This window comes from Niastella sp. OAS944 (assembly GCA_024809215.1).
In the GTDB taxonomy this organism is placed as follows: domain Bacteria; phylum Bacteroidota; class Bacteroidia; order Chitinophagales; family Chitinophagaceae; genus Niastella.
The window spans coordinates 1-115,343 of record JANUBW010000003.1 but is presented as its reverse complement, the minus strand read 5'-3'; the positions used below and the strand labels follow the sequence as shown (position 1 = coordinate 115,343).

Genomic DNA, 115,343 nt, shown 5'->3' with positions numbered 1-115,343 from the left:
TGCAACGGGTGCTGCGAAAATCTTATCGTATAATTTTGAGGGTAAGTGCGTTATTTATTTTTCAACAGTAAGTGTTAATATGTATTAACACTCATTTTCAGCATTATAACAATTGTAGAACTAATATGTAATTGTAGAACACCCTCCACAAATGCGTACACATATTTCACTTACCCACAATCCCATTATGTTCATATAAGCCGCATCGTTATACCGGCAAGGCCGGTACTTTCTACAGGCTATTGGCCGCCTCCTGCATTTCGGTACGCCAATTATGCATTTCGATCAACAGGGGGAGCAATACCCTGCATTTTGTTGTAGCATTGGGTTGGCAAAAACTACACACATGAGAAACTTACTGGCTAAACCCTTATTGATAATTCTATTACTTGGCAGCCGGTTAACGGTTAGCGCCCAGCAGGAAATAGCCCGGGCCGAACAGGCATTTGCAAATCTGTCGGCCGATAGCGGGGCCCGAACTGCATTTCTGCACTTCCTCGATAGCAACAGCCTTTTATTTCATGAAGGAAAGGGCTATGATGGCTTACGTTTTTGGCGCGGACTGCCGGGCGGTGGCGGCGGGCAATTGTTATGGAAACCGGTTTATACAGGCATGTCAGGTTCTGGTGATCTGGGCTTTTCAACCGGTCCGTTTGAGCAATTGGATGCGCCTGCAGGCAATGTACAGGCAAGCGGCAGTTATACCAGTATATGGGTAAAGAATAAACAGGGCGAATGGAAAGTGATCATTGATATGGGCGCCCGATATACGCATTCGTTATACAAACAGCAACGGCACCAGCTTGTATATAGTAAGTTGGTACCTGTTGCCGAAAACATAAACTGGCAACAAATAGAGCAGGAGCTTATAACCCAGCTGCATCAAAAAGGCTATCAGTCATTTTTGGCTTACATTACCAGCGATTCGTGGTTCAATTTGCTGGGGTATCAACCTTTTCATACTGTAAAAGACATTGAGACCGGGTTAAAACAAATACCGGCCGGTTTGCAGTTTGAACATCTGGGGGGCGCTATTTCGGCAGCAGGCGATCTGTTTTATGCATATGGAGCCGTAAAGCTGCAGGGTAAAAAAGAGAACTACCTGCGGGTATGGGGCCATGAAAAAGATGGCTGGAAGCTTTTGTTACAGGTATTGAAATGGCCCGAATAAACCTGTTAACATGGCCTACATTTGCATAGTTGCCGGCCCCAAGTTTTTAAACCAATAGAAAGTAGCGGTATGAATGAAAAAAAGATCAGGCTGTACTCGCCCATTTTTCTTTTCTTATTTACAGTGTTGTTCTTTATGGGCATGTATATACGCGATATACGTACTGCCGTGCTGGTGGTAATAATGAGTGCTTTTTATTGTATACTCGCTACCGAAAGCGCCCGGTTGATCTTTAACCTGGGGCGTAAAAAATATCCCGGACTTATAAATACAAAAAGCCGGGTGATGTATGCGCTGAGGATCGGCATTCCTTTTTTAATACTGGTGCCGGTGCTCGAAGAGGCATTTACCGTTGCCATTGGCTTCTTTCCCCTGTATAAAATTAAATGGGGCGATCTTTTTTGGGATTACCTGTTTATGGTTGGGTTGAACGTACTGGGCACTGCCGTAGTGGTGGGTTTGTTTGAAGGGCTTTATTATATTCAGAACTGGAAGGTGCTGTATGCAGAATCGGAAAGGTTGAAGCAGATAAACATGAACAGTCAGTACCAATTTCTGAAAGACCAGGTAAAACCGCACTTTCTTTTCAACAGTCTCAATACGCTGGCCTCGCTTATTGGCAGCGATGCCGAGCGGGCTGAAAAGTTTGTGATGGAAATGTCGGCCGTGTATCGTTACCTGCTTAGTAAAAAAGAGACCGAACTGGCACTGTTGCGCGACGAATTGAAATTCCTGAATTCCTATGTGCTTATGTTAAAGACGCGCTTTGCCGATTCGCTGCAAATGCAAATTGATATTGACGAACAGGAGTATGAATACCTGCTGCCGCCTTTTGTGTTGCAGTTGCTGGTAGAAAATGCCGTAAAGCACAATGTGGTGTCGCGCGAAATGCCGTTGTGTGTTACTATAACGAACGACGATAAGCATAACCTCATAATTGCTAATAATATTCAACGAAAACGAAAGCCCGAGCCTTCAGAAAGAACAGGATTAACCAACCTCATAACCAGGTATCAGTTGCTTAAAAAAGAAGAGCAGCTTTGTATAACAGATGATGGCGAAGTGTTCAGGATAGTTTTACCGCTAATTGAAACAAGTGTATATGAGGCCGTGGTATTATCATAAAACTAACATGCTTATCTTTGGCCATTAAGAACAAATAGTATGACTGTTGTTATTATCGAAGATGAGGCATTGGCAGCAGAAAGGCTTTCGCGGTTTGTAAAAGAATACGATGCCAGTATTGAAATTAAAGCGCACCTCGATACGGTGAAAAGCGCGGTAGCGTATTTTGAAGCAAACGGTTCGCCCGACCTGGTGTTGCTCGATATTGAGCTGGGCGATGGAAAAAGCTTCGATATTTTCAAGGAAGTAGAGGTAACCAGCCATATTATTTTTGTAACGGCCTTTAATGAATATGCCATACAGGCCTTTAAGTACAACAGCGTTGACTATTTACTGAAGCCGCTGGTGAAAGAAGAATTGTTCTTTGCGCTGAATAAATACAAAGCGCAAACAAATGCCATAAAGCCGGTTGATCTTACCGCCCTTATAGATCAGCTGCAACCCAAGGCGGAGAAGGAATTTAAAACCCGTTTCCTGGTTAAGAAAGGCAGCCGGTATTTTTCAATAGAAGCCAAAAACGTGGCCCATGTGTACACCAGGGAAAGAGTGCACTATCTTAAAACCTTCGATGGGGCCGACTATATTATAGAAAACAACCTCGATGTGCTGGAGCAGCAATTATCTCCCGACGATTTCTTTCGCGTGAACCGCCAGTTCATTGTTAATTACACTGCAGTAAAAGAAGTGATTGCCTGGTTCGATGGAAAATTAAAACTTGTTATTCATCCTGCTTCCTACGAAGAGATCATTATTAGCCGGTTGAAGGCGGGTGATTTTAAGGAGTGGCTGAATAAGTAGTTGACGAGTTGACAGGTTAACGAGTTAACAAGTTGACGAGGCGGTCCTGCTGTGGTTTCGTTTGCTGTAGGCGACATTAATCGAGTGAAAATAGGGCGTAGCGAAGCGAAGCCGAAAATCAACTTGGCGCCAGCCAGTAAAGATGCCAAAGGCAAGCGTAGCGAAGCCTAAGACTCACTGCTTTTCCTTTATCACCTGTATCAACTCTATCACCTTTTCAACTACCTTGTCAACCTGTTAACGTGTCAACTCCTGGTCAACTCGTCAACCAGTTAACTCGTCAACTATTTCTTCTCAGGCCAAACGAACCCTCTCAAACTAACCTCCCCATACCACTTAGGGTTCACCGGCAACGCAGCCCCTTCATTATTAAAAACGTTTGTGAGGGTATAAGCAGCCGCTTCTTTATCAGTAAGCTGGTGTGCCCATTTTACCCGGTTGCTGATATCGGCGCCGGCGCCGCTATTCTTATGTTCTCCATAGAGCGTAGTTTGCTCATTGGCGGGGTTGCCCCAGTTGTTCCAACCTTCGGGGGTAATGTGTTTGCCCATGGTACAACGCAGGAATACGGTTTTGGCATTGCTGCGCCAGGGGCGTCCCAGGTATACTTTATTTACGCCGCTATCGGCAGTGATCTTGCAATCGAGGAACACGTAGCCAAACTTCTTACCCTGCGTAGTGCTGGCGGCGGTAATGTAAGAGTTGGTCTTACTATGTATTTCGCAGTTTTGGAAAACGGCTGTAGCCGGACCAAAAATAAAATCGGTTGTTCCTTCTATATAGCAGTTCACAAAAAGCTGGCGCGCTGTTTCGCCACCTGTAAATATGGTATCCTGGTTGCCAAGAAAACGGCAGTTTACAAAGCAGGCATTGTCTGCATCAACATGCAGGGCTACCGCCTGGCCAACAGGGCCGGCCGAATTGGAGAACGTGATGTTCTCGGCCCTGAAACGGTTACCTGAGATCTTCGCTGTATAGGACGTGAAAGTGGTAAGCTTGCCGCGGCCTGAGTAGTCATTAAATACGATGACGGTTTTGTCGGCACTTTCGCCAATAAAAGTTACATCGGTATTCGATTCTGGTAGTGAGATCTTTTCGTTGTATACGCCATTCTTTATATACAGGGTAATGGGCGCCAATGGGTACACCCGCATGGCATCAATGGCATCCTGAATGTATTTAAATTCACCTGTGCCGTCTTTGGCAACTGTAAATACATATTTGTATTGCTGCGGATTGGCGGTTTGTGCCTGTAAAACGGTGGTGCCGGCAAAGGCAAACAGTAGGAAAATAGAAAGCTGTTTCATATTTATTTGAATACTCTTTTTAAGAATTCGTCTATATAGTTTACGGTTGGCTGAAACCAGGGATCAAAAAGGCAAAAGGAATGCGGCGCATTCTCAAAGCTTTTTACTTCGGAGTAGATCTTATGCTGGTTCAGTATTGTAATAAAATCATCGCGGCCGGCATGCATGCGGGCAACGCTGCTGTTGATGAACAGGAAGGGCGCAGTATGAGGGCCTGCATGGTTGAGTGGCGAAGCTTCGTCCCATAAAGCAATACTGTCTTTTTTCGAGTATCCAAACCAATAGGTGCCGGCAGAGATCTTTTTACTGTCATCACCTTCACCGGTTTCTTTATGGGTAAAAGAAAGAGTGCCGTCAATATCTACAACGGCATGCACCGGGGCTGCAGTTAATTGGGCATTACAGGCGTTCCCTTCAAATTGCGGATTGCCAACCGTGGTGCCAAGGAAGGCGGCCAGCTGCCCGCCGGCTGAAAATCCCAATACAGAAATTTTAGCAGTATCAACGCGGTACTCTTCTGCGTGTTGAACGATCCAGCGCAGCGCGGCTTTCAGGTCGTGTATGGCTGCGGGATATTGCGCTTCGGTAGATAAGCGGTACTCGGGGGTAAAACAAACATAGCCCCGTTCTGCCAGGTGTTGCGCCAACGGGTAATGCTGGGTGCGGTTGCCCGAACGCCAGCCACCGCCATGGATGATAATGATGGCCGTTCTTTTTTTCTTCTGTTTGGTAACGGGCACAAACGCATCGAGCCGAAGGGCGCGGTTGTTGATGGTACAATAGGGGATATTCTTTCTGGCGGCTATTTTCTTTGATTCCAGCTCCGGAACGATCTTAATATCGGGGTGCGATTTACGCGTGCTGTTAAAAGCGCTCCAGGTAGTGTAAGAAGTATCGGGCTGGTTGGTGATGCCATTCACCCATTTTGCCTGGCTGTAAGCGCCCAATGAAAAAAGCGACAGTATAGCTGCCAGCATAAAGGGATATTTCCCGGCAAAGCAATTCCTGACCATGCGTTACAATTTAGCTGTGTTCAAGTGTATACAAATGTATTGATTTGGTGTGCCCGGCAGGTTTAAAAAATGATCGCGATGGTAAAAAAACTGGTATTGCTTACTTTTAGGTTTTATTAATGAGAACCAGGTTTTAACATTTGAGCGTTGGTTCCCCGCTGATGCGGGCCAGGCTTTGAAATTTGCGTTTTTTTATTTGGTTCTTGAGATTTGAGATTTGGAATTTCTTATTATGTATTCTGTACTGTTAACAATCCATTCCCTGGTGCGCTGGCTGGTTTTGATAAGTTTACTTGTTGCCATTTACAGGGCGTATAAAGGCTGGCTTGGGCATGCGCCATTCTCAACATTTGATAATGCCGTAAGAATTGCCACCGTTACCATATCGCATGTACAACTGGTATTGGGCATCAGTTTGTATTGTATCAGTCCGGTAGTGCGGTATTTTTTGAACTATTTTAAAACGGCGGTGCACGAGCGGGAGATCAGGTTCTTTGGTATGGAGCATATTACCATGATGGTGCTTGCCATTGTGCTGATCACCATTGGTTCGGCCAAAGCCAAACGGCAGATAGCAGATGGGCAACGATTTAAAACCATGGCCATTTGGTTTACGGTTGCTTTAGTAGTCATATTTTCATCTATACCCTGGCAATTTTCGCCATTGACCAGCAGGCCTTATTTTAGGTGGTGCTGATAGATAGATGTCTAATATGTCAAAGAACTTTTCGTACGAAGCACAAATGTAGGGTTTAAGGTAACCCGATTTTGAAAAATGGGACGGGCATGTGTCAAACCTGGGACGAGCATGTGTCAGGTGAGGGACGAGTTGCATAATTGCTGCGTAAGCTGTATATAAAATTGGGACGAGCACACATAAAACCAGGGACGAATGGCATAATCCATGTGTCAACCATGTGTCAAACATGTGTGTTCCCTTAGTAAAGTATGCTATTTGACACATGGATCACACAAGGATGAGACAAGGTTGGTATAAGGATAGCTAATGTGATAATGTAAAGGCAAACCGCAAACGGCGTGAAACGTGAAACGGCAAACGGCCGCCCAATTTCGAGGCTCGCGTTTGGTTGTTAGCTGCAATAAATAGCAGGTGGCGCAAGTCGTAAGTAAATCTGGGAAATTAGCGAATCCTTTCACGTTTCACGTTTGCCGTTTCACGACTTGTATTCAGTTTTACCACTAATCTTGTAGCTTACATTTAAAATAGTTAAACGCCCTATAAATGGACCAACAACAATATTTTCAATTTTACGAAGGCAGCAAGATGGGCATTAAAACCGCCGACGGGCAAATTATAATTCCCGCCGTATACGATTTTGTGGCCATTCCCGCCGACGATCTGTTTACGGTTACAGAAGGCGGCTATACAGCTTACTTTAATACCGATGGCGACGTAGTGCTGTCGTTCAGCAACCTGTACGAGTCGTATGGCAATTTTACCGAAGGGTTGGCGCGGGTAATGCGTAATGGAAAATGGGGGTTCATAAACAGGGAAGGGGAAGAAGTAATTACGCCCCGCTTTTATTTTGCCGATGAGTTTGCCGAAGGAAGGTCCATTGTGCGAAACGAAAATGATTTGCATGGGGCAATAGATACACAAGGCAACCTGGTCATCGATTATCAGTATCCTGTATTGACGGGTTTCGTAAAAGGCTACGCCAAATTCGGCGATCTGAAAACCTGGGGGTTGATTGATGCCACAGGAAATATTGTGGTGCCGCAAATCTATATGTCAATAGGCCAGGTATACCGCAACAAAGTGACCGTGCAGGTGCTCGAAGGCGAAGAGTACAAAGAAGGCGAGCTTACCATTGGCGGTGGGGTTGGATGGAACAACAACCTCGATCATGTAAATGCATTCAACCGCCAGAAAACGCAATTTGCCGATGCTGCTGAGCAGTTGATAGATACCATGTACCGCAATGGCTGCCCTTGTGAATATGAGCGGTTCAGGGACTATATTCAATGGAATAGCCCGGTAGGTTTTGTTGACCAGGAAATATTGTTTTCGGCATTTGTAAAAAAACTGCACAATGAGGGGGATAATAATTTCAGATGTACGCATTGCGGAACGGTGTATGAACAAAACTGGGAACAGTACAGCGCCTTTATGTGGGTGTTGAATGTGACTATAAAAACTACAGGTAAGTTTAAAAATAAAGGGGCGCCGGTGGCTGAATATCGCCCGGTAGCGCTGGGTTTTTATGGACATGTGATTGAAAAGTACACTAATAAATATTTGCAGCACGATATTGAAACTGTAATTAATTATCTGAAACAGCCATGAAGGGAGTATATTTTTTAAGAAAAGAACAGTTGTTGCCGGTTGACCTGCTCACAGCCTGGAAGTTCTTTTCATCGCCCAATAACCTGGCAAAGATCACCCCGCCTGAAATGGATTTTAAAACACTGACCACATTTAACGAGAACGCAGAGATCCATACCGGTATGCTCATCGATTATAAAGTGAAACCTTTGTTTGGAATCTCTCTGTTCTGGCGAACAGAGATCACAGAAGTACAGAAGCCCTATTATTTTATTGATACCCAGCTTAAAGGGCCGTATAGGTTATGGGAGCACACGCATACGTTTACTGAAAAAGAGAACGGGGTGCTGATGCAGGATGTAGTGAAATATCAATTGCCGTTGGGCCCTTTGGGCGTTCTTGCAAATGCTTTGGTAGTGCGCCGGAAACTGGAGTCCCTGTTTACCTTTCGTAAAGCCGCTATAGAACGAATTTTCGCATAAAAAAAGACCCCGCCCCAAATATTGGAGCGGGGTCTTTTCGTCGGTTCTGGCCCATTTAACGCTTCATCAACATGCTTGCAAGCTGGCCATCCCTTTTATAAATATCGTCTCTAAAATTCAGGTCACCCTGCCTGTCGACCCAGGCCGTAAAATACGTTATGTAAACCGGCATGGGGTTTTTAACTGCAACGTATTGTTCCTTTCCGCTTGCCATGGCATTGGCGATGCGGTCCTGCGTCCAGGTGCTGTCTTCGCGTAACATATATGTGGCCAGGAATTTGGGGTCGGCCACGCGAATGCAGCCATGGCTGAAGGCCCGCTTATCTTCCTGGAACAGGCTTTTTGAAGGTGTGTCGTGCAGGTAAATGCTATGGCTGTTTGGGAACAGGAACTTAACGGCGCCCAGGGAATTCCAGGGGCCGGGCTTTTGACGAACGCCATCGAAAAACTTCTCCATATGATGCGATGCCAGGTAATTGGGGTTCTTTGCAATGCCGGACAGAATTTCTTTTTTCAAAATGCTGGCAGGCACGTTCCAGTACGGACTGAACACTACCTCACTAATGCTACCGGCGAAGATCACCGTTTTGTTTACATCTTTACCCACTACCACGTTCATGTTCCATAAAAGCGAATCGTCGTTATAGGCGTGCAGCACAAACTCGGGAATGTTAACCGCCAGGTAGCGGCCCCTTACATCGGTAGGCAGCCAGCGGTTCCGCTCCATGTTAACAATTATTTTTTCAATGCGTTGTTTTACCGGAATGTTCAGCTCACGCACCATACCGCTGCCGGCAACGCCATCTTCCTTCATGCCATGTCTTCTTTGAAAACGTTTAACGGCGGAGAGCAGGTTAGCATCGTAAATGGGCGAAGCGGTGTCGCCTGCATTGGTAAGATCGCCCAGGAGAAGTAACTTTTTACGCAGTTTGGTTACTGCGGCTGAGGTATCGCCTGGCTTAATAGGTTTATTGTTGGGCAGGTTTACTGTAATATTATCGGCAGGAAGCGCTTTGTATTTCTTAAGGTATTCCTTTAACAGGTGGTATTGGCGATATACCGGTTCCTGCGTGCCGGAAGTATTGCCCTGCTTCATCATAGAATCGAGCAGGGCGGTATAAGAAAGTTTTTTACGCGGCATTAGCCAATCGATCTTTTGCGAAGCGCTTTCTTCAAGACCGCCATATACCTTTTGGGCAAAGAAGAAATACATAGCGGTGAGCATCAGTTCTGTTTCACTTTTTTGCTCGGTGCTTTGAGGCAGGGTAATATTGAACAGGCTATCGAGCTGGCGTTTATAAGGCAAAACAATATTCAGTCCCTCTTCGGGCAGGTTCTCGAGCCGTGCATACAGGTTACTGGCTTGTTCGGTGAGCCCGTTGTCGTTATACCAGGCAAAGGCATAATTGCGGGTAGTGTAGAACGTGTTCAGGTCGTTTTGAAAATTGCGGAGTGAATCGTATTTGGTAAAGAATGCATCTACACGGGAAGAAGAAAAACGCATAGAGCTTTGGTCGCTAAAGTTACCGGCAAGGTCATGGGCGGCGTCCTGCATTTCTTTATTAATGGAATCCTTTGTTCGGTTTGGGGTCGACCGGTTGTTTGACTCCTTACATCCCCAAATACACAACGCAACGAGGAAAAAGGTAAATTTTTGCATAATTAAGTGTTACACTTCTATAGGGGTATTGCACAAAAAAAGGGGTTCATGAATATGACCGGCGTATTTTCTCTTGTAGTTTATTAACTGCCAGTTATACCCGTAAACCCCGCAATATTACGATATTAACGTATATGGTAGGTGTTTTCACACGTTGCAATAGCCCTGGCTGTTATTTCAATAACTTATGGGAATAGCAATCGTATGAACAAGTGATCAGATTCTTAATGATTTCCTTTGAAGATGTGTAAAGGCCCAGTTCCACATACATGGGCCGTTAACGGCTAAAGGAATGAAGGAGAAATGATCTAAAAAAAAGTACTTACTAACCCGGTCTTTTACAGGTGTTGAAACCATCCGTTCCCTGCAAAAGATTAATTCCTTCAATTCGCATAACACGTATTACTTCACGTGTTTGGAAACGATTTTCGCCAGATCGAACATTGAGATCTGATCTTTACCGAACAGAGGTTTCAGTTTAGTATCGGCGTTGATCATTCTTTTGTTCTTTTGATCCTGAAGTTTGTTCTTTCTGATATATTCCCAAATCTTCTTAACGATCTCTGTTCTTGGTAAAGGTTTGCTACCAATAACCTCAGCTAATACAGGGCTGGCAGTAAGCGGAGCCATGAATGCTGCATTTGGTTTTCTTGCAGATTTCTTCTTAGCTGCTTTTTTTACTGCTTTCTTAGCAACTTTCTTAGCTGCTTTTTTTGCTGCTTTCTTAGGAGCTGCTGCTTTTTTAACTGCTTTTTTTACTGCTTTCTTAGCAGCTTTCTTAGCTGTTTTTGCCATAGTGTTTTAAAATTTAAAAGTGAATAATGAAGCTATGTTTGAGTTTTTATTATGAGAGTATCACTGTGAATATATCAAATATATCAATAACAATACGAATTACACAACATTCAGCTGTTAAAATCTTTCTGAAACTCGCCTGTACAGGGCCGTTTCCCTAATGAAATCACATAAACTACTGCAAACATAAGACCCTTTTTTTATGATTTCCCCTATGGGAACCGGGTATTTATTCCCCATTTATAAACGCAACCCAAAGGTTGCATTATATTTGCAACCTAAAGGTTTCATTTTAAAACTATGCGTAGAGATGTATTTCAGGCGATAGCCGACCCCACAAGGCGGGAGATCTTAAACATGATAGCTCACCAGCCATTGAACATAAATGCCGTGGCCGAGAACTTCGAAGTAAGCCGAACGGCCATATATAAACACATAAAAATGCTTACCGAATGCGGGCTGGTAGTTATTACACAGTTTGGTCGTGAGCGGTACTGTGAAGCCCGTCTGGAGCTGCTTACAGAGGTTGCCGACTGGGTAGAGCAGTACAGGAAGGTATGGACGGAGCGGTTGAATAGTCTGGAGAATTTCTTCGATGAGAAGCGGGTGAGGGGGAGGAAGAAGGGTTGATAGAGGTGATGGAGGTGATAGAGTTGATAGAGGGGGAGCCGGCTTCTCAGGGAGGGCTTATTGGTGGGTTAACAAGTTGACGAGTTAACAAGTTAACAAGGGAATACAGGTTGATAGAGTTGATGGAGGTGATGGAGTTGATAGAGGTAGAGCCAGTTCCTCAGGGAGGGTTATTGGTAGGGTTGACGAATTAACAAGTTAACAAGGGAATACATAAAGGTTCTTAAGGGGAAAGGGGGGGCTTGTGTTGATTGAACGCATTTTGGTAGAGCCGGTTAGTAAGTTGTTCAGTTATTCAGTTCGTATGTGATTTTTCAGTAGGGGCGAACGCTGCCTGGGAAAGCGTGTGGCCGCAGGAGACGCATGGCCGGTTAGTAAGTTATTCAGTTGTTCAGTTCGTAAGTTATTCAGTAGGGGCGAACGCTACCAAGGGAAAGTTGTGGCCGCAGGAGATGCATGGCCGGGCCAGTTGTTTAGTTTGTGAATTGTTTCGTAGTGAGAACAGCCCGAGTCGGCGGGAATTTTGCAATTAATGAGCATTTAGCGGAGCGGGCACTTCTTACGTCCTACTTCCTAGCTCCCACTTCACACCCCCATTTGAAACTTTCATTCCTTTAAACCTTTACCAACTTTATCACCTCCATCAACTTTTCAACTCCCTTGTCAACTTGTTAACATGTCAACTTGTTAACTTCCCTTCTTACCTCTTACTTCACTATCCTATATAGACCCCTTATTCCTTTAAGCCTTTATCAACTTTATCAACACTATCACCTTATCAACCCCCTCGTCAACTTGTTAACGTGTTAACTCGTCAACTATACTCAATCCATCAACTCCCCGCCCCTTTAGAACCCGCACCCCCTAATCAATCACCACCAATTCTTTATTATACTTATTCCTATACTCAATAGGCGACAGCCCCGTGATCTTTCTAAAGATAGACCGGAAGGCCTTTACATCACTATACCCCACATCATACATAACCTCCAGCACGTTCTTGCGGCCCGTTTCAAGGTCCTTTTTGGCGGCCTCTATTTTAACCCGTTGAATGTATTCCGTAACGGTATTACAGGTAGCTTTTTTAAACCGGCGCTCGAGGCTGCGGCGGCCAACAGCAAACGTATCAGCCAGTTGATCAACCGTTATCTTTTCTTCAAAGTTCTTCTCAATGTATTCCTGCGCCTGTTTTACGGTATCATCTTCATGCGTTTTTTGTCCCTGGAAAATAATAAATGGCGATTGTACCGTACGATCGAAATCAATCCCAAATGCCTTGGAAATAAGAATGGCAACATCTCTGCCCGCGTATTTTTCTATCATATACACCAGCAGATTCAGGTAGGAGTAAGCCCCGCCACTTGTATAAATGCCATTATCATCTGTAATGATCTTATCATCCATCAGGTTCACATCGGGATACAGAGCCCTGAACTCATTGGCGAAACGCCAATGAGTGGCGCACTGTTTGCCTTTTAAAAGACCGGTTGCTGCAAGGAAAAACGAGCCAATACAAAGACTGGCCACCTCGGCGCCGTTATTAAATTGCTTCACTATCCAGGGAATGAATTCCTTATTGTCAATAGCAGCCTTAGGGAACTGCCCATGTATAGCGGGGATGATTATAAGATCGGTCTTTGTTACATCAGTTATCAGGCAATCGGGTTGAATGGTAAATAGCCCATTACGCTGGGTGGTATGCTTCGACAGGCCAACCAGCTGAATATCAAACAAAGGGGCCTTGCCCATTCCGGTACGCAGGATATTCACCTCTGAAAGGATCTGATGCGTTCCTTCTATATTCACCAGGCTGGTATGTCCTTGCGGAATTAGTATGGAAACGTGTTTCATTTTTGCAAAGTATTTAATGTTTTTGACCGGTTAACCGTCCGTTCCGACAAACGCGGATAATACCCCGACCAAGGGAGAAAAGTTCAGGATATCATTAATGACAATTGTGCTAGCTTACCCCCTCAATAAAGATAAAAATATTGTCGCAAAGAACCCCTTAATTGGTCGCGTTTGCACCCTTTTGAAGATAGCGAACACATGTACTTTTGGGTTATAAACGTACAAACATAAAGAAAGCATTATGGTTGAGGTTTTCAAAACGAATGTACAGGAGTTTGCAGAGGCGCAAAAGCTGGTAGCCGCATTGCGGCGGCATTTTCCCGATAGCAAAATAAACATCGATCTTGATGATTGCGATAAAGTGCTGCGGGTTGAAGGTAATAACCTGCGCATAGAAAAGGTAATGACCCTTGTTACAAAAAAAGGGTTTGTGTGTACCGTACTGGATTGAGAGAACCAACATTTTCAAACATTAAAATATAAGACCATGCCTGCAATGAATCCTTACTTGAATTTTAGCGGTAATACCGAAGAAGCATTCAACTTTTACAAATCAGTATTTGGCGGTGAGTTCACCATGATAGGCCGCTACAAGGACATGCCCGAAGAATACCGTGGGCCCGAGTCGGGGTGGAATAAGATCATGCATATTTCGCTGCCAATTAAAGGTGGTAATGTGTTAATGGGTAGTGATGCGCCCGAACATATGGGTAAGGTCATAGTGGGTAATAATGTTCATATAAGCCTTACCCCCGATTCGAAGGAAGAAGCCGATAAATTATTCAGTGGCTTATCAGCCGGTGGCAATATCATAATGCCAATGGCCGATGCTTTTTGGGGCGCTTATTTTGGTATGTTTATAGACAAATTCGGCATTAGCTGGATGATCAATGTAGAAAACAATCCAAATAAATAATGAAAACAGCCAATGAATTATTGCTGGAATTTGAGGCGGCCACCAATGCGTTTATCGAAAAGGTGGCTGCTTTAAGCCAGTCTGAAATCAATACGGTGCCGTTCACCGGCAGCTGGACAGCTGCCCAGGTCATAGAGCATTTATGTAAATCAGACGACCATATGATCAAAGTGCTCAATGGTCCGGTGCAACCAACCAACCGCCCGCCCGATGCTGGTGTGCCTAACCTCGAGGCCATCTTTTTAGACTTCAGCACCAAACTGCCCTCGCCTGAATTTATCATTCCTTCCAATGAAACCTTTGATAAGGAAAGCATCATCAGCAGGTTCAAAACCGGTCGCCAGCAAATAGGCAAAGCCATTCAAACCCTTGATCTTACCCCTACCTGCCACATGCCCATATTTGGCGAGCCCACCCGGTTTGAGATCATAACTTTTGTAATAGTTCATACCCAACGCCATACCAACCAGGTAAAGAACATTACCGAAAAACTGGTAGCTGCATAAGAAAGCGATGGGGCACTGCATTCCTTGTATTATTTTAGCATAAGAACAAACTGCCTGTTTATGCTGTACAAAAGAATGCCCATTGAAAAGGAATCGCCCGAGGAAAAAGGGTACGATACCATTTTGCATAACCTGGCCGAAAGTTCGGTGAGCGACCTTAGCTTTGGTGAGTTGGGTTTGCAGCTCAATGAACTGAAACTGGAGTACATCCCTCACCGTGGGCATAATGGGTTACGGCAACTGATAGGTGAAGAAGCGGGGTTGCAAAAAAACGCAGTGCTGCTTACCAACGGGGCGGCGGGAGCGCTATTTATTATAAATACGGCATTACTTACCGCGCAGGACCATTTAATTGTGGTACGCCCCAATTATGCCACCAATATTGAAGTTCCGGTAACTATAGGCTGCTCCATCAGCTATATCGATCTGCAATTGGAAACGGGCTGGCGCATAAACCTCGCCGCTATTGAAGCAGCCATTACACCAGCCACCCGGTTAATAAGTATTACTACCCCGCATAACCCCACCGGCATAACAATGACCGAAGCTGAGTTACAGGCGCTGATAGCTATTGCCGAAAAACAAAATATATACCTGCTGGTTGATGAAACCTACCGCGATACCTGTTTTAAAACCAGCTACCCCGTAGTGGCTTCTCTAAGTAAAAAGGTTATCAGTGTATCGTCTCTGTCAAAAGCGTTTGGCCTGCCCGGTTTACGTATGGGCTGGTTAATAACGCAGGATGAGGTGTTGATGGAACAATTTCTGGCTGCCAAGGAAATGATATATATAAGTAATCCGGCGCTCGATGAAGAAGTGGCGTACCAGTTTTATTGCCGCAAAGAAGCGTTCGCTACTGTAATCAATGAACGGGCCTTGGAGAATTACCGGTTACTGGTTACCTGGTTGCAACAGGAAGCCAGTTTGGAGTATGTACTGCCCCAGGGTGGAGTGGTATGTTTCCCCCGGTTTAAACAGCCGCACACTATTGATATTCCCTGCTTTTATGAAACCCTTGTACAACAATACAAGACCATGGTAGGCCCCGGCCATTGGTTCAGCATGCCCGATTCTTATATGCGTATTGGTTTTGGCTGGCCCAACAAGCAGGCATTTGAACAAGGGTTAATGAATATAAGTGAAGCAATTAAGGCCAGCAGAGTGGTATTTTGATAATATTTAATATCAGGTAGCGCCCTTACCAGTACCACCCCACGCAAAATCGTGTTTATTTATTTATCTTTAGCCAGTTGACCCTTAAATAACAGTTAGACCCTAAACAACCAAAACGCTCTATGGGGCTCGATTCCGTAGAAATACTGGTGAATGTAGAAAATGCATTCGGCATCACCATTTCTAATTACGAAGCAGAAAAAGTTTGCACTGTCGGCGATATTCATAATCTTGTTTGGCGCAACATACAAGGCCGGCAGAGCATGCGATGCAGATCGCAACAATTGTTTTACAAACTGCGCTATACCCTTATTAACAGGTATCAGGTGCCGCGGGAGGCCATTGAGCTGGATGCTTCTCTTAATAAGATCTTTCCCAAAAAGAACAGGCGGTTGAAATACCATAAACTGCAAAAGGAACTTCAGTTGAAGGTGCCCCCACTGGTGCTGCCGGCCGTTTGGGCCAGGGCTTTATTTATTACAGGCATTATTCTTATTCCGGGCGTTTTAGCAGTAAGCCTGGTGTTAATTTATGGTTATGATAAAACCCGCTGGTTGTACCTGCTGCCCGCGCTGGGATGGCTGGCAACCATTTTCATCTCCAATATCCTCGATGCGGTACGAACAGAATTCAAACCCGAAACAGTAAAAGACTATACAAAAGAGTTGTTGTCGCTTAATTATGGTACCCTTATGCAGGATAAGAACATAGATAGAAAGGAGATGGAAATGCTTATTAATAATATCATTGCCGAAACCGTTGGCGTTGACCTGCACGAAATTTTACCTGAGAAAAGCCTCACCAACGACCTGGGAATTGATTGACCTCGTAAACAAAAGGGCCGCCCGGTTGGTTATTTGGTTGTACTAAAACATACAACTATGAGTGATGTAACAACCGAAACACCGGTAAAAGAACTGTTTATTAAAATGACAGTAGACGCCTGGAACACCCAGGTTGCCCGGCTTACCAAATTATTCGACGCTCTTTCCGATGAACAATTAGCTACCGAAACGGCGCCCGATAGAAATACCGGTACATATTTGCTTGGCCATTTGGTTGCCGTTACCGATGGCATGTTGCCCCTGCTTGGCTTTGGCGAGAAATTATACCCGCAGTTAGAAAAGCCTTTTATCACCAGCCCCGACCGGAGTGGACTGGAAATACCAACCGTTGCGGAATTGAAAAAACACTGGACGGCAATAAATACAAAACTATCTGAACACATAGCGGCAACCTCGACGGATGAATGGTTTACAAAACACAACTCGGTATCGGCAGAGGATTTTGCCAAAGAGCCGCACCGCAACAAACTGAATATTCTAATTAACCGCACCAACCATAATAGTTATCACCTGGGTCAGCTTATTTATCTGAAGCCTAAGAAATAGGTACTAATTGTTGTATAGATCATCTTTTATGTTGCTGATCTCTATTTAATAAACAGCTGCTCCTGTTTTATTTCCTAACTTAACACCCAGAATGTAACACCGCGCATGAAAAAGAAGATCGATCATATTCTGCAAGCCCGCGAGAAGAAGATCACTGATGAGGACGTGGTACGGCAACCTTTGCCGCATATGGATTTCCGGTTCGCCAACCCGTTTATAGTTATTCATCATGTTGGGCCCGTAAAGTATGAGCCCGGGCAGCAGTCGAGGCTACGCCCGCACCCGCACCGTGGCTTTAGCCCGTATACCTTTATGCTGCAGGGCGAAGGCTTTCATCGCGACAATGCCGGTAACGATGAAATAATAAAGGCTGGCGGTGTGCAGTGGATGTTTGCCGGCCGGGGCATTTTACATAGTGAAGGGCCAACAGAAGAATTGCTGAAACAGGGTGGTGTGCAGGAGCTCATACAGCTTTGGATAAATGCGCCCCGCGCCAATAAGTTAGATAAGCCTTTTTACCAATCGGCTAAAGCTGAAGAATTACCGCGGGTTATTGAGCAGGAGGGTGTACAGTTCAGGCTGGCCAGTGGTGAGTATAATGGCTTTACCGGCCCCATACAAAACTTTACGCCGGTGATCTCAATGATCGGTGAAATGGAGGCTGGCAGAGAAATTGAATTAAATGCCGCACCCGACTACTGGACCCTGGTATATGTGGCCAATGGAAAAGTGATTGTAAACGATGAACCGGTGAATGAGCACCACCTGGTGGTGTTCAGTAAAGATGCGGGTGAAATAATTGTTTCGGCTACTGAAAATGCACAACTGTTGTTTTTAAGTGCAGAGCCTATTGATGAACCGGTAGCTGCCAAAGACAATTACGTAATGAATACCAATGAGGAAATTGAGCAGGCGATGAGTGATTATAAAAATGGATTGTTCGGAACCTTAAGTTATTAAAACAGTACTATATGCAACCTAACATTGGGATCAAACCAGAAAATTTAACCGCAGTATCGCATATTCTGAATGGAATTCTGGCAGATGAATTTTTGCTGTATACCAAAACGCGTAATGCACACTGGAATGTTGAAGGCCCCGATTTTCATGACAAACACAAATTCTTTGAAGCCCAGTACGAGGCGCTGGATGAGATCATGGATTCAGTAGCTGAACGCATTCGCACCTTAGGCCATTATGCGCCAGGTACGTTGAAGGCCTTTTTGCAACTCACTCACCTTACTGAGCAATCGCGCGAAAAAAACGATAGCCAGGGTTTTATTCGCGAGTTACTCGCCGACCATGAAACCCTTATCATTGCTATGCGTGAGAATATCGACCGCTTTGCCAATGAGTACAAAGACGCAGGTACCAGCGATTTTATTACCGGCTTAATGGAAGATCACGAAAAAATGGCCTGGATGTTAAGGTCGCATTTGAGATAATAATTATTAGCAATAATAACAAGGGGGCTTCGCTTTAATGGCGAGGCCCTTTTGCTTTTAAAAATCTACCGGTGATCATGATATGTTTTTCCACAAATGGCAGGTTCCAGATATTATGAAATAATTGCATGCAATTATCTGCAGTTGGTAACGTGATTATCTTAAAAACTCCTATGTAACGGCAGAAAGAATATGTATTTTGGCGTTTGTGGAATTAAAACAATTCATACAGGACATTATTCAGCAGGGAAAAGTTACCGTCGACGCCAATGTTACCCCGTTTTCCGGGGATGATATTCAGGCGGCTATACAACAACTGCGTGAACATTATGAACACCAAAAGCAGGAGCTCACGGCAACCGTGCCGGCATTTGATGCTGCAGCAGCAATATGGGCTGCCGGCTTTTTATACCGGGCCGTACAACTGGTAATATTGCGACACCTGGGTGAAGAGACAGTGAATAAATTGCTCACGCCTTATGAGGGCGTTATTTCACCGGAAGCTGTTTTGTCGGTTGACCTCAGTTTTCGCTATTTGTCAAACCTCATGAGCCTGGCCAAAGGGCTGGCGCCGGAAGATATACTCGTGAAACGGTTGCGGGAAGCCGCCATACAATGGCCGTTCTCCTCAGTAGGCATGAAGGTGGAAGGCGAGCTGAAGATTGAAACGATCATGAACAATGCCTGTGTGCGCAGATCATACATCGACCGCATCATAACAGCGCGCGATATAAAAAGATGTAATAACCCACAGGTAAGAGAATATATACAGGAGGCATTGGGCGATTACGGCCATGTGCTATGGCCTGGATTTAAACCAGAGTAAAAGATAAAGTAAGCATGGAAAACAAAACAGCTATCGACTTTCAGTTGGTCGATAAAGTGAATGCGGTGCTACAGCATATTAAAAGCACGTTTGTTGGTAAAGATGATATTATTGATTTGATGGGTATTTGTTTGGCCGGACGCGAAAACCTGTTTCTGCTTGGTCCGCCCGGTACGGCAAAAAGCGCCCTGGTGCGCGAACTGGCGCAACTGTTACAAGGAAAAACATTTGAATACCTGCTAACCCGGTTCACCGAACCCAATGAGCTGTTCGGGCCTTTTGATATTCGGCGTTTACGCGATGGCGACCTGGTAACCAATACTGAAGGCATGTTGCCCGAGGCGCATTTGATCTTTCTTGATGAATTATTGAATGCCAATAGCGCCATCCTTAATAGTTTGTTGATGGTGCTCAACGAGCGCATTTTTCGCCGTGGCCGCGAAACAAAGGACCTGCCCGCCCTGATGATCGTTGGCGCCAGTAACCACCTGCCACAGGAAGAAGCCCTGCAGGCATTGTTCGACCGGTTTTTGATCCGCGTGCGTTGCGATTATGTTGACCCGCATCATTTGAATGATGTATTGGATGCCGGTTGGTTATTAGAGCAAAAGAAGACCGCCGACCTGCCCGGTATTGAAACACAAGAAATACGCCAGCTGCAAAGTTTGATACCGTTGGTTGATATGCAGGATATACGGGCCAGCTATATTGATCTGATTGAAAAATTACGAAATGCCGGAGTACAGGTAAGCGATCGCCGTGCCGTGAAACTGCAACGGCTTATTGCTGCAAGTGCTATACTATGTAAGCGTACAAAAGCATACCGCAGCGATATGTGGGTATTGCGTTACATATGGGATACCGATGAACAACGCGAAGTGATTGCCGGTATAGTGAATGCCGCATTGCAGGAAGAAAAAGAAAAGGAGCAGCTTCATCCCCGGGCCTCCATTAACAGCACGCCCAATGCCGACGATATTTATAAAGAAGTAATGCAAATGACCCATCAGTGGAAGGATCCTGAAACTTCGGGCGCCGAGCGGTCGGTAATTAAAGACAGGTTGCGTTACCTTAACGGCCGTTGCGAATGGATAAAAAATGTTGATCAGCGGAATTATGTTTTAAAGCCAATTAACGAATTGTGGCAACAGATAATGCATGTAGAATGAAAGAGTTGATCATAGTACTTTCTATCGCCGATAAAGCGGCGCTGGGTTCTGTACGCTGCCTGCCCGGTTTACAGGCTGCCGAAGAAGATGGCTTTATTTGGGTACGTGGTATAAATGCTTTGGGTGATCTTGATCTGCGTATAAGACAATTACCCGGCTTACATACCTATACGCTGGATGTCGATAATAATTTATTTCCACCCGGCGGTTTAACCCCGGTGAGTAAATTAAAGCCACTGAAATGGGTACCTGTAGCTGAATATATAACAGTAAAGCTGCCGGTATCGGCCCTGCCCGGAAAAATTAATTTACAACATACCATCATGCTGAAACCTTCGGGCCGTTCGCAGGAAGGCAATGCCTTGCTTACCAGCCTGGCTACCTGGCAGCGCTATGCAGAAACGGCGCCCCTGGTGCGCTTACAACAAACCCGGTTTGCGGTTTCAGAAAAAAATAAAGTGTTGATCATAGGAACGCCTTTGCCGGCATTACCCGGAAAGGAATACGTGTTACAGGATACCTTGTTGTTGCCCTGTGGTTTTGAATTTGATCCACCCGCCATCAGCGAGTTGGTAATTGCCCGCCTCGACCCATCGAAAGGATCATTATTGCTTTTTGATACCGATGGCAGTTGGGAAATGATACCAAAGAATGCTTTTATGCCTTCAACAAGAAGCGCCATACGATTAACAAAAGGAGGGGGCTATGAGTGATCAAAGAAACAAAGTGGTTGGGTACTTTAAGCCTACGGCAAATTATTTCTGGCATTGGACAGAAGCCGGTTATGTTATTGAGTGGCTTAAAGGCGATACCATTTGTTACCGCGAAGACCTGGTAAATATTTTAAAAAAGCTGGCACCGGAGGGATGGCCTGCCCTGGGCTCTATATTACTTATATTGAGTGCGTGCCGGGAAAAGAGTGGTACTGCGGCTGCAGATCAGGGTGTGTTGTATAGCACGCTCCGGTTGCTCGATTTTTTTGAAAAGAACCGCGTAGCGTTACACGATTCAAAAAGTAATATGCTTGAAGGCATTCGCTTTTTGCAAAACGTGGCCGCATTACCGGTTGAGTTGCGTTCCGGTGCCGGCCGTACCTGGTTGCTCTATGTGATCTTCAAAGAGGCAAGGCCGAAGATCAGTTCAGAAGATACCGCCTATTTTATTAATGAATTTAACAGCGGTAAGCTGGATAGCACATTGTTCGATGAGCGTAATGCTTATCATATAACTACTTTTTTAAAATCACTTCATGTTGAGCATCTCTTTAGAGACGATATGGCCTGGTTGCAATGGGCGGCAGAAGTATTTCCAACCATGGCCGATCTGGAAACTGCCGTACGCACCGGTATGCCCAATGTGCCCGATGCCGCAGAAATAGAAGTACCCATACAGGAAACGGGCGACCTGCTTGAGCAACTGGCGCAAGACCCTGACACGGCTGGTTTGGCGCAATTGACGCACCACCTTATTGCAGCTTTAAATATTCCCATGCATGCGCATGGCAGCAGCGATCAGTTGTTTGGCGGGGTATCGGATATTACCAACCGCGGCAATTTCGACCGGCTGTTGTTGAGCGAACTGGCGCATGATGATCTGTCGCTTATGGCGCGTTTGGCCAATAACGAAGCATTGTACCTGCGCAGGGAAGAACTGCCTTCGAACCCCGAAAAGCAACGGATACTATTAATAGATACTACTATAAAAATGTGGGGACTGCCACGGGTGTTTGCCGTATCGGCAGCACTGGCATGTGCCCGTAACAATAAAGCAAAGGCACAAGTAGCATCCTATACTTTATTCGGGAACGATTTTAGGGGAATTGATCTTACTACAAAAGAAGGCGTAATTAACTCATTGGAGCAGCTGGATGCAGCCCTGCATTGCGGCCGGGGGCTTACCTCGTTTATGGATAAGGCAAAGCTTACGCAGGATGATGAAGTGTTTTTGATAACGGAGGAGGAAGCTGCGCATAATGTATTGTTCCAGTCAATAATGACTTCTTTAAAAAAGCCGGTGAATTTTTTAGTTACTGTAAACCGAAATGGACAATTACAATTCTATGAATATGTAAAGGGCCGCAGAAAATTATTGAGCGAAGCAAAGTTCGATCTGCAGGAGTTGTTGTTCAAGACAAAGACAAAAACAAAGACAGAGAAAGAGGTCCTACCGGTAAAGCCAAGCTTGCCAGGCCATTTACCAAGGTTCCTGCAGGAATATCCTTCGCCATTGTTCTTTCCGGCGGCAAAGATCAGGTTCTTTGCAGATTGTTTTTATGAGCTTGCACGCGACCATGTGGTTTGTATAACCCTGGACCAGCGGGTGTTGTATTGGGATAATAGGAAAAGGGGCGCGCGGGTGCTTATTGAATGTCTTGAACCCGGCCGTTTTTGCTTTGGTTCTACTGGTGTTTCAATGATCTATATACTGGTATATTCGGGAAGTGCAAAGGGTTGCCAGTTGTATAAGGCGAACCCCGGAAACGGTAACGTAGAAATCATTAAATTACCTGAAACAATTACCCTTGTTCCGGAAATGGCTTTTAGTGGGGGCCGGTTTTATATAAAAGCCAATGAGAAATTATATATAGTTGACACTGTTGCCGGTAATGTACTTCCTTATAATGACCTGTCTGCAAATTATAAAGCTATTGTAGAGGAGTATAAGAACAGGCCGGTGAACTTAAGTCATTTTAAAAAGGTGGTCAATGATGGTTACACTACCATCACTTCTGTGAAGGATGTGTATATAAATCACGACGGCGACCTGGCGTTCGATGACAGGCATATTGCATTGATGGAGCAAAGTGGATTGATCGTTATTAATCATAACAACAACAATAAAGACAAGAAAATGAAGGCCTGGAGCGCAAGAGAGGAAGAGGCGCCATCGTTGAAATTATCCAATACATACATTAAGTTCACGAAGTTTGTTTGGGACGATGGCAGTGAGGTGGTGGCAGATTCAAGAGGTTTTTTGCATTTGCGCAGCTCAGATAAAATGATACCTGAAATAACAATTGTTATGGTTATGGGTAAGCCAACAGCCTGCTGGGCGGCAGATGGCCGGGTTTGCGGCCCTGCTTATTTTACCGGGGTAGATAATGCCGAGAGCCGTGACGTAGAAGGATTTTATTACAATTATATTCAACGGTTTATTGATACCGTTATAAACTATGGAGCTAACACTAAAATATAATGAGCATGCAACCCATTCGTTGTATGCCGCTTTTATAAGGGGTAACAATCCTGCTATATGGCTGCAGGAAATGAATGCCTGGCAAATACCTTTAACGCAGCTGGTATGTTATATTATTTCGAATAACAATAATCCGGTTGATGCAGCAGGACTGTTTGTTATATTCAACAAAAAACAAACACCTGGTATTTTACAGGTAAAACAGCCATATACCGTAATGGGCGGTAAACTTTATATTCCCGTTGACGCTGAGTTAGCTCCTGCCATCAGCGAAAAAGAATTGCAGTCATTGTTGATGTGGGATTGCCAGGTATTTCACCCAACGCTTGGGTTTATTGGTTTTGAAAGAAAAGACCAGATTGCTTTGCCTGAGTTATTACAATACACGGAGCCAACAAATATCAATTGGGAATATGCGCATAAAGGTAATTCGCCCTTTATACCCCTGCATCAGATAAATGTGCAACAGCTTACGGCAGATGAGATCTTTGGATCTGAAAAAGGATCGGTCGGCAACAAACCGCTTACCGATATTCCAAAAGGGAATGATGTTCCCTCATTCCTCAATAATAAAATAGCTGAAGGGCTGTTAATAGGCGCTTTTTGGTTGTTACGCGGGTTGGGTAGTATTTTTTCAACATCAGGTGGTGTAGCAGGCAGCATAATGCTGCCATCGGGCGGTGGCGGAGGTATGGAGGGGGCTTCAGGGAGCAACGGCCCAGGGTTCTTTGGCAGGGCAATGAACTGGATGCAACAAAAGATAGAAGACCTGGAAAAGCAACGCGATAGTGAATTGAAGCGCCTGAGCGACATGTTTGCAAAGAATATGGATGAATTTTTACAATACGCTATTCCGTTAAGCAGTCCTTATATGAACAGGGGCACGGCTATGCCCGGTGGGCAATTGACAAAGAATTCTTCCCGGTTCAATTTGAGCAGTTTGGGCGGCGGGCAAGCAGTAGATGGCTGGAACATGGATAAATATTACAATGACCTACGCAGTAAATATTTGAACGCAGCGCGGCAGGCAATTGCCAATAAGGATTATAAGAAAGCCGCTTACGTATACGCGCATTTGCTGGGCGATTATGCCCTGGCCGCTAATGCCCTAAAGCAGGGAAAGCATTACAGGGAGGCCGCGTTATTATATAAAGAACACCTGAATAACCCCCAGCAGGCGGCAGAATGTTACAAAGAGGGCGGGCTGTATGTTGAAGCCATTGAAATATATACCGATTTGCAGGAATATGAAAAAGCCGGTGACCTTTACCTGGAGCTCGAACAACATAACAACGCAATGGCGTGTTTTGAAAAAGGTGTAAATAAGGCAAAAGAGAACAATGACTACCTCGAGCAATCACGGATAATAACAGATAAGATCGGTGACAGGCCGCGGGCTAAAAAAGTTTTGTTAGAAGGCTGGCACGATCCAAAACAACCCCAATCCTGCTTAAGGAAGTATTTTGACCTGGTGGCGGATGACAACAAAGGGCAGTTACACGAAGAGCTACAGCGCTTTTACACAAGCGATGATGTGAAAAGCAAAAAGCTGGCGTTTCTCCATGTTATCGATGATGTAAATAAGAAGTATAAAACAAATGAGCTGGAAAACACCTGCAGGCAAATTGCTTACGAGGTAGTGAGCGAAGAAGCAAGCGCAGGCCGTTTAAATAGTTTACATCATCTGAATTACTTTATATCAAACGATGAGTTGCTTTCGCCCGATTGTTACCGGTTCATACATACAACAAAAGATATTCCTGAGCAAAAGAACGGCAGCACCGACCTCAAGTTAATAAAAGATGTAACCTGGTTGAAAACACTTTCCTGGAAAAATCAGTTACTTGTATTTGGAAAAAAGACAACAGGCCTGGTGTTGGCAAGAGTTAGTGCCGATAAACATGTGGAAACCTTTAGCTGGAATGTTAATGTAGAGGAGAACTTTCAAATGGTGGCTTTAGCCGACCCTAATTGGAACAAACATATTGTGTTGTTTGCCGATGTGCCACTGGAAGAAAAAAAGTTGCCGGGTAATAAACACTTCCAGGATGAGTTAAGGGTTTATCAGCCGCAGTTCCTGCATGCGAATACCGTAGGTATAGGTATGGATAATGATTTCATAATTACGTTACATCATGAACATGAAGAGGCGTTTCTTAATACTTATACCCTTGCCGGTGAATTGATGGTGTCTGTACGTTGTTCATTTAAAGAACAGGAATACCGCGTTCCGCCTACCTATACCAATGAGTTGGTTCGGTGCAAGGACTTCTATTACCTGGCCTGCGATAATATGGTACTGCGTATTTCTGAATCGGGTGAAATTGATGTGCTGTTTTATTTGCAGGGGCTTATTAAGAAACTGGATGTGCATCATTATAATGGTGACTTTACAAGACTTGTTTTCTACTCCGGTTACCAGGTATTCGTTATAACTGCCGATGAGCAGGATTACAAGGCAGAACCTTGGGAAATTGGTGATGGTAATAGTTTGGTAAAAGATATTTTAATTCTTACCGTGAGCCAGTTTGTGGTAGCTTACGAGACGAAAGTGGTGGTGTATATTGAGGAAGAGAACGGGCCGCCCGAAATATTATGGCACCTTGATGTTGATAATGGCGTTGCTGCGATTTTCCGGGGTACAGAGCGAAACCAGTTGGGAATTGTGGAAAACAATGGCAGAATAACATTTCACGTGATAAACTAAGCGGGCGATTTCGGTGCCGGCACCATCTTCTTATTTACTTTCATTCTAAAATTATTACGCTTGCAATTATCCGAAGAACAAGTACTTGCCCTGGCGCCCGATGAGTCGTCGAAAAAATCGGGGAAAGAACTCTCTAATCCGGGCAAATGGGTAAGCAAAGGAGTGAATGAGCTCGCGCTTTGGGGCGAATGCCAGGGTAGCGGCAGTAAGCCATATCAAACCCAGGTTGATGTGGTGAATATGGCATTTAAGTGTAGCTGTCCCAGCCGTAAGTTTCCATGCAAACACGGTATTGGATTGCTGTTATTATATGCCCGTAATAAAAGTGATTTTACTGTAAATGAAATGCCGGCCTGGGTTTCGGAATGGATCACCAAACGAAACGAACGGCAGGAAAAACAGGCGGTACAAAAAGAAAAGCCGGTTGATGAAGCGGCACAGGCAAAACGCCGCCAGGCCCGCGAACAAAAAGTAGGCGATGGTATTGAAGAAGTATTGCAATGGATAAAAGATATTATTCGCAATGGTATCATCAGCATGCCCGAAAAAGGTAGTGGCTGGTTCGAGAACATGGCCCGCCGCATGGTTGATGCACAGGCGCCGGGCCTTGCCGGAATGATACGCAACCTGGGCGAAATAAACTTTTATCGCGATGGCTGGCAGACTGAGTTTATGGACCAGTTGTTGCGCCTGTACCTGGTTACTACAGGATTTAAAAATAATGACAACCTGCCGGCTTTATTACAACAGGACCTTCGCACCTGGATCGGCTTCACACAAAACCAGGAAGAGTTAAAAGAACAACCGGGTATAACCGATACCTGGCTGGTATTGGGCAAACAGGTTACCGAAGATGATAACCTTACTGTTGAGCGCAATTGGCTGTATGGAATTAAAAGCGATCAGTATGCGCTGGTGCTTCAATTCTTAGTACGTGGCCAGGGTGCGCAATTGGCGCTTACGCCCGGTTTGTTTGTTGAAGCAGAGCTGGTGTTCTATCCATCCGTTGCGCCTTTACGCGCCATTATAAAAAAACAGATCAATACAGAACAGGTACAACAATATAAAGGCTTTGCCAGCTGGCAACAGGTGGTAGAAGCCGAAGCTGCGTTTAGCAGTGTATTGCCTTTCCGCAGCGAACGGCCCTTTATTATTGAACAGGTAAAACCTGTTTTTTATGATCACCAATGGTGGCTGCAGGATAGCAACAATGCCATGATGAGCATCAGGACCGGATTTAAGCACATTTGGAAATTACTATCACTAAGCGGTGGTGATGCGCTTAACATGGCGGTAGTAGGGAAAGAAAAAGTGTTTGAGCCCTTTGGGGTTTGGTATCAGCAGGAGTACAAAATTTTATAACAGGAAGAGAGATCCTATTCAAATTGGGGGTTATGCAAACCTGGGAGCACATCATTCATACAGCCTTATTGGGCACCGATAAACGGCCGCCCGGCACTAACGAGTTGCCCGAAGCCTTGTCAGAAGCGGCAGCGTTGATACAGCAAAGTACAACCGATAAAGAAGAACAGTTTTTACAAATGGCTGCACTGCTGTTTAATTATCGTCAGTGCGGCACCATGCCCGTAAAAAAAGAAAATGTTACTATTGAAAAAGCCGGCGCAGAAGAAAAACAATATTGTTCACGCCTGGCCATGCAAACACTGAAAGATATACTCGATTCAGAAAGCAATTCACTGTTACAATTCTGGTTACAGCATTGCAGCGATAAAGAGCGCATTGTAGCGCCGGAATTTGTGCCCTTATTAATGAACATAGGTATACAACATAAAAAACTGCAAAACCTGGTAGTGGCCTGTTGTGGTAAACGGGGGGAATGGTTAAGCCGGTTCAACCCCGAATGGAATTTTTCAACAGCAACAACCGATGAAGAGTTATGGCTAACAGGTTCGCCCGAACAACGTAAAATGGTGCTGGAGCAAATACGAAAAACTGCGCCAGACACTGCCCGGGAATGGTTGATAAAGACCTGGCCGCAGGAAGATGCCGGTACCAAAATTGAGTTAATGCTATTACTGGGTATCAATATCGGCGCTGCAGATATTGAATTCCTCGAAAGCCTGGGGAAAGAGAAAAGCAAAAAGGTAAAGGAAATTGCGCTTTGGTTGTTAAAGCAAATACCCACATCATCGGTTGTAATGCAATATCAGCAGCTATTGCAACAATCAGTTACAGTTGGCCATAAGGGCGTGGAAATTCAAATGCCTGCCTTGGATGAAAGTATTTTAAAGACCGGCATCGATAAACTGAGCAACAGTAAAGATTATACCGATGATGAGTTTGTTGCTATGCAGCTTATGCAGGCCGTGCCACCCGGTTTTTGGGAAACACATTTGCAAAGCACACCCGATGTTATTATTAAAACCTGGCAAAAAGACGAAGCCGGTAAAAAGCTATTGCCTGCTATTGTTCAGGCGGTAGTGGCATTTAAAGACCAGCGCTGGGCAACGGCGTTTATGCAAAACAGCCATGTATTTTACATAGATATCATTCCGCTGTTGCCGGTAAAAGAGCAGGAGACTCACAGCATAAAGTTTATAAGCCAGTTTGCCGAGAATATAATTGAACATGCTATAAAGCGCGAAGATACCTGGAGCATCGATCTTACCCGCGCCATCTTTATTCATACGGCCCGAAGTGTTTATCAGTATAACCGCTCGTTTTACAGTCGCTATATTCATTGTATTCCCGTTGGTATTATTTCTGAACTTCCAAAATGTGCACCGGGTGAAGATCACCTGCGGGCAACCTGGAACAATACCAGCGAATACATAACTACCTTACTGAACTTAAAGAAACAAACCATACAATCCTTTAACGATTAAAATAGTACAACCATTATGTCTTCCTTATTACGTCAACACGCCGAACAGTTATATGCCCAGGAGTTGGAAGAGTTGCAAAAGCAGGATACGGGCAAGCGTCCCACAAATTGGAAGTTAACGCCACAATCGGTAGTTACCTACCTCATTGGTGGTAAATTGAAAAATGGCTTTGAAGTATCGCCCAAATACATTGGTAACAAACGGTTGATGGAAATAGCCGTTGCTACTTTAACAACCGACCGCGCATTGTTATTATATGGTTTGCCCGGTACTGCCAAAAGCTGGGTGAGCGAGCACTTGTCGGCAGCTGTTAGTGGCGATTCAACCATGATCGTTCAGGGAACTGCCGGCACCAGTGAAGAAGCCATTCGTTATGGCTGGAACTATGCCCGGCTGTTGGCGGAAGGCCCTTCACAGGGAGCACTGGTTGAAACGCCTGTTATGCGTGCTATGAAAGATGGTAAGATTGCTCGTATTGAAGAGCTTACCCGTATTGGCGCCGATGTACAGGATACGTTGATCACTATTTTGTCGGAAAAGACGCTGCCTGTACCTGAGTTGAATACCGAAGTACAGGCCGTAAAAGGATTTAATGTAATTGCCACTGCTAATAATCGCGATAAAGGTGTGAACGAATTATCGAGCGCCTTAAAGCGCCGGTTCAATACAGTTATTCTACCCGTGCCCGATTCAATGAACGAAGAAATTGATATCGTAAAACGCCGGGTAGAAAGTTTTGAAAAGGTAATGGAATTGCCCGCCGAGCCACCTGCGTTGGAAGAGATCCGTCGTATTGTGACCATCTTCCGCGAACTGCGCAGCGGTGTTACCCTCGATGGAAAAACAAAGATAAAAGTGCCCAGCGGTACATTAAGTACAGCTGAAGCTATTTCAGTAGTAAACAACGGACTGGCCATGGCCGCCTATTTTGGCGATGGTCAGTTAAAAGCTGCTGATCTTGCTGCAGGTATTATTGGTTCTGTGATAAAAGATCCTGTGCAGGATAAACTCGTTTGGCAGGAGTACCTCGAAACAGTGGTAAAGCCAAGAGATGAATGGAAAGATATCTATAGAGCATGCCGGGATTTGATGTAGGAGAAGCTGATATTTATTTGAGTGCTCGAATGTAGCGAGTCACACTCACCACTCACCACTCACCATTCACTATTGACCATGATTCACATACTAGGCATACGGCACCACGGTCCCGGTTCGGCAAAGAATGTAATGGAGTTTCTGGAAAAGGTAAAGCCCGACATAGTATTGGTAGAAGGGCCGCCCGAAGCAGATCCTTTGCTGCAATGGGTAAACCATGCGGAACTGAAACCGCCGGTAGCCATATTGGTGTATCAGCCCGAAGATCCGCAGCAGTCATCGTTCTACCCCTTTGCTGAATTCTCACCCGAATGGCAGGCCATAGCATATGCCCGCAAGAACAACATACATGTGCGGTTTATGGACCTTCCCATAGGCCATCATATAGCGCTGGAGAAAGAAGCGATTGAAAGAGTGAAGAAAGAGGAAGAGGAAAGAAAAGCCCGGGAAGGCGAACAACCGGGCGCAGCCGCTCCATCAGTTAATAATTATTCAATAAAGAATAACGAAGTAGTAGAAGTGCTGCCCATAAGGAAAGATCCTATTTCATGGCTGGCAGAAGCCGCCGGTTACGACGATGGCGAAAAATGGTGGGAGCATATGTTCGAGCATCGCCATGGTAATGAGCAGGTGTTTGACGCAGTGACCGAAGCCATGCAGGTGCTACGGGAGGAGTTTGCACAAAAAGAAACGCACACCGAAAGGTTGCGCGAAGCCTGGATGCGAAAGACCATCAGACAGGCGGAGAAAGAAATGTTCCAGACCATTGCGGTGATCTGTGGCGCCTGGCACGCACCTGCATTGGTGAATATGCCAAAAGCAAAAGACGATAGCGATCTGTTGAAAGGCTTACCAAAGGTAAAAGTAGAATGCACATGGATACCCTGGACGTTTAGCCGGCTTAGTTATTACAGTGGCTATGGCGCCGGTATAGAGTCGCCCGGTTGGTACGATCATATTTGGCGTTACCCAAAAGATGATGGCTCCCGCTGGATGGCAAAAGTGGCCCAGCTGTTCAGGAAAAAAGAAATGGATACTTCGGTGGCCCATGTAATTGAAGCCGTTCGCCTGGCCGAAGCGTTGGCCAGTATGCGCAATTTATACAAAGCAGGATTAGAAGAATTGAATGAAGCTACCAAGACCGTGCTGTGTAATGGCGAAGATATTTTAATGAAGCTGATACACGATGAGCTCATAGTAAGCAATCGCATTGGGGAGGTGCCTGCCGAAATACCAAAACCACCTTTACAGCTCGATATAGAAAGAATACAAAAGCGCTTACGATTACCCGCCACGGCCGATTGGAAAGATTACACGCTCGACCTGCGTAAGGAGAACGACCTGGAGCGAAGTATTTTCTTACACCGCTTACAATTGCTCGAAATAAAATGGGGCAACAGGCAGGATGTAAGTGGCAAAGGCACCTTTAAAGAAATGTGGCGGCTGCAGTGGGACCCCGAACTGTCGATAAACATTATTGAAAAAGGTAGCTGGGGCAATACGGTAGCTGAAGCCGCTGAAAAATTTGTAATACAAAAAGCCAAAGAAGCAGATGCATTAAGCAAAGTAAGCACCCTGCTCCAGGAAACCATACCCGCCGAATTACATAAGGCGGTAGAGGTATGTATACAATGCATCAATAACCTGGCTGCCGCCAGTGGTGATGTAATACAGTTGATGGAAGTTGTGCCCGGTTTGGTACAGGCCAGCCGCTACGGCAGTGTGCGAAAAACTGATGCCGACCTGGTACTGGGTATTGTGAACAGCATGCTTACCCGTATTTGTGTAAGCCTGCCAACAGCCTGCACCTCGGTAAGTGATGATGCCGCGCAAAAACTGCTCGATCTTTTCTTTAAACTCAACGATGCGGTAAATGTATTGCAACAGGCCGACATCACAAGTCTATGGCAGCAAACACTGCAATCGATCGCTGCGGCCGGCAATGCCTCGCCTATGATCGCAGGTTATGCAACCCGCCTGTTGGCCGACTATAAATTACTGGAAGGTGATGAGCTGGTGCGCGTATTTCATTATTCCATGAGTGCCGGTACGCCGCCCGATAAAGCAGCTTCCTGGCTCGAAGGGTTTTTGAAAGGCAGCGGCACCATTCTTTTAATTGATAACGATCTGTGGAACCTGGTGAATAACTGGGTTGATACATTAGGTGAAGAAACCTTCACAAGAGTACTGCCTTTGTTGCGCAGAACGTTTGCCAGTTTTTCAAGCCCCGAAAGAAAAAAGCTGGGCGAGAAAGTGAAGAACGGCGGTGGTAGTTCAGGTATTAAATCTTCAGTAGAGATTACCATCGATGAGGAAAGGGCAAAACAGGGTATACCGGTTATTCTACAATTGTTAGGTATTAAAAATTAAACAATGATCAACGACGAACAACATAAACGCAAATGGCGATTGATACTGGGCGGTCAGCAAAATGAAGGCACCGGTGTTACATTGAATGAGCGTGATATGCAAATGGATAAAACACTGGAAGCGCTATACGATAGCGATCGTCAGGGTGGCCTCGGACCTTCATCGCCCAATGTGGCGCGCTGGCTGGGCGATATACGCACCTTCTTTCCATCGTCTATAGTACAGGTAATGCAGCAGGATGCATTGAAACGGCTGAACCTTACCCAAATGTTGTTTGAAAAAGAAATGCTCGAGAATGTAGAGCCCGATGTACACCTGGTGGCCACGTTAATGACGCTGAGCAAAGTAATACCCGATAAAACAAAAGACACGGCCCGCCTGGTAGTACGCAAGGTGGTAGATGAATTAATACGCAAGCTGTCGCAGCCAACGCAACAGGCTATTGTTGGCAGTTTGAACCGCAGCGCACGTAATCGCCGGCCAAGGCATAATGAAATAAACTGGCATGCTACCATCTTAAAGAACCTGAAGCATTATCAACCCGAATACAAAACGATTGTACCTGAAACAAGGATAGGCTATGGCCGTAAACGTAATTCATTAAAAGATGTAGTGCTGTGTATAGATCAAAGCGGATCGATGGGCACTTCTGTTGTTTACTCAGGCATTTTCGGTTCGGTGATGGCATCTATACCGGCCATAAAAACCAAAATGGTGGTGTTTGATACGGCTGTAACCGACCTTACCGAAGAGCTCACCGACCCCGTTGAATTACTGTTTGGTGTGCAATTAGGAGGCGGAACAGATATCAATCTTGCCCTTACTTATTGCAAACAAATTATCACCAAACCAAACGATACAGTGCTGGTACTCATCACCGACCTATATGAAGGCGGCAGTGTGGAAGGTATGCGCAAACGCGCTGTAGAGCTGGTGGCAGCCGGTGTGCAGGTGGTGGTGCTGCTTGCACTGAATGATGAAGGCGCGCCGTTCTATGACCATAGCAATGCACAATTTTTATCAAACCTTGGCATACCCGTATTTGCCTGTACACCCGATAAATTCCCCGATCTTATGGCTGCTGCATTAAGCAAACAGGATATTGGCCTGTGGGCTGCTAAGGAAGATATGGTGTTGAAGAAGTGATGTAATTATAAGTTATAAAATCCAAATTCTACATAATCCCTATGCCCTTTACCCGTGAGCAACTGGACCCTCTATACGATACGTTTTATTATAAGGAATTTCTGGAACCCAATTTTTCGCTGTCCTATCAATATCTCTCTGGTAAATTAAAGCAGCTACCGGTGTTTGTTGAATTAACGTATAACTATGAGTTTCATAAGTTGTACGATCTGGCGTTGTTGCCAGGTATATCACCGGAAGACGAAGCGCTGGTTTTTTCATTGTTGAGCAGTGCGCATATTTTACACCATATAAGATATTCAATATTCGAACAGGAATTTAAGCCATTGATAAAAAGCAATGATCAGGCTGCGCTGGACCGGGCCCTGGGCGTAATGAACAAACTTAGTGTTGCCGATGAGGAGATACTTCAATGGCATTTTAAAAAATGGAATTATAGTAAAGAAGATATTCTTACCGGATCGTGGCCCGTGGTGAATTTTCTGCATGCCTGCATTTTGAAAATGCCCGATGACAAATTAGATGAGTTAATGTACCTGCCGCATTGGGGAAGTTTTGATTCGCAGGTGTTCTATTTTTTATACCGTAACCGGAGAGAAAAAGCGAATGAGTATATTGATAACAGGATAAGTAATGAAGAAAGGATCAATTGGAGTATAATGGCTACCCTGTTGGACCTGGATAATGACCAGTATGTGCCAAAATGTTTGGAGCTCATTGATAATTGCCGGGACAGAAAAGATATGTTGTGGGCGTTTTTTTCCTATTTGCAGTTTAATGATTTTGTAAAGGAAAAAAATATAAAAGAACTGCTGATCAGGTCTGAAGAATACTTTGAGCACTGTATAAATGATATAAGCCAGCACTGTTTGCACTTTTCTTCACGTGTTTATGATATGGGTTTACATAACGGGGTTTTTATGCCGTTACATGCCTGGGCCGTGTATTTTACATTAATGAACGATGAAGCCAAAGGGAAAGAGATGCTTGAGCGATTGCTGGCAAAGCGTGTGGCTTTAAAAGAAGATGTGTTGGTAATGCTGCAGCATGTGCTGGGCTTAGACGCGATTCCCTATGTATTGGCCGCCGTTTTTCAAAAAGATGATGATAAAAACGATGAGCGTACAAGGGTAGAATATATTTTTAACGAGCTGGCCGATTATAAGGGCCGGTATGAGATGAATGTTTTATGGCAGTTTGATAAGTATGAGAATAAAGAAACGCTGGAAAATGTAATTAAATTTCTGGTTAAAGAGGATAGTTTGGTAATAGAAAGAGCAGTAAAAGCCATTAGCCATAAAAATAAAGTAATACGTCTCACGGCCGTTCGTATTCTAATGGCCCTGGATGCACCGGAAGCAATAACCGTTCTAAAAAGTGCTCTTGAAAAAGAAAAGGACGATGCAGTCCGTGATCTTATGTGGCAGATATGTGCATGGGAAACGGTAGCGCCTGTTACTGAAGCAATGGTGAGCACAATGGTAGAATCGGCTAACAAACGTGGCAAGTTGAAAAAGGCTGTAATACCCGGGCTCGATGAAACTACGTTGCCTGCATTGTATTTTCAAGGTGGTCGAAAGCTGACCGGGGAAGAAGTGCGGTTTATTTTATACCGCATGACGCGCGCCAATGGCATGAATATAGATGCAGAAATAAAACCTGTACTGCAGCTAATAGATCGGGTGAGAGCAGCCGATTTTGCAAAAGCCGTGTTTAAGGTTTTTGAAGATAAACGGTTCAAGGAAAAAGACAGGTTCCTTTTACTACTGGCTGCTTTTTTCGGTAACGATGATATGGTTAGTAAGTTCTGCGTTGCTATTAATAAATGGATAACACGCAACCGAAGGGCCATGTGTGTGTACGGTATTGAAGCGCTTGCCATACAGGGAAGCAATAAGGCATTGCGTTGGATTGAATGGTATGCAAGAAAATACCGTACTAAAAAAGAATATCTTAGCGAAGCTGCTAATAAAGCGCTTGCCGATGCATCCCAAACGCTGGGTTTAACCACGCATGAAATGGGTGACCGCATTGTGCCCGACTTCGGATTTGAACGATTGTTTAAACACTTTACGGTAAATGGCGAAGCGTACCGCGCCTTTATTGACAGCAAATTCAAACTGGCTTATTTTGATGATGACAACAGGAGTCTGAAATCAATGCCTGCCGGCACTGATAAAAAGCTGGCTGCCGAATTTAAAACCATTGCCAAAGAAGTACGGGATGTAGTAAAAGCGCAATCTTCGAGGCTGGAGCATTACTTGGTAGTGGAACGCAAATGGACTTTTGAAGAGTGGAAGCCCTTCTTTTTAAATAACCCTATTATGTTTATTTACGCTACCAAATTGTTGTGGGGCGTTTATGACAAGGGTGGCCAACTGGTAAGTTGTTTCATTTGCCAGGAAGACACAACGTTGATTAATAAAGAAGGCAATGAAATAGAAGTTCCGGAACAATATAATATCGGTATTGTTCATCCCGTGTTGTTGTCGGCAGAAGACCTGCACGCCTGGAGGCGGCAGTTTTTTGACCTGTCAATAGAACCTGTATTTCCTCAATTAGAACGGCCAGCCTATAAAGTTGCCGAAAAAGACCGCGCAAAACGGGTCGTACAAAACTTTGGCGATGTACCCACCCTGACGGGATATATAAAGAATACCCTGGCAGAATATGGCTGGCAGATAGGCGAGCCGGGACATGACAATGAATTATGCGAATTTCTTAAATTAGATCATACAAACTCATTTGAAGTAACACTTGAGGTGGATGGCGGCTATGTTAATAGCTATGATAAGGAAACAAAACTGGAGAAACTGTATTTTGTCGATAAAACGGTTGAACCCTATGGCCGAGACAATCCATTGACCGACCAGGATGAATACCTTGTGCAACTGGGCAAGGTGCCGATTGTATTTTATTCTGAAGTAGTGGCGTCCATTAAGGCCATTAAAATGGTTGGCTCAAAAGATGATTCGCAAAAGAAATAGCTGAAGAAGTAATACTTTTAATTATAAAACTTATCTGAAATAATATCATGGCCTTTACCCCAGAACAGTTACATCCTGTATTTGCGAAATTGGCAGATTGGCAAAGTATTATGGAACCTAATTATTCCATGGCATATGATTACCTCTCAGGCAAAATAAACCAGCTACCCGTTTTTGTAGCCAACCATAGTAATTGGTCGTTTAAAGACCTGTATACATTAGCCCAACAGCCAGGCCTCACGCCTGAGAATGATGCATTGCTCTTTTCATTTTTTACCTGTCAGCCTATTTATAATGACGTGCGGTATGGTATCGCTAAAATGATATTTACTCCGGTATTAAAGACAAAAGATCAGCATGTTTTTGACAAAGCACAGGCCGAAGCCGCCAGGTATTCATTTAGCAATGATGAGTTGTTCTTTTTGCTGATCAATCTTTGGGTTGGTTCAGAAGAAGAATTAATGACCGGATCATCTCCTGTGTTGGACTTTATGCACAAGCAATTGTCTAAAATGGATGAGGCGACTATTAATGATGCTATTAAGATAACGGCGTATTCGCCTTTCAATACCCGCTTATTTTATTTTTTATACCGTGATAGAAAAGATAAAGCATATGCGTATGCCGAGAACCACATTAAATATGATCTTAGGACCTCGCATGCCAACCAGGATATATTGAAAATGTTGCTGCAAACGGACTTTGAGCAGTTTGGCCCTAAGATACTTGCAGTTGTCGAATGGTATCGTGATAAAGAATTGTTCCATGCCGGTTTTCGTACCTATTTTATTTATAGCGAGTGTGCCCCGGTAAAAGATACAAGGGAACTTATAAACTGGTCGGAGCAATACATTACCGATTATTTAAAAAAGCCTGAAGAACATCATGGTGGCTTTTCATCTGTCGTTTATAATATGGGATATGAGCATCCGGCGCATGGGTTTTATATGCCGGCATACGGATGGGCCTTATATTTTATATTAACAGATAACGAATTGCTGGGGAAGGGATTGCTTGGAGAATTAGCGCAGCAAGGTAAGGCCATTCATTATAACGTATTAAGAATGTTGAGGCATGTGTTGGAAGCAGACGCCATTCCCTATATGTTGAAAGCTGTTTATGAAAGGGATGATAACAGGTTTAATGAAGAAGACAGGTTGAAATTCATATTCGATCAGCTGGCTGCTTTCAAAGATCAGTATGATATAAATGTTTTATGGAAGTTTGGCAAATACGCAAATAAACAGGCCGAGAGCGGTGTGATACAGTTTCTGGTAGAACACGATAGTGAGGTGGTGGCGAAAGCCATTAATACAATGGATGATAAAAAGAAAGAAAAGCGCCTCATGGCTGCCCGTATTTTATTAGCGCTCGATGCGCCGGAAGCTATGGAAGCACTTCAGCGCGCACTTGAAAAAGAAACGGATGATGAAACCCGCGATCTTATTTGGCAAATATGTGGGCAGCAAATAACCACGCCGGTTACCGAAGAAACCGTAGCTGCCATGGTTGAAAGCGCCAGGAAACGGGGCAAATTGAAAAAGCCGGTATTTACCTGGCTCGATGAAGCCACTTTGCCTGCATTGTATTTTAGATCTGGCCGCCCCTTAACTGCCGATGAATTGCGGTTTGTATTATACCGTATGTCAAAGGCAAAAGGTATGCGTACCGATGCAGAAATAAAACCCGTACTGCAAGTGATAGATAAAGAAAGATCGGGTGATTTTGCAAAGGCGGTATACAAAGAATTTGATGAAAAAGGGTTTGATGCGAAATTCAAGTTCCTGTTGTTATTGGCTGCTGTTTTTGGTAACGACGAAATGGTAAACAAGTTTTGCACTGGCATTAATAAATGGATTGAAACCAATCGTAAAGTGATGTGCGAATACGGCGTTGAAGCGCTGGCGTTACAGGGGAGCAATAAGGCATTGCGTTGGATTGAATGGTATTCGCGTAAATTCAGAAGTAAAAAAGCATACATCAGCGAAGCTGCCGAAAAGGCGCTTACTGCCGCGGCAGAAGAACTGGAAATATCTATTCATGAACTGGGCGATAGAATTGTTCCCGATTTTGGTTTTGAGGGATTGTTCAAACACTTTACAATAAATGGTGAAGAATACCGCGCATTTATTGACAGTAATTTCAAACTGGCTTATTTTAATGAAGACAATAAGAAACTAAAATCAATTCCTTCGGCAGCAGATAAAGATCTGGTGGCTGAGTTTAAAACTATTGCCAAAGAAGTGCGCGATGTGGTAAAAGCACAATCGTCACGGCTTGAACATTACCTGGTAGTGCAACGCAAATGGGCTTTTGAAGAATGGCAGCAGTTCTTTTTAAACAATCCCATCATGTTCATTTATGCTACCAAATTGTTGTGGGGAATTTATGATAATGAAAGTAAGCTGGTAAGCTGTTTTATTTGCCAGGAAGATACCACACTGGTTGATAAAGAAGGTAATGAAATAGAAACGCCGGAAGGTTCTTTCATCGGTATTGTACATCCTATTTCGTTAACGGCTGAAGACTTACAAGTCTGGAAGCGACAGTTTTTTGATCTTTCTATAGAGCCCGTTTTCCCTCAACTTGAACGGCCGGTATATTTTGTAGCCGAAGAAGACAAAGCAAAACGGGTGGTGCAAACATTTGTGGATGTGCCCTCTGATTCGGGTTCAATAAAAAATACGCTTGATAAATATGGATGGCGCAAGGTTGTTGGTGATGGTGGCTTTATTGATGCTTTCCACTATTTAGATCGGGCCAGTAAAATAGAGGCTGAACTTGAAGTGGAAGATGTTTTGGTATATGGCTTTGATGATGAGGCCACCCTGGGTAAGCTGTTTTTTGTTGATACTACTGTAAAAAGCGCCTATAAGGCTGGAGTTACCAATACAGAGCTGGATGATCGGCTTATTCAGCTTGGAAAGTTATCGCCGGTATTTTATAGTGAAGTAGTGGCGGCGGTAAAAGCCATTAAGGTAAAGGAAAAGAACGAAGCATAAAAAGAGAACCCCTCCGCAGTTGGCGAAGGGGTTTCCTTATATTACCGCTGCGAATACGTTCTAAAATAACCACACTCTCTTATCGCCTCCTGATAGAATTTCGTGGTCTTATATTGCTTTAACGACCTGAATCCATCCCAGGCTTTAAAGTCGGGCATACTGGGTTGATCGCCATATTCGTAAGTTCTATTGATGTAGAGGCTGTCGTTATAATATTTGTTGCGCTCGCATTTGGCCAGCATGAAATAACATTTGGCTTTCTGCTCGTCGGTTTTGGCGGCGTTCAGGCCCTGTGTATAATACTTGTTCGCCAGGGTCATATCTGTTAACATATTCCTGAATTCATTACCGATGGAAAAAGGTGAATAATGATATTCGCCTGTTATTCTGCCTTCATAAAATGCGCGGGCATTTCCATAATGGGTAATGTTGTAAAACGCATTGGCCAATAACATGGCATTGGTATACACGTCCTGACCGGCTTTTACTTTATCTTTCATGTCTTTCATTTTCTTAAGCAATGAAAGTTTGGTGTACTTTATTTTCTGCGGAGCTTCGTGATCGCAATCGTGGCAATCCTGTAAGCGGCCGTTAAAAGGGTTGCCCGGAAGCGTAGCGCCGCCATTGGGTATACTTTCCATTTTAACAATTGCTTCGTCGAGTTTATCGTGCAACGCCAGGTCAATGGCCTGAAACTCTAACAGGTCGTTTGTTGTAAGCGCATAAAATTTAGCATACAATGCTTCATAGGGCGTTTTGTTGGGCTTGGCTAAAAAGCTTTTCATTGCCTCTATGTTGCTGTTGTTGATATAGAACCCGGTATAATTGCTATAACAAACAGCTTTTATGAATTCCTTTTGCGCTTTATACCGCTCGCTCAGGGTTTGTTTTATCCAGTTTAATGCCGATGAATGCCTGAACTCGCCATCTTCCATTTTAAGGTTCGCTAACCATTCAAGTTCTGGCAGAATGGCTTTTTCCAGTTTGCTATCGGCTTTGGGTGTGCTGGCAATAATGTTTATTAATTTAAGCAACCGCAACTGTAATTGGGCCAGTTCTGCTTTTGGTAATTTCTTTTCGGCCTGCGCATAAGAAGCGGCGGCTTTTGCAGTATTGCCTTTCAACATATATAAATAACCGGTAGCGGTATGCCACATCCAGGGAGCGCTGGTATTGCCGGCCTGCGTAATACGTGATACGAAGGCAAGCAGGTTATTGCCGGTGGTGTCTTTCTTTACATTGATAATATTATCTCTTATGCCATCGTTCCAGAGAGAAAATTCCTGCTCCTGCCTGTTGATGGCCCTTGCAAGCAGGATGTTCAGTTTTTCACTTTTGGGATTCATGGTGTATATTTCCTGCATGGCGCGCACATCATCGCCATAATAAATACCCAGCATTTGCCACAGCGTAGCCTTCTCTTCATTGTTGGCGCATAGGGCGAGTGTAGCATTCCAGTCGGCCTGTTCCTGTGGGTGAAAGCTATAATGGGCAACGGTGCGTAATGCAGCACAACCTTCAAACACCCGGCTGTAATAGTAGTTGGCTTTGGTATAGTTCTTTAAAGTATAGTATATACCGGCGGCATAGGCCATGGTGCGGTAATACATGTCGTTTTTAGGGAACGCTTTCTCATTGCTTTCAAAGAACTCAATGGCTTTTTGCGTTGGAGCATTAAAGTAGTAAGAACGTTCTAACTGAAACCAGTACCGCTGTTTTAAAAAGGGGTCTTTGGCAATGGTGAATTCACTCAGCAGTTTTGCGTTTAAGGCCGCGGCATTGGCATAAGGCCCCCTTTTCTTTTTTTCTTCATATTCCCACGAATACTGAACGTTGCTTATTGCAAACTCCTCACTCTTTTTAGCCAGCACTAAATAGTTTAAAAAAGAAGTGGTTTTGCTGTTAAGCTTTTTAAATAACTGGAACGATTGCATGCTGGCCGGCAGCGTTTTTGTTTTGCCGCTGGCATAATTGGCGGCGCTGTCTATTGAACCCAGCGTTGTGGTGTTCAAAAGATGTTGCAGCTCGGCTACAGGTGCGCCGTTGCCAAGGTAGGTGCTCCAGTCATTTACATTCGATTCATTAAAACGGCTATCATGTTTGGTGTCGTACCCAATGTCGTAATACATGGAATAACCCGAATAAAAGAACGGCCGGTAACCACTGTCTACAAATGCTTCGGGCGTAAAGCTAGATGTGCCGTATTCAGGTCCCCAATCGCCGGCACAGGCTAATATAATTCCGGTGCCTACTGCGAAAGTGCTAATTAAGGTTGCTAAGTACTTTTTCGAAAACATCTCTTTCATATTGAACCAGGTTTGTGCTATCTAAATCGTAGAAGATGAGTTTACCAATCTTATGATTGGTGTTTTTATTTATTTGATTGGTTATGTCGAGCAGGTCGCTGGCCGGTACATGTTCCTGTTTTATTTGATCGTTCTCCTTAAAATAGTAACCACCTTTAAAACATGCATGTTTTGCCTGGTACCGGTCGCTGGCAGCTTTTATGAAATTAGAATCATTTTCAAACTGCGAGAAATTAATTTTATTTAAAAGCTCCACCACTTTACCATTGCGAATGGTAAGCCCCCACGAAAAAACCGGCAGGGCAACATCCATTGCCAGCGGATACGATTTTATATAAGTATTGTATTTATCGGCAATCGACTTTTCGTAAATGCTATTATTGTTGTCGCCATTAATAGCTCCCATGTTGTAATACATCAGCACACCATAGTCAACAGGAGGTACACCGGTTATTTCTTTATACTTTACCTGGTGCAGGCGAATGGTAGCGGAAATAGTTTGATTGGTTAATGCGCGGTACTGTTTTATAAACTCAAAGAATTTATCGCGGGTACGTTCCGTCCAGTCGCAATCGAATTGAATTTGTTGCGGACGAATTCCCTGCGACTGGTTTATAAGATTAACAAGAAAAGCTACGTTCTTTACCAGCATTGGAATGGTTGTAGCCTCCAGGCGCTCAAAAGTACGGTTCCTTATAAATATAACCGGCGTAACGCGGTAGGCCCTTATTGAGCTATCGGGTTTTATGGGCGACACAGGTTCCGGTTCCTTACCATCTGGTTTAAAGTCAACATCGAAATAGCGAACGTACAAACTGGTTACAGCATGTTCGTTTAATACGCTTTTTTCGTAATCGTTCAGCGTAAACTGGGTTTTCCAATAGTAAAACGACAATGGTTTATTTTGATGCCGGCATGCGGCTGTCAATACCATTATAAGAAGCAGGGGCCACCAATACTTTTTCATCACTTGTAATTGCAGGCCCGAAGATACTTGTGTTTATGCTTTTACGCCAATCAAAAACATGGTGGTTACTGGGTAATCTACTACTTCAGGCATGCCGTTCTTTACAGTAAACAATTCAGCTTTGCCTTTCCAGCGGTTTTGTACGATCCAGTCGTTGGTAAATGCTTTTGATGAAGGATGAATGGTAAACCCAACTTTTTGCAGGTTGGCCTTCCATTCTGCAAAATCCCAAAAGCAAAAGGTTTCATGCATTTCACTTTGCCAGTTGTCGGTATAGTCTTTACGGCTAAGGAATTCCATGGCATCGTGCAGCGTGGTAATAATGTAATTCTTATTGTTGATGGTGGCTGTTGTATACTTTAGTACATAGCCTTCTTTGTGTCGGAAGTCGCGGGCAAACCGCAGAAACCGGGCATAGGTTGATAAACCGGTGAGGTAATGAGCGAATTCTTCCTTATTCTCGTATTGTTTAAAGGGATCGGTATTATCGCCATCGGTATCGTTCAACCAAAGGTGAATAAGCTGGTCTTTATTTTCTGGTCCCACTACATCGCGATTGATCCAAACGCCGCCGGGCGCCAGTTCATCGTACCGGTTCTGTATAAATTGCAACAGATCGTTACGGCTGCCGTACGATTCAATTTCATGGGTAAGTGAACTTGTGTGAATGGTGTTCATTGAGTTGGGTTCAAACACAAGACCCGTTACTGCATTCTTTTGTGAGAAGAATACAAAGGGATTGGCAAATTCACCGTTCTCTTTTCGCTGTTGGCATAAAACATATAAGTAGCGCGATACTTCAATACCATAAAAATCAGATTCGCGCAGGCGTTCGTCTTTACAGGCAAGTTTTATCCAGCTGCCTACAGCACAACCGATATCACCAATACGGCCGGCCTGTATGTATTGCGCCGTATCGTGGTATTTCATTTCGGCAATTTCATCCATTTGCCGAACGTACACATTGTAATCGCGGGTTTCGGTAAGATCGCCATCGCTGCTGATCATAGCATCTCTGAACAGCATTTGCATTTTTTCGCCCCGTTTATATTTACGCCAAACGTTATAGGCCGATGGGTGCATGTGCGTTTGTACAAAAGGGTCTGTTTGCCAGTTATCGCTTTTGGCAATTTGCTCCACCACATCCCAGGGCATGGGCGTATAATGTTGCCAGGTACTCATGTCTTTTAATTCGGCGGGTAAAATGGTAAAGCCGAGATCGTGATACATTTGCAGCACCGGGGTACTACAAATAACTACGGTATTTTGGGGCGTGCAATGGAACTGACCTTCGCTATCGTGCTGAATACGTTTAAGGGTGTACCCGGCAAAATTGGGTACACTACCAACATCGTCAATGCCGTATATATAAGTTGGCGTAGAAAGTTCGTTGCCAAACGCTTCAATGGCAATTGCGCGCAGGTAAAAGGGTAAGGGATTGCGACGGGTATTGGAATGGTTGGCCGAGGTTACGGCAAATAATACCGCCTCAATTTTTTGGGTGTTGCCAATAGGTTTACCAAATACATCGGCTTCGGTTTGCAGGCCGTTTTGTATAAGGCGTTGAATATACTGGAACTGAAATTGCGTAAGTAGTTGGTGGCGGCCGGGAATCAACAGGTACATAGGTCTCATTTGCGTTAAAGATACAGTTTGACCCTACAGGTTGGTACTACCACCGAAAGTTTTATATTGCAGCCTCATGTCAGCTTCAGAAATAAAGATAGCAGTAGATGCCATCGTTTTCGGGTACTCCAAGAATGAAGGTGTTTCTATATTGCTTATTCAACGGAAATATCCGCCGTTCCAAAATGCGTGGGCCATACCCGGTGGGTTTGTGTTGGCCGATGAATCGTTGGAAGAAGCGGTGCGCCGCGAGCTTAGGGAAGAAACCGGTATTGAGGTAAATTACCTGGAGCAGTTATATACATTTGGTGATCCCAATCGCGACCCGCGTAAACGGGTAATTTCAGTAGCCTATTTTGCATTGGTAAAAAGCGCCAAATTTCAGCAGTTAAAGGCAAGTACCGATGCCGAGAATGCGCAATGGTTCAATTTTAAAGAATTGCCCGAACTGGCGTTTGATCATAAGGAGATACTGAAAATGGCCATTGAGCGGGTACGCACCAAGATCCGCTACCAACCCATCGGCTTCGAACTGCTCGATCGTAAATTTCCATTTGCCGACCTGGAGAAACTTTACATTACATTACTCGACCGCGATATAGACCGCCGCAATTTCTACAAAAAAATGATGGCCCTGAATATTCTCGACGAAACCGACGAATACGCCAAAAGCGAAGGCAAGGGCCGCCCCAGCAAAATGTACAAGTTCAACCAAAAACGGTACGAACAGCTGGAGAAAGAGGGGTTCCATTTTGAGATCTAGAATTTTCTGACACGAAATAGGGCGGCAACCGCTATTTCAGTTAAAAGTTTCTTTGAAGGCTATTTTTCTTACTAAAATGGCTATAAAAGAAACTTTGAAGGCTATTTCACTCACTGTAATAGGAGCAACATTTACTAAAATAGCCATAACACTTACTGAAATAGAGGCTATCTGATTGATTTTCAACAAAACCGTTTGATATAGCACCGCCCCGAGCTTTTGGGTAAAATGATCCTACGCCTTGATAATTAAAAAGATGTAATGTATTTTACCTGCCTATCCAAATCCATCGTATGAAAACCCCGGTATGGCTGCTGATCATTGCTTTGATTATTCCCTTTAATAAATCTTCTGCCCAAACCCGTGACGGGTTCCCTATTGTATTTTCCGATTCTAATTACCGTTTGGCATTAAATAAAAATAACCAGCTGGCTGTTGCTTCTGAGGGTGGTAAGGTTGCAGCTGCCAAATCAATATACGGGGTTTGTCGCAAAGAACTTGATAAAGTAGTTTATAGTCCTAACGTTAAAATAAAAAACACCAATTATTTCAATGGCGATACGGTATTGGTTACGGAAACATTATATAGGCACAATAAAACCACCGTGGATTTAATTTACCGTACAATAGATGGCGGTAAAAACTGGGAGCCGGTAACATTAGGCTTTGAAGGAACAGTTGATGATGCTGTTTTTCTTAATAATGGCGTAGCGTGGATATGTGTTGCGGGGGAAGGTATTGCCTATACAAAGGATTATGGCGCCAGCTGGACAAACTTTGCTATTCCGCTTATTAATACCAATAAACGGAACCACTATTCAACAATCTATTTCAATAATAAAAGAACTGGCATACTATCGTCGCAGGCCGGGCTTGAAAATCAACTGGCATATACCCGCGATAATTGTAAACACTGGACAATCATTGCAACCCCATACAGCCAGCTAAAATACAAAAGAGCAAATGATGATAGTCTGAAGGAAATTAATCGCGTTGCCATTTACAGGAATTATATTCTGGTAAGCCAGGAAAACCAGGTCTTTTATTCAAGGGCAGATAAAATACAATGGGTACCACTGAGTAACTATAAAGATTTTTATACCGACGCTGAAAACAACGTATTGTTTTTGGAACGTAAAAAAGGAGGTTTTGTAAAATGTGACAGCAGGTTTAATCCTGTAATGGCATTTAACAACATTACAAACTACTCATGCGCCGTTAGTGAAAACGGCAGTTTATATGTGCTGGGAAAAAATACCTTATGGCAAATAAACCGCCATAACCGGCTCGCTCAATTTCCTTTATATACCAATATTAATGCTAAAGCTGACATACCGGTAAAATTTGGCCATATAGGATTGAGCAAACCAATAGCCCATATTGGTAATAATATCTATCAGCGTAATGATTCAGGTTGGGAATATTTATTGACCTTACCTTTTGCAACAGGCGATGGGAATTTAAGTTTAAAAGAGTGGGAGACTATTGTGTGCACCCGCGGCGACTCGGTTTTTTATTACAATATGTCAACAGGTAAAGTAACGAAAGTCAACGGGCGGGAAACGATTAACAACTTTGCAACAGCCGGAATAAAGCATATTATTTTTACTCATACACACTTTAATTGTGCGCGCAGTACTGAAAACAAACAGGTATACACGCGCCACGGTAACGAGTTTATAACAACGCAAAAAAGTAGGGTGATTGATACCGTTAATGACTTACCCCAATTTCCACATGCCATCGGTGCGCGGTCTGTGGAAGAGTTTTTAAAGAAAATGCCCGCTATTTATGCAAAGCAAGCGAGCATTAATGATATGGCATTTAACCAGGCTGACTATGACAGTTGTAAGATCTTTATATTGAAGTACCAGGAAAAATACAATCTGTTCGCCTCAATGTCAGATAATCCGGATCTCAAAAAAATTATAACCCTGGTTGATAGCGTTAAAACCATTAACCGGGAATTATTGAACTGGTATTTTCTTCTAAAATCCTGGAGCACTGCCGGCAATTCAACTAAAATTACCTTCGTTAACAACAATAATGAAGAGTTGGAAATAAAAAACGAGCAATATTTCAATTCATTTTATTTTCCCTGGTATATAAAACTGAATGGTTTGTATATAGTTAGTACAGCCATTGAAATAAACCAGTTTCTACAGGCTGTACATCCAAACTTTCTTGATGAAATGAATAAATTGATGAGCGAGAGGCGGCAAGTTGATGTGCGCGTATTTGAAATTCAACGACTTGTAAGGTTTTTGTATATGGAAAGTAAATAGCCTGCCAAATTATTTTGCGTGAATTTGACGCAAAAACTTGTATAATTCAAATCCGCGTATTAGATTTGCGTATAAATAACGCAAAATGAAAGCAACTGGTGTTATTATCGCAAGATTTCAGACCCCGTACCTGCACGATGGACATAAGTATTTACTCGATGAAATTCGTTCAAAACACAATAAAGTAGTAGTGGTGCTGGGCATTTCGCCGGTAAAAGGCAGCAAACGCAACCCGTTCGATTTTTATACAAGGGAAAGAATGTTGAAGCAATATGCGCCCGACCTGATGGTATTACCATTAAGCGATCACCCTTCAGATGAGGCCTGGAGCAAGAACATAGATACGCTGTTACAAAATACCTTTCCCTCAGAGCCGTTTATCTTATATGGCAGCCGCGATTGTTTTATTCCTTATTACAGTGGTAATATACAGGTAGTAGCATTACCCGAATATGGTGAACATTCTGCAACCGCCATTCGTAACGATAACAGTGATAAAGTTCTTGAATCAGTAGATTTCAGAATGGGTATTAATTATGCTTATCAGAACATGTATTCAAAAGTGTACCCTACGGTTGACATTGCGGTGTTAAAGGATAACGATACGATGGTATTACTCGGCAAAAAAAGCAACGCACCACAATGGCGTTTCCCCGGTGGGTTTGTTGATCCTACTGATGATACGTATGAAGCAGCAGCACGACGCGAGTTGCAGGAAGAATGTGGCGATATGGAAGTGAATGCCATGCAATATGTAGGCAGTGCTAAAATTGATGACTGGCGTTATCGTTCTGAAGCCGATAAGATCGTTACCTTGTTATTCAAAACACAATGGGTTTTTGGAAATGCACAGGCAAACGACGATCTGAAAGAACTGGCCTGGTTTCCGGTAAAAGAACTGAATGCTATGATGCAGCAGGGAAATATTGTTAAAGAACACCACGTACTGGTAAACCTGTTATTAAAGAGTATAAACGGATAATTGAAACGTACCTAATAAGCTTACTTCACAAATAAAAACATTATTATATGAAAACGCAGGAGAACTTTGTATTATTAGCCGACGCATATAAATACTCACACCATAAATTATACTATCCCGGTACTACAAAAATTTACTCTTATCTCGAGAGCCGGGGTGGTCAGTTTGACGAAACAGTATTTTTTGGATTGCAGTATTTTCTTAAACACTATTTAGAAGGCGTTGTGATAACCAAAGAAAAGATCGATGAAGCCGAAAGTTTTTTAACACAGGTGTTTGGCCGTACCGATGTGTTTGATCGCAGTAAGTTCGATTACATTGTTGAAAAACACAAGGGTCGTTTACCGGTGCGCATAAAAGCAATACCAGAAGGCGCTGTTGTACCGGTGAACAATGTGTTAATGACCATTGAGAATACCGATCCCCAATGTTTCTGGTTATCTAACTTCCTCGAAACGCTGTTGATGCAGGTATGGTATCCCTGTACCGTAGCAACGGTTTCACGCGAGGTGCGGAAGATTGTAGAAGAGTATTTTGAAGAAACCGCCGCCGATGCTTCAAAACCCGCCATTGATTTTGTGTTGAACGACTTTGGTTTCCGGGGCGTTAGCTCAGTAGAAAGCGCTGGTATTGGTGGTGCTGCGCACCTGATCAACTTTTTGGGAAGCGATACCTTAATGGGTAGTGTGTTGGCACAGCGGTATTACGAAACACAAAAAGTATGGGGTTTATCAGTTCCTGCAACAGAACACTCAGTATGTACCCTGTTAGGTGAAGAAGGCGAGTTGGATGTGTTCAAGCATATTTTAAAAACATTCCCTACAGGTGTTGTGGCTTGCGTATCTGATTCGTTCGACATCTTTAGAGCATGTAGCGATTACTGGGGAACAGAATTAAAAGACCTGGTGTTGAGCCGTGATGGTGTACTCGTAATTCGTCCCGATAGCGGCGACCCTGTATTTACCTTATTGAAAGTGTTCGATATCTTATTGAGCAAATTCGGTTATACCATCAATGAAAAAGGATATAAGGTATTGCCACCACAGGTAAGGGTAATTCAAGGCGACGGCATAAATGTTCAAAGCATCCGCAGCATTTATGGCGCATTAAAAGTAAATGGTATCAGTGCCGAAAACTTAGTGTTGGGAATGGGCGGCGCTTTATTACAAAAAGTTGACCGCGATACACAGAAGTTTGCTTTCAAATGCTCTTATGCCGAAATAAATGGCAAACCGGTAGATGTTCAAAAGCACCCTGTAGAGGTTGACTCACATGGTAAACTGGTACAATCGTTTAAAAAATCAAAAGCAGGACAATTAAAATTAATACGCACCGACGCCGGTTATCAAACAGTGAGAAAAGAAACCTCACCCGGTTACGAAGACCAAATGATAACTGTATTTGAAAACGGAGAATTAATAAACACGGTAAGCTTTGAAGAAATAAGAGAGCGGGCCGTTGTGGTGAAAGAAGTGGCGGTGGAGTAAACCACGTTCAATTTAAAATGTATGAAACAGAGTAGAAGAATAGAAATAGCAAAAGACACACTGGAGATTCTGGAGAAAGGACATTACACAAACAACAAAGGAGAAAAAGTAGAGATAACCGGTATTCAAAAAAAAGCGGAAGACAACACACGATTGTACAAACCGCAGGAGTTGGATGAAATGAGGGCTGGAAACAAATATGAAAACAGTTTTCAAACCCGGTATGAAGTAAACAACGAAACCACGCTCGATGCAGCACGCCGCCTGGCAGGTGAAGGCGAGGAAAATGTGATGGTCCTGAATTTTGCTTCGGCAAAAAATCCCGGTGGCGGTTTTCTTGGTGGTGCACTGGCGCAGGAAGAGTGTATAGCAAGGGCTACAGGAATGTATCCCTGTTTGTTGAAGGCAGATGAGTACTACAAGTACAACCGGAAATTAGACACTTGTTTGTATTCAGATCATATGATCTATTCACCACTGGTACCTATATTGAAAACGGAAGATGGTGAGTTGTTGGATGAAATAGTATGTACAACCATAATCACATCTCCGGCTGTAAACGCAGGTGCGGTGCGCAAGAATGAAGAAAAGAATGCAGATAAGATAGTACCTGTAATGTGCAAGCGGATTGAAAAGCTGTTAACGCTATGTTTGCATCATAAGCATACTACATTGGTGCTTGGCGCCTGGGGATGCGGAGTGTTTAGAAACGATCCTGCAATAATTGCAGAACTGTTCAGAGAAGCACTCACCGGCAACTTCGCCAACCAGTTCAAAAGGGTAGTGTTCGCGGTTAAAACCAGCGACGAGAAAATCATTGATCCTTTCAGAGAGAGATTTTAAATAAAATATTTGGAGTTTAAGCTATGGTATGATCCTGCCTCGCTAATGGCGGGGCGATGGATCTATTTTAAAAATAAAGCAAAATGAAATACTCAATAGACTGGTTAAAACAACAATATCAGCAAGGCGAGGAAGTAAAGTATTATTTCTTCTGGGGGCATACGCCTAAAGTACCAGGAGTGGTTGATAAATCTTGTTTGAGCCAATGGTTTCCCAACCCCTTTACGGTGGAAGGAACATTGTATCATACCGCAGAACATTGGATGATGGCGGAGAAAGCAAGGTTATTTAATGATGCGGATGCGTTACAACAAATTCTGAAAACACCAAAGCCGGGTACTGCCAAGTCGTGGGGCAGAAAGGTAAAGAATTCTGACGCTAATGTATGGAAAGAAAAGTGTTTTGATCTTGTAGTAACGGGTAACATACATAAGTTTTCGCAACACAAACAATTAAAAGAATTTCTACTTAAAACCGGTAACCAGGTAATAGTAGAAGCCAGTCCGCGCGATTTTATTTGGGGTATAGGTTTAGGACAGGATATAAAGGAAGCGCAGCACCCCGACACCTGGCGCGGCACCAACCTGTTGGGCTTTGCTTTAATGGAAGTGCGCGATAAATTATTAAGTTAAACCACATGAAAGCAAAACCAGTTCACGGAGCTTTGTTTGGCCTTGCCATTGGCGATGCATTGGGCGTGCCGGTTGAATTTAAAAAGCGGGATGAGTTAAAGGGAAAATGGGTGAGAGATTTTGAAGGTTACCAAACCCATAATCAACCACCCGGTACATTCTCTGACGATAGCTCACTAACTTTTTGTTTAGCTGAATCACTATGCCATGGTTACGACCTGAACGATATGGGCCAGCGTTTTGTGAAATGGTTCTTTGAAGGGTATTGGACGGCCGGTGGCGAAGTGTTTGGTGTTGGGAAATCAACCGAGGATTCTATAACCAGGTTACGTGATGGCGTTTCGCCCTTACAATCGGGCAATTATGCAGTTGATTGTTATGGTAACGGATCATTGATGCGTGTACTGCCTTTATTGTTTTATATAAAGGACTTTGATATAGAAGAACGGTATAGAATAATAAGAGAAGTGGCGGTTATTACGCATGGTTCTATACGTACCATCCTGGCCTGTTTTTATTACCTGGAGTTTGCGCGTGAACTATTGAATGGGAGTGAAAAAATGATGGCTCTTCTCAAAACCCAGCATACAGTTTACAATTGTATTAGAGGAAAGAACATTCCGCCAGAAGAAATGGAAATAGCAGAAGTTTTGATAAGGGGAAGAATGTTTATGAAGAATGTTGACTCAATCATTACCATTCACCATGCCCACCTTACCATAGAGGCCGCTGTGTTTTGCCTGTTGAGAACAGGCAGTTATGAAGAAGCTGTACTAAGGCCGTAAACCTCGGGGATGATACTGATACAACCGCTTCGGTAACCGGTGCATTGGCTGGTATTTATTATGGGTTTGATTCTATACCTGTAAAGTGGCGCAACGAAATAAAAAGAAGCAATGATATAAACGACCTGTGCAACCGGTTGGCGACATCATTGAATATAAACGAGAACTATTAAAAGGAAATGTATGAAAGTAAATGTTGTTCACGGAGCTTTATTTGGCGTGGCTATAGGTGATGCGTTGGGCGTACCTGCAGAGTTTAGAAGTCGCGAAACCTTAAAGCTCGATCCTATAAAGGATTTTGTAGGTTATAAAAGCCATAACCAACCGCCGGGTACATTTTCCGACGATAGTTCTTTAATGTTTTGCCTTGCAGAATCATTGTGTAACGGATATGATCTGAATGACCTCGGTTATCGATTTATTCAATGGCTGGAAAACGGTTATTGGACTGCGGGTGGTGAAGTATTTGATATGGGCATGACTACCAGCCGGGCCATTGACCGATTAAAAAGAGGAACAAAACCTGTACTGGCCGGTGATTTTGATGAAGGTAATAATGGCAACGGTTCACTCATGCGTATTCTGCCCTTGTTGTTTTACATCCGCAATTTCAATATAGAAGAAAGATATGCCATCACAAAAGATGTATCGTCTGTAACCCATGGCCACATTCGTTCTGTGATCGCCTGTTTTTATTACCTGGAGTTTGCGCTTGAATTATTAAATGGAAGTGATAAACAAACAGCTTATAACAATACGGCCAAAACGGTGCACGACCTTATCGTAAGTAAACAAATTATTCAAAAAGAAATAGACCTGTTTGCACCACTATTGAAGAATGATATAACAAAAGAGAACATCGATAACATTCCATCATTTGGTTATGTGATGAACACGTTGAAGGCCGCCATGTATTGTTTTCTCACAACAGATAACTATACTGATGCTGTACTGATGGCTGTTAATTTAGGCAATGATGCCGATACAACAGCAGCAGTAACCGGTGGACTGGCGGGCCTGTATTATGGTTTCGAATCCATTCCCGAAAAATGGCGGAACGAAGTAAAAAGAAGTAATGATATTAAAGACCTGTGCGACCGCCTTACGGCCGCAACAGGTATGTAAAATGATTTTATGGAAAAACAACTTAAACATATAAGTAAATTTTTGAGCCTTGTACTAAGGCATCAGCCCGAAGAAATAGGGCTAACACTCGATCACGAAGGCTGGGCCGATGTAACAGAGCTTATAACCAAAATGAATAAGAAAGGCGCCAAACTTGATTTTGCCCTGCTGCAGCACATTGTTGATACCAATGATAAAAAGCGCTACTCATTTAATGAAGATAAAACACGTATTCGCGCCAACCAGGGCCATTCTGTTGAAGTAGACCTGAACCTGGTTGCGCAGGAACCGCCGGCAACTTTGTACCACGGTACTACCGACAAATACATTGACGTTATTCGTAAACACGGCATTCAAAAAATGAACCGGCATCATGTGCACCTGACCACAACAAAAGCCACAGCATTGAACGTAGGTTCGCGACATGGCAAACCGGTACTTCTGGAAATTAATGCGTTGAAAATGTATGAGCAGTCGTATGAATTTTATTTGTCGGCCAATGGTGTTTGGCTTACCGATGAGGTGCCGCCTGCTTTTATTGAATTTCCCGGCTAGTTTAAACCTTTTGCTGCCTGCCCTGTTAGTATAGGCATGTCTCTACAATTAAGTATCCTTGATCAAACCCCCATTCGCCGGGGAAGCAATGCCGCAGAAGCGTTACAGGAATCTGTTGAGTTGGTGCGCCTGGCCGATGAATTGGGATATACCCGCTACTGGCTTAGCGAACATCATAATACTACTACCCTGGCAATGGCCGCGCCCGAAATAATGATTGCCCGGCTGGCGGCCGAAAGCAAACACATTCGCCTCGGCTCCGGTGGTATTATGTTGCCCAATCACAGTACGTTAAAAGTGGCAGAGAATTTCAAAATGCTCGAAGCATTGTATCCCAATCGCATCGATTTGGGTGTTGGCCGCGCGCCAGGGGGCGATAGAATAACAGCCCAGCTTTTGAATCCTTCCAATTCTTTTGATCCGCAGGAGTATATTCAACAGATCAGCGACTTGCAGGATTTTCTTACAGACAATCCCAACTATAATAATATCCAGGGAAAGGTGCGGGCCATTCCGCAAATTGATACTGTGCCCGAGGTTTGGATGCTTACTAGCAGTGGCGAAAGCGCATACCTGGCGGCTCATAGCGGTATGGCTTTAAGCTTTGCACAATTCATTAATCCCATTGGTGGTAAAGAAGCGATCAATATTTACAGGCAACGCTTCAAGCCTTCTGCCCAGTTAAAGGAGCCAAAGGCCAGCGTGGGAGTATTTGCATTTACCTCAGAAGACGCACATAAAGCAGAACAGGTACAGGCTGTAATGGATTACCGCTTGTTAAGTTTTGAAAAGGGTAGATATGATGAAATTCCAACGTATGATGTAGCCAGTAAATATAATTATACCGCCGCCGAGTGGCAGCGTGTACTATATAACAGGCAACGCACCATAGTGGGTACGCCCGATGTGGTGAAAGAAAAAGTAACGGCGCTGGCTGCTGAGCTCGATGTGCCCGAAGTTATAATTGCCACCTTTGCTGAAACAAAAGAAGACCGTTTTGACAGCTATCGCTTATTTGCGAAAATTTTTAACCTCACTCCTGTAAATTAAAGTTGCTTGTTATTTAACAAAGCTATTTGATGTAGCATTTTTATAGACAAACCCTTACGCAGATATATTCATGATCATGTGAAAATAAAAATTAGAGTCCCGCTATTGGCGGGACTCTTTTACTATTGTCTATTATGCAAGCAGGTATTATTTTTAGCCGTTCTATATGATAAACAAACCGGGCTGGCCGGCTGTTTTATCATCATAATTATACCGTATTAATAATATATGAAAATTAAAGTAATCATTACAGGCGCTTCAGGTATGGTAGGAGAAGGCGTATTGCACGAGTGCCTGTTACACCCCGATGTAGAAGAAGTGTTGGTGGTGGGCAGAAGAACGGCAGGTGTAGTTCATACCAAATTAAAAGAGATAATACATAAAGACTTTTTCGATCTGTCGCCTATAAAAGATCAGTTAAAGGGCTACAACGCCTGTTACTTTTGCCTCGGTGTATCTTCAGTAGGTATGAAGGAAAAGGAGTATCATCATCTCACTTACGATCTTACCATGCATATGGCCACTATACTGGCCGATCAAAATCCCGGTATGACCTTCTGTTATGTATCCGGCTCTGGTACCGATAGTTCTGAACATGGAAAGCTTATGTGGGCACGCGTAAAAGGACAAACCGAGAACGACCTGATGCGATTGCCTTTCAAAGCAGCTTATATGTTCAGGCCGGGTTTTATGCGACCAACAAAAGGCCTTAAACATACATTGAAAGGTTATAAATTCTTCACCTGGTTATATCCTGTGCTGCGACCCATGTTCCCCAATTTCGTTTCTACGTTAAGCGAGTTAGGGCTGGCCATGGTAAACGTTACACTTAAAGGGTATGAAAAGCCGGTGCTGGAGGTAAAGGATATTGTTAAGGTGGCGCAGCCTGCATAAAGAAAAAAATCCCGCCTGGGCGGGATTCAAAAAGCATTGCTGCTTATTTGATTCTCTTGGTTGTTGATGCTAGGGACCAGGGTTCAGGGATCTCATGCGTACTACTTAATTAGGCCGCAAACTTTTTAATGTACGATCAATATTTTTCTGGAATGTTTTATACCCTTGATGTAAACATTTAGGAAATATATGCCATTTGACAATATCGGCAGCTTCAACGAAATTATATTCCCATTAAACTCAGGCTTCACCGGTATCTTTACACCCATATTGCTTAATAGTTCTACACGAGTGTTTTGTGGTAAAGCATTTTCCTTAAAGAGGATATTGATACTTTCACGGGCAGGGTTGGGGCTGGCAATGAAAGTATTGGTAATAACTTCTTCCATCTTAACACTTACAATTTGAGAGTAGGTAGTTGTGTTATTGGCGGCCACCTGTTGTAAGCGATATTGTAAATACAACATCATACCCGTTTGCATTTTGAAGACGGCCAGTAGGGCTTTGCCTTAATGAGTTATCAGTTAAACTGATCAAAACCGGAAAGTTGGTTAGTGTTCCCGTAATTTGTGAACCTTGTATAGTGATCATTTTACCATACGAATAACCAGTTAGCTGGGCGTTGAGGTGTTTACAGTAAAACATCGCAGGTACAAATAGACAGAAGAATCCCTTCCTCAAAGTGCTACTCTTTACTTTGAATTGTTGCATGGGCCTTAACCAATTTAGTACTTCAGCTTTACGGAATCTCACGTGCTTCGGGAATAAGCGAAGTATTAGTTATAACCGCATGTATACTGAAAAAATTGTTTGAACCACCCGAAAATGTAATGGTAACCCCTTATTATTTGATATATGTCAAGGCTTAGATAAGAATGGTGGAATTGTTTAGCAGACATTAAATATTATCAATATTTATAAGCTGTTTAATTGTTAAGTTAACAAGTTGACGAGTTGACTAGGAGTTGAGAAGTTGATAGCGGAAAAAGTTAATAGGTAATGGTATTAAAGAAGATCAAGCTATATAAGTGTCCCCCTCCCCCCACCGGGGGAGGGGTTAGGGGAGGGGGCCTCACGCTTGTAAAGGCAAATTCCTTATTCTCTTCCCACAAGCCTTATAAACCGCATTCGCTATAGCAGCTGAAGCTGGCCCCTGGGCGGCTTCGCCGGCTCCCATGGCTTTTTCATTGGGATGATCCAATACCATTACTTCTACCTCCGGCACCTGGTTAAAACGCATAATAGGATAACTTACCCAATCCCTGCTGGTCACATGTTGTACATCAAACTTCACCTGCTCCATCAACGTCCAGCTGGCAGATTGTATCATCCCGCCTTCGGTTTGATTGATAAGTCCGTCGAGGTTAATGACCTCTCCTGAATCAATAACGGCCCACATCTTCTGTATTTGTATGGCGTCGTTGCTCTGAACATTTACCTGTGCTGCAACAGCGCAATACGAAGCGGAATTTTTATACCTGCTGAAAGCTATTCCAATACCCGTATTGGCTGGTGGTTTTATAGTGGAAATCATATCCTGTAGTTTAAGAATAACCGCTTTTGCGCGTTCATCCTGTAAATGCATTAAGCGAAAGGTAAATGGGTCTTTCCCTGCTTTTTCTGCCAGTTCATCCATAAATGATTCAATGGCAAATATATTGGCATAAGCGCCCAGGCTGCGTAAGGCAGATGTGCGCAAGGGGCCTTTAAAGAAATGTGCATCTACACGTTGATTCGGTATGGTATAATAAGGATCGGCATTTCTATAGCCACCACCGCTAAACCCCGCTTTTTCTTTAAGCGGCGTAGCGTAATGTTGGGCCGCTAACAGATTGTTGGCGTCACCACCGGGGCGAATGCTATGTGTGTCGGACCACATATCATATTGCCAGCTGGTGATGTTGCCTGCGCTATCGAGTAATGCCGATGGTTCCATAATCATGGCGCTGCCGTAAGGCTCCCAGCCATGTTCGTCGCTGCGCGTCCATTGTAGTTTTATATGTTTACCAGGATAAGCCATGGCCAGTAATGCTACATCTGCCGCCACATCATCGGCGCCATTATGACCATAACAACCAGAGCCGGGCACACCGGTAACCTGTATTTGTTCTTCTGAAAGCTTTAATAATTTGGCTAATGATTCGCGCAAAGGAAATATACCCTGCGAATGTGACCATACATGAAGCTGGTTGTTTTCATAAAGGGCCAATGCACAGGATGGGCCTATGGAACCATGCATGTGATAGGGCTTGTAATATTGTGCTTTGATCCATGCGGTATCGTCTTTAGCAATACTTCCTTTTTCGGCTACCTTTTCATTTTGTGTGGGCAACGATTTTAAATAAGAGATCATATTGGCGCCCACGGGTAATTTGGCGCCTGCCGTCCATTTGCTGTGTTGTTGTAACCAGCGTTGTGCTTTTATAGCCCGGTATTCATCCTGTGCTATTACACCAACAAAACTTCCGTTCACAACTGTTTTTAAGATACCCGGAATGCTTTTTTGCAAAGCATTTTCATCGAGTTGTTGTAGCCGGGCTTCATATGCCGGCGGACGAACGATGCTTGCATACACCATGCCTGGAAAGCGAAGGTCCTGTATATAATGCTGCTCACCACGTGCCATACGGTTTATGTCGCTGCGGTGAATGGCCTTGCCAACAAGTTTATAATCTTCCCTGGCTTTTAATGCAACCGGCGCCTGCACCTTATCGGTGATCTGTTTGCCTTTTAAAAGCTGGTTAAAAGTAATGGAGCTATTGCCGTTGCGGGTGCTGATGGTGCCATTATTCATGGTCAATTGTTCAACAGGAACGCCGAGTTGTTGTGCTGCTAGTTCCAGAAGTTTTTGTCTGGCCGCAGCGGCGGCAAACCTTACTGCCATAGCGCTTTGTTCAATAGAGCCACTGCCAACGGTGTAACCTTCATCGGGCGTGCGTGCCGTATCGGCCAATACTATTTCAACTAGGTCCATACTGAGATCGAGCTCTTCGGCTGCTACCTGTGAAATGGCAGTGCCAATGCCCTGCCCCAGTTCAAGTTTGCCTGTAAAAATGCGAACGTGCCCGTTTGCCAGCACCTGTAGCCAGGCATCGATATTAGGATGTCGTTTAATGCTTGCAGGCAGTTCCTGTAGCATAGGCGAGGGCACATCTATGAATGAGGTGTTTAGGCTGAACCCAATGGCCAGGCAGCCGGTATTCTTTAGAAAATTTCTTCTGTTCATTACTTAGCGTTTTTGGTGGCGGCCCGTTTAACAGCTTTTATAATGCGGCTTTGTGTGCCGCAACGGCAAAGGGCACGTTGTAAGCCATTACGTATGGCGGTATCATCGGGGTGAGGGTTCTCATTCAATAATGAAACGGCAGATATCACCATGCCGTTCATGCAATAACCGCATTGTGCGGCCTGCTCCTGTACAAAGGCTTCCTGCACGGGATGCAGGGTATTATCTTTTTGTATCAGGCCTTCGAGGGTAACAATGGTTTTGTCTTTTGCGGCCGCAACCGGCAACATACAGCTTGGTTCTGCTTTTCCATTGATCAATACCATGCAGGCGCCGCATTGCTGTAAACCGCAACCATACTTGGGCCCGTTCAGCGCTAATTGGTTTCGCAATACATATAACAGCGGTGTAGAGGGGTCAACTTCCACACTGTGTTTTTTCCCGTTAACCTGTATGTGAATGGTAGTATTCATATTAATTAAATTTATGCTGAACGCCGAACGCAAAACACAATACAGCGAGCAGTCAGGAAATGCGACTGCCGGCCGGTTTATTAAGCCTGAAAATACTCATGAATAATGAGTATAGGAATTTCACGTTTGCCTTTTCACGATTGCCGATTGCCGAAAAGGCATATAAGTTAAGAAAAATATACTTAACGGAAGTGAGTCGAAACTATCAGGGAAATATTACAAAAAGGAGGGAAAATTATTACCGGCTTTAGCACCTGTAGCTGCAACACGTACAGGGCTAAAGCATATGCCGGTAATGAATGATGATGAACAAACTGATTAGATGGTAAAGGTTATAGTGCTCACTTCTTCACAGCGCTTTTTGAGGGCTTGCATCGTTAGTCACTTTTTTATCTTCAAGCAATCCGTTTTGTTTTACCCACAAAGTGAGTGAGATAAGGGAAGTGAGAATAAGCAGGCTCGATAAATTATACTCGCCTTTCAAATACATAAGGGCGCTTACAACACAGGTAATGACAATACATGCCAGTTCCAAAAGCAGATAGAAAATTTTCATTTGGTACGGTGAATTTTATATATGAATGAATGATAAATTCGGATCTACCTATCGGGGCATACTAATAACATACCAGTACTGAAATAATGGTTACTTCTGAGAAATCGGAATTGAACAGTAAGTCAAATGTGCGTAAGGAAATTGGAAACAGATTCGGGCAGTTAAATGTGCAAGGTATACTTGATGTCGGTGCTGCACAAAAGTGGCAAGCAAATTTTAATGGTGCAAGTGTTTGCCGCCGCTTTCCTTAAATATTTATTTTCTTTATGGAAAACCCGTTTATTACTTTCGGTTTACAGCATTTACGAAGTTGCTGCAAAATTGTTCAATGGAAGGTATTCGGCCCATTGCAGCTCACCTGGCAGCAACTGGTTGCTGAATTCAAGGTGTATCACTCTTCTTTTATTATTGTTCGTGGTCCTGTTTGAGGCGTGAAGCAGCAGAGGCTGCATGATCATAATACCGCCGCTTTGCACTTTGCAAACCACTTCCTGTTCTTTGTTCCAGTCAATGGTTTCGGGCCGGTAAATGCCTTTACGGTGCGAACCAGGCACTATTTTCAGGGCGCCATTGTTTTCGTCGGTATCATCGAGGTGAATTCTGATGGTGAAGATGTTCTCCAGCAACGCCACCGGCGGCTGCACCGCAAACTGATCGTTCTTAACCGTCCACTGTTCAAAGCCTGCCACCTGTTTTTTCTCGTTTACTGAAATAGTAAGGTCCTGGTGATATGCCACAAACCAGTTCGATTGTTCGGGTTTATCGAAGTATATTGATTTTACCAGGAAATAGTCGGGGCCAAACAGCTGATCTATTACAGACCGTAACCGGCTGTTAAATACGAGCGAACTTATTGCAGGCACTTCTTTTAAAAACCGCCTGATGGCAAACAGATCACTGGTTTTGCGAAAGGCGGGGCCGCTGGTATCTATTCTATTGATGGTGTCAATAATAGCGGCCACCTCTTCTGAAGTAAATACATTGTCAATGATCGTAAATCCCGTTTTATGCAGGTTCATAGGTGCGGTTATAACTGAATGATATTGTAAATAGGTACCGGTGGGTCGAATGACTGGTTATTTTCCGACTGGTTATAGATCTTGAATACGATATCCATGCCTTTTACCACTTTGCCAAAAGCGGCATAGCCTTGTTTGTCGGCATTGTTCTCACCGCCAAAATCAAAGCCTGGCTGGTCGGCAATACAAATAAAGAACTCACTGGTAGCGGTGCCCGGAGCTAAGCGCGCCAATGAAATGGTGCCTTTTTTATGTTGCAAATGGGTTTGCTCGGTGGTTTCGTGTGGTATGCCGGTAAGCGTGTCGTGCACTTTGGGGTTCGATTTATAAATACCACCTTGTATCAGTTCGGCCTTAGAGGCATTGGAAGGCTGGTTGTCGTCGTTGAGCACGCGATAGAAAGAACTTTTATTGTAATAACCGGCTTTTACATAAGAAAGAAAAGCATGTACGGTTTTAGGCGCCTGGTCGGGATATAACTCCACTTCAATATCGCCGAGCTTGGTTTGTATTTCAATATGCGGGTTCTTGTATTTGGTTCCACAGGCGGCTAGCAGGATGCTTAGGGTAGCAATAAGTAGGTATTGGTGGCGCATTTGTAAATTTTAACAATGCAAATTAAATAGAAAAGGGTGGATTGTTAAAGAAATATGAACCCCAAGTTAACGATCTCACAAATGACCTGGTTCAAGTGAACCATGAATAAACTAACTGCACCGTGCGCCATCATATATACGACCACTCTTTATTCACTTTAAAAACACCGGTCATGAAACCTATTTTACGCTTAACCTTTTTATTTATTGCCATTGTTTCTTTTGCCAGCTGTTCTAAAGTAGTAGTTAATGTAGATATTCAACCCAACATAAACGGCAGCTGGGTACTTACCGATGCCGCTCATAAAGACAAATACGGCTGGTACACTGTTAACACCGGTGTAGAAAATGGTGTGTTTACTTTCTATAACAACGGTAGGGCTAAATACGTAGAGAACGGAGTTACCCTTGAAGGTAATTGGAGCATGACTAAAATAAGCACCGGTTACTATGATGAGTATGGTGTTTATGTTACCAATTCGCACTACGATCTGTCAATTCATGTTTCTGATTACTATGGCGAAGATGCCGTTGATATGTACTTTGATAATGTAAGTGTAGGTATAAATTCATTTGTAGGTACCAACTATGCCAACGGCTATATTGGTCGTTACAGGTTCAGCAGATATTAATCGATGTTTTCTGGAAGGTTTGTGAATAGTAAGGGTCCGCCGGTTTATTGGCGGACCCTTTATTTATAATGATCCTTTCTTTGGCGCGAACTCCTGTTCCCATTTCGCCAGTTGCTGCAATAACTGATAACTTGAAAGTATATCCTGCGCAAAGGCGGTTTGCCTGTACGATAGATCTCCTTCCTGACCCTGTAAAAGCATATAGGCATTGTTCACCAACTGCTCCTGGGTATAACTGGTATTGCCAAGGGTTTGATAATAACGCATTTGCTGTTGCAGGTCTTTTTTAATAGAAGCGGCTACTTTATTGGCAAGTGTAAGGTCCTCTGCCTGGTAACAGGATTCAAGGAATTGAAGCGAGAAAATATTATGCATATTACCACGGTTGCTGGTAAAGCCATATGGAATATTGGCCTGGCTAACCTCGTCGTCAAAACGATGTAAAACTTTACGCGCCTCTTCTTTTCTGCCGGCAAGCGCAAGACCGCGTGCTACCTGTGCATGCGCGAGTTTAATGGTATTTATCCGGCGACGGTTCTCTTCATCAAAGTAAACCCCTTTTTTATTCGCATGGCCATAATCAAACTTCTGCATAATATTCTTATAGGCCAGGTCGGTATTAATGCCGGCATTGTTGGTGTTTTCAACAGGTACCAATTGATAGGTGAGCCCATTTAAGCGGGTGTATTTATCAAGCCCAACGTCCTGCGCCGTGCTATTGTTGGTAAAACAAACAGGCCGTTTCCACTGGTTGCCGGCAATAACCGCCAGTATGGCGAGGTCGTTCTTAAAGATGAAGTTTTTACCGCTTAGGTCAATATGTATTGAATCAACAACATTATCATTGGCATTGACGGTGCCATTGGCCGTCACCACTTTTTTGTCAACAGGTACGCTGAATTTTTGTGTGGGGTATAAATGATATACATCGCCATCTTCTGAGGTGGTGGTATAGCGTGGGTCGTCGCTGGCAATTACATTCTTAAGTATATCGTGCAGGTCGTAGTATTTATCGGCTTCAAAACCCGGCATTTTATTATAATAAACAACATTAAGGCGGTCGCCTGCCACCTGTTCAGGCGTGAATACTACATTGAACGGATCGCTGTCATTTACTTTATATCGCAACTGATCAATACTCCAGTCGGTACCTAACAGCGTGCTCACTACTACGCGCACATCTTTTCGAATGCCTTCTACTTCCTGGGCATACCATAAACCGTAAGAGTCATTGTCTTCGGCGGTAAATAAAATAGCATTGGGCGGACAACTTTCCAGGTAATTCTTAGCAAGGTCAAGCGCCAGTGTTTTTTGGCTGCGGTCATGATCGTCCCATTCCTGCTGCGCCATTAATACCGGTACCGCCAATAAACATAATGCACTTGCTGCATAGGTAGCCACCGAAGCTTTGGTTATTTTCTCAAACACTTGTTTGGTCCATAATACACCAAGGCCTATCCAGATAGCGAACGCATAGAAGGAGCCCACAAAGGCATAGTCGCGTTCGCGTGGCTGATAACCGGCCTGGTTCAAATAGAATACAATGGCCAGCCCGGTACAAAAGAACAATAAGCCATTTACCAGCAAGTCGCGGCGGTTGCGTTTTAACTGGAATAGTAGTCCGGCAACACCCAATAACAAGGGCAGCATATATAAGCGGTTGAATGCTTTGTTTGCTACATGGGCGCTATCGGGCAATTTTTGCTGGTTGCCGTACATGGCATTATCAATAAATGAAATGCCGCTGATGAAATTACTATCGCGTGGGTTGCCAAATCCCTGCAAATCGTTTTGCCGGCCGGCAAAGTTCCACATAAAGTAACGCATGTACATCCAGCCGGCCTGGTACTTCATAAAGTATTTCAGGTTATCGCCCATGGTTGGCGAATCGTCGGGGCCAAGCCCTGCAAACTGGCGATAACAATCAACCTGCCCGCGATCGTTACTTTCGTCGTACATGCGCGGGAATAAATGCGAGGAAGGTGTATTGCCCCAATCCTGTTTATAACGTGAGCCGCTTATTTCGTATTTGTCTTTTCCCCTTACATATTGATCGCCGGTTTTTACAAAAGGTGCTTTGTCGGTAAAATCAGGACCGTATGCAATTGGCCAGTCGCCATACTTCTCACGGCTTAAATAACCTTCAAGGTTAATGGGGTTATCAATATTGTACATATCAACACCGGGGTTGGCATTTGAACGTATCATGGTGGTTAGGTACGTTGAATAGCCCAGTAACATAAAGGCGCTGCTCCATAAACCCAGTTTTGCATAATGCAGTTTTCTTTTATTGGCAAGCCTGATGCCGTAAGCAATACCGGCTGCAATAAGAATAAAGAAGAAGGTAAAGCCAACAAAAAAGGGCATACCCAATTCGTTTACAAAGTAAATATCGAATGCGCCGGCGCCTTTTATAGTGTATTGAATAATGAATTTTTGAATAAAACCGGTGATGGCGCAACCGATAAGAAAAGCAAAGACCGTATTGAGCCTTGTTACTTTGAATCGTTTGAAATAATAAACCATTATAATGGCTGGTATGGTAAGCAGGTTCAACAGGTGAACGCCTATTGAAAGGCCCATCATGTAGAAGATGAATATTAGCCATTTGTCGGCCCCGGGTTTGTGGCTTTGTTGTTCCCATTTCAGTATGGCCCAAAATACCAGGGCGGTAAAGAAAGAAGAAAGTGCATACACTTCGCCTTCAACTGCGCTGAACCAAAATGAATCGGAGAAGGTGTAAGCCAGGGCGCCTACAGTGCCCGCGCTGATGATAAGAAAAATAGATTGCCGGCTTAGCGGTTCATCGTTCTTTTGAATAAGCTTGCGGGCAAAATGGGTTATGGTCCAAAACAGGAACAATATGGTTAACGCACTTACAATGGCGCTCATACTGTTTACGGCAATGGCCACGGTGGCCGGGTTGTTCCCAAACAGAATAATAAAAAACCGGGCTATCAGGATAAACAGGGGCGCGCCGGGCGGGTGGGGAATACCCATTGTGTAAGCTGTAGAAATAAATTCACCGCAATCCCATAAACTAACGGTGCGTTCCATGGTAAGCAGGTAAACGGTACAGGCAATAGCGCATACCGCAAAGCCCGCCAGGTTGTTCACTTTGTTGAAGTTCATTGTGTTGGATTTAAAGTTCACAGAGAAATAACTACTTTAATCCCTTTGCCCTTGCTGGTTTTATTACAGAGTGCCTATCTTTATCAGCATGTTAAACTTTCGGGAAGATTGATATTCTAACAGAATCTTAAAATTCGGCTATATTTCTCCAATTTCATTTTCGGGAGCGTATTCATATCCTATAGAAACGTTAATTGTTGGTGAGGCCTTTAGGCAAAAGCTATCTTGTATTACAATGCAGATATATGTGAATAAACAGCCATGGAGCTTGTTTAGAATGGCATAAATTTTTCAACGCTGTTATAATACAACCAGCCAATATGAAATATGGTATTCGCTCTTTAATGGTAATGGCAATATTGATCATTGCCGGCTTGTGCAGTGGTGTGCAGGCGCAGAAAATATTCTTTGCATTTGCGCATGGCCAGTATGCCAGCCCGGTGCAGAATAGTTTTAAAGCCGATTATAACTATGGTGCAGGGGCCGAGGGCGGGGCCGGCGTTAAGGTTGGCAAGAAAACTTTCCTTACCGGTACGGTTGGCTATATGGTGTTTAATTCTCCATCGAAGGACCTGGGTAACATTACCTATGTTCCCATGAAAGTAGGGGTGCGCAAATATTTTTTACCAACTAATTTATTGTTCGTTCATACAGATGCGGGTATTGGTCAAATAAAAGATAAGACAACCAGTTCTACTTCCTCTCGTTTTTCTGCCGATGTGGGCGGTGGAGTAAAGCTTGGCCCATTTGAAATGGGCGTAGCCTTTGATGGTTTCGTTCGCAACGGCGGTTTCGCTTCATGGGTTGGGTTTAAGGCCGGTTGGCGGTTTGGGATATAAAAGTTATTCAGTTTATTGAGTTGTTCAGTTGTTAAGTTGTATTCCTCGTTAACTCGTCAACTCGTTAACTCGTCAAGCTATAAAGGCGTGTCACGGTTCCAACGTGTGGCACGCCTATTTTGTATTACAACTCTCTCTTGATTTCCTCAATGGTCTCTAAAAATCTTTTCTCCCGCCTGATATCCTTCACCCACGCCAGGTCCCTTTCAATAAGATCTATTTCCTTCTTAATGGTAGCGCCTGCTTTACCGGGTTCGGCACCCAGTATATATACCGTGTCGGAAATGGCTACGCTTGTTTCAATATCGTGCGAAACAATGATAAGCGTTTTCAACTCATCTGATAACGAAACCTGCTGTAACAACGCTACGGCTTTATCAAGCATACATACATCGAGGCCGCTGAATGGTTCATCGAGCAAAATAAAGTCGGAGCCTTTTAACAGCTGCTGTATAATGCTTACCCGCTGGCGCTGACCACCCGATAACTGCTGCGGGTATAAGTTCAGGTGGCCCGTTAACTGAAACTGTTCGGCATATTGTTCAATGATCTGTTTTTCCATTGCAAACAATTTGCTGTTCTTTTTAGCGGCCAGCATCAATGATTGATACACGGTGCGCCACTCAAACAGGTAATAGTTTTGGAATATAACACCCATATCGCCGGCCTTTACCGGTTTGTTGTTGTAGATGGTTACGCGGCCGGCAGTAGGTTGTTGCAAACCCGATACTATTTTGATCAACTGCGTTTTGCCAATACCGCTTCGGCCCACAAGGCTAACCACCTGTCCCTGCGATAAACCGGGGCGCACAATATTCCTGATACAAAAATTTATATCGCGCAGAATGGGCCTGTCGTAGGTAAGCTGAAGGTTTGTTGCCTGCAGCACCACTTCTGCTTTTACATGTTCTGTCATAATGCTTTCGCTTTTTTTAATCTGCTATAGGGAAACAACCATTGGCGCACGGCGCCCAGTAAATAATCGAACAATAAACCAATAATAAAGATCACCAGCTGCAGTGCCAGTACATTAGTAAGATCGTTGTACTTGTTGTATTTTATCAGTAAGGTGCCAATACCGCCTTCGCTCATGCTAAGGCCCTCTACCATGGTGATCATTAACCAGCTGATGGCAAAGTTCTGCCGTAGGATCTCAAACACCTGGTCGGCCTTGCCTATGATGATCACTTCGTATAATGTTTGCCAGTTATTATAACCCAATGTTTTGCATAACTCATATTCCTGTTGATCAATTTGTACAATTACCGCCAGGAACGAGGTTACAAAGAAGGGCACAATGCCAAACACCAATAACGATAACTTTAACCCACTGCCGTCGTTGGTTAGCAGCGTGAAAATGAATATCAAACCGGTAAGGGTAAGGTAACGGCATTTCACAATGAATTGCGCCACGCTTTTAAAAAAAGGCAGTACTGATAAATAAGCAAACAACAGGGTGATTATTATCGAGTACAGCATAGCCTTTAAGGTAAGCAGCAGGCTTACCAGTATATTGTCCAAAAGCAGTTTGCTCCCCAGCAGTTGAACAAAGGCGGCGGCTACCTTTGTGGGTTTGGGTATTAGTCCGGTGCACAGCGTATGCCATAGCATTAATGTTATCACCACCTGCATGGCCACCATAGTTAAAATGGTTTGCCGGTTGATGGTTGCAAATGGTTGAAAGATCTTTTTCATTTAGTTGTTCGTTGGTCTTTGAAGAAAGCTGCGTTGTGGCTGCAACTCCACAACACGGCTATTGTGATACCGATAGCTATTTGTATTACTCACCCAGTACGATCTCAACACGTCTGTTCCTGCAACGGCCGGCTTCATTGTTGTTATCGGCTACGGGTTTTTCAGCGCCATAACCTTTGGCTTCGATCTGATTTTCTTTCAAGCCTTTTCTTAGCAGGTAGCTTCTTACGCTTTCGGCGCGCTTTTGTGAAAGCGGTACGTTTACGTTGTTGCTACCTTTATTATCAGTATGGCCATACACGCCCAGTTTCAAGCCTTCGGCTACAACGGCCGATTCAAAGATCTCATCGAGCATCCGGTAGGAGGCTGGTAAGATAGTGGTGGAACCGGTCTCAAACTGTATCGCATATGATTTGCTAGATACGGCACTGGTGATCTGTTCGGCATACTTTGTTTCAATAGCCTTGCCCTGTAACAGTTCGGGGTGGTTCGAGATCACGCTGAACAGGAACGATTTGTCAATAGCTTTTTCATACGGTAAAAAGCCGGGCATTATGGAAGGGTACATTTTCACCATCAGGTTACCAAAGGTGTTGTACACCGCCTTGTAACGGTCTACCCTGTCTTCACCCAAGCCATAGGTGTTGGCCATATCGTTCAGGTTGAACACCGCAGAACCACCCAGTGTTACTTTAATACCCTGGATGTCTTTTTCTTCAATGCCATTGAAGTATTTCAGCCAGTAAGCGGCATCCTGCTCCTGATACAATTGAGCGCTCACCTGGGCCGCAAATTGTTTGGCGTCGTTAAACGAACGTACCTGGTCGCCGGCGTTTGCCAGGGCAATGATCATGTTCTCGATATCGGTACGGTGATCATTGGCCCATCGTTTAATGGCAATGGTTTGATTACTCATTTGCGATGCATATTGTTTGGTGCTGGCAATGGTTACCAGTCCGCCCTTTTTAGTGGCGACATTTACGTCACCGGGTGTCCAGGTGGCAACAGCGTCTACACCAACGGTTGTATCGGTACCGGTTGTTCTTCCATTTACCACCAGCTTTCTTTTTTCGGTATAACCGGTGATGTACTTGTTAGGCGCATCGAGAAAGTCGTTAGCGGCAATGAGGTTGATGGCATTACCGTCGTAAGTGGTTTCATCGGGGTTTACCTGCAGTCCGTTGTCGCCGGCCCATTTCAATAAAATATTGATGTCGCCATCGCGTAATACACCGGCAACGCATTTGCCTACTGCATTCTTTGGGTCCTGTTTCCACGACAAAGGGCCCATCACCTGGTCTTCGCCATACGATTTACCATGGGTAACCGGTATAATAATAGGTTGGTATTCGGGGCCTAAAGGTTCAAGCTCTTTGGCGAGCGAGGTCATAAAGGCCGGCATGCCATCGCCCATGAAGGTTATCAATACACCAGGGGTGTTGGGATTGCTTTTATAATCGCTGGCAAATTTTACCAGGTCGGCCATTTGTTTGTTACAGTCGTCCTGGCGAACATATGTTACATCGAGGTGTGCTTTATCAAATAAAGAACCTTTAGTAGTTTGAATGCCGCCGTTGGCATACATACCAGCGAACTGGCTGTTCCAGGCCATGCGTTCCCAGGTGATTTGCGTACCGCCGTTCACCGCGGGCGCATCACCAGGCAGGGGCAGTTTAACAGCACTACCTTGTAAAGAAGCGTCCGGCGCATCGGGCAGGGCCACTTTACCTACGGTAATTGATCCGTTTACATCTTTAGGCTGATTCTGATACCAGCGTACGCCGATAATACCTGCAGCTACTACTGCAGTGATGATAAATACTTTTCCGGCGGGTTTTAATTTAAGTGACATTGTTATGTGTAGTTATGTTTGTTGGTGGTTTATTGTTTGTTCTTCATAGGTGGCAATTACGTGAATGGGCTTTTCCTTTATCAACTCTATCATCTTCATCAACTTTTCAACTCATCGTTAACTCGTCCACTATTAATCCAGCAACCCACGATATCTGTCAGGCATTGAAATGCCCTTCAACCTACCGCTATCGATATTTTTTTCCAGTGAATGCTGCGTGTAGTTAAAGTCGTTATCAATATTGAACTGGTTGATGAGTTCGATGGCCTGGGCCGATTTGGCTTTGTTCTCAAGAACCTTGTCGTCCATAAATCGCGAGGTAACGTCTATGGCCGATCTAATATGGCCGATCTTTTCACCGATCTGTACTTTCAATATGGCCAGGGCTTTTTCGGCATCCTGATTCAGTTCATCGTCACCCTTGAAGGCCTTCATGGCGCTTGTTACGGCCGATAAACCGGTTGTTACTGAATAGTACAGGTCTTTCTTTGCATCCAGGTCGAGCTTTGCATCTTCGAGCATGATGCCGCTCTCTTCATAGGCTGCGTCGGCAAATTTTATCAGCTTGTTCAGGTCACTAACTATGGGTGTTACATTGTCGATGTATTCGCGGCAACGCAATACATTGTTTGCATACAGGTCAACCTGGCGACTGTTCTTTCCCTGTTCGGCTTGCACGATCTTTACTTTTTGTATGTTCAACTGCAGCTCTTTTTCTTTGTCGGCCAGTTTATCAACCAGCTCACTTTGTTTGCCTTTTAATTTAGCGCCCTGCTTGTATAAAGTGTTCCTGTCTTTATAACCCTGCTCAATTTTTGCCTGCAGAATATTGAAGGGGTTCAATTCTATGGCAATGCCAATAGTATAGTTGGCAATAAAAGCCGAGAAGTATTTCAGTGCCCGCCAGAATTTTTTGTTGGTAACGATCATCAGCAAAAAGCCAAGGACCACACCACCTATAACCAGGTTCACCAGGTTCCAGGTTACTGTTACAAGCCAGGGTAATACATACGTAACGAACCCGTACGTTACCCCCGCGAATAATGAAAAACCTATTATAGCGGTGGCAAGGTTCTTGGGTTCAGAGAACCAGCCGGGTGTTTTTGTTTTATGGACGAGGTTCATCATGTTGCGTTGTTTTATTGTATATAACTTTTTATTTTTTCCATATCCCGGCTAATACGGTCTTTTGCAGCCTCGCTCTCATATTTATACCCGCCCGTATTGGCTTCGATCTTGGTTTCATTCTCTTTTATTTCATGCTGCAGGTTCAGTATATCGGTTTGCATCGTGCTTATTTCCTGCATGAGCTGTTGAATGCGTTTTTCTTTTTCATCCATCAGCCGTTTCTTCTCGTGCACTTTTTCCTGTATGGCGGCATCTACGGTGTTGTGGAAGCTGGCGGCATCGTCATCCAGCACCTGCAGGTATTGCAAAGCGCTGGTCAATAGTTTTTGTTTGTCGAGGCCCTGAACACTCAATCCTGCAAAAGCAGTGATGTGGCGTACCTGTTCATCGGCAATTGCCTGCATGGCGTCTATCATTTTACTGTACTCGTAATAGCCTGGTCCCGTAATGTTGGCTTCTTTCAATAGCTTTTCAAAGTGTGCTTTGAATTTACCATTTGGCGCTGATGTATAACTGTTGTTAGCAGCTATGTTTGTATAGAAGGTGGCCGGGGGCGCAGTAATTGGTTTTTCCTCCACCGGTTTTTTGTCGTCGCTTACTTCCACGAAGGCCGACAATATTTTCTTTCCTAAGTTGACCATAGTTGTATGATATTTATAAGTTGTCAATAGGCTATCACTCCCTCCCCATCTGTTGGGGAGAGCTTGTGACCGGGCATAGCACGGTCACCAATAACAGTTGATGCTGTTATGCCAGTTGCTTTTGCTGCCTTGTTTGCTTAACTGAAGTATTTTCAGAAGGGCAGTGTGTCCCTGATTATAAGGGTGGCGGCCACAGGAGGACTTAACTTTAACTTGTTGATCTTTGCTGCGGGTATAACTGACTGTTGTTGTTCATTTCGGAGTTCATACATCGTCTGTCGCAGTGTAAATAAGATTATTACAGCCAGGAGTGGACCGATCCAACATTTAATTTTCATTGTTGAGGTATTGAGCATGGAAATAACAGTACGCAGCAGTGCCGCATAGGTGTAAGTGCCTGGGCATGGCATACCAGGAAGTATTTTTCGCCGATCTTAAATGTGGATGATTGCTGGTGGCTTAACTCTTTGCCGGTAGATGAAGAAACGGAGTTCTATTATCTTATTCATTTGCAGTGGAGCGTTATCTCCTGTTTGATTAGACAACTCAAAGGTATAGGTGCATTAACGATTCGTTTACAAAAACCGACACGAGCGGTAAGTTTTGTTTCACAATCGGTAAAGTATGTGTTATGAGTGGTGGGTGGTGAGTGGTGAATGGTGAGTGGTGAGTGGTGAGTGGTGAGTCGAGAAACGTGAGACGTGAAACGTGAAAGGGCTCGCTAATTCCCAGATTCGCTTCCTGCCTTGTGCTGCCTGAAATTCAGACTGTTGCCGACAAAAACGAGCCTCGAAATTGGGCGTTTGCCGTTTCACGTTTGCCGTTTCACGAAAAAAGGTGCATTATACGACACACCTTCCTAAAACCTATTTGCTTTGTAATAACTTCAATAGCTTCCTATCAAGCTTATGACCATACCAGTCTTCATATTGAACATCTGACCGGTTTGAATTAAGAATTCCAAAATCGCCTTTCAATTCCCACAGCGCAAAACCAATTCCGTTGGTGGTAAGAATATCAAGCACATCGCCAAACCAGGCCAGAAAAACATCGTGAGGTGTTTGTTTCCAGCAACCACATTCGCCACAATGCACACCAACGCCTTTCTTCACCAGGTCTATCCAGGGTTTATAATACTCTTCCATCACTGCCCGGCTATAATACTTGCCGCCAATATTACCGGGCCACAAAGGCGTTGGCTGGTAAGCAGGGTCAGGATATACCCAGGGCGCTTTGTAATGCGAGATCTCGTATGGATAATAACCACGGCAGCTTTGTCCAATGTTCAGGTCGGCCAGCTCAGGTGCAGCATTACCAAGGTTGCCTTCGGCAATAACATAAAATTTAGGGTTCACTTTGCGAATTACATCGGTAGCCGCTTTTGCTACTGTATGATAGGTTGCGCCGGGAACGGCCGTTGTCTTCGACATAGTGTCGTTTACATTTTCGCGATAGCAGGGCTCATTCACCAGATCGAAACTGATCTTACTGGTTGATACATTCTTAAACCGTTTTGCCCAAAATGCCCAGTGGTAACAGAAGGCATCCTGCGCATTCTTTTCTTTCCATAAATTATATGGTTCGTTATAACCATTACTTACGCAATAGCCGGGTGCGCGGTGCAGGTTCAGGCTCACATGCAGGTTGTACTTTTGCGCCAGGTAAATGGTCTTTTCAATCTGACTAACCTTGTTTTCATCAATCTTGTATACATCGTCGGCAGTAATGTACTTCTGTTTGGGGGTAATGTTGAGGTAAGTGGGGTAAGCTACAGGCATTCGTATAAAGTCAAATCCCCAGTCTGCAACCCATCTAAAATACTCCTCGGCAGTAGGTGTTCCTGCATACCAGGGATCGGGTTGAAAATAATCGGGAATGTTAAACCCTTTCCATTTAGGTAATTTGTTCCTGCCAATATTGCTTTCGGTATTTGCGTTAATGCTACTTGAGGTAAGCGCTGCAAGCTCAGGTATAACTTTAGTACATCCCACCACATGCGCTACCGTAGCCAGCCCAACATTCCGTAGGAATGTCCGGCGGTTCAGGCCTTTACATTTCATTTGCTCCAAGGATTTTTTAAAGTGAGAAAAATTTTCCGCTACTAGTGAATCAAAATCCTTCTTGCATGAAACGTACCAAAAACTGTTATGGTTAGGGTAACACCATAAATTTAATTCGCAGGTTTTGGATGGTTGCCAAACCGTCAGAAGTGTGTTCGTTTGTTGATTGCTGATAACACGCATGCAAATAATTATTACAGGTAAGTTACGTATTGAACCCGATAACAAGCAAATAAAAAGCCCCGGCGAAATCGCCAGGGCTAACATTCGCATGTTTTGACCTAGAGGACTATGACCCTGTTTGAAGTGATTTTATGATTATTCTTTCCAAATATTGTTAAGAAATAAATGCCCGGTGTCATTGAGGCAGTCCGCATAAGTTTTTCATTGTGTCTGTATCCGGTAGCATTAAATGTTCGCTCAATAAATTTCTGTCCGGTTACACTGCGCAGTTCCAATCTATATGAGGCTTCGGTTAAACCCGTTAGCTGAATATTGATCATGTTTACCGTAGGGTTTGGGGCAACCGCTATTAAGTATGTTTGAGTATTTAAACACGCCATCGTTGTCTGTCATTTTCAGCCTGTAGTAGTTGATGCCGGGGTTGGTGTTTTTGTCGTTAAAGGCGTAGTCTGCATGCACTGCTTCTTCCCAGGCGAACACAATGCCGATGGTTTCAAAGGTTACACCATCGCGGCTTCTTTGTACTTCGTACCGGTTCACGTCCTTTTCATCGGCTACCTTCCAGGTGAGATTGATGGTCATGTTTTTCTCTTGTCCTTTGAACTCGGTTAAAGTAACCGGCAGCGGTGTGCTTACACATAAACCGGTATTGAACCAATTTACTACAGGGTCTACGCATGGTGGCGAATTCCCTAATGTAGGGGAAGTACGGCTAATGGGTTCTTAGTACCCCTTACAATTCAAAGAATACCCGAATTAGGTCAGTAAACACTTATTCTTACATGTTATATGCCGAATTTCATTGACTTAGATCAATTCACTTTTATATGCCACTGGCTGGTAGTAGAAAATGCTTATAAAATTTGTAGGTTTATGCTCAACAGCCCAAATTGCTTTTTTTTACAGGGTTCATCTATCGTGTATGGGTGTTTATATATAATGGTAATTGGTTGTATTCCTGATTTGAAAAGCGAGCATGTAATTAAAGCCTTGTTTACATCTAAACCTAAAACGCATGAAGAGCTATTCAATTCGTATAAGTAAAATTGACCGGGATGATGCATTTAAAGACTTAGCGTATGAAACCGGTGGTGAGCTGGAAGAAAGTAATACGATGATCAAGTTTTCCGGGGAACTTGGCCGTGGTCAAATAAAAAGGTATCATCTCGATGCAGGATTATATATGCGGGTGTGGGACCTTTTCCTGGTTAAACCGTTAGAAATAATAAAAGAGGCCATGCCCATGTACATTGCCGATAATGGGTTTGGGTTATTATACATACAAACACCTGAGTCGGTTGACCTGAAAAGTATAAACGAGCATCAGCAATACCATAAAGTGCGCGAGCGGCGGTTTGCGCTGGCCCCCGAATCGGTAAACGGGGTGCTGCAATTACATCCGCAGTTACCCATTCGGTTTATTGATTTTACCATTTCGGCTTACTGGCTTAAGCAACAGCCGGGTTATATACATGTTGCCCGATATTTTAATGATGGTATTATGGATGAAAATGTTTTGCCGGTGCTCATAGAGGCTTGCCAGGCGAAAGCCAATGCGCTGGCTGGCAAACTTATAGATTGTATTGAGGACAGGAAGGCAGACCCTTCGGCCATGCTGCCCGTTGCAGAGGCGCTGATAAAAGAATTTCTGACTGCTGCTTCAAAAGAAAGTAATGATAAAACACACAACCACATTGATCTGTATTATGATAAAGTAAAAGAGGCGGAAGCTATTCTGATTGCCAATCTTCAAAAATCGCCGCCCCGGTTAAGCGCCATTGCCAAAACGCTGGCCTTAAGCGAATCTACGTTGAAGCGGTATTTTAAGATCATTTATGGTAAAAGCATTTATGAATATTACCTGAACCGTAAAATGGAGCTGGCCAGAACATTAATGATGCAACGGCCGCATACGGTAAATGAAATTGCAGAACTGATGGGCTACGAAAAGGTGAGCCACTTTATTGAGATCTTCAAAAAGCACCATGGTTTTTCGCCTGGAAGTATTAAAAAGAAACAACTTGAATTATTAAGTTCGTAAGTCGGCAATTCGCCTGCGCGAACAAGTCGTAAAACGTAAGATGTGAAACGGCAAACGCCCAATTTCGAGGCTCGCTTGTCGGCAATGGCTCAATGAACAGTGAACTATGAACTCTGAACTGTGAACCTGAAGTAGCAACCTTTGGATTTTAGTCGCGATGTTCAACGTTCGCGAGGCCATTATCACATTATCACATTATCACATTATCTCATTATCACATCAGCACATTATTCAACCTCGTCCCCTAAGTCGGCGTCCAACATAAACCCTGTAAAGCCTGGCTTTATAGGGTTCTTTTTAAGTGAATATAGCTAAGGCTGCGAACCAGAAACGTTAACAGCCTTGGCTATCAATAATGGGTCCCGAAATTTGTCAACCCCACATTATCACATTTGCTCTAGTATGTATTGGATTGTATCCGGTAACTGTTAACCGGCTTTGCTTGTGTAGAATATTGGAAGGAACAGAAGGAGTATTGAAGCCTGAAGTTTCGTGAGCTATTCACCATTGACCATTCACCATTAACCATCAGAAGCCCAAATTTGCCAACGGCCGTAAAATATAAGGCTCCTGTCTTGCAGGTTCTTTAAATAACCAATTGTAGAATCTGTTTAAAAGTCCCATCAGGTTGCTTTTATAGGCAAACTTTGGTTGAAACGGATAGTACTGTGCGCTGCCTATCTTCACTTTTACCAGTACCATTTCGTGAAACGCTTTTGCTTTTATTTCCTCCGATAATCCAATTAAGCCATTCAGTTCTTCAGGATCGTTTATTACATAAGCCTTACCTACTATTTGCAGGTAATAACCTTTGCCTTTACGATAGAACTGCATGTGGGCAGGAAATTCACGGTCAAATTCATTGATCTGTTGCTCGGGCCGGTTCATAAAGAACCAGATGTTGGCCAATTCATCTACTTTAAGAATAGAAACAATAGTGGTAGGGAATTTTAACACGCCTCCGCTTAAATTATAAAACAATGCACTGCCTATTCCCTGTATCTTCTCCTGTAAAAAAGGTATACTGCTAGCGGCTCTCATATGTGTGTTTTAGTAGTAAAGTTCAAAATAGATACCACTTAAACGGGATGCCCAAACCGGTTGCGCTACAGGGGTCACGTAGACATTTTTCTACACAAACAAATGCATATAGTATATATACGTGGCACCCTATTTTCATCATTTTGGTACAATCCGTTTTTATCACAACAAAACAATGCGTTATGGAAAGATCAGGGAGGAGCTCAAAAAATCAGGGAGCTACCAGCAGTAAAAGCAGTAGTAAGAGTAGTAAAGCCACCTCAGGTAAAATGGATAATCAGTCGTTACTAAGAAAGTTTTTTGTAGACGAGTTACAGGATATTTATTGGGCAGAGAAACATTTGGCGAAAGAGTTACCCAAATTGCAAAAGGCCGCCACAAGTGAGGAATTGGCCGATGCTTTTGGCGATCACCAGGCGGAAACCGAAGAGCATGTTCGCCGGCTTGAAGATGTATTTAAAATGATGGGTGAAACTGCCAAGGCCAAAAAATGCCAGGCTATGGAAGGACTGGTTAAGGAAGCCACCGAAATTGTGGAAGAAACTGAGGAACAAACTGCCACTCGCGATGTAGCTCTTATAATGGCTGCACAAAAGATGGAGCACTATGAAATAGCTACTTATGGTAGTTTGGTGCAGCTGGCAAAAACAATTGGATTACACGATGTAGCCGAAGTTTTGGCTGAAACATTAAATGAAGAAAAGGAAGCCGATCTGCTGCTTACAAGCATTGCCGAAGGCAGTGTTAATGAGCAGGGCGCTACGGAAGAAGGGCACGAAGGAATGGACGACGAAGAGGACCGGGATTAATAGAACATTAAAAAAATCGACAGATTCCCCAAAACGGCTACCCTGGTATAAGATTTTTAGTTCTGGTTATAGATTTAGGGGTTTTTTAAGGTCTACTGGTGTCGGGCCATTCCTGGCCTGACTTTTTTTTGTCCCGTCCTTGACGATCGATACTTCCAGGTTACATTTTCTAAAAGGACATGGTTATGGAAAGGAAGAAACAAAAAAGCAGGCTCTCGGCCCTGTTTCAGAAAATGTCGAATAAAGTGACCAAGGCCACAGGTTCACCTTACGCATTCTTAATCGCTTTAACGGTTGTTATAGTTTGGGCTATTACAGGACCCATATTTGGATTCTCCGATACCTGGCAACTCGTCATCAATACCGGCACTACCATTATTACCTTTTTGATGGTCTTCATTATTCAACAGTCACAGAATAAAGACACGGTGGCTATGCATTTGAAATTGAATGAACTAATTGCCAGTCATGAACGTGCAAGCAACCGGCTGGTTGATATTGAGGACCTCACAGATGAAGAGCTTGAGAAGATCAAGAAGTTTTATATAAAACTTTCCGATCTGGCTGCAAAGGAAGGTGATGTTAACACATCGCATTCATTAAGCGAGGCTGAAAATGTGCATGAATTTAAAAGAACTAAAACCGGAAAATGATGGAGCGGGTAGTAAAAGTGAAGGTGACGCACCGGCAACATTTAAAAATTTACAGAGACTATGCAAAAGCTGCCACCCTGGCCGATCTTAAGTATGTATCAGATACTCAGCCGGGCATTTCACGATATAAAAAGGGGCGGGGCTATATGTATATGTTCGAGGGTAAACTACTCCGTAAGAAAGAAGATATAAAGCGCATCAGAAGCCTGGCCATTCCACCCTCATGGACGTCGGTATGGATCTGCTCGCTGCCAAATGGACATATACAGGCCACCGGGTTAGATCTGCGCAAGCGTAAACAATATCGTTATCATCCCTTATGGTCGGTTTTACGTAATGAAACAAAGTTTCACCGTTTGCTCGAATTTGGTAAAGCATTACCCACATTACGCAAGCAACTGGCAATTGATTTAAATCAAAGAAACCTAACCGCTTCAAAAGTTATAGCTACCGTTGTAAGCCTTATGGAACGTACATATATACGGGTAGGAAGTGGAGAATATGAAAAGCAGAATGGCTCACATGGCATTACCACGCTGAAAGATAAACACGTGGTGATAGCCGGGGATACCATTCGATTTTCGTTCAAAGGAAAGAAAGGCGTTAGCCACGATATAACGTTGAAAAGTAAACGGTTGGCACGTATTGTAAAAAACTGTCGGGAAATACCGGGCAGCGAACTTTTTCAGTATTATGATGAAGAAGGGAACAAACATCCTGTTGATTCGGGCATGATTAACAGTTATATAAAAGATACAACAGGAATGGATTTTACCTCAAAGGATTTTCGCACCTGGGCAGGGTCGCTGAATTTATTAAGGTCGTTACGCGCTATGGGCGAAGCGGTTACTGCTACCGATTGTAAGAAGAATATTGTGGCGGCGCTCGATGAAGTGAGCCTAAAGTTGGGGAATACACGTACTGTGTGTAAAAAATACTACGTTCATCCACAACTGATAGCTTTATACGAAGAGAATAGTTTAAAGAAATACCTGATACAGTTAGATGAAGAATCGGGTACAGATGATACGCCCGAATTACATGCAGACGAACAGGTATTGATGAAAATTCTACAGTCGTTCCACAAAAGCTAAGCTATAATGGGAACTATTTTCTACAGATGCAATTTGTTCCCGTTTAAAATTTTAGGCATAGTTTTTATAAATATATATGTATAGCCGGCGTGCTGAAATGGTGTGGAAAGAAGGGCCGGTAACAACGATCGAATTGTAAAACTCATTATAAACTTACGCTACAAATCAGGCCTTAACCAAGGACTCCCGATGTTTCTACATCGGGTTTTTTTATTTTCAGCACTTCTCAAAGGCGCTTTTCCGGATCAGGTTGAATGCTTATTTACTTCTTTAAAAACTGTATCGTTATGCTGTATGCGTAGTTAGAATAAATGGCCGGTTAGTTAATAATGCAGGATGGTAAGCATTGTTTGTACACAATTGATGCAGGCCGGCACAAATACAATTCTATATAAAATACAGCCGTGCCGATGTTTAAATGCCTGAAAATCAATTCATTTCTATTAAAGGGATGCTTATTCAATTGAAAGGAATGTAAATTCTTTTTAATTATAAGAACTTCTAATTGAAAAAAATCCTCATTCTTTTTAATTTAATGAGCATTTGATTGAAAAAACTGCACATTCTTTTTAATTGGATGTGCACGCAATTGAAAAAACTGTACATTCTTTTTAATTGGATGTGCATGCAATTGAAAAAACTCTTCTTCTTTTTCAATTGAAAGACCTTCTAATTGAAAAAACAATTCCTTCTTTTTAATTGGAAGAACTTCCAATTGAACAAACAGTCCCTTTTTTTTTCAGTCCAAAAGACTTGTAATTGAATTATTCCCCCTCTTTTTCAATTATCCGTAAGTGGGTACTTAGACCTCTATAGGTTGTGTGAACCTTGTGTGAACCATGTGTGAAGCATGTGTCAAAAGGTATGCTTTACCAATGAAACACACATGATTGACACATGGTTGACACATGCTTTGAAAAATAGCCATGATGCATCTCATTGAAAGTTAATACACTGCAAGGCTTTGTTCGGGACCTCTTGTAGCCTTCTTCGAAACTGCTCCCAGGCGTGTTCGCAATTTTGCGAAGCGTGTTCGCAAATTTGCGAACAAGTTCCGGCTAAGTCTAAACTGAGTGTAAAAGAAGACTGAAAGAAAGTGTGGAAAAGGCGAGTGGGAAATTCGGCGAATTCGGAGGATAGCGAGCCTTGAAACAGGAACCCACTAGCCACTTACCACTAGCCACTAGCCAGCAACTCGTCACACCGTTTTCCGAAGCTCATCACATGTTTTCGAGGACACCGTCCCATTTTTCAAAAATGGGTACAAAAGGAGCTTACATTTGTTATATCAACCAAAGGTGTGCATCGATCAGTATTATCGGGAGGAGCGAACCTGGTAACACCTGCAGACCAATGTTGATGAAATGATCTTTGATATGTTGAAATGAAAAGAAGCTTCAATGCGAAGCTTCTTGCATATATGTGAATTCATATTTTGCTTCGTCCGCTGAAGCCCGGAGAAAAAATTGGCGTTAGCCAGCGCCAGGGTCAATGGCAAGCGCAGCGAAGCCAAACAAAACCGAACACCTGAATAACTGAACAACTCGCATCTATGAACTAAGAACTAAGACCTCGCTCTTTTCCTGCTCGTTCTCTTTTTAGCTGTAGTTCTCTTCTTAGCTGTCGTTCTCTTTTTGGCCGTAGTCCTCTTCTTAGCCGTTGTTCTTTTCTTAGCTGTTGTTCTCTTTTTGGCTGTTTTCTTTTTAGGCACTTTTGCTCCTTTCTCGCGTGCTTCTGATAACCCTATAGCAATTGCCTGTTTACGGCTGGTTACCTTTTTGCCACTGCGCCCACTTGTTAATGTACCCTTCTTTTTACGGTGCATGGCGCTCTTAACTGTTTTCTGTGCTTTTTTTGAATATTTAGCCATAACTATACTTTTAAATTATTGCTGAATAGTAATACCTTAAATAGTTTGCAAATTACTATGCCAACGATTCAATGTTTTTGTATCATTATACATATTGTTGTTTATATACAACGATAGTGACAAAGTGTAGAAGCGGTTTCCCATTCAAATTACTTTCTCATCATAGATGTCTGTAAAACAAGGGGGAATAATTTTTTAAATAAATACTGTGTAATTACGCTAACGTGATGTTCAATGGCAACTTTAGCTTGTGGCTATTTACGTGTGATGCATCACGTTGTATAATACAATTTACTATTAGCAAACTTAAAAATGTGATTATATGGCACAGAATAAGGAAACAGTTGAGGTATTGAACGATCTTATAAGAATTAATAACGATCGTACTGCAGGTTATACAAGAGCCTCAGAAGATACAAAACAAGTAGACGTTGATCTTAGGACCATATTCGAACGACTGGCCGATGAAAGCCGTCAAAACGCCATTGAGCTTACTGCTCAGGTTGGTCGTTTGGGTGGCGAACCTGCAACAGGTACCACAACAAGCGGTAAAATATACAGGGCATGGATGAACGTAAAAGATATGTTCACCGGTAAAGACCGCCATGCATTACTGGCATCTTGTGAATATGGTGAAGACGCAGCCCAAAAGGCTTATGACGAGGCGCTGGCCTCAGACGCTCCTTTGCCAACTGACCTGCGTCAATTAATTACAAGCCAAAAAGCCTCTTTGAGAAACGCCCATGATATGATCAAAAAGTATAGGGATTTACACGAAGTAACACGGTAAGTTTAAATCAGAAATTCTTCAAAATAGTGGCTTTAGTACTGTAGAGCAAAAACGCAGGCCGGGTAAGTTAGCTTTCCTGGCCTGTTTGTTTTAGGTCCCCAAAACCTTCAAATTGTTGATTATATGCGGGATTTTAACAGGTGTGTGGGGAATTTAATACACTTTTTGGTGAAAGTAACCCGGTAAAACGCTGGCAAAAATTTTTATAATTATGATTAAATGAAATGGGTATGAAAGCAGATATAAACAGGTCCACACCATATATACAAAGTATGGTGTCGTGTTTGAGCAAGGTGGTGGACGATGGATATAAGGAGGATTTTATAGCTACCCGTGAAGGACTGGAATCATCCACAACCCGGAAGCTGTATGGCCCCAATGATGTGAAAGTAGTTACCTCATTCCGCTTTGAAGGTTTTTCCGACCCCCACGACAGCGCAGTTTTATACGTACTTGAAACTTCGGATGGTGTAAAAGGAACTTTAATCGATGGCTGTGGTACATTGGCCGATCCGTTTGTTTACAAGTTCATCTTAGATGTTGAATCACGAAACGAAAAGCTGATGGTCAACTAATTTTATTTATACTATAGATACCTGTTAAATGGCTGTAAGATCTTCTTGCAGCCTTTTTGTTTGTATACGGGTTAGATTTTGATAGGGTGCTCATTAAAAAAGGCTACAACGCATTACGCTGTAGCCTGGGTCTTACTTCTTTAGACTTACTATATTAAGGATTGAACTACGTGCTGCGCATTAGACCGAGAATTAACGATATAACAGCTAATACAATTAACACATGTATTAAACCACCTGCACTGTATACGAAGAAACCTAATATCCAGCCTATTACCAGAATCACTGCAATAAGATACAATATACTTCTCATGGTGAACAATTTTTTAGGTTGCGTAATATATCCTTACTTATAAAAATCTATTGCCATAGAAGCGCAACACGTATGGTTGAAAACAGTCAACATTATACAGCAGTTGATGTAGAAGTTTTTGCTCAGGGAACCACTTAATACCCCCATTAATTGAAGCGGGAACATTCTTTTTACTGGTATGCAATATGATCATCTTTAAGATAATGGCAAATACCTGGAAAATCTTTAAACAGTCGGTCGAGGAGTTTCTCAATGACAATTGTATTAAACTCAGCGCCTCATTATCGTATTATACCATTTTTGCCCTGGGGCCAATGCTTGTTGTTATTATATCCTTTGCAGGCATCTTTCTGGGCCGCGATGCAGTTGAAGGAAAATTATACGATCAAATAAAATTACTCATAGGGCCGGCCGCTGCGTTGCAGGTGCAAAGCATCATTGCCAATCTGCAGCACAGCAATCAAACAGTGGTAGCCGCTATTATTGGTGTAGTGTTATTGATATTGGGCGCCACCGGTGTGTTCACTGAAATACAGGGTTCTATCAATTACATTTGGTCAATACGCGCCAAGCCAAAAAAGGGCTGGCTCAAGTTCATCATCAACCGGCTTATTTCTTTTTCGCTGGTAATTAGTTGCGGGTTCATTTTACTGGTTTCGCTTATCATTAATGCAATTATGGAACTGCTGAATGAAAAGCTGCAGTATTATTTTAAAAGCGTAACCATCGTTGTTTTTTACATTTTGAACTGGGCCCTGATCTTTGCAGTGATAACGGCCTTGTTCGCCATCATTTTCAAAGTGCTGCCCGATGCAACCATTAAGTGGAGAGATGCCGTTGTTGGCGCATCCTTTACCGCATTGTTATTTATGCTGGGTAAGTTCCTGATAAGTTTATACATCGGTAAATCTAACGTAGGGCTTACCTATGGGGCTGCCGGTTCCATAATAGTGATATTAGTGTGGGTGTATTATTCTTCCCTCATCCTGTACTTTGGGGCCGAATTCACGAAAATATACTCTATACGCCACGGTACCGGCATTAAACCCATAAGCACTGCAGTATTTATTGTTAAACATGAAGCAAAAGAAGTAGGGGAGTCGCATATTTCATAGGCGATTGCTTATATTTAACGTAGACATTTTTCTACACCACCTGACCCACCGTTATAACGCGCGACAGATCGCATCTGCCAATTGCAATGGCATAGGTATTTTAATTATTTATTGTAGGAAGCGGAATTCCTGAATGAATAACTGGTATTCATTTTTGCGTAGGTAAATACAGTACTCTAAAGCTACTTATGTGAAGAAAGCGCTTAAAATAACGTTTAAAATTTTCCTGGGCATTGTAGCCTTGCTACTACTCGTAGTAGTGCTTGTACAAACGCCGCCGGTGCAAAATTTTGCGCGTAAGAAAGTGCAGGCCTGGTTGCAAAACAAACTGGGTACCCGTTTTGAAATTGGCCGGTTGCGCATTGGCTTTCCCTCCTCAGTTGTGCTTGAAAGAATTTACGTAGAAGATAAAACAAAGGACACCCTTTTATATGGAGGCCGTATAAAAGCAGATATCAGTTTGTTCAAACTAATAAAAAGCGAAGTAGAGATCGGCGATCTGCGTCTGCAGGACCTCACCGCTAAAATTAAACGGCAACTGCCCGATACGGTTTTTAATTTTCAATTTATTGTAGATGCATTTGTAACCGAACAAACAAAACCCAAAAATGCCACCGATACTGCAGCAGCAATGAAAATGAGTATCGATAACCTGTATCTCGATAATATCAGGTTCCTTTATAAAGACACTATTTCAGGAAACGACTGGGCCATACAATTACATCATTTTACCAGTAATATAAAGAAGTTCGATCCCGTAAAACAGGAATACAATGTGCCTTTTGTGGTGCTCGACGGGCTTACTGCCCGTATGTACCAATATAAACCATTGGTTACGGTAGAAGATGTGGTGAACAATGATAGCGCCGCAGCGCCCATGCCGGCCATTAGTTTGCGACATATACGATTAAAGAACATCGACGTTGAATATCGCAACAATGTATCGGCTTTGTATACCACTGCAAAGTTTAACGACCTTACCACGCGTGTAAATACCGCCGACCTCAATGGCCGCCGCGTTATTCTCGACCACCTGCGTTTGGCAGGCGCCGAAGCTAAAGTGCTGATGGGAAAAACAGAAGGGGCCAAACTGGTGGCTGAAAAGGCAGTAACAGAAGCCAAAGATGTAGTGGCCCAAAGCTGGCTGGTGAATTTACGCGATGTGAACATTCGAAAAACATCTTTGCAATACGATGATGAAGCCCAGCCCCGGAAGAAAAAAGAACTTGATTACGCGCATCTGAATGCAACCGATCTTACTTTACAGGCCCGCAGTTTTGTAATGGACAAGGATTCAATAACCGCCTCTATACAACAGGTAGGGTTTAAAGAGCAAAGTGGTTTAACCCTGCAACGGCTGCAGGGCGATGTGGTATATACCGATAAAAAGATGTATGCCGATAAGCTATTGGTTCAAACCCCGGGCACCCGTATTAAACATACCATTCACCTCAATTACCCTTCACTGGAAGCTGTACAAAAAGATATTGGCAGTTTGCAGGTGCAGGCTGTACTGCCGGACTGCTATGTATCAAATAAAGATATTTTGTTCTTTGTTCCGGCGCTAAGAAGTCAACCCATATTCAGCGATCCTTCAACCGTGTTTCGCATCAATGCGAATGTAAAGGGCAGGGTAAATAATCTTACTGCAAACGTGCTGCAGATACAGGGTTGGAAGAATACAAAGATCGATGTGGCTGGAACCGTTGTTGGCCTGCCATCTATAGATAAATTATATGGCGATGTGCGCATCAACGAGATCCGAACCACCCGGGCCGATGCTGCGCGTTTTCTGCCTGCGTCAATACAAAAGCAAATTGAAATACCAGCCACCGTGCAACTATCAGGCACGGTTAAAGGAAATGGAAACCAAATGCGCGCAAATGTACAGGTGAAAAGTACATCGGGTAATATTGCGCTCAATGGCACCATGGCCAATTACCAGGATGTAAAGAAGGCTGCATATAATATGCAGGTGAAGGCGCAGGGAGTTCAGGCCGGTGCAATACTTAAAAATCCAGGTCTGCAAACCGTGTCGGCCAATATGCAGGTACAGGGTAAAGGATTAACGCAGCAAACGGCCGATGCAACTCTGAAAGGGACGGTTGCCTCGGTAGTATTTCAGAAGTATAATTATCAGAATATAAACCTCGATGCTGCTATTAAAGATCAGCAGGCAAAAGCCAATGTGAGCATTGCCGATGACAACATAAGGCTGGCAGGGAATATTTCATTAAACCTGGCGCTCAGCGATCCGGCATTGGTGGCCGATGTGGAAGTAGATAGCATAAAGACCAAACCGTTACATTTAACAACGCAGGAACTTGTTTACAGAGGAAAAATAAAAGCCGATCTGGCAAGTATAAATCCCGATAGTTTACAAGGCAATGTGGATATCATTCATTCCCTGTTGGTAACCGGTAACGAGCGATTGCAGGTTGATACGTTGAGCATCGATGCCAGCAGCTCTGCCGATAGCAACCGTATTACTATTGAAAGCGATATTGCAAAGGCCAGTCTCGCCGGCAAATATAAGCTAACACAACTCGGCGATATTTTTTTGCAGGCCATTCAACCTTATTTCTCCATAATGCCTGCCACACAACAACCAACGGTGACCAAAAGAACACCTAAAACCGAACCTTATAATTTCAGGGTATCGGTGTACGTAGTAGATAATGCCGCATTAAAAGCAGCGGTACCAACGCTAAAGCAATTTCAAACCCTGCAAGTAAATGCTCATTTTGCAAGTGATAGCGGCTGGCAGGCCAATGCGCAAATGCCCATACTGGTAGCCGATGGCCTCAGCATCAACGATATGAAGCTACAGGCGGCGGGCCGCGATAGTGTATTGAACGCAACCACCACTGTGGGCACCATTCAGTTTGGCGGTAACACGGTGTACAATGCGTTGTTAAAAGCCAATGTGGCCAATAATAAAGTTGATTTTCTTACCCGCATGCACGATCAGGGCGGACGTATTCAATACAGCATTCCCGGTGTATTACAGCAACCGAAAAATGGGGTATATGATATCAGTTTAAAAAACGACAGCCTGTTGCTGAATTACGATGTGTGGACGGTAGCGCCCGATAATGTTATTCATTTGGCCAATAACGATTTGCGGGTAACCAATTTTATGCTAAACCACAATTTTCAACAGTTCAGTTTAAAGAGTCGCGGTAATATGCTCAATGCACCTGCCGAAGCCAGCTTTACCAGTTTTCAAATTTCAACACTGGCGGCCTTTGTTACTTCCGATTCGCTGGGAGTTGATGGAACACTCGATGGGCAGGTGTTGTTATATAACCTTACAACGACACCTTTATTTGCAGGCGATGTAACAGTGGCTAATCTTAATTTCAAAGGTGATACTGTTGGTAATGTAATTGTAAAAGCAAAGAACACTACCCCCGATATAATAAATGCCAATATTGAATTAACCGGCCGCGGCAACCACGCTACCGTTAAGGGCGATTTTTATATGAAGCCGGTGAATGGCAACGATTTCAAATTTACTGTGGCGCTCGATACACTGAATCTGGCCTCTATTGAAGGCGCCACTATGGGCGCCATTAAAGATGCCAGCGGCAGCATTACCGGTAAAGCCGATGTGTCGGGCTCCTTTGCCAAACCCAATATTGATGGCGGACTCAACTTCAGGCAAACGAAATTTAATTTAAGTATGCTTAACAGCTACTTCAATATTGAAGATGAAACAATAGCTGTTAATAACGAGGGCATCCGCTTCGATAGTTTTACCATTGAAGATTCGGCAAAACATAAAGCTGTCATAGATGGCATGGTATATACCACCGATTTCTCTAAATACAAATTCGATCTTACGGTGCGCGCTACCGACTTCCAGGCAATGAACAGCACAAAGGCCCAGAATAAGCTCTACTACGGACAATTGATCTTTAGCAGCAACATGCATATAAAGGGTACCAACGCCAGCCCGGTTGTAGATGGAAATATAACCATTGGCGATAAAACAAATGTTACCGTGGTGCTGCCACAAACCGATCCCTCGGTTGTAAAACGCGAAGGCATTGTACAGTTTGTTGATATGGATGCGCCGGAGAACGATACCTTATTCAGGAATATGCAGCTTGGGTTCGATTCACTGAACAAATCGGGTATTACCGGGCTCGATATTTCGGCCAACGTAGAAATAAAGAAAGAGGCTATCTTTAGTATGGTAGTAGATGAAGGTAATGGCGACTTTATTCGTATGCAGGGCGAAGGTTTGCTTACCGGTGGTATTGACCCCAGTGGTAAAACCACACTGTCTGGTTCTTACGAAATAACCAGTGGCGCCTATGAGCTTAGCTATAATTTATTACGGCGCAAATTTGAGATACAGGAAGGTAGTAAGATCGTTTGGAACGGCGAACCTACCAAGGCCGACCTCACTGTTACGGCAGTATATAAAACCAAGGCGGCGCCTATGGACCTTGTAAAGAACCAGGTTACCGGCCAGGAAGAAAATTCGCGGAATGTTTACCTGCAACGTTTGCCATTTGAAGTGTTGTTGAAACTGGAAGGCGAGTTGTTACAACCAAAAGTGAGTTTTGATATACAATTGCCCGAAGAAAGTAATGAAGTATCGCGAGGTGCTGCCACTACCATCAATTACCGGCTTACTCAATTGCGGCAGGAACCATCGGAGCTGAATAAGCAGGTGTTTGCGCTGTTGCTACTGAATCGCTTTGTTGGGGAAAATCCGTTTGAAAGCAGCGCAGGTGGTTTAACAGCAGAAGCATTTGCACGCCAAAGCGCCAGTAAATTATTAACAGAACAACTGAATAAGTTAGCCGGCGACCTGATACAGGGCGTTGATCTGAATTTTGATGTAGCGTCATTTGATGATTACTCAACCGGAAGCGCGCAAACCCGAACAGATCTGAATGTGGGGTTGTCGAAACGGCTGCTTAACGACCGCCTAACCGTATCGGTAGGCAGCAACTTTGAACTGGAAGGCGCACAAAACACCAACCGCAATACAAGCAACATTGCAGGTAATGTGGCTGTAGACTACAGTTTAAGCCAGGACCGCCGGTATATGTTACGCGCCTATCGCAAGAATGAATACGAAGGTGTAATTGAAGGGTATGTTATTGAAACCGGTGTAGGGTTTATTATTACCCTCGACTATAATAAATTCAAAAACCTTTTCCTAAGCAAAAAGGCAAGGGAAGAAAGACGTCAACGGATTCAGAAACTACGTGAGCTGGAGCAAAAAAAGCCAACACCACCATCGCCACCACAAACCTATATTCTATCACCCGAAAACAGGGAAGCCGAAAAGCGTGAAGACATTTAGTTCATATTACTTATGGCTGGCACTAAGTATAATTTTGTTATATAGTTGTTCCAGCACCAAAACAGTGCCTGCCGGTGATGCATTATATACCGGCGCCAAAATAACTATTAAAGACAAAGAGGAGAGCCGGAAAAAGCGGAAGGCATTGACTAAACAGCTTGGGCCGCTTACGCGCCCCGAGCCTAACCAAAAGATATTGGGCATACCGCTTAAGCTGAATATATATAATGCCTTTCAGGCAAAGAAGGGACCGGGTAAATGGATAAGAGAAAAATTTGGGCAACCGCCGGTGCTCCTGAGCTCGGTTAACCTGAACCACAATGTACAGGTGCTGAACAATTACCTCATAAATAAAGGATATTTCAATGCAAAGGTAGAAGGTGATACTACTGTAAAAAGAAAGAAGGCCTCCGCTGAATATGCGGTTACAACAGGCGCCCAATACCATGTACAAAAAGTGGAGTTTAAAGGCGATAGCTCGGTATTACAACAAGCTGTAAGGGAAACAATGCCCAAAACTTTGTTGAAGCCAAACGACCCGTTCGATTTGCAGGTGATCACCAACGAAAGGCTGCGGATAGACAACTACCTGAAAGAACATGGTTTTTATTTCTTCAATCCCGATTTTATATTGGTAAAAGCCGATACTACTATTGGTAAGAACAAGGTTGATCTTTTTGTAACCGTTAAGCCCACTACACCCCAAGATGCAGGAAAAGTATATCGCATAAACGATGTGTTTATATTTACCGGTTTTAATCTTGAGCCGGGGCAAATGGATACCAGTAAAGCCGGCGCCACTTTCTATAAAGGATATTACGTGGTTGACAGAAGAAAGATCTTTAAGCCAAAACTGTTTCAGCAGTCAATGGCCTTCAACCCCGGTGATGTTTATAACCGCACCGATCACAATGCCAGCATCAGCCGGTTGATAAGTATGAACATTTTTAAATTTGTAAAGAACCGGTTTGAAGTGGTGCCACGGACCGATTCAGCCCAGCTGAACGCTTTTTATTATCTTACCCGTATGCCAAAGAAATCGTTGCGGCTGGAAGTGAATGGCAATACAAAATCAAATAACCTTACGGGTTCAAACATTACGCTTGGCTGGCGAAACCGTAATGCTTTACGAGGCGGTGAACAGTTTGCCATAAAGGCATCGGCCGGTTTTGAAGTTCAATACAGTGGACAGTTCAGGGGATACAATACCTTCCGTTATGGTATAGAACCGTCGTTTTCGTTCCCCCGTTTCCTGGTACCGTTCTTTAATTTCAATACAAAAGGCGGTTTTCTGCCACGCACAACAATAACGCTGGGTTACGATGTGCTGCAAAGGCAGAAATTATATACCATGAACTCTTTTCGAATAAGTTATGGTTATAACTGGAAAGAAAGCCTTGAAAAAGAACATGAGCTGAACCCCATTAGCATTAACTATGTTAGGCCCGTGAACATAACGCCGGAATATACTGACAGCGCCATGCACAATCCTTCCCTGTATAATGCCACCGATACACAGTTTATAATAGGTTCCAATTATCAGTATACCTATACGAATGTGCTCAATTATAAGCCTGTAAATGGCTTTTATTTAAATGCCGGCATCGACCTCTCGGGCAACATTGCCGGCCTCATTACCGGCGCCAATGTAAAAAAAGGCGATACTGTAAAAATGTTAGGTACGCCGTTTTCACAATACACCCGCTTGCATGGTGATTTTCGGTTTTACCGCAAGGTGGGTGAAAAAACGGTATGGGCCAACAGAATATATGCAGGTATTGGTTTGCCGTATGGCAACTCGTACCAATTGCCATATGTAAAACAATTCTTTTCGGGCGGTAACAATAGTATCAGGGCCTTTAGAAGCAGATCGGTAGGGCCTGGTACATACGAACCGGTTGATAAAGATGGTTTGCTGGCCGAGCAGCCCGGCGATATTAAATTAGAATTGAATACAGAGCTACGCATTCCGCTGGTTAGTATTTTACAGGGTGCTGTATTTGTTGATGCCGGTAATGTATGGTTGTATACAGATGATCAGAATAAACCCGGGGCTTTGTTCTCTGGTAAGTTTTATAAGGAACTGGCAGCAGGTGCAGGTGTGGGGCTTCGTTTCGATCTCAGCTTTTTGGTGTTACGCCTCGATCTGGCCTTTCCCATTCGAAAACCATGGCTGCCCGAAGGCGAGCGTTGGGTAATTAATCAAATTAAGTGGAATAGCGAGTGGAGGAAGGAAAATTTGATATTTAATTTGGCTATAGGGTATCCGTTTTAGTTGACGGGTTAACAGGTTAACAAGTTGACGAGGCGTGGAAAGTTAAATTTAGGTGATAAAGGATTTCCTTCTCAGTTTATAGTTCACAGTTCATAGTTCACTGTTTGCAGTTGTTCAGTTATTGAGTTATTCAGTTGCGCGGCAGCCGGCAAAAAGAAAACGGACACGCCGCAGGCGTGACCGACCAATGTATTCAACTTATGAACTGAATAACTGAACAACTGGTTTTACAACCATATCAACTTGCAACTACTGGCCACCCAGAAGACAAGTTAACAAATCAACTTGTTAACTCGTCAACTAAGGCGCCGCCCCCAACTTCCCCTCAATCCCCACTGTCTTCTGCGCTCCTTCAAAAATGGCTTTCCAAATAAGATTGAACATAGAACGCTGGGTGTCTCTGGTATGGTTTACGGTAACAATACGAACCGGTTTGTTCTTTAGCGGGTTGGCATCGGGGATCATTGAGTTGGCAAGAAATGAAAATAGCTTTTTAGGCTTGTATGCCGATGTGCCCAATTCTTCCTGCTTGAGTATTTTTATCTTAAGATCATTATACAATAATTGAATAATACCTTTTGCCTTATAGTCGTCGCAAATGAAGTTGAAATCGAGACTTTGAATGGTGCCGCTATTTATTTCAACCAGGCCCATTGGCTTGCTTAGGGGGTTGAAAATGGTGGCATCGGTGGTCTTCATAGAACCATTTACAGTGAACTTGCCATTTTTATTCTTCATGTAAAATTGCAGCGTGGCCGATAATGGTACTTTATCAAGTAAACGGGCGTTAAAGTTTACTGTTGTTATACCGCTGTTATCTTTCATATTGGTTACGTTGAGTAAGCTGGCGCTTACATTACCAAATACTACGGTGCCGCTTTTTTCAGTTTGCGGATTTTTTTCCTTGTATTCAATATGGCCACTTTGCACAATAACTTTTTTAAGAGCCACATCTATTGGTATCTTCAGCAGCTCCTGGTGCGGGTAATGGCCTATTTTACTTTCTTTTTTTGAGGGATACGATTTATCCCTGAATATATTGAATTGTGCATTTTTGATAGTAAGCTCATTGGCGATCAGGTTGCCATTTAAGATCTCCTGTACATTAACGTGTTTGAATAACAGGTTGTATAAGTCGAAATCAAGCCGGTCGGTTTGCCATTTGGCGGCCTTCACAAATGCGGCTTCACTCAGCAGGGGCGTTATGTGCAGTTTTTTTACTGCAAATGATCTGTTGCCCGAAAGCAGTTGTATTTCTTTAAATGAATATTGATATAAACCCCGTTTGTTTCGGATAACAATATCGCTTACATCGAGCGATGCGTTCTCGGCAAACAACACGCGCGATGTGTCGGTGCTGGTGCTGTCGCTAATATTTATGTGATGAAGCCGGGCGTTTATTTTGGAGCCGCTGAATATGGTGTCGCCATTGGGCCAGTGGCAAATATGATAATCGGCATCGGTTATAAGAATGGTGTCTACTTTTATCTTTTGAAGTCCGCGTAATAATATTTTATATATTTTATCGGTAGTAGCTGTAGTGTCGTTGCTGTTATCTTTGTTTTTAGCTCCATACTTATTATTGTACATTGTTACCACGGGGCTGGTTAATTTTACTTTAGAGGCTATCACTTCTTTATCAAGTACGGCAGCGTCGGTTTGTACACCGGTAATGAAAACTTCAGGAACAGTTACGCGAAGTAAGTTGCGGGGCAGGCTGCTGTCGGTTGGTTTTTTATAGGTGGAATCGGGGATGAGTTGCAGGTTCTTTATCATTATTTCTCCGTCGACTTCATCAACATCAACGGCATCGTATATGATCCGGTACAGGCTGTCAGATTTGAGGAACACCAGTTCGGGTACTTTCTTGTGCAGGAAATTACTACGCCATTTTTTGTAGTACACCATGCCGGCTGCAATCAGTAACACAAGGACCAACAGGAGGAGAAGCTTTTTCATTTGTATAGCTTGTTAGGGGCGGTAGCAATGGTTGTTTTAATTCATACTTATTATCGTCTATTTAATACCGATATATTCGTTAAGTTAATTACATAACGTTTTATTTTGCGCCCTGCATTCGTTGTTCTTTTAAATACAAATCCCATCCACTCGAAGGCATGACCTGCACCACATAATAAACAGATGTTTACCATGGCTATTGATATTGTCTTTATTCCTTTAAAAAACTTCTTCATATATAGATAGTAATAGGTTCGTATCTATATTAAAAATTATTGTGCCTACATAAATGATGGTGAAATAACCTAACCATTTTGTGGCAACGAATGAGGACATATTTCCACGCACACAGCATTGAAATTAAATCTGAGCCTGCGTTTTAGGGGCACAGGATTTTAACAAGTAATTGAAATTGAACGTTAAAATATTTATCTATGAAAAGGATTATGTGTGCTGCCATTGTACTGGCCGCTTTGACAACAGGAACAAGATCATTTGCACAAGTGCAACAAACTACAGAAGAAAATTCTCTTACACCAAAATTCGGTATTAAAGGTGGTGTAAACCTCACTAATATGTTCGTTGATGAGGTGAGTGACGAAAACATGAAAGTGGGTTTTAATGCAGGTTTCTTTGCCAAGTTGCCTGTAACCCGCGGCTTTTCAATTCAGCCGGAGTTGTTGTATACCAGTAAGGGTGCAAAAGAAAAGTACAATAATTTTATACAAGGTGCAGGCGAATACCGGTTCAATCTGAATTACATTGAATTGCCTGTACTTGCTGTAATAAACGTTGCCAAAAACTTCAACGTGCATGCTGGTCCGTATGTAAGTTATCTGGCTGCTGCCAATATCAAGAACCTGCATGATGATCATAGCCAGGATGAAATTGCAGAACTGGATGCCGATAACTTTAACCGTTTTGATTATGGTTTGGTTGGCGGCCTGGGTGTAGATATTTCTAACTTCACTATTGGCGCCCGTTACAATTATGGTTTAAGAGAAATAGGGAAATCTGGTAGCCTGTCGGGTCAGGTAACAAAAGACTCCCGCAACAGCGCTATCTCTCTATATATCGGAGTAGGATTTTAGTGGCTACGGGTTTTGAGGGATCAAAAAAGGCTGCATCCTTACAGGAAGCAGCCTTTGTTCTTTTTATAGAAAATCTGTTTGAATTAGTGGGCCTGTTTGCTTGCATTCAGCTGCTCATTTACACCTATCTCTTCCTGATTTTTGGGGAATGTAATGATGAAGGATGTACCCACATTCAGCGTTGACTTCACATCTATGGCGCCTTTGTTCGATTGAATGATATTCAGGGTGCTTGCAAGCCCCAACCCCATACCATTTCGTTTAGAGGTGAAATAGGGCTCAAACAACCGCGAAATATTTTCTTCACTAATGCCACAGCCATTATCGCTTATGATAATACTGGGGTCGGGGTTGTAATGAATGACCACCGAAATGCGGCCCTGTTTGTGATTGATGGCTTCTGTAGCGTTTATAAGTATATTAGAGAAAGCGAGCTTCAGTTTTTCTTTATCAACCGTAACTATAACCGGCACATCGGGGTATTTTATTTCAAGCTTTATACGTTGTAATGTTAACCGGTCAATAGCATCGAGTATGCTTTCGTCCATGATGCTTTGCAGCACATGCGTTTCCATTTTCATTTCGGCCGGGCGCGATGAGTTCAACAGTTCGGTGATCAATGCGCCGATACGGTTACTGTTGCGTTGAATTATTTCGAGATAGGTAGAGCCATTTTCATCGGCCCCTGTTTCTTCGCGCAAGTGTTCTACCGAAAGGTTGATGTTATTAAGCGGGTTACGCACTTCATGCGCAAGGGTGCGTACCAGGCGGCCGGCGGCCGCCAGCTTTTCAATTTGCAGGGTGGCTTTTTCAGCCTTCTTTAAATTGGTAATGTCGTGCACAATGCCCTGTATGTAATCCTGGTTGTTATTATCTGTTTCAAGTGAGGCCGAAATAATGCAAATACGATGTTCGCCCGTTTTGGTGCGAATCTCGGCTTCCAGATCATCTACTTCCTGTCTTTCGGTAACCAGGTAACGGAATCTTTCTTCTTCCCGTTTTTGAATAAAGAGGTCATAGATGTTTATTTGGATCAGCTCTTCTTTTGTATAACCCAGCAGGTCGGTGGTGGCTATGTTCACATCTTTAAAGCGGCCCAGGCGGTCGGCCGTGAACACCATATCCTTCGAGCGTTCGAACATATTGCGGTATTTGCGCTCATTAGCCCTCAGGGCCTTAATAGAGGCCGATCTTTCCAGTGCGTAACGAATAGAGCGTTCGAGTTTCTCTTCGTTCAATTCGCCTTTTACAAGGTAGTCCATGGCGCCCACCCGCATGGCTTCCATATCAACGGTATGGTTGCCTTTACCGGTAAGTAAGATCACCGGTTCTTCACAGCCGGCAGTAATGCCTTCCTTCAACAGATCGAGACCGGTTTTGGCGCCCAGTCGGTAATCAATAAAGTATATATCAAACGCCCGGTTCTTCATTTGTTCCAGTGCGTCTTTGTACGAATAACTCCATGATAAGGTAAAGCCCGATGATGGAATGCTGCGAATAAGATCGCTGGTTATAATATAATCATCTTCGTCATCGTCTACGATGAGGATGCGGGCCTGTAGGTTAGATACTATCATCAGGTAAAATGTTATTGGTGTTCCGGCAATATTATAGTAAAGGTAGCTCCATTCTCCGGTTCGCCGGTTGCATAAATGAGGCCCTTGTGTTGATCTATTATTTTCTTACAAATAGCCAGTCCAATGCCTGAACCGGGATATTCGGTTTTTCCATGTAAGCGCTGGAATATTTGGAAAATGCGCTGGTTATACTCTGGTTCGAAACCTATTCCATTATCTGAAAAATCGATCTTGTACCAGGTATTGCCGGCATCGAGGTGATGTTGTTCTTTTTGCTTGCGCGATAAACGTAAACAGCGGATGTTTATAATAGGATGGATATCAGGTTTTCTGAATTTGATAGAATTGTTCAATAAGTTATCGAACAGCTGTTTCATTTGTGATGGTATGGCTTCTATTGTTGGCAGCACATCAATTTGAAGGGTAGCCGAGGTTTCTTCTATCTTTAATTCAAGGTCGGTTTGCACTTCTTTTATAACGTTGTTGAGATCGAGCTTTACAAAAGGTTGATTGCTGCGGGCCGTTCGGCTGAACTCGAGCAGCGTATCAATAAGGTGCCGCATGTTCTCTACCGAAGCCGAAATTCGCGTGAGGTAAAGCCTGCCTTCTTCATCCAATTCGGGTTTATATTTATTTTCGAGCCGTTCAATAAACGTAGTGATCTTTCGCAACGGTTCATTCATATCGTGCGAGGCCACATAGGCAAACTCTTCCAGTTCTTTGTTCGAGCGGTCGAGGTCTTTTATCTTTTCTTCCAGACCTAACTGGTATTGCCGCAAACGGGTTATATCGCGTGAAGTGCCAATGGTCTTTATCCATTTGCCGGTATTATCGTAAAACAACTTGCCCGAGGTCTCAATTCTTTTTATACTTCCATCGTTGGTCTTGATCTCATATTCGGTAGCATAATTTTCGGGATGCTGGCTTCCGTCAATAACTGAATCCAGGAATGATCTGCTTCTTTTAAAATCCTCTTCATTCATATGCTTTTGATAAAGCGCTTCATTCACCGTTATCTTGTTCTTTTCTGTTTCGGGATGATAGCCAAACAAACGGTACATCCCATCTGACCAGAAAATGATGCCGGTACGGGCATCTGCCTCCCAGGTACCATAAGCGAGAAATTCTTCATTCTCCTGCTTCATGGCCTTATAAGAAGCCAGGTCGCGGTATAGTTGCGATTGTTCGGTAATATCGGTGGTGCTGCCTATAACCCGCAGCAGTTCGTCTTTGTCATTGCGTATCACTTTGGCTTTTTCCCGCACATCCTTTACCCGGCCGTTACGATCGTGCACCTTGTAATACAGATCGTATTCGTGGTGTATAAGATGATCTTTGCGGTTATATAAAACCTTTTCCCTGTCGGCATCCAGTACGTGCTGCATGTAAAACTCAGGTGTTATATGAAGGCTTTCTTTCTCCAGCTTGGGGTCATAACCCAATATTTTATACAGTCCATTGCTCCAGGTTATTTTATTGTCGGGTACACTCCATTCCCATACGCCGAACTTAAGCAGCTCCTGCGTATCGTTAAATAACTCATCGATGCGTTTGAACTGGTTGCCGGTTTCCACTTCTTCGGTAATGTCCTGGGCGATGAACAATATGGAGGCTGCACGGCCCATGGTGTCGCGATTAAGCACCGTGCCCATGGTACGAAAGTACTTCCATGAGCCGGCCTTTTGCGTTAACCGTGAATTGTAGCTATAGCTTTCATCGTCCTTTAGCGCATTGAATTTTTGTAGTTCCTTCTTTACATTTTCCTGGTCGTCTTTGTGCACCATGCACATGAGATCGCTGTCCCAGGTTTGTACATCATTAAAGGAGTAGCCGAGTATATCGGTGAGTTTATTGTTGATATACTTCAGCTTGTGGGAATCTGCGTCATACACATAAACGATTGCCGGAAAAAAATCAGATATTTTTTCCGGTATCCCGTCATGCACGCCATTGGATTGAAACAAAAGCTTCAGAGGGTTAATCTCCTGGTTTATTAGTTGTTCCATCAAAGCCTGGACTTATTTGACAATGATTCCTTCACAGGGTGGTCAATCCTATCCGCGCTACTGGTGGTTGTTGAACTCCTGGTATTGTTTCATTTTGTTGTATAATGTTTTACGGTCAATGTTCAAAAGTTTTGCAGCCTTGCTTTTGTTGAAATTTGATTTTTTCAATGCTTCAATGATGGTTTCATATTCGGCATCGATGCTTGCGTTTTTAAGAGATAGTTCGCTGTTGTGTGAATGATGCGGATGCGGCCTTGGAATTTCCGCTTCACTAATAGGTGATGGTATAGGCGGTGTTGGAATAGCCGGTTTAGGCTCTGCCTGTAAATAAGGAGTTTCCGGTGCTTCATCAAACTGCAGCCGGGTAAAGTTCGATATTTCGAATGGCAGTGTGTGTGCTTCTATAAAGGTTCCTTCAGCAAGCAGGGTAGCCCTTTTTATTACGTTCTTCAATTCGCGCAGGTTACCGTACCAGATATAATTTCTGAAAATATCTTCCACTTCTTTTGAAAAACCTTTTACGTTCTTCTCTAGTTCCTTATTGGTTTGTTGCAGAAAGTGACGGGCAAAAACAAGGATATCTTCCTTGCGCTCGCGCAGCGGCGGAACTACTATGCTGAATTCATTAAAGCGGTGATACAGGTCCTCACGGAATTTTCCCTTACGTGCAATGTCCCACAACTTTTCGTTGCTGGCCACAATGATGCGAATGTCGAGGTCGATGTCTTTGGTTCCGCCTACACGGCGCATTTTTCTTTCCTGAACAACGCGTAAAAGCGAAACCTGTATATCGTACGACAGGTTGCCGATCTCATCGAGAAATACAGTACCGCCATTGGCCAGTTCAAGGTTACCTACTTTTTGGTTCAGGGCGCCTGTAAATGATCCTTTTTCGTGACCAAACAGTTCGCTCCCGGCCAGTTCTTTCGACATGGCGCCGCAGTCGATAGCGATAAACGGCATAGCCTTACGACGGCTGCGTTTATGTATTTCCTGGGCAATGGCCTCTTTACCGCTGCCGCTTTCACCATAAATGATGATGCTGTAGTTGGTTGGGGCTACCAGGTCAATTTGTTTTAAGATCTTTTTAAATGCATCGCTGTCACCAAAAATGTAATCACCCGATACAACTATCTGTTGTTTCTTTTCCTTTTCTATATTGTTCTGTTCTTCAGTAGTGCTTGTGGTTGCTGGTGGTGTATAAGCGGGTGCAGCCTGGGCTGTTGATGTTGGTGATGAAGCAGCCTGGGTGGCGGCAGCACCGGCGCCCGGGTTTTGCAATGCTTTTTTTATGGTTACCAAAATCTCATCGGGGAATAATGGTTTGCCTATATAATCGTATGCCCCCAGTTTCATTACTTCTACAGCTACCTTAATATCACTGTAGCCGGTCATGATGATTACCGGTACTTCGGGCAGTTGTTCTTTAATTTTCACCAGTAAAGTAGTGCCATCCATATCATCCAGTCTGAAATCGCATAAAACGAGATCGGGCGTAAATGAATTCATTAATTCCAATGCTTTTTTGCCGGCATACACTTCAGCTACTTCGTAATTATGCTTGGTTAAAAAGCGTTTTAATAACAGGCAAATATCCCTGTCGTCGTCGATTACTAATATTTTCGGCATCTTCAAATTTACTTTAATACTGTGAGTTTATTATGGATTGTTTAAACGAGCAAAATTTAGTATCTTTTTAACAATGCCGACCTATGCCCATATAGAGCGCATTTGCGCCACCGGTATCTGTAATATTTCCCGGTATTTGGCAACCGTTCTGCGGGCAATAGAAAATCCTTTTTTCGCCAGTATAGCTACCAGTTGCTGATCGGTATACGGGTTTTTCTTGTCTTCTTTTTCAATAGCATCCTCAATGGCTACCTGAATTACTTTATTACTTATGGCTTCGCCTTTTTCGTTAATAATTCCTTCGGTGAACAGGTCCTTTAGCAGGATCATGCCAAAAGGCGTATCAACGTACTTATTACAGGTAATACGTGATACGGTTGAAATATCTACGCCGGTCTTATCGGCAATATTTTTCAGGATCATAGGTTTAAGCAGTTTTATATCACCCTCGCGAAAATACTCATACTGCATATTTACAATGGCTTTCATAATGCGCAGCATGGTGCCCTCGCGTTGCCTGATGGCGCTTACGAACCATTGGGCGCTTTGGTACTTATTCTTTAAATATTGTGCCGCTGCTGCATCTTTCTTACCTTTTTGACTGTCGGCCACTATTTCTTTCCATTCCCGGCTAATGAAAAGGGAAGAGGAGCGCTGGTTGTACAAAGAAACCTCCAGGTAATCGCCTTCCTGTACAATTAAAAAGTCGGGAATAATGTGGGCGTTGGGTGTGCTGCCTTCCTGTACTTCGGCCACGGGCTTCATTTTTAGCGAACTAACAAGCTCCAGGATGATCTTTAACTCATCTTCCTCCAGTTGCAGGCACTCCATGATTTTGTCCATATTGCGGTTGCGAAGGTCCTGGTAATGGTCTTGCAGCAGACATATGGCTTTTTGAACATCGGGCCGTTTGCCGTTCATGGCTTTCAGCTGCAACAGCAGGCATTCGCAAATGCTGCGGGCGCCAATGCCTATGGGATCGAGCAACTGCAATTTCATCAATATTTGCTCAAAGTCTTCAGCTTCCAGCCAGGTTTTAAAAGCAAATGAATATTCCTCAGCCACTTTATCGAGCGGTATCTCCAACAGCCCGTTATCGCTTAAAGAATCAATCAGGTAATCGGCCAGCAAGGTCTCATCTGCATCATTGCAACAAAGCCGATATTGTTTTTTCAGATCTTCCCTAAAATCAGTGGCAGCCTTCATCGGACTGAATGTTTTTTCATCATCAGGCAGATAATTGCTGTATTCCATTTTGTAGTCGGGAATGTCGTCGAAACCATATTCGTCCCAGTCCTGGTAATCCTGAACCTGTTCTTTGGCGAACTTGTCAGCATTAGCCTCTTCCTCATCTTCTTTCTTCTCCAAAAATGGATTGTCCTCTAATTCCTGTTCAATTCTATGTTCTAATTCAATCGTATTGAGGTGAAATAAATTGAGTAGTTGGATCTGCTGAGGCAATATTTTGGTTTCCTGTTTCTGCACAAGGTTCTGCTGTAACATACGGGATCGTTTTTCTTTATAACTTCAAGATGCTTTCCACTTTGTGTTTATTTCAGAAGAATTTTTTAGTACGTTGAGTTACAGGTGTTTGTCCTTAATTCGTTTTTTTACTATGTTGCGGGATCGTACAAAGTGCTAAAGGGAGATGTGGAAAAATATCCCCGATTTGTAGAACTAATCACTATGAAAAAAAGACTATTTTTTATTATCACTGCTTTTGTGCTATCACTTATTATAACACTCTTCCTTTCGTACCTGTTGTACGAAAGTTATATTCGCTCTACTGCACAGAACCGGCGCATAGAGCACGCGTATAAAGTGGTACTTCAAACCAGTGCGCTGGAGAAGTTTATTAAGGAGGCAGAAACGGGTCAGCGTGGCTACCTGTTAACCAACGATAGCAGTTTTTTAAAACCTTACTTAGATATCAGGAGTGATATAAAGCCAGGTTACGATTCTTTACGGCGGCTTACCAGCGATAATGGTCATCAACAACAGTTGCTGAACAAGGCCGGTTTGTTAATGAATAAACTTATAGATCATTTTCAGCACAGCGTATATCTGAAATCGCGTGGCAGTTTGCTCGAAACAAGGGGATATATGGACGAACTGCGCAAGGTGTTCAAAGAAATTGAGCAGGATGAAATGGACCTTGTAAAAAGTTATTCGGTAAATACGTATGAGGCCTCCATGCCGCGTTATTTTTCTGCTATTTTTCTATTTGCAGCTGTTATCATTTTTATTTCTTTCCTCGTTATTTTAAAAGAATACCGTCAGCGGATGCAATACCAAAAGCAGCTTGAACAAAAAGTGCTGGAGGTAAACGCATATAATGTAGAACTGGAGCAAATAGCATTTGCCACTTCGCACGATCTGCAGGAACCGTTACGCCGTATACGAACATTCAGCGACCGGTTGCTGTGGAAGTATCGCGATCAGTTGAATGATGACGGACAAATGATCCTTTCACGCATCGATTATTCGGCCCGGCGCATGCAGGGATTGCTCGAGGACCTGATGAATTTTGTGAACCTGGTGCGTGGTGGCGAACAATTAAGTGTAGTAGATGCAAATAAATTAATGACTTCGGCGGTTGAATACCTGAAGCAGGAAATAGAAATAAAACGGGCTACCATTCACATTGGACAATTGCCTGAAATTACAGGTTTTGAAAAGCAATTGTTCCTGATGTTCAAATCGCTTATTGACAATGCTATCAAATTCTCCAAGCCAGGCATTCCGCCGGTAGTTACCATACAATGTGTGCAAACCACCGGCGATGAGCTGGTGCATATTGATAAGAAATTGTCGAAGAAACAATTCATTCGCATAAGTGTGCAGGATAATGGCATTGGGTTCAGTAATGAGTTCAGCCAGAAAATATTTTTGATCTTTCAACGGCTGCATGCCGGGGCCGAGTATGAAGGGAAAGGAATAGGGCTGGCAATTGTTGAAAGGGTAATGACGAACCACAATGGTTATGTATTGGCGTCGGCCCAGATTGATAAGGGTGCTTTGTTTAATTTATATTTTCCTGTACCGGAGGCTTAGTTATAAGGTGCAAATGATATCTGATGCTTTCAAAAGCCTTGGCTATGGCGGTTTCCCAACGTACAGCCACGCTGTAGCCTGTAAACTCACCATTATGTGCACCTATTTTAACCAATGCGGCCACCGTGTTTGAATTGGGGTTCGATAGTGTGATCTCAATTACATAAATTTCTGCAAGCATCTCTTCAAGCAGGTTTGCCTTGAAAGATGATAAGTAGCTAATGTCTTCAAGTGGAATGCCCTGCAATGTTTGCTCGTCTATATGTAATAAATAGCTGTTCTTCATAACCTGAAATTTTAATGTTACAATACATCTATTCCGTTTTATTATACTTTACTTTATAACGACCAAGAAGCAGCATACATTAAATAATGTAAAGATTATACCGGCAAGCGTAATACATACGCTAATTGAAAGATTGTAGAACTAAGTCTACACGCTGTAAATTTTTACCTGAACAGGGGAGTATTGCAAAGTATTACAATATAGGTAGTCTACAGGCTGCGTGGCGCGGTACGGTTTTTACAAAATATAGATAGGATGCCGGTTTTAGAGTTTACTCAGCCGGTTGTAGAATTGATTGGTAACTGTATTTATTCACTTAAAACTATTGCTATGTTACGTTGGACAGTAATATTCTTAGTGGTAGCCATTATAGCAGCCATATTCGGTTTTGGCGGAATAGCTGCAGGTGCTGCTTCCATAGCAAAAATCCTGTTTTTCATTTTTATAGTGCTATTCCTGATATCGCTGATCGCAGGTGGTTTCCGCCGGGTAGACTAACATTTGCATATTGTATTGATGTTAGCAACCCTGAAAGACATAAAGTCCGGAAGATTATTTGCTACAAATATTCTTTCGGACTTTTTTGATTTTTAACCATCAACGTTTAAGGAAATTTTAGGAGGGCTATAGGTAACAAATTCTTACTTTTGAATTGTATAAACGGGGGATGTACTTTATGACAAAGCAGCCAATACTTATTGCCGAAGATGACGCTGACGACAGATATCTGATACAGACTGCGTTTTCGGAGATTGGGCATCCTGAGCAAATTGATTTTGTAGAAAATGGAATTGAAGTTTTTTCTTACCTCGATAATATCTACGCGAACAACGATCATGAAGAGAAGGCGCTTCCGGGGTTTATTCTACTCGATTTGAATATGCCAAAAAAAGATGGTCGCGAAGTGTTGAAAGAATTAAAACAACACCCGGTATTTAAAAAAATACCCGTTATTGTATTTACCACTACTAAAAATGAAATAGAGATCAGGCGTTGTTATGAGCTGGGGGCAAACAGTTATGTTGTTAAGCCTATAAGCTTTGATGCCCTGTTGAAAGTGGTTGAAAATATTCGCAGTTTTTGGTTTCAAACTGCATCCATTCCTGTTTCCTGAGCCTGCTCTTCTTCCTTTTCTTTCTTTCTAAAGAACTGTTTTATTTTAGATACCAACCCCCCGGTTTCTATATGCGATGCGTAGTTCTTAATTAATAACGGAACTACCAGGCGTATAAGCCAGCCTGCTTTACGCAGTATTACTTTTTTCACAAATCCATCGGTTATCATATTTATACCCAACTGGGCCGCGGTTAAACCTGCACTGCGGGTAAATACTTTACGCAGGGTGGCGCCTATAAGCATGGCAGGCTTCAGTTCTTCCTTGATCGATTGCCAGTCTTCTCTTATTTGCAATTCCTGTGTAACCAGTAATGCTTTTAGCCTGGCTTTTTCTTCTAACAGTTCCTTATAACTATTAATCGGCTGTATCATAAATTTTTCTAACTATAAAGTTCCTGATAAATGGAAATACAATTTGTTTGCGAAGCAAGTAAAATAAGATGACCAGAAAAAGATAAAAACCTGCTACTATAAAATAACCAACAGCAGCATTGTGCAGTAATTTGCCTAAGCATAATGATAACCCAATGCCGGCTAACAGTAAAATGCATAGTATTAGTCCGGCAATTAAAAAGAAAAGAAAAGCACGGGCAACGGCTTTTGACCCTGCCTGTGCTACATTGATGCGGGCTAAATCATAATACGTTTGTGCAATTTCCTGTACATGGTTGGCCAGGTTGGCTGCTTTGGTGTTTAAATTCTCCATTTCGTTATTTTAAATCCGGCCTAAGGAATTAGTAGTAGCGTTTGTTTTATGTACAACTTAGTCACATTAACTTTCTACGCGTTCCCTTATTTCTTCTTCTGCGCCGGCGTACATATTCTTCAATTCATCCTTTCCAATTGCCAGTAACTCAGCCACATCTTCCATAACCTCATCAATACCCGTTTTTATCTTTCTTCGTAATTCACTACCTTTTTCGGGCGCCAGTAAAATGCCAACAGCAGCACCTGCGGCAGCGGCAGCCAACATGCCTAGAATGATTTTTGTGTTAGATGTCATACATTTACGTTTCAGGAATTTGAGGAAAAAATTATACCACTGACAAAAGATTCCTGAATTTTTTATATTTTTCATCAATGGGAAACAAATTCCCCAGGGGTGTTTAACATTCAGCTCTAAATAACATGACTAAAGAGCGTTTAAAGGTTTTAATAATTGACGATGAGAAGGATCTGTGCCTTTTGATTAAGGCCTACCTTAGCCGTAAAAACTGTGATGTACATACTGCCTATACACTTTCGGAAGGACTTATACAGGTAGATCAGTTTTTGCCCGACATATTATTTCTCGACAACAATTTGCCCGATGGGCTGGGGTGGGAGAAAGCGGAGAACATTATAAAGAACCATCCCAATATAAAGCTGCATTTATTAAGCGCCTTTAACCCGCCCCGCATTAAGGACAATCTGCCAGTAACCAGGATCTGGGAAAAGCCTATTTCATTGCGCGACCTGGACACATACTTCAGTTAAACTCAAATCTCAGGCACCAGGAACCAAAAAAGAACCAAATTCCAAGATCCAAGCTCCAAAAAATACAAATTTCAAGCACCAAAAAGCACTAAATCTCAAAGCCAGGCGCCAGGAACAAGCACCAAATAAAGGCTGCCTGGGAGGGGATTCTTTGGGCTTTGCAATTTGAAATTTGGGATTTCTTTTTTGAAACTTGTGATTTGAGATTTCTTCTTTGGATCTTGAGATTTGGTTCCTGGGATTTCTTTTTTGGTTCTTGTGATTTGGAATTTGGGATTTTTATCTTTGCAACTCATTTTAGAAACTATCATGATGAGAATTGCAATCAACGGTATGGGCCGAATAGGACGGCTATTGTTCAGACGGTTAATAGATAATAAGGACGTAGAGCTGGTAGCAGTTAATGACCTGATGCAAAGCGATAACCTGGCCTACCTGTTAAAGTATGATTCGGTATATGGCACTTTTGCCGGTAATATTTCACACCAACCGGCCGGTATAGAAGCTAACGGTAAACTGGTTAAAGCCTTTCAACAACCCGATCCCGCCTTATTGCCCTGGAAAGACCTGCAGGTAGATGTTGTACTGGAGTGTTCAGGAAGTTTTTCGAGCCGCGCAGGTGCCGAACAACATATAAAGGCAGGCGCACGAAAAGTGTTGCTGTCAACTACCGGTTCGGCCGATATTCCCCTGTTAGTATATGGTTTTAACCAACATGTGCTTACCCCCGGGGAAACCATTATTTCACCCGGCGGTTGCATGACCAATTGTTCAACACACATTCTGTATATTTTGAATGCTATAGGCATTAAATCGGTACAGTGTAATATTTTACACTCCTATACCTCACGCCAGGAGCTGGTTGATGCGCCCCATAAACAGTTTAGAAGAGGAAGGACAGCTGCCGAATCCATTATTCCGGTAGAAATTGACCTGGCGCATTCACTTGAGCGGTTACTGCCCGTATTGAAAGATAAAATTGCATCGGTAAGTACCAGGGTGCCGGTAGCCAATGGCGCCATGGCCGATTTTACCATACAATTAAAGGAAGAAACCACCCGTCAGGAAATTAACAAACTTTTTGCTACTGCTGCGGCTAATGAGTATAAAGGAATAATTGAATATACCGAAGACCCGCTGGTTTCGCTGGATATTAAGGGTAATACCCATTCATGTGTTATTGATGGTACCTTAACTTCAGTAGTGGGCAACCATGTTAAGATAATAGCCTGGTTCGATAATGAGTATGGCTTTACTACACGTATGATTGATTTGTTGGGTATAATGTAACGTTGGGTTGTTTGATGGTTAAGTATGACAATTGGGCGTTTAAGAGGCTGAAGTAGGAGGTAGGAGGTAAGAAGTAGGACGTAAGAAGTTGACGAGTTAACAAGTTGACGAGTTAACAAGGAAAATGCAGAGCCGTCAGGGTAATGAGAAGCCGGCGGGAAGTTAAACATTTAGGCTCTTCTTACATCATACCTCGTACTTCTTACTTCATTATTCATTCTAACGCAGGCCTTCAATTTTTGATTAGGATATTTTAATGTAGTTTTAATTCATTAAATTGAAGAAGCATACCCGGTAACTTTATTATTCGTGAATTTTGCGCATGAATTTTTGGTTATGGAAGAAATAAAAATTTTACTGGTTGAGGATGAAAAAAAGATAGCAGAGTCATTAAAGAAAGGGCTTACCGAACAGAACTATCATGTTGAAGTAGCATATGATGGGCTGATTGGAAAGAAGCTGTTTGAGACCTACCCTTTTGATCTCATAATTCTTGACATTAATCTGCCCGGTTTAAACGGTTATGAGCTGTGCAAGGAAATACGGCGGCACAGCGAACGAATACCCGTAGTAATGCTTACAGCGCTTAATACAACGGCCGATAAGATTGAGGGGTTTGATGCCGGGGCCGATGATTACATTGTAAAGCCATTCGATTTTAAAGAGCTGCTGGTACGCATCAGGGCATTGCTGAAAAGGATATATCACAATATACCTACCGGCAATATTTTAAAGGTGGCCGATCTTACCATGAACCTCGATAGTAAGGAAGTTACCCGGGCCGATAAACCAATATCGCTTACCGCCAAGGAATTTCAGTTGCTCGAATACCTGATACGGAATAAGAACCGGGTGGTATCGCGGGCCGATATTGCCCTGAACGTTTGGGATATTGATTTTGACACAAAGACCAATGTAATTGATGTGTACGTGAACTTTCTACGTAAAAAGCTGGATAAGGATTTTGAGACCCGCCTTATACATACGCAGGTAGGCATGGGCTATATCTTGAAAGAAAACCCGTAGGTTGAAAATAAAATTTAAAATAACCGCGCTATTTGCTTTACTGGTTACCATAATTCTGCTGGTATTAAGCATATCTGTTCATTACTTTACAGCGCTGCAACGTACCGAAGCATTTAAAAGACGGTTGAAAGGACGTGCCAATAACGACGGCCAGCTTTTCTCTTATTTTGGCGACAGCGACAGCACACGCGCTGTTTTGCACGCAATAGATTCTGCTTCGGCCTTTACACTGAACGAAAAAAGCGTGGCCATCTTCAATTACCTCGATAAGCCTGTATATACCTATAATGTAAATAACATCGATTCGTTGCTGCCCGATAAAGAGATATTGAAGCAGGCGCGGTTAAAACACGAAGTTTATTACTCCTCCCAAAAGCGCGATTTTCTAGCTTATCATTATACCGACAGCCGCAGCCGCATCATAGTAGTGGTGGCTGGGTATGATATTGATGGTTGGGCACGCCTGAAAGACCTGCGCGATATTTTGCTTACCTGCTTGTTTATAGGCATTGCCATTGCCCTGGTGGTGGGTTACGCCTTTTCGTTACAACTGGTAAAGCCTATAAAGCAAATTATTTCCGACGTAAAGGATATTACCTCACAGAACCTCACACATCATATACATGCCGGCAGCACACAGGATGAACTGAACCAGCTGGCCAATACCTTCAATGAGCTGCTCGATCGCCTGCAGGAATCATTTGTAATACAACGAAGGTTTATTTCCAATGCCTCGCATGAGCTATCGACCCCGCTTACTGCTATTTCGAGCCAATTAGAAGTAACATTGCAGAAAGAACGGAGTGGCGATGAGTATAAAGGCGTAATACAATCGGTGCATGAAGATGTGCAGCAAATGCAACAGCTTACTAAAAGCCTGTTGGAAATTGCAAAGACCGGTACGCAGGGAAGTATAGAATTGAGCGAGGTGCGTATAGATGAGTTGTTGTTAAAGGTTACGGCCGATGTACAAAAGAACAGTGATGAGTACAAAGTGATATTACAATTCGGCGATTTTCCGGATGATGAAAGGGCCTTTCTTGTTTTTGGCAACAGTGAATTGTTATACAGCTCACTTCGTAATATAGCCGACAACGGCTGTAAGTTCTCCTTCGATCATCATGTAATGGTGAACCTTATGTTCGAGAACGATAATGTGATCGTTCAGTTTAAGAATTTTGGCGAACCGATCACCGAAGATGAAAGCGAACATATTTTTCAACCCTTTTACCGCACACAAAGCGCTACACCCATAAAAGGTTTTGGGCTGGGGCTGGCACTTGCCAAACGCATCATTAATATGCATAAGGGAAACATCAAGGTGCAAAGTGCCCCCGATACGGGAACGGTTTTTACGATCGTACTTCCCTCTTTAAAAGCATTTGCGGCTAAAGCTTAAAGGTATATTCCCTTAATTATGTACAGGGTTTTCCCCAAACACCTGATAAGATTATCTTGTTTAATTGCTTTTTAATTCCTGTTTAATTAGCGTTTAACGGTAATAAAGCATATTTGAGTTACTATAAATTCAATGAAACCGAATCAACCTGTTTTTATTTTCCGAATTCTTGCAATTGGCGTAATCGTACTTTTGGCGTTTTCCTTTTTTCAACATTGGAAAAATAAACAGCTTACTGAAACGAATAATAAGTTGTTATTACAAAACGATTCTGTTTTATCGGTAAACCTTCAATTACAAAAAGACATTAACTTCCTGAAGCACGACCTCGATAGTTTAGTTCGCACCACTCCCGAAAGGCAACAACTGACCGCACGTTAAATAGCATCATTGATGTATCACCAATGAAGAAAGTTTGTGTTGCCGATAAGATTTTAATCGGTTTAGCAGTGTGTATGACTGTAAGTCTGACCACAGTCATAAGTTTATTATTCTATTAAAATTATATTTGAAAACTTGAGCAGTTAATTAATGTTTACACTTGTAATCATTGCGGTATAAGGCCGGTTTTTTTATTGATATACAAGGGGATGAGTTTTGAATAGTTAATCGAAAAATTTATTAATTCAATTCCTTTAACAGGTGTTCAAAATAGCGTACCTTTTGTAACAGTCCAGTAAAAAATCCTTATTAATATCTCTGCCTTACTCGTTCAATTTATACCCTGATTACGACCATTTTTATTCTTTAGTGTCTCGAGTTAGAAACCTTATGGAAGCTGCTGATAATCCATTTTGAATTGTAAAAATTTTTAGGTAACTAAAAAAGGAGGGCACCATGAAACACCACCAATCCCCTTACGTAAACAAGAGGAAGAAGTGTATTGAATTTCACATCAAGAATGCGTGTGCAAATAGAATTGTGCTCGCTGGTGATTTTAATAACTGGGCGCATGACCAGTTAACCTTACAACCTACAAACAATGGTTTCTGGAAGATCGAGATCCCTATGTTACCCCGGGGTAGATATCACTACAAATTCTTTATTGATGAACGTATGTGGGCCGAAGATATAGAAAACCAGTTTCGTGAGCCGGATGGGGTTACCGGATGGAACAGTGTGTTAGAAGTGTAGCCTTGAGAATTTATAGGCAGAAAGCTGATTGCAATAGAATTGTGTTTAAATGGTGTAATATAAAAAGAGGAGCTATTCAATTTCAGAATAGCTCCTCTTTTTTATGCGTTGTTATATACTTTGTAAACCGGTTCCCGCAATACATTGCCTTTGTCACTACAAATGAATGAAAGCACATCGGCAATTTGTTCGGGTTTTACCCAGTTGTTGAAATTGGCATCGGGCATATCTTTACGATTGGGCGGGGTATCGATAGTGCTGGGTGCAATCACCGATACTATTACATTTTTTCCCTTTGCTTCTTTATTTAAAATTTCGGCAAGGTTAAACAGCAAAGACTTGCTTAGTGCATAAGCAATTTTGTTAGCACCTTCTTCCAAATTCAAACCAGGGCGGGCGCCGGTGAATACCAGGCGGCCATAGCCATTTTGTAACATATGCTGAAACAAGGGACGGGCTATATTATATGCTGTTTCAAAGTTCAGGGTGAACATCTTTCTTATCTGGGCAATATCCGTTGAGTCAATACCGCCCATTTCAAAACCACCGGCCAGTAATACGCCGCAGTCGATATTGCCATACAGGCTGGCAGCTTCTTTTACAAAGGCATTGCTTTCGGCCTCGTTGGTAAGGTCAATGCCATGCAGTTCAAATTGGGGATGCCTGTCTGCAAAACCCAGGTGGCTACCCGAATGGTCAACTGCAATTACCTTATAATCTTCCTCCAGGAATTTTTTTACTACTGCAGTGCCCAGGTTGCCATTTGCACCTGTAATAATAATGGTTTTAGGCATATGAGATGTTATAGTTGAATTTCAAAGATAAATGGTTTGTACAAAAAAGCGCCCCGGCAACCCGGGGCGCTTTGCAAAGAAGAAAAAATATGATCTAAAACAGGAAGTTCCAGGCATGTTTATCATCATCCTGGCCTTTGCGAATGGCTTCCATTTTATTTTTCAGTTGATAACAAACGGCGTTATCGCCATAGGCAGGTAAATGGTGGTCGATACCATTTAAGTGAATAGTGGCAATAGGCGCAACAATAGCAGCCGTACCGGCGCCAAAGGCCTCGGTAATGGTGTTATGGCGGAATGCATTTTCAAGCTCTACCAGGCTTACCGGGCGGGTTTCGTAAGGAATGCCCAGGTCTGCAGCGAGCGTTAATAAAGAATCGCGGGTTACACCGGCCAAAATGCTATCGCTGGTTGGTGGCGTAACCAGCACCCCGTCAATAACGAACATGGCGTTCATCATACCACTTTCTTCAATGTATTTGTTTTCGCGGGCATCCGTCCAAAGTACCTGGTCGTAGCCGGCTTCTTTTGCTTTTTGAGTGGGGTAAAAGGCGCCACCATAGTTACCTGCACATTTAGCAGAACCGGTTCCGCCTTTGGGAGCTCTTACATATTCAGTTTCTACCTTTACTTTCAGCGCCTGTGAGAACGCCGGGCCTACAGGGCCGCTGAAGATGATGAAAGTATAATCATCAGATATTTTTACCCCAAATTTTGCTTCGCTGGCAAACATAATGGGGCGAATGTATAAGGAAGAACCGGGTTGTGTGGGTATCCAGTCTTTATCAACCTCAACCAGGCGGCGCAGGCCATCAACAAAAATTTCTTCAGGTATGTCTGGCATGCACATGCGGGCTAAGGAGCGGTTCATTCTTTCGTGGTGCTTTTGCACACGGAAGAGGTTAATGCGGCCGTCATCGAGCTTAAAAGCCTTCAAACCTTCAAATACTGATTGGCCATAGTGCAAAGCCAGCGTTGTGGGGCTTATAGTAATGTCGCCAAAAGGAATAATACGGGGAGCTTCCCACTGACCTTTTGAGTAATTGCAAATGAGCATGTGATCAGATACATATGTTCCGAATCCCAGCTTGTTAAAATCCACTTCAGGTAACCTCGATTTGGTTGTTTTCTGAACTAATATCTCATCGGTAAGTTCCATATACAAGAAATTTATTTTGTGCTACAAGTCAATTCAGAGTGTAAAGATAATTCTTATAAAAGCAATAGGCAATTGGCAACAGTGAAGAGTATTTCATGAAAACGGAACGGTTTTCATGAAATACAGAGACGTTTTCATGAAAAAGGGACAAAATTCATGAAATACTAGTCTGAATTCATGAATATGGGCCGAAATTCATGAAAGGAGGGATCAAATTCATGAAATATAGCCGGAATTCATGAAATATGAGCCTGAATTCATAAATACGGATCGAAATTCATGAAAAATCGATCTGGATTCATGAAATAAGGTCTGAATTCATGAAAATGGATCTGAATTTCACAAATATGACTCCAGTTCTTCACAAAAGCGGGCCTGTAATTATATTTCTTTCCCAATTCTTACTATTTCATTTACAAGCACTTCAAAATCTTCTAACCGGCTTCTATGATTTGTGATGGCGGTCCTTATACAATACTGCCCATTTAATAAAGTATAAGAAGGCGCCGCAATGCCCTGTTCGTGCAGTTGCATCAGGACCTCTTTATTCAGGTTATTAAGCTCCTGCATTGTCTGGTTACCCGGGTTATACCGGAAACACACAATATTCAACGGAACGGGGGCCATTAGTTCAAGCAGGGGCTCGTTTTGAACCAGTTCGGCCAGGTATTGCGCCTGCTGCAGGTTCTGCCTTATAAGCGCACGATAGGTTTCAAGCCCGTTTTGTTTTAACGACATCCAGATCTTTAATGCCTTAAAGCCCCGCGAAAGCTCCATGCCGTAATTGTTGTAACCATCCATACCGGCCGATAAACCGCGTTCATGCACCATTAAATAATTCACTGCCGATGCAAAAGCTTCGCGATGCAACTGCGGGTCGCGAATAAGCACGCAGGCCGCTTCGTAGTTCACATACATCCATTTATGAAAATCGAAAGAAAGGCTATCGGCCAGTTCCAGGCCTTTTAATGTACCGGCAAATTCGGGCAGCAGGTTAGGAACAGCGCCAAAAGCGCCATCAACATGCAACCACAGGTTGTGTTCTTTTGCTACCGCCGATAGTTCATGAAGCGGGTCAATAGCACCGGTGTTCACCGTACCGGCATTGCCCACTATGCAAAAAGGATGGTACCCGGCTGCTATATCTTCCACGATCATACGCTTTAGCTCATCAACCCGAATACGATAGTCTTCATCAACCGGCACCTTGCGAAAGTTATCGCTGCCAATGCCAATTACTTCAACACCTTTCAGCACGCAGTTATGGGTTTCGGAAGAGCCGTATATCGTGAGCGGGCCTTTAACTGCCTGCAACCCTTTTGTTTTTATATCGCGATTGGCGTTATGCCTTGCCACTACCAGTGCAGTAATGTTGGCCAGGCTGGCGCCGCTGATCAATAAGCCACTTGCGGTTTCAGGAAAGCCCATCATTTCTTTACTCCAGTCGAGCACCTGTTTTTCTACATGCATGGGCATACTGTCGCCCAGACTAACATTGGCGTTCATGCCCGATGCCAGCATATCGGCCAGCATACCGAAAGGTGTGCCGCCGCCCTGTACCCAGGCCCAAAAACGTGGGTGAATATTGTTGGTATTAAAAGGCAGTATATGTTTAAAGAATTCGTCATACACTGCCGAAGGGTTTTGCGGCACCTGGGGCAATGGTTGTTGCATACTCTCTATGGCTGCGGCGGCAGGCCTGGTATATACCGGCCGTTGGCGGGTTGTTTCGAGGTAATAGAACAGATCGTCGAGCATACGGTGGCCCAGCTCATTGAGCGTAGACCAGTTGGTGGGGTCTAATGTTCTTTCGGCTGTTAGTACTGCTTCTTTCTTCATAGTGATACAAATTTCCTGAAAGAAGCAGGTTTAAAACAGATGCAGTTTTGGATAGTAGGAGTAGATCAGATGACTTGTTGCCTGGTTGGTTTTAAGAGTTGTTCAGTTCTGAGTTCATAGTTCATAGTTCATGAAGGCGCGGCGTTAGCCGCCAAAAAACTGGTCCCGCCAACGGCGGGACCAGTAATGTATTTATAAACTGAATAACCGAACAACTGAATAACTCCAAAAGCGAAGCAAAAGCCTTTATCAACTGTATTAACTCTATCACCTTTTCAACTCCCTCGTCAACTTCCTATGTTTGCATATTCAATAAGAATAGAGATTCTACTAAGTTTGCTGCATATAAAAAGGTCTTATAGTGAAAAAAAGTGAGAGCAA

Annotated in this window: 96 protein-coding genes and 1 pseudogene; 59 read left to right on the top strand and 38 right to left on the bottom strand. The window is 43.2% G+C overall.

All coding sequences use genetic code 11. The features are described from left to right. Nucleotides 1–346 precede the first annotated feature (346 nt). The 3 genes from GGD38_RS15065 to GGD38_RS15055 all read left to right on the top strand — a co-directional run bounded on the left by GGD38_RS15065 (nucleotide 347) and on the right by GGD38_RS15055 (nucleotide 3,094). Nucleotides 347–1,171 carry a hypothetical protein gene (locus tag GGD38_RS15065; RefSeq protein ID WP_375297069.1) on the top strand — a complete coding sequence of 275 codons (825 nt, stop codon included), beginning with the start codon at nucleotides 347–349 and terminating at the stop codon, nucleotides 1,169–1,171. 69 nt (nucleotides 1,172–1,240) lie between these two features. Continuing rightward, entirely contained in the window at nucleotides 1,241–2,296 is a 1,056-nt protein-coding gene (locus GGD38_RS15060) for a sensor histidine kinase (protein WP_375297068.1), read from the top strand. Nucleotides 2,297–2,335: 39 nt separating this feature from the next. Then, nucleotides 2,336–3,094, top strand: a complete 759-nt coding sequence (locus tag GGD38_RS15055; protein ID WP_375297067.1) for a LytR/AlgR family response regulator transcription factor — start codon at nucleotides 2,336–2,338, stop codon at nucleotides 3,092–3,094. Nucleotides 3,095–3,378: 284 nt separating this feature from the next. Here GGD38_RS15055 and GGD38_RS15050 read toward each other — a convergent pair whose 3' ends face one another. After that, nucleotides 3,379–4,401: a pectinesterase family protein gene (locus GGD38_RS15050; protein ID WP_375297066.1), complete on the bottom strand. Its 1,023-nt coding sequence runs from the start codon at nucleotides 4,399–4,401 to the stop codon at nucleotides 3,379–3,381. 2 nt (nucleotides 4,402–4,403) lie between these two features. Beyond that, a complete protein-coding gene (locus tag GGD38_RS15045; RefSeq protein WP_375297065.1) occupies nucleotides 4,404–5,414 on the bottom strand; it encodes an alpha/beta hydrolase in 1,011 nt (336 codons plus the stop codon). Nucleotides 5,415–5,646: 232 nt separating this feature from the next. Here GGD38_RS15045 and GGD38_RS15040 point away from each other — a divergent pair, with 232 nt between their 5' ends. The 3 genes from GGD38_RS15040 to GGD38_RS15030 all read left to right on the top strand — a co-directional run bounded on the left by GGD38_RS15040 (nucleotide 5,647) and on the right by GGD38_RS15030 (nucleotide 8,183). Continuing rightward, a complete protein-coding gene (locus tag GGD38_RS15040) occupies nucleotides 5,647–6,111 on the top strand; it encodes a hypothetical protein (RefSeq protein ID WP_375297064.1) in 465 nt (154 codons plus the stop codon). Nucleotides 6,112–6,657: 546 nt separating this feature from the next. Continuing rightward, complete coding sequence (locus GGD38_RS15035) at nucleotides 6,658–7,722, top strand: WG repeat-containing protein (protein ID WP_375297063.1); 1,065 nt, start codon at nucleotides 6,658–6,660, stop codon at nucleotides 7,720–7,722. Continuing rightward, the gene (locus GGD38_RS15030; protein ID WP_375297062.1) at nucleotides 7,719–8,183 is read left to right on the top strand and encodes a hypothetical protein; all 465 of its coding nucleotides are present in this window, start codon (nucleotides 7,719–7,721) and stop codon (nucleotides 8,181–8,183) included. The genes GGD38_RS15035 and GGD38_RS15030 overlap by 4 nt, the downstream gene beginning before the upstream one ends. Before the next feature lie 55 nt (nucleotides 8,184–8,238). Here the strand turns inward: GGD38_RS15030 and GGD38_RS15025 are convergent, their stop codons facing one another. Continuing rightward, nucleotides 8,239–9,843, bottom strand: a complete 1,605-nt coding sequence (locus GGD38_RS15025) for a murein L,D-transpeptidase (RefSeq protein ID WP_375297061.1) — start codon at nucleotides 9,841–9,843, stop codon at nucleotides 8,239–8,241. Between the two features lie 402 nt (nucleotides 9,844–10,245). Next, complete coding sequence (locus GGD38_RS15020; protein ID WP_375297060.1) at nucleotides 10,246–10,638, bottom strand: SWIB/MDM2 domain-containing protein; 393 nt, start codon at nucleotides 10,636–10,638, stop codon at nucleotides 10,246–10,248. A 300-nt stretch (nucleotides 10,639–10,938) separates the two neighbouring features. On the opposite strand from GGD38_RS15020, the gene GGD38_RS15015 reads away from it, so the two are divergent. After that, a complete protein-coding gene (locus GGD38_RS15015; RefSeq protein ID WP_375297059.1) occupies nucleotides 10,939–11,268 on the top strand; it encodes an ArsR/SmtB family transcription factor in 330 nt (109 codons plus the stop codon). An 864-nt stretch (nucleotides 11,269–12,132) separates the two neighbouring features. Here GGD38_RS15015 and GGD38_RS15010 read toward each other — a convergent pair. Continuing rightward, nucleotides 12,133–13,119 carry a GlxA family transcriptional regulator gene (locus tag GGD38_RS15010; protein WP_375297058.1) on the bottom strand — a complete coding sequence of 329 codons (987 nt, stop codon included), beginning with the start codon at nucleotides 13,117–13,119 and terminating at the stop codon, nucleotides 12,133–12,135. Between the two features lie 241 nt (nucleotides 13,120–13,360). On the opposite strand from GGD38_RS15010, the gene GGD38_RS15005 reads away from it, so the two are divergent. From GGD38_RS15005 to GGD38_RS14910, 20 genes are all read left to right on the top strand, one after another. Further along, nucleotides 13,361–13,570: a hypothetical protein gene (locus GGD38_RS15005; RefSeq protein WP_375297057.1), complete on the top strand. Its 210-nt coding sequence runs from the start codon at nucleotides 13,361–13,363 to the stop codon at nucleotides 13,568–13,570. Nucleotides 13,571–13,606: 36 nt separating this feature from the next. Next, entirely contained in the window at nucleotides 13,607–14,035 is a 429-nt protein-coding gene (locus GGD38_RS15000) for a VOC family protein (protein ID WP_375297056.1), read from the top strand. Beyond that, on the top strand, nucleotides 14,035–14,541 hold the full coding sequence (locus tag GGD38_RS14995) for a DinB family protein (protein WP_375297055.1): 507 nt from the start codon (nucleotides 14,035–14,037) through the stop codon (nucleotides 14,539–14,541). Before GGD38_RS15000 ends, GGD38_RS14995 begins: the two co-directional genes overlap by 1 nt. A gap of 60 nt (nucleotides 14,542–14,601) precedes the next feature. After that, complete coding sequence (locus GGD38_RS14990) at nucleotides 14,602–15,714, top strand: pyridoxal phosphate-dependent aminotransferase (protein ID WP_375297054.1); 1,113 nt, start codon at nucleotides 14,602–14,604, stop codon at nucleotides 15,712–15,714. A 122-nt stretch (nucleotides 15,715–15,836) separates the two neighbouring features. Then, nucleotides 15,837–16,538 (top strand): hypothetical protein, encoded by a 702-nt coding sequence (locus tag GGD38_RS14985; RefSeq protein WP_375297053.1) that lies wholly within the window; start codon nucleotides 15,837–15,839, stop codon nucleotides 16,536–16,538. Nucleotides 16,539–16,595: 57 nt separating this feature from the next. Continuing rightward, nucleotides 16,596–17,105, top strand: coding sequence for a DinB family protein (locus GGD38_RS14980; RefSeq protein ID WP_375297052.1), 510 nt, complete (start codon nucleotides 16,596–16,598; stop codon nucleotides 17,103–17,105). Between the two features lie 105 nt (nucleotides 17,106–17,210). Then, nucleotides 17,211–18,065 (top strand): pirin family protein, encoded by an 855-nt coding sequence (locus GGD38_RS14975; RefSeq protein ID WP_375297051.1) that lies wholly within the window; start codon nucleotides 17,211–17,213, stop codon nucleotides 18,063–18,065. Nucleotides 18,066–18,076: 11 nt separating this feature from the next. Next, nucleotides 18,077–18,550: a Dps family protein gene (locus GGD38_RS14970; protein WP_375297050.1), complete on the top strand. Its 474-nt coding sequence runs from the start codon at nucleotides 18,077–18,079 to the stop codon at nucleotides 18,548–18,550. A 208-nt stretch (nucleotides 18,551–18,758) separates the two neighbouring features. Further along, nucleotides 18,759–19,376 (top strand): hypothetical protein, encoded by a 618-nt coding sequence (locus GGD38_RS14965; protein WP_375297049.1) that lies wholly within the window; start codon nucleotides 18,759–18,761, stop codon nucleotides 19,374–19,376. 14 nt (nucleotides 19,377–19,390) lie between these two features. Further along, nucleotides 19,391–20,545: an AAA family ATPase gene (locus tag GGD38_RS14960; protein WP_375297048.1), complete on the top strand. Its 1,155-nt coding sequence runs from the start codon at nucleotides 19,391–19,393 to the stop codon at nucleotides 20,543–20,545. Continuing rightward, nucleotides 20,542–21,258: a hypothetical protein gene (locus GGD38_RS14955; RefSeq protein ID WP_375297047.1), complete on the top strand. Its 717-nt coding sequence runs from the start codon at nucleotides 20,542–20,544 to the stop codon at nucleotides 21,256–21,258. The genes GGD38_RS14960 and GGD38_RS14955 overlap by 4 nt, the downstream gene beginning before the upstream one ends. Further along, nucleotides 21,251–23,740, top strand: coding sequence for a hypothetical protein (locus GGD38_RS14950; protein WP_375297046.1), 2,490 nt, complete (start codon nucleotides 21,251–21,253; stop codon nucleotides 23,738–23,740). Before GGD38_RS14955 ends, GGD38_RS14950 begins: the two co-directional genes overlap by 8 nt. Further along, nucleotides 23,718–26,447: a hypothetical protein gene (locus GGD38_RS14945; RefSeq protein ID WP_375297045.1), complete on the top strand. Its 2,730-nt coding sequence runs from the start codon at nucleotides 23,718–23,720 to the stop codon at nucleotides 26,445–26,447. Before GGD38_RS14950 ends, GGD38_RS14945 begins: the two co-directional genes overlap by 23 nt. A gap of 60 nt (nucleotides 26,448–26,507) precedes the next feature. Continuing rightward, complete coding sequence (locus GGD38_RS14940) at nucleotides 26,508–27,809, top strand: SWIM zinc finger domain-containing protein (protein WP_375297044.1); 1,302 nt, start codon at nucleotides 26,508–26,510, stop codon at nucleotides 27,807–27,809. A 32-nt stretch (nucleotides 27,810–27,841) separates the two neighbouring features. Beyond that, nucleotides 27,842–29,293: a DUF5691 domain-containing protein gene (locus tag GGD38_RS14935; protein ID WP_375297043.1), complete on the top strand. Its 1,452-nt coding sequence runs from the start codon at nucleotides 27,842–27,844 to the stop codon at nucleotides 29,291–29,293. Nucleotides 29,294–29,308: 15 nt separating this feature from the next. Then, on the top strand, nucleotides 29,309–30,388 hold the full coding sequence (locus GGD38_RS14930) for an AAA family ATPase (protein ID WP_375297042.1): 1,080 nt from the start codon (nucleotides 29,309–29,311) through the stop codon (nucleotides 30,386–30,388). A 78-nt stretch (nucleotides 30,389–30,466) separates the two neighbouring features. Next, nucleotides 30,467–32,758 carry a DUF5682 family protein gene (locus GGD38_RS14925; protein WP_375297041.1) on the top strand — a complete coding sequence of 764 codons (2,292 nt, stop codon included), beginning with the start codon at nucleotides 30,467–30,469 and terminating at the stop codon, nucleotides 32,756–32,758. 3 nt (nucleotides 32,759–32,761) lie between these two features. Beyond that, nucleotides 32,762–33,904, top strand: coding sequence for a VWA domain-containing protein (locus GGD38_RS14920; RefSeq protein WP_375297040.1), 1,143 nt, complete (start codon nucleotides 32,762–32,764; stop codon nucleotides 33,902–33,904). A gap of 41 nt (nucleotides 33,905–33,945) precedes the next feature. Next, a complete protein-coding gene (locus tag GGD38_RS14915) occupies nucleotides 33,946–36,891 on the top strand; it encodes a DUF4132 domain-containing protein (protein WP_375297039.1) in 2,946 nt (981 codons plus the stop codon). Between the two features lie 47 nt (nucleotides 36,892–36,938). After that, nucleotides 36,939–39,893 (top strand): DUF4132 domain-containing protein, encoded by a 2,955-nt coding sequence (locus tag GGD38_RS14910; protein WP_375303841.1) that lies wholly within the window; start codon nucleotides 36,939–36,941, stop codon nucleotides 39,891–39,893. Nucleotides 39,894–39,934: 41 nt separating this feature from the next. Here the strand turns inward: GGD38_RS14910 and GGD38_RS14905 are convergent, their stop codons facing one another. From GGD38_RS14905 to GGD38_RS14895, 3 genes are read right to left on the bottom strand one after another with little or no spacing between them, the layout of a single operon-like run. Next, nucleotides 39,935–42,199 (bottom strand): hypothetical protein, encoded by a 2,265-nt coding sequence (locus GGD38_RS14905; RefSeq protein WP_375297037.1) that lies wholly within the window; start codon nucleotides 42,197–42,199, stop codon nucleotides 39,935–39,937. Beyond that, complete coding sequence (locus GGD38_RS14900) at nucleotides 42,156–43,166, bottom strand: hypothetical protein (protein WP_375297036.1); 1,011 nt, start codon at nucleotides 43,164–43,166, stop codon at nucleotides 42,156–42,158. The genes GGD38_RS14905 and GGD38_RS14900 overlap by 44 nt, the downstream gene beginning before the upstream one ends. A 33-nt stretch (nucleotides 43,167–43,199) precedes the next feature. Further along, nucleotides 43,200–44,792: a transferase gene (locus GGD38_RS14895; RefSeq protein WP_375297035.1), complete on the bottom strand. Its 1,593-nt coding sequence runs from the start codon at nucleotides 44,790–44,792 to the stop codon at nucleotides 43,200–43,202. A gap of 76 nt (nucleotides 44,793–44,868) precedes the next feature. Between GGD38_RS14895 and GGD38_RS14890 the strand changes: the two genes are divergently transcribed. The 11 genes and pseudogenes from GGD38_RS14890 to GGD38_RS14840 all read left to right on the top strand — a co-directional run bounded on the left by GGD38_RS14890 (nucleotide 44,869) and on the right by GGD38_RS14840 (nucleotide 56,193). Continuing rightward, nucleotides 44,869–45,555 (top strand): NUDIX domain-containing protein, encoded by a 687-nt coding sequence (locus GGD38_RS14890; protein ID WP_375297034.1) that lies wholly within the window; start codon nucleotides 44,869–44,871, stop codon nucleotides 45,553–45,555. A 293-nt stretch (nucleotides 45,556–45,848) separates the two neighbouring features. Further along, complete coding sequence (locus tag GGD38_RS14885; protein ID WP_375297033.1) at nucleotides 45,849–47,840, top strand: WD40/YVTN/BNR-like repeat-containing protein; 1,992 nt, start codon at nucleotides 45,849–45,851, stop codon at nucleotides 47,838–47,840. Between the two features lie 85 nt (nucleotides 47,841–47,925). Beyond that, complete coding sequence (locus tag GGD38_RS14880) at nucleotides 47,926–48,822, top strand: NUDIX domain-containing protein (protein WP_375297032.1); 897 nt, start codon at nucleotides 47,926–47,928, stop codon at nucleotides 48,820–48,822. Between the two features lie 47 nt (nucleotides 48,823–48,869). Continuing rightward, the gene (locus tag GGD38_RS14875; protein ID WP_375297031.1) at nucleotides 48,870–50,309 is read left to right on the top strand and encodes a nicotinate phosphoribosyltransferase; all 1,440 of its coding nucleotides are present in this window, start codon (nucleotides 48,870–48,872) and stop codon (nucleotides 50,307–50,309) included. A gap of 21 nt (nucleotides 50,310–50,330) precedes the next feature. Further along, nucleotides 50,331–51,152 (top strand): TIGR02452 family protein, encoded by an 822-nt coding sequence (locus GGD38_RS14870; protein WP_375297030.1) that lies wholly within the window; start codon nucleotides 50,331–50,333, stop codon nucleotides 51,150–51,152. Nucleotides 51,153–51,235: 83 nt separating this feature from the next. Continuing rightward, on the top strand, nucleotides 51,236–51,784 hold the full coding sequence (locus tag GGD38_RS14865; protein WP_375297029.1) for an NADAR family protein: 549 nt from the start codon (nucleotides 51,236–51,238) through the stop codon (nucleotides 51,782–51,784). Between the two features lie 5 nt (nucleotides 51,785–51,789). Next, nucleotides 51,790–52,742, top strand: a pseudogene (locus tag GGD38_RS14860) (ADP-ribosylglycohydrolase family protein). Nucleotides 52,743–52,752: 10 nt separating this feature from the next. Beyond that, nucleotides 52,753–53,694 (top strand): ADP-ribosylglycohydrolase family protein, encoded by a 942-nt coding sequence (locus tag GGD38_RS14855; protein ID WP_375297028.1) that lies wholly within the window; start codon nucleotides 52,753–52,755, stop codon nucleotides 53,692–53,694. 9 nt (nucleotides 53,695–53,703) lie between these two features. Then, nucleotides 53,704–54,249 (top strand): RNA 2'-phosphotransferase, encoded by a 546-nt coding sequence (locus tag GGD38_RS14850; protein ID WP_375297027.1) that lies wholly within the window; start codon nucleotides 53,704–53,706, stop codon nucleotides 54,247–54,249. Nucleotides 54,250–54,285: 36 nt separating this feature from the next. Then, on the top strand, nucleotides 54,286–55,299 hold the full coding sequence (locus GGD38_RS14845; protein WP_375297026.1) for an LLM class flavin-dependent oxidoreductase: 1,014 nt from the start codon (nucleotides 54,286–54,288) through the stop codon (nucleotides 55,297–55,299). Nucleotides 55,300–55,527: 228 nt separating this feature from the next. Then, a complete protein-coding gene (locus GGD38_RS14840) occupies nucleotides 55,528–56,193 on the top strand; it encodes an NAD-dependent epimerase/dehydratase family protein (protein ID WP_375297025.1) in 666 nt (221 codons plus the stop codon). Between the two features lie 125 nt (nucleotides 56,194–56,318). Here GGD38_RS14840 and GGD38_RS14835 read toward each other — a convergent pair whose 3' ends face one another. The 6 genes from GGD38_RS14835 to GGD38_RS14810 all read right to left on the bottom strand — a co-directional run bounded on the left by GGD38_RS14835 (nucleotide 56,319) and on the right by GGD38_RS14810 (nucleotide 62,063). Further along, nucleotides 56,319–56,663: a T9SS type A sorting domain-containing protein gene (locus GGD38_RS14835; RefSeq protein ID WP_375297024.1), complete on the bottom strand. Its 345-nt coding sequence runs from the start codon at nucleotides 56,661–56,663 to the stop codon at nucleotides 56,319–56,321. A gap of 602 nt (nucleotides 56,664–57,265) precedes the next feature. Then, nucleotides 57,266–59,419: a molybdopterin cofactor-binding domain-containing protein gene (locus GGD38_RS14830; protein WP_375297023.1), complete on the bottom strand. Its 2,154-nt coding sequence runs from the start codon at nucleotides 59,417–59,419 to the stop codon at nucleotides 57,266–57,268. Next, nucleotides 59,419–59,892: a (2Fe-2S)-binding protein gene (locus GGD38_RS14825; protein WP_375297022.1), complete on the bottom strand. Its 474-nt coding sequence runs from the start codon at nucleotides 59,890–59,892 to the stop codon at nucleotides 59,419–59,421. The genes GGD38_RS14830 and GGD38_RS14825 overlap by 1 nt, the downstream gene beginning before the upstream one ends. Nucleotides 59,893–60,241: 349 nt before the next feature. After that, a complete protein-coding gene (locus tag GGD38_RS14820; protein ID WP_375297021.1) occupies nucleotides 60,242–60,448 on the bottom strand; it encodes a hypothetical protein in 207 nt (68 codons plus the stop codon). Between the two features lie 302 nt (nucleotides 60,449–60,750). After that, nucleotides 60,751–61,467: a phytanoyl-CoA dioxygenase family protein gene (locus GGD38_RS14815; RefSeq protein ID WP_375297020.1), complete on the bottom strand. Its 717-nt coding sequence runs from the start codon at nucleotides 61,465–61,467 to the stop codon at nucleotides 60,751–60,753. 8 nt (nucleotides 61,468–61,475) lie between these two features. Further along, the gene (locus tag GGD38_RS14810) at nucleotides 61,476–62,063 is read right to left on the bottom strand and encodes a peptidylprolyl isomerase (protein ID WP_375297019.1); all 588 of its coding nucleotides are present in this window, start codon (nucleotides 62,061–62,063) and stop codon (nucleotides 61,476–61,478) included. Between the two features lie 173 nt (nucleotides 62,064–62,236). Between GGD38_RS14810 and GGD38_RS14805 the strand changes: the two genes are divergently transcribed. Beyond that, on the top strand, nucleotides 62,237–62,695 hold the full coding sequence (locus GGD38_RS14805; protein WP_375297018.1) for a hypothetical protein: 459 nt from the start codon (nucleotides 62,237–62,239) through the stop codon (nucleotides 62,693–62,695). Between the two features lie 63 nt (nucleotides 62,696–62,758). Here the strand turns inward: GGD38_RS14805 and GGD38_RS14800 are convergent, their stop codons facing one another. After that, entirely contained in the window at nucleotides 62,759–65,827 is a 3,069-nt protein-coding gene (locus GGD38_RS14800; protein WP_375297017.1) for a DUF2723 domain-containing protein, read from the bottom strand. Nucleotides 65,828–66,147: 320 nt separating this feature from the next. On the opposite strand from GGD38_RS14800, the gene GGD38_RS14795 reads away from it, so the two are divergent. Then, entirely contained in the window at nucleotides 66,148–66,666 is a 519-nt protein-coding gene (locus tag GGD38_RS14795; RefSeq protein ID WP_375297016.1) for a hypothetical protein, read from the top strand. A gap of 124 nt (nucleotides 66,667–66,790) precedes the next feature. Here the strand turns inward: GGD38_RS14795 and GGD38_RS14790 are convergent, their stop codons facing one another. From GGD38_RS14790 to GGD38_RS14755, 8 genes are all read right to left on the bottom strand, one after another. Further along, nucleotides 66,791–67,582 (bottom strand): ABC transporter ATP-binding protein, encoded by a 792-nt coding sequence (locus GGD38_RS14790; RefSeq protein WP_375297015.1) that lies wholly within the window; start codon nucleotides 67,580–67,582, stop codon nucleotides 66,791–66,793. Next, entirely contained in the window at nucleotides 67,579–68,361 is a 783-nt protein-coding gene (locus GGD38_RS14785; protein ID WP_375297014.1) for an ABC transporter permease, read from the bottom strand. The genes GGD38_RS14790 and GGD38_RS14785 overlap by 4 nt, the downstream gene beginning before the upstream one ends. Before the next feature lie 85 nt (nucleotides 68,362–68,446). Beyond that, a complete protein-coding gene (locus tag GGD38_RS14780) occupies nucleotides 68,447–70,213 on the bottom strand; it encodes an OmpA family protein (RefSeq protein WP_375297013.1) in 1,767 nt (588 codons plus the stop codon). Between the two features lie 132 nt (nucleotides 70,214–70,345). After that, the gene (locus tag GGD38_RS14775) at nucleotides 70,346–71,341 is read right to left on the bottom strand and encodes a hypothetical protein (RefSeq protein WP_375297012.1); all 996 of its coding nucleotides are present in this window, start codon (nucleotides 71,339–71,341) and stop codon (nucleotides 70,346–70,348) included. An 11-nt stretch (nucleotides 71,342–71,352) separates the two neighbouring features. Beyond that, nucleotides 71,353–71,982, bottom strand: coding sequence for a hypothetical protein (locus tag GGD38_RS14770; RefSeq protein ID WP_375297011.1), 630 nt, complete (start codon nucleotides 71,980–71,982; stop codon nucleotides 71,353–71,355). Nucleotides 71,983–72,848: 866 nt separating this feature from the next. Beyond that, nucleotides 72,849–74,042: a glycoside hydrolase family 5 protein gene (locus GGD38_RS14765; protein ID WP_375297010.1), complete on the bottom strand. Its 1,194-nt coding sequence runs from the start codon at nucleotides 74,040–74,042 to the stop codon at nucleotides 72,849–72,851. 281 nt (nucleotides 74,043–74,323) lie between these two features. Then, entirely contained in the window at nucleotides 74,324–74,545 is a 222-nt protein-coding gene (locus GGD38_RS14760) for a T9SS type A sorting domain-containing protein (RefSeq protein WP_375297009.1), read from the bottom strand. Beyond that, nucleotides 74,502–74,807 carry a hypothetical protein gene (locus tag GGD38_RS14755; RefSeq protein ID WP_375297008.1) on the bottom strand — a complete coding sequence of 102 codons (306 nt, stop codon included), beginning with the start codon at nucleotides 74,805–74,807 and terminating at the stop codon, nucleotides 74,502–74,504. The genes GGD38_RS14760 and GGD38_RS14755 overlap by 44 nt, the downstream gene beginning before the upstream one ends. 433 nt (nucleotides 74,808–75,240) lie before the next feature. Here GGD38_RS14755 and GGD38_RS14750 point away from each other — a divergent pair, with 433 nt between their 5' ends. Beyond that, nucleotides 75,241–76,266 carry a helix-turn-helix transcriptional regulator gene (locus GGD38_RS14750; RefSeq protein WP_375297007.1) on the top strand — a complete coding sequence of 342 codons (1,026 nt, stop codon included), beginning with the start codon at nucleotides 75,241–75,243 and terminating at the stop codon, nucleotides 76,264–76,266. A gap of 528 nt (nucleotides 76,267–76,794) precedes the next feature. Here the strand turns inward: GGD38_RS14750 and GGD38_RS14745 are convergent. Then, entirely contained in the window at nucleotides 76,795–77,307 is a 513-nt protein-coding gene (locus GGD38_RS14745; RefSeq protein ID WP_375297006.1) for a hypothetical protein, read from the bottom strand. 182 nt (nucleotides 77,308–77,489) lie between these two features. Between GGD38_RS14745 and GGD38_RS14740 the strand changes: the two genes are divergently transcribed. The 3 genes from GGD38_RS14740 (at nucleotide 77,490) to GGD38_RS14730 (ending at nucleotide 79,863) form a co-directional block, all read left to right on the top strand. After that, the gene (locus tag GGD38_RS14740) at nucleotides 77,490–78,116 is read left to right on the top strand and encodes a ferritin-like domain-containing protein (protein WP_375297005.1); all 627 of its coding nucleotides are present in this window, start codon (nucleotides 77,490–77,492) and stop codon (nucleotides 78,114–78,116) included. 185 nt (nucleotides 78,117–78,301) lie between these two features. Next, nucleotides 78,302–78,769: a low affinity iron permease family protein gene (locus tag GGD38_RS14735; protein ID WP_375297004.1), complete on the top strand. Its 468-nt coding sequence runs from the start codon at nucleotides 78,302–78,304 to the stop codon at nucleotides 78,767–78,769. Further along, complete coding sequence (locus GGD38_RS14730; RefSeq protein WP_375297003.1) at nucleotides 78,766–79,863, top strand: DNA topoisomerase IB; 1,098 nt, start codon at nucleotides 78,766–78,768, stop codon at nucleotides 79,861–79,863. The genes GGD38_RS14735 and GGD38_RS14730 overlap by 4 nt, the downstream gene beginning before the upstream one ends. A 1,564-nt stretch (nucleotides 79,864–81,427) precedes the next feature. Here GGD38_RS14730 and GGD38_RS14725 read toward each other — a convergent pair. Beyond that, entirely contained in the window at nucleotides 81,428–81,733 is a 306-nt protein-coding gene (locus tag GGD38_RS14725; protein ID WP_375297002.1) for a DUF6496 domain-containing protein, read from the bottom strand. Between the two features lie 322 nt (nucleotides 81,734–82,055). Between GGD38_RS14725 and GGD38_RS14720 the strand changes: the two genes are divergently transcribed. Both GGD38_RS14720 and GGD38_RS14715 read left to right on the top strand, forming a co-directional pair. After that, complete coding sequence (locus GGD38_RS14720; protein ID WP_375297001.1) at nucleotides 82,056–82,523, top strand: PA2169 family four-helix-bundle protein; 468 nt, start codon at nucleotides 82,056–82,058, stop codon at nucleotides 82,521–82,523. Nucleotides 82,524–82,753: 230 nt separating this feature from the next. After that, complete coding sequence (locus GGD38_RS14715) at nucleotides 82,754–83,098, top strand: hypothetical protein (protein WP_375297000.1); 345 nt, start codon at nucleotides 82,754–82,756, stop codon at nucleotides 83,096–83,098. Between the two features lie 166 nt (nucleotides 83,099–83,264). Here GGD38_RS14715 and GGD38_RS14710 read toward each other — a convergent pair whose 3' ends face one another. Further along, the gene (locus GGD38_RS14710; RefSeq protein WP_375296999.1) at nucleotides 83,265–83,411 is read right to left on the bottom strand and encodes a lmo0937 family membrane protein; all 147 of its coding nucleotides are present in this window, start codon (nucleotides 83,409–83,411) and stop codon (nucleotides 83,265–83,267) included. Nucleotides 83,412–83,596: 185 nt separating this feature from the next. Between GGD38_RS14710 and GGD38_RS14705 the strand changes: the two genes are divergently transcribed. The 3 genes from GGD38_RS14705 to GGD38_RS14695 all read left to right on the top strand — a co-directional run bounded on the left by GGD38_RS14705 (nucleotide 83,597) and on the right by GGD38_RS14695 (nucleotide 92,127). Beyond that, nucleotides 83,597–84,526 carry a YihY/virulence factor BrkB family protein gene (locus tag GGD38_RS14705; RefSeq protein ID WP_375303840.1) on the top strand — a complete coding sequence of 310 codons (930 nt, stop codon included), beginning with the start codon at nucleotides 83,597–83,599 and terminating at the stop codon, nucleotides 84,524–84,526. 190 nt (nucleotides 84,527–84,716) lie between these two features. Then, nucleotides 84,717–89,852: a translocation/assembly module TamB domain-containing protein gene (locus GGD38_RS14700; protein WP_375296998.1), complete on the top strand. Its 5,136-nt coding sequence runs from the start codon at nucleotides 84,717–84,719 to the stop codon at nucleotides 89,850–89,852. Next, a complete protein-coding gene (locus GGD38_RS14695) occupies nucleotides 89,839–92,127 on the top strand; it encodes a BamA/TamA family outer membrane protein (protein WP_375296997.1) in 2,289 nt (762 codons plus the stop codon). Before GGD38_RS14700 ends, GGD38_RS14695 begins: the two co-directional genes overlap by 14 nt. Before the next feature lie 300 nt (nucleotides 92,128–92,427). Here GGD38_RS14695 and GGD38_RS14690 read toward each other — a convergent pair whose 3' ends face one another. Further along, a complete protein-coding gene (locus tag GGD38_RS14690; RefSeq protein WP_375296996.1) occupies nucleotides 92,428–94,086 on the bottom strand; it encodes a hypothetical protein in 1,659 nt (552 codons plus the stop codon). A 434-nt stretch (nucleotides 94,087–94,520) separates the two neighbouring features. On the opposite strand from GGD38_RS14690, the gene GGD38_RS14685 reads away from it, so the two are divergent. Beyond that, on the top strand, nucleotides 94,521–95,177 hold the full coding sequence (locus tag GGD38_RS14685) for a porin family protein (RefSeq protein WP_375296995.1): 657 nt from the start codon (nucleotides 94,521–94,523) through the stop codon (nucleotides 95,175–95,177). Between the two features lie 83 nt (nucleotides 95,178–95,260). Here GGD38_RS14685 and GGD38_RS14680 read toward each other — a convergent pair whose 3' ends face one another. The 4 genes from GGD38_RS14680 to rpoN form a co-directional block, all read right to left on the bottom strand. Then, nucleotides 95,261–96,754: a PAS domain S-box protein gene (locus GGD38_RS14680; RefSeq protein WP_375296994.1), complete on the bottom strand. Its 1,494-nt coding sequence runs from the start codon at nucleotides 96,752–96,754 to the stop codon at nucleotides 95,261–95,263. An 11-nt stretch (nucleotides 96,755–96,765) separates the two neighbouring features. After that, complete coding sequence (locus GGD38_RS14675; RefSeq protein WP_375296993.1) at nucleotides 96,766–98,760, bottom strand: PAS domain-containing protein; 1,995 nt, start codon at nucleotides 98,758–98,760, stop codon at nucleotides 96,766–96,768. 57 nt (nucleotides 98,761–98,817) lie between these two features. Then, complete coding sequence (locus tag GGD38_RS14670) at nucleotides 98,818–100,389, bottom strand: sigma-54-dependent transcriptional regulator (RefSeq protein WP_375296992.1); 1,572 nt, start codon at nucleotides 100,387–100,389, stop codon at nucleotides 98,818–98,820. An 81-nt stretch (nucleotides 100,390–100,470) separates the two neighbouring features. Beyond that, the gene (gene rpoN, locus GGD38_RS14665; protein ID WP_375296991.1) at nucleotides 100,471–101,892 is read right to left on the bottom strand and encodes an RNA polymerase factor sigma-54; all 1,422 of its coding nucleotides are present in this window, start codon (nucleotides 101,890–101,892) and stop codon (nucleotides 100,471–100,473) included. Between the two features lie 183 nt (nucleotides 101,893–102,075). On the opposite strand from rpoN, the gene GGD38_RS14660 reads away from it, so the two are divergent. Continuing rightward, a complete protein-coding gene (locus tag GGD38_RS14660) occupies nucleotides 102,076–103,443 on the top strand; it encodes a CHASE3 domain-containing protein (RefSeq protein WP_375296990.1) in 1,368 nt (455 codons plus the stop codon). Here the strand turns inward: GGD38_RS14660 and GGD38_RS14655 are convergent. Further along, entirely contained in the window at nucleotides 103,412–103,729 is a 318-nt protein-coding gene (locus GGD38_RS14655) for a hypothetical protein (protein WP_375296989.1), read from the bottom strand. The two genes, GGD38_RS14660 and GGD38_RS14655, sit on opposite strands and share 32 nt — an antisense overlap. Nucleotides 103,730–104,059: 330 nt before the next feature. Between GGD38_RS14655 and GGD38_RS14650 the strand changes: the two genes are divergently transcribed. Together GGD38_RS14650 and GGD38_RS14645 are read left to right on the top strand one after the other, a co-directional pair. Continuing rightward, entirely contained in the window at nucleotides 104,060–104,227 is a 168-nt protein-coding gene (locus GGD38_RS14650; protein ID WP_375296988.1) for a DUF1328 family protein, read from the top strand. A gap of 178 nt (nucleotides 104,228–104,405) precedes the next feature. Beyond that, nucleotides 104,406–104,843 (top strand): response regulator, encoded by a 438-nt coding sequence (locus tag GGD38_RS14645; RefSeq protein WP_375296987.1) that lies wholly within the window; start codon nucleotides 104,406–104,408, stop codon nucleotides 104,841–104,843. Here GGD38_RS14645 and GGD38_RS14640 read toward each other — a convergent pair. From GGD38_RS14640 to GGD38_RS14630, 3 genes are all read right to left on the bottom strand, one after another. Beyond that, on the bottom strand, nucleotides 104,816–105,217 hold the full coding sequence (locus tag GGD38_RS14640; protein ID WP_375296986.1) for a hypothetical protein: 402 nt from the start codon (nucleotides 105,215–105,217) through the stop codon (nucleotides 104,816–104,818). The two genes, GGD38_RS14645 and GGD38_RS14640, sit on opposite strands and share 28 nt — an antisense overlap. After that, on the bottom strand, nucleotides 105,201–105,551 hold the full coding sequence (locus tag GGD38_RS14635; protein WP_375296985.1) for a phage holin family protein: 351 nt from the start codon (nucleotides 105,549–105,551) through the stop codon (nucleotides 105,201–105,203). Before GGD38_RS14635 ends, GGD38_RS14640 begins: the two co-directional genes overlap by 17 nt. A gap of 66 nt (nucleotides 105,552–105,617) precedes the next feature. Then, complete coding sequence (locus GGD38_RS14630; RefSeq protein ID WP_375296984.1) at nucleotides 105,618–105,848, bottom strand: YtxH domain-containing protein; 231 nt, start codon at nucleotides 105,846–105,848, stop codon at nucleotides 105,618–105,620. 125 nt (nucleotides 105,849–105,973) lie between these two features. Here GGD38_RS14630 and GGD38_RS14625 point away from each other — a divergent pair, with 125 nt between their 5' ends. The 6 genes from GGD38_RS14625 (at nucleotide 105,974) to GGD38_RS14600 (ending at nucleotide 111,170) form a co-directional block, all read left to right on the top strand. After that, nucleotides 105,974–106,321, top strand: coding sequence for a response regulator (locus tag GGD38_RS14625; protein WP_375296983.1), 348 nt, complete (start codon nucleotides 105,974–105,976; stop codon nucleotides 106,319–106,321). A 309-nt stretch (nucleotides 106,322–106,630) separates the two neighbouring features. Then, entirely contained in the window at nucleotides 106,631–107,611 is a 981-nt protein-coding gene (locus GGD38_RS14620) for a type I glyceraldehyde-3-phosphate dehydrogenase (protein ID WP_375296982.1), read from the top strand. Between the two features lie 336 nt (nucleotides 107,612–107,947). Continuing rightward, nucleotides 107,948–108,637, top strand: coding sequence for a response regulator transcription factor (locus GGD38_RS14615; RefSeq protein ID WP_132554617.1), 690 nt, complete (start codon nucleotides 107,948–107,950; stop codon nucleotides 108,635–108,637). Between the two features lies 1 nt (nucleotide 108,638). After that, on the top strand, nucleotides 108,639–110,036 hold the full coding sequence (locus tag GGD38_RS14610; RefSeq protein WP_375296981.1) for an ATP-binding protein: 1,398 nt from the start codon (nucleotides 108,639–108,641) through the stop codon (nucleotides 110,034–110,036). A 132-nt stretch (nucleotides 110,037–110,168) separates the two neighbouring features. Beyond that, nucleotides 110,169–110,417 (top strand): hypothetical protein, encoded by a 249-nt coding sequence (locus tag GGD38_RS14605; RefSeq protein ID WP_375303839.1) that lies wholly within the window; start codon nucleotides 110,169–110,171, stop codon nucleotides 110,415–110,417. Between the two features lie 456 nt (nucleotides 110,418–110,873). Then, the gene (locus tag GGD38_RS14600) at nucleotides 110,874–111,170 is read left to right on the top strand and encodes a hypothetical protein (RefSeq protein WP_375296979.1); all 297 of its coding nucleotides are present in this window, start codon (nucleotides 110,874–110,876) and stop codon (nucleotides 111,168–111,170) included. A gap of 101 nt (nucleotides 111,171–111,271) precedes the next feature. Here GGD38_RS14600 and GGD38_RS14595 read toward each other — a convergent pair whose 3' ends face one another. The 3 genes from GGD38_RS14595 to GGD38_RS14585 form a co-directional block, all read right to left on the bottom strand. Then, nucleotides 111,272–111,964, bottom strand: coding sequence for an SDR family NAD(P)-dependent oxidoreductase (locus tag GGD38_RS14595; RefSeq protein WP_375296978.1), 693 nt, complete (start codon nucleotides 111,962–111,964; stop codon nucleotides 111,272–111,274). 94 nt (nucleotides 111,965–112,058) lie between these two features. Then, the gene (locus GGD38_RS14590) at nucleotides 112,059–113,123 is read right to left on the bottom strand and encodes a branched-chain amino acid aminotransferase (protein WP_375296977.1); all 1,065 of its coding nucleotides are present in this window, start codon (nucleotides 113,121–113,123) and stop codon (nucleotides 112,059–112,061) included. A 381-nt stretch (nucleotides 113,124–113,504) separates the two neighbouring features. After that, a complete protein-coding gene (locus tag GGD38_RS14585) occupies nucleotides 113,505–114,962 on the bottom strand; it encodes a pyridoxal phosphate-dependent decarboxylase family protein (RefSeq protein ID WP_375296976.1) in 1,458 nt (485 codons plus the stop codon). Nucleotides 114,963–115,343: the final 381 nt, after the last annotated feature.

Bases quoted from the DNA above. Each gene is read 5' to 3' on its own strand.
- GGD38_RS14645 (WP_375296987.1), top strand. From the start codon at position 104,406: ATGACAAAGCAGCCAATACTTATTGCCGAAGATGACGCTGACGACAGA.
- GGD38_RS14885 (WP_375297033.1), top strand. From the start codon at position 45,849: ATGAAAACCCCGGTATGGCTGCTGATCATTGCTTTGATTATTCCCTTT.
- GGD38_RS14820 (WP_375297021.1), bottom strand. From the start codon at position 60,448: ATGAAAATTTTCTATCTGCTTTTGGAACTGGCATGTATTGTCATTACC.
- GGD38_RS14785 (WP_375297014.1), bottom strand. From the start codon at position 68,361: ATGAAAAAGATCTTTCAACCATTTGCAACCATCAACCGGCAAACCATT.
- GGD38_RS14825 (WP_375297022.1), bottom strand. From the start codon at position 59,892: ATGAATACTACCATTCACATACAGGTTAACGGGAAAAAACACAGTGTG.
- GGD38_RS14735 (WP_375297004.1), top strand. From the start codon at position 78,302: ATGGAAAGGAAGAAACAAAAAAGCAGGCTCTCGGCCCTGTTTCAGAAA.
- GGD38_RS15030 (WP_375297062.1), top strand. From the start codon at position 7,719: ATGAAGGGAGTATATTTTTTAAGAAAAGAACAGTTGTTGCCGGTTGAC.
- GGD38_RS14660 (WP_375296990.1), top strand. From the start codon at position 102,076: ATGAAAAAAAGACTATTTTTTATTATCACTGCTTTTGTGCTATCACTT.
- GGD38_RS15020 (WP_375297060.1), bottom strand. From the start codon at position 10,638: ATGGCAAAAACAGCTAAGAAAGCTGCTAAGAAAGCAGTAAAAAAAGCA.
- GGD38_RS14625 (WP_375296983.1), top strand. From the start codon at position 105,974: ATGACTAAAGAGCGTTTAAAGGTTTTAATAATTGACGATGAGAAGGAT.
- GGD38_RS14680 (WP_375296994.1), bottom strand. From the start codon at position 96,754: ATGATAGTATCTAACCTACAGGCCCGCATCCTCATCGTAGACGATGAC.
- GGD38_RS14835 (WP_375297024.1), bottom strand. From the start codon at position 56,663: ATGATGTTGTATTTACAATATCGCTTACAACAGGTGGCCGCCAATAAC.
- GGD38_RS15035 (WP_375297063.1), top strand. From the start codon at position 6,658: ATGGACCAACAACAATATTTTCAATTTTACGAAGGCAGCAAGATGGGC.
- GGD38_RS14685 (WP_375296995.1), top strand. From the start codon at position 94,521: ATGAAAAGGATTATGTGTGCTGCCATTGTACTGGCCGCTTTGACAACA.
- GGD38_RS14845 (WP_375297026.1), top strand. From the start codon at position 54,286: ATGTCTCTACAATTAAGTATCCTTGATCAAACCCCCATTCGCCGGGGA.
- GGD38_RS14805 (WP_375297018.1), top strand. From the start codon at position 62,237: ATGAAACCTATTTTACGCTTAACCTTTTTATTTATTGCCATTGTTTCT.
- GGD38_RS14900 (WP_375297036.1), bottom strand. From the start codon at position 43,166: ATGAAAAAGTATTGGTGGCCCCTGCTTCTTATAATGGTATTGACAGCC.
- GGD38_RS14640 (WP_375296986.1), bottom strand. From the start codon at position 105,217: ATGATACAGCCGATTAATAGTTATAAGGAACTGTTAGAAGAAAAAGCC.
- GGD38_RS14690 (WP_375296996.1), bottom strand. From the start codon at position 94,086: ATGAAAAAGCTTCTCCTCCTGTTGGTCCTTGTGTTACTGATTGCAGCC.
- GGD38_RS14740 (WP_375297005.1), top strand. From the start codon at position 77,490: ATGGAAAGATCAGGGAGGAGCTCAAAAAATCAGGGAGCTACCAGCAGT.
- GGD38_RS14840 (WP_375297025.1), top strand. From the start codon at position 55,528: ATGAAAATTAAAGTAATCATTACAGGCGCTTCAGGTATGGTAGGAGAA.
- GGD38_RS14605 (WP_375303839.1), top strand. From the start codon at position 110,169: ATGAAACCGAATCAACCTGTTTTTATTTTCCGAATTCTTGCAATTGGC.
- GGD38_RS14955 (WP_375297047.1), top strand. From the start codon at position 20,542: ATGAAAGAGTTGATCATAGTACTTTCTATCGCCGATAAAGCGGCGCTG.
- GGD38_RS14895 (WP_375297035.1), bottom strand. From the start codon at position 44,792: ATGTACCTGTTGATTCCCGGCCGCCACCAACTACTTACGCAATTTCAG.
- GGD38_RS14655 (WP_375296989.1), bottom strand. From the start codon at position 103,729: ATGAAGAACAGCTATTTATTACATATAGACGAGCAAACATTGCAGGGC.
- GGD38_RS14635 (WP_375296985.1), bottom strand. From the start codon at position 105,551: ATGGAGAATTTAAACACCAAAGCAGCCAACCTGGCCAACCATGTACAG.
- GGD38_RS14710 (WP_375296999.1), bottom strand. From the start codon at position 83,411: ATGAGAAGTATATTGTATCTTATTGCAGTGATTCTGGTAATAGGCTGG.
- GGD38_RS15015 (WP_375297059.1), top strand. From the start codon at position 10,939: ATGCGTAGAGATGTATTTCAGGCGATAGCCGACCCCACAAGGCGGGAG.
- GGD38_RS15050 (WP_375297066.1), bottom strand. From the start codon at position 4,401: ATGAAACAGCTTTCTATTTTCCTACTGTTTGCCTTTGCCGGCACCACC.
- GGD38_RS14715 (WP_375297000.1), top strand. From the start codon at position 82,754: ATGAAAGCAGATATAAACAGGTCCACACCATATATACAAAGTATGGTG.
- GGD38_RS14755 (WP_375297008.1), bottom strand. From the start codon at position 74,807: ATGACCATCAATCTCACCTGGAAGGTAGCCGATGAAAAGGACGTGAAC.
- GGD38_RS14595 (WP_375296978.1), bottom strand. From the start codon at position 111,964: ATGCCTAAAACCATTATTATTACAGGTGCAAATGGCAACCTGGGCACT.
- GGD38_RS14945 (WP_375297045.1), top strand. From the start codon at position 23,718: ATGGAGCTAACACTAAAATATAATGAGCATGCAACCCATTCGTTGTAT.
- GGD38_RS14935 (WP_375297043.1), top strand. From the start codon at position 27,842: ATGCAAACCTGGGAGCACATCATTCATACAGCCTTATTGGGCACCGAT.
- GGD38_RS14995 (WP_375297055.1), top strand. From the start codon at position 14,035: ATGAAAACAGCCAATGAATTATTGCTGGAATTTGAGGCGGCCACCAAT.
- GGD38_RS14730 (WP_375297003.1), top strand. From the start codon at position 78,766: ATGATGGAGCGGGTAGTAAAAGTGAAGGTGACGCACCGGCAACATTTA.
- GGD38_RS14760 (WP_375297009.1), bottom strand. From the start codon at position 74,545: ATGATCAATATTCAGCTAACGGGTTTAACCGAAGCCTCATATAGATTG.
- GGD38_RS14830 (WP_375297023.1), bottom strand. From the start codon at position 59,419: ATGAACAGAAGAAATTTTCTAAAGAATACCGGCTGCCTGGCCATTGGG.
- GGD38_RS14975 (WP_375297051.1), top strand. From the start codon at position 17,211: ATGAAAAAGAAGATCGATCATATTCTGCAAGCCCGCGAGAAGAAGATC.
- GGD38_RS14810 (WP_375297019.1), bottom strand. From the start codon at position 62,063: ATGCGCCACCAATACCTACTTATTGCTACCCTAAGCATCCTGCTAGCC.
- GGD38_RS14800 (WP_375297017.1), bottom strand. From the start codon at position 65,827: ATGAACTTCAACAAAGTGAACAACCTGGCGGGCTTTGCGGTATGCGCT.
- GGD38_RS14815 (WP_375297020.1), bottom strand. From the start codon at position 61,467: ATGAACCTGCATAAAACGGGATTTACGATCATTGACAATGTATTTACT.
- GGD38_RS15060 (WP_375297068.1), top strand. From the start codon at position 1,241: ATGAATGAAAAAAAGATCAGGCTGTACTCGCCCATTTTTCTTTTCTTA.
- GGD38_RS15000 (WP_375297056.1), top strand. From the start codon at position 13,607: ATGCCTGCAATGAATCCTTACTTGAATTTTAGCGGTAATACCGAAGAA.
- GGD38_RS14790 (WP_375297015.1), bottom strand. From the start codon at position 67,582: ATGACAGAACATGTAAAAGCAGAAGTGGTGCTGCAGGCAACAAACCTT.
- GGD38_RS14880 (WP_375297032.1), top strand. From the start codon at position 47,926: ATGAAAGCAACTGGTGTTATTATCGCAAGATTTCAGACCCCGTACCTG.
- GGD38_RS14865 (WP_375297029.1), top strand. From the start codon at position 51,236: ATGAAATACTCAATAGACTGGTTAAAACAACAATATCAGCAAGGCGAG.
- GGD38_RS14615 (WP_132554617.1), top strand. From the start codon at position 107,948: ATGGAAGAAATAAAAATTTTACTGGTTGAGGATGAAAAAAAGATAGCA.
- GGD38_RS14915 (WP_375297039.1), top strand. From the start codon at position 33,946: ATGCCCTTTACCCGTGAGCAACTGGACCCTCTATACGATACGTTTTAT.
- GGD38_RS15040 (WP_375297064.1), top strand. From the start codon at position 5,647: ATGTATTCTGTACTGTTAACAATCCATTCCCTGGTGCGCTGGCTGGTT.
- GGD38_RS14630 (WP_375296984.1), bottom strand. From the start codon at position 105,848: ATGACATCTAACACAAAAATCATTCTAGGCATGTTGGCTGCCGCTGCC.
- GGD38_RS14670 (WP_375296992.1), bottom strand. From the start codon at position 100,389: ATGCCGAAAATATTAGTAATCGACGACGACAGGGATATTTGCCTGTTA.
- GGD38_RS14725 (WP_375297002.1), bottom strand. From the start codon at position 81,733: ATGGCTAAATATTCAAAAAAAGCACAGAAAACAGTTAAGAGCGCCATG.
- GGD38_RS14905 (WP_375297037.1), bottom strand. From the start codon at position 42,199: ATGAAAGAGATGTTTTCGAAAAAGTACTTAGCAACCTTAATTAGCACT.
- GGD38_RS14925 (WP_375297041.1), top strand. From the start codon at position 30,467: ATGATTCACATACTAGGCATACGGCACCACGGTCCCGGTTCGGCAAAG.
- GGD38_RS14590 (WP_375296977.1), bottom strand. From the start codon at position 113,123: ATGGAACTTACCGATGAGATATTAGTTCAGAAAACAACCAAATCGAGG.
- GGD38_RS14855 (WP_375297028.1), top strand. From the start codon at position 52,753: ATGAAAGTAAATGTTGTTCACGGAGCTTTATTTGGCGTGGCTATAGGT.
- GGD38_RS14985 (WP_375297053.1), top strand. From the start codon at position 15,837: ATGGGGCTCGATTCCGTAGAAATACTGGTGAATGTAGAAAATGCATTC.
- GGD38_RS14705 (WP_375303840.1), top strand. From the start codon at position 83,597: ATGATCATCTTTAAGATAATGGCAAATACCTGGAAAATCTTTAAACAG.
- GGD38_RS15065 (WP_375297069.1), top strand. From the start codon at position 347: ATGAGAAACTTACTGGCTAAACCCTTATTGATAATTCTATTACTTGGC.
- GGD38_RS14870 (WP_375297030.1), top strand. From the start codon at position 50,331: ATGAAACAGAGTAGAAGAATAGAAATAGCAAAAGACACACTGGAGATT.
- GGD38_RS14950 (WP_375297046.1), top strand. From the start codon at position 21,251: ATGAGTGATCAAAGAAACAAAGTGGTTGGGTACTTTAAGCCTACGGCA.
- GGD38_RS14980 (WP_375297052.1), top strand. From the start codon at position 16,596: ATGAGTGATGTAACAACCGAAACACCGGTAAAAGAACTGTTTATTAAA.
- GGD38_RS14795 (WP_375297016.1), top strand. From the start codon at position 66,148: ATGAAATATGGTATTCGCTCTTTAATGGTAATGGCAATATTGATCATT.
- GGD38_RS14750 (WP_375297007.1), top strand. From the start codon at position 75,241: ATGAAGAGCTATTCAATTCGTATAAGTAAAATTGACCGGGATGATGCA.
- GGD38_RS14960 (WP_375297048.1), top strand. From the start codon at position 19,391: ATGGAAAACAAAACAGCTATCGACTTTCAGTTGGTCGATAAAGTGAAT.
- GGD38_RS14745 (WP_375297006.1), bottom strand. From the start codon at position 77,307: ATGAGAGCCGCTAGCAGTATACCTTTTTTACAGGAGAAGATACAGGGA.
- GGD38_RS14765 (WP_375297010.1), bottom strand. From the start codon at position 74,042: ATGAAATGTAAAGGCCTGAACCGCCGGACATTCCTACGGAATGTTGGG.
- GGD38_RS14770 (WP_375297011.1), bottom strand. From the start codon at position 71,982: ATGGTCAACTTAGGAAAGAAAATATTGTCGGCCTTCGTGGAAGTAAGC.
- rpoN (WP_375296991.1), bottom strand. From the start codon at position 101,892: ATGTTACAGCAGAACCTTGTGCAGAAACAGGAAACCAAAATATTGCCT.
- GGD38_RS14620 (WP_375296982.1), top strand. From the start codon at position 106,631: ATGATGAGAATTGCAATCAACGGTATGGGCCGAATAGGACGGCTATTG.
- GGD38_RS14890 (WP_375297034.1), top strand. From the start codon at position 44,869: ATGTCAGCTTCAGAAATAAAGATAGCAGTAGATGCCATCGTTTTCGGG.
- GGD38_RS14970 (WP_375297050.1), top strand. From the start codon at position 18,077: ATGCAACCTAACATTGGGATCAAACCAGAAAATTTAACCGCAGTATCG.
- GGD38_RS14875 (WP_375297031.1), top strand. From the start codon at position 48,870: ATGAAAACGCAGGAGAACTTTGTATTATTAGCCGACGCATATAAATAC.
- GGD38_RS14850 (WP_375297027.1), top strand. From the start codon at position 53,704: ATGGAAAAACAACTTAAACATATAAGTAAATTTTTGAGCCTTGTACTA.
- GGD38_RS15005 (WP_375297057.1), top strand. From the start codon at position 13,361: ATGGTTGAGGTTTTCAAAACGAATGTACAGGAGTTTGCAGAGGCGCAA.
- GGD38_RS14675 (WP_375296993.1), bottom strand. From the start codon at position 98,760: ATGGAACAACTAATAAACCAGGAGATTAACCCTCTGAAGCTTTTGTTT.
- GGD38_RS14775 (WP_375297012.1), bottom strand. From the start codon at position 71,341: ATGATGAACCTCGTCCATAAAACAAAAACACCCGGCTGGTTCTCTGAA.
- GGD38_RS15055 (WP_375297067.1), top strand. From the start codon at position 2,336: ATGACTGTTGTTATTATCGAAGATGAGGCATTGGCAGCAGAAAGGCTT.
- GGD38_RS15010 (WP_375297058.1), bottom strand. From the start codon at position 13,119: ATGAAACACGTTTCCATACTAATTCCGCAAGGACATACCAGCCTGGTG.
- GGD38_RS14780 (WP_375297013.1), bottom strand. From the start codon at position 70,213: ATGTCACTTAAATTAAAACCCGCCGGAAAAGTATTTATCATCACTGCA.
- GGD38_RS14720 (WP_375297001.1), top strand. From the start codon at position 82,056: ATGGCACAGAATAAGGAAACAGTTGAGGTATTGAACGATCTTATAAGA.
- GGD38_RS14585 (WP_375296976.1), bottom strand. From the start codon at position 114,962: ATGAAGAAAGAAGCAGTACTAACAGCCGAAAGAACATTAGACCCCACC.
- GGD38_RS14990 (WP_375297054.1), top strand. From the start codon at position 14,602: ATGCTGTACAAAAGAATGCCCATTGAAAAGGAATCGCCCGAGGAAAAA.
- GGD38_RS15025 (WP_375297061.1), bottom strand. From the start codon at position 9,843: ATGCAAAAATTTACCTTTTTCCTCGTTGCGTTGTGTATTTGGGGATGT.
- GGD38_RS14650 (WP_375296988.1), top strand. From the start codon at position 104,060: ATGTTACGTTGGACAGTAATATTCTTAGTGGTAGCCATTATAGCAGCC.
- GGD38_RS14920 (WP_375297040.1), top strand. From the start codon at position 32,762: ATGATCAACGACGAACAACATAAACGCAAATGGCGATTGATACTGGGC.
- GGD38_RS14600 (WP_375296979.1), top strand. From the start codon at position 110,874: ATGAAACACCACCAATCCCCTTACGTAAACAAGAGGAAGAAGTGTATT.
- GGD38_RS14930 (WP_375297042.1), top strand. From the start codon at position 29,309: ATGTCTTCCTTATTACGTCAACACGCCGAACAGTTATATGCCCAGGAG.
- GGD38_RS14910 (WP_375303841.1), top strand. From the start codon at position 36,939: ATGGCCTTTACCCCAGAACAGTTACATCCTGTATTTGCGAAATTGGCA.
- GGD38_RS15045 (WP_375297065.1), bottom strand. From the start codon at position 5,414: ATGGTCAGGAATTGCTTTGCCGGGAAATATCCCTTTATGCTGGCAGCT.